Below are 115,343 nucleotides of genomic sequence, written 5' to 3'. Positions count from 1 at the left end.
AGTAACTAACCATATTAAAGGCGAATATTATTCGGTTCAAGATTATGGAAAAGAATACTCTTTTGTAAATTTTAACCCAGCAGCAAAGTTTAATAAATGGGCAGCTGTAGCAGTGTTAAAAAAACAAGAGGTTCCCAGCGGTATGCAAATGTTAGAGCTTAAAGGTGGTTTGTATGCTGTGTTTTTATACAAGGGTATGGCCAAAGATTTTTCTTCTGCATTTCAATATATATTTTCAGAATGGCTAGCTAAGTCAGATTATGACCTAGACCAAAGACCACATTTTGAGTTTTTAGACCACAGATATTTAGGAGCAGCAAATCCAGATTCTGTAGAGGAAGTTTGGATACCAATAAAAAGCAAAAAACATTAAATTTTTATCAGACTAAAGCCTTTTTTTTAAGGATTAGATAGTTATTTGTTACTAATGAGAAATCATTAAGTGATACAAATATTATATGCTATATTTGATGTTTTAAATTGATAATGAACTCTTAAAACACATAAAAATGAGAGCAAAAATAGTTGCAGGTAACTGGAAAATGAATAAAACCTTAACAGAAACAAATGCTTTATTAGCAGAGCTAGCTGGTAAATTACCAGATACAGAAGCAGAAGTTATGGTAGCACCAACCTATGTAAATTTAGCAGCGGCTGTACAAGATGTAAAATCATCTACAATACAGGTAATTGCACAAAATATGCACTTTGCAGAAAACGGAGCTTACACTGGTGAAATTTCTGCAGATATGTTGTTAGATATTGGTATAAATACAGCAATTATTGGTCACTCTGAGCGTAGAGCTTATTTTGGAGAAACTGATGAAATTTTAGCTAAAAAAGTAATTACTGCTTTAGAAAAAAATATACGTGTTGTTTTTTGTTTTGGTGAAGAATTAGAAGATCGTAAATCTGATAATCATTTTAACGTTGTTGCATCTCAATTAAAAAATGCACTTTTTAATTTAAAGCCAGAAGCTTGGTCTAACATTGTTTTGGCATATGAACCAGTATGGGCAATTGGTACAGGTGAAACTGCATCTCCAGAACAAGCGCAAGAAATGCACGCTTTTATTAGAAAAACAATAGCAAATGAGTATACTACAGAAATTGCAGAAGCTGTTTCTATTTTATACGGTGGTAGTGTAAAACCTGCAAATGCTAAAGAAATTTTTTCTAAGACAGATGTAGATGGTGGCTTAATTGGTGGAGCAGCACTAAAAGCAGACGATTTTATTGCTATTATAGACGCAATATAAAGTACCTTTGCACTTTTAAAAAAAGTTACTAATACGTACATAATGGCAGATTTAGTCTATATAGAATACAATTTTAATGTTACACCATTGCAACCAGCATCAGACATATTAATTGCGCAATTGGGCGAAGTTGGTTTTGATAGTTTTGTAGAAAATGAAGAAGGAGTACAAGCATATATTTTAAAGGATCTTTGGACAGAAGAGAATGTAAAAAATGTGCAAATATTATCTAATGAGAATTTTGATATTAGCTTTAACTTTAAAGAAATAGAACAACAGAACTGGAATGCAGAGTGGGAAAAAAACTTTGAGAAAATTGTAGTTGATGACGTTTGTACTGTGCGTGCACCTTTTCATGAAAAGCCAAATACCAAGTTTGATATTGTTATAGAACCAAAAATGAGTTTTGGTACTGGACATCATGAAACTACACATATGATGTTACAGCATATTTTAGAACATGATTTTACAGGAAAATCTGTTTTAGATATGGGTAGCGGAACAGGTGTTTTGGCAATTTTAGCAGCAATGAAAAATGCAGGTTCTATAGATGCAATAGATATAGATAATTGGTGTTACTTAAATGCTTTAGAGAATAAAGAACGTAACAATTGTAGCCAAATAAATGTTTTTGAGGGAGATGTTAGCTTGCTTAAAGATCAGAAGTACAATATTATTATAGCTAATATTAATAGAAATATTTTATTAGCAGATATACCAGAGTATGCAAAGTGTTTAACTAAAGACGGTATTTTATTTTTAAGCGGATTTTACAAAGAAGATATCCCGGTAATTACAGAAAAATGTAATGAAGTAGGTTTAAAGTTTGAAAAAAATCTTGAAAAAAATAATTGGGTTGCCGTAAAATATGTATTTTAGTTAGTATAAATGTTAGAAGATTATGAGTAATCAGGAAAAATATTTAGAAGAACTTTTAGTTGAAGAAGAGGTAGCAAACAATAATGAAATAGTGTTGTTTAATGATGATGTAAATACTTTTGATCATGTTATAGACACACTGGTAGATGCTTGCGACCATACACCAATACAAGCAGAACAATGCGCTTTTTTGGTGCATTACAAAGGTAAGTGTACCGTTAAAACCGGTTCATATAAAGATTTAGAACCAAGATGTAGCAAACTATTGCAAGCAGGTTTAAGTGCAGAAATAGTTTAGTTTACAAGAATTTCATCAACAAAAACCCAGCTTTTGCCTCCAGGATTTGGATGCCAAGCTGGGTTTTTTGTTATATTGACCACTTCAACTTTTACGTATTTAGCCACTGTTTTATCAAAAGTTATATCGTAAAAAGAAATGGCATCATCTACATATTTTTGGGGAACAGGTAATTTTATTGTTTTTATAAGTGTATAATCTTTGTTATTAGTACTTGTCCATACCTTGTAACCAATAGGGTTAAATATCCAACTAGTAGGTTTAGTTAAAGAACCAACAGAAACTGTACTTATCTCTTTAGGTTCATTAAAGGCAATAGTAGCATTTAAGTTTTCTCCTTGGTATGCTAACCACAAACCGTCTTGGAAATTTATAGAGCCTCTTTTTAAGTCTTTTAAAGAGTTCGCACCATCACCTTTATAATTTTCATGTGGTTTTTTATCTAACCAAATAGAATCTAATTTTAAACCACTTTTTTTAATATTGGCTGTTACCACGTTGCTTTGTTTCCAGTCATCTTTGTGTGCATAAAACTTTATGGTTTTGGAGTCTGTAAGTTTAATAGGAGCAGTATACTTAGTAGATGTTGTGTCTGGCTCAGTACCGTCTAAAGTGTAAAATATGTTTGCAGTTTTAAAAACGTGTGTAAGCTCTATATCAATTTCAGTATTAAAAAAATCTGTGGCATTTACAATAAACGGATTGTTTAGTTCGGCATCATTAAAAATTGTATCAGATAAATGCTTTGTAACAAGCTGTGGTTTGTCTTTTTGTAAATTAGCTAGCTCACTGTTTTGTATTTTAGTTTGGTATAAGTATACTTTTTGTAATTTATCTAATTTTTTTAAATGCTTAAAAATATCACTAGTAACGGCTGTACCATATAAATTTAAGGACTCTAATAACTCTAGCTTTTCAATCTCCTCTAAAGCTTTAGATGTTATTTTAGTTTTCTGTAGCTGTAATTTTATAATATTTTTAAAGTTGGGCAATAGCATTGCCATATCATCATTAAAATCTGTAAAACCTAAATTAAGTTCTACAATATTATCTGCATAATCTTCTAGTTTTTTAATGTCTTTACTGGTAATACCTTTTCTGTTAGCAAGGGTTACAAGTAACAAAGGACTTTTTTCTGCTAGCGGAATAATGCTAAATCCGTTTGCATTCATTTTAGCTATCCACTCTAAGGGAGCAGGTTCTAAACTTGCTGTAAGTATACCAATAGATGTAGTGTCTTTTTCTAAATTTTTTAAAATAGCTTTAGTTTGTGCACTGGTGTTAGTTTCATTTACAGTACAATCAAAACAATTATTGTTCTTCATCCACCATTCTAACAAATTAACTTCTTCAGTTGTAAGCTGTACTTTTCCTTTAGGAGGCATATGCAATTTGTCTTCTACTGGCATATGTATTCTTCCTAATAGTGAGGCTTGTTCTCCGTTTATAGAATCTAAAACACTGCCATTTTCACCACCAGCTAATATAAAGGCTTTACTAGTAAGTATAAGTTCTCCTTTTGCTTTGTTTGCATTGTGACAGCTAACGCATTTGGTATCTAAAATAGGTTGTACAACATCTTTGTATACTTTAGCTTTATTAATATCTGTAATAGCTACTTCTTTGGTAGAGTTATCTTGAAAAAGAAAATCATCTCCGTGAGTCATATTTCCTCCTAAATGACCTGTAATACCAAGTAATGCAAGTGTAATTATAAATAATGGAAAGAAAATTTTTGAGCTCCATTTCTGATTTAAAGAGCGTAAAATAAATAACAACACACTGCATACTGTAAGTGCAACAGCCATCCATTTATGTCTAGATAGTGCTTGCTCATCATAGCCACCATTGTCACCTAAAAGCCATCCTGTACCTAAAGAAAATAAAGCAGTAATAGCAGCTAAACCTAATGCCAGTTTAGCAATGTCTGTTTCTTTAGATTTTTTAATTTTTAAGTAAATTTCTAATATAAAAGCAAAACTTAGTATGCCTATTGGAAGGTGAACAAATAAAGGGTGTAAATTTCCTATATGTATGTATAGTGTGTGTATCTGCATTATTCTACTATAATTTCGTCAATAAAAAACCAAGGGGTACTATTGGCACCAGAATGCCAATTTGGTATGCCATTTAAGCTTTTAACTACAATGGTAAACTCATTGTAAGTTTTAGGAGTAATGGGCACTTCTGTAAAGTTTACGTTTGCACCACTTAAGCTTTGTTTGCTAGCTTTTTTATTTACTAGCTCTCCTATAACTTTATTGTTGTTTTTAATACTAATTTGCTCTGGAGCAAAAATCCAGTCTCCTTGTGCAGTTAATGTGTGTAATGTTATTTTAGAGAGTAATAAAGGTTTGTCTAAAACTACATTAATGCTAATTTCTTTTGTATTAAAACCTAACCAAGCATTGTTTTTTTTAAATTGAGGGTAACCACTTTTTAAATCTGTAAGACTAGCAGCACCATTGGCAGAATAAGTGCCACTAGGCTCAGGAAAAATACGTATTAATGCATTTGATATGTTATGTTTTATTTTTTTTACCTGAAGCTTAACAGTTTCACTCTCTTTATAATCTGTATGAAAAGCTTTAACAGCCAATGTAGATGATTTTTCTATTTTTAAAGGAGAATCTAATGTTTTAGAGTCGTGAGTAATGCTACTATTACCAACTGAATATTTTAATGTGGTATTTGCTAAAGTACTAGAGAAGTTAATAGTAGCATTGTTTTTAAAAAATATAGAATCTACGGTAAAGTTTGGAGGAACTAGCTGTATTTCTTTTGTTTGGGCATAATTTTGTTTCTTGTTCTTAGTACAAGAAAATCCAACTATAAAAATTAATATGTATATTATTTTTTTCATAGAAATTAATTAGACTCTGGTTAATTTTATTGGGTATGTTTTACCAGAGTTCCATTGTGCAACATACAGGTTGTCATCATCATCTATGCAAACATCATGTGGGTTTTTAAATATTTTTAGTGCTTGTTGCATTGGCTGCAAAGCATCATCATTATTATACTTTGGTTCAGTTCCACCAGGAGCAGAAACTAATTTGTTTTCACTATTTAAGATTGATACAAAACCTGTATCCATAGCACCATCTCCAGACCAAATAGTAGCTGTGTAAATATTATTTTTATGTATTACAGGTCTGCACACAAAAACACCAGGTAAGTGTATTGTATTTATATAATCGCCCTGCATACTAAAACGTTTAAACTTATTTTCCATACGGTCAGTAATTAGTAATGTAGGAGCAGCATTGTTACGTGTATCTATTGTAATACCGTGTGCATTACCAAATAAATGATCTTCTTTTCCTTTACCTCCAAAAATGTGTAATAACTCACCTTTTTCATTATAATGTAAAATATGTTGTGCTCCGTAGCCATCTGTAATATAAACATCGCCATTAGCAGCAATAGCAGTTTCTGTAGGAATGTATTCTGTTATATTTTTATAACTACCAGAGCCTTTAGGAAATTTAAAAATTTGAACAACTTTACCGTCAATAGTTGTTTTTATTACTTCATGGCGGTTATTATCTGCTATGTACAAAAAGTCTTCTCCGTTTTCTACATTTAATGTTAGTCCGTGTGCGCCAGGAAACTCGGTGCCCCAAACTTCAATTAAATTTCCAGATTTATCATAAACTATTACATTGTTTTTGGTATGGTCTGTAAGTAAAATTATCCTCCCTTTAGAATCTTGCACCATTTCATGGCAGTTTTCTACAGGGTAGTAATTAGAGTTTAGAGCACCCCAATTTAAGTCTATCTTATATTTAAAATCACCATGACCAATTATGGCATCTTTATAGGGTTGCATAGCATATAAGGCAGGTGTACTTAAAAAAAGCCCTGCACTAGCTAAGCTAGAGTTTTGTATAAAAGTTCGTCGGTTCATAAGTTGGTTAAAGTAGTTGGTTGGTATTATGGTTTAAGACAAAATATCTTTAATAACGTGGCCCTCTACATCTGTTAATCTAAATCTACGACCTTGATATTTATAGGTTAATTTTTTATGATCTATACCTAGTAAGTGCATCATTGTAGCCTGAAAATCGTGAACATGCACAGGGTTTTTAACAATGTTATATCCAAAATCATCTGTTTCACCGTAACTAATACCTGGTTTAATACCGCCACCGGCCATCCACATTGTAAAACTTCTTGGGTGGTGATCTCTTCCGTAATTATCTGCTGTTAATATTCCTTGTGAGTAGTTGGTTCTTCCAAACTCACCTCCCCAAACAATAAGTGTATCTTCTAATAAACCACGCTGTTTTAAATCTGCTACAAGGGCAGCAGATGCTTGGTCTACATCTTTGGCTTGCTTTTCTATAGCACCGGGTAAATTATCATGTTGGTCCCAACCCATATGGTACAACTGTATAAAACGCACATCTTTTTCGGCTAGTTTTCTTGCTAGCAAACAGTTTGCAGCATAAGTGCCAGGTATTTTTGCATCTGAGCCATACATTTTATAAATATAATCTGGCTCATCATCAATATTCATAACATCTGGTACAGAGGTCTGCATTCTGTATGCCATTTCATATTGTGAAATTCTACTTTGTATTTCAGGATCTCCAAACTCCTCATAATGCTTGTCGTTTAAGGCAGCTAACTTATCTAAAATAGCACGTTTGGTGTCTTTAGTAGTTCCTTTAGGGTCATTTAAATACAATACAGGATCTTTGGCAGCCCTAAATTGTACTCCTTGGTGTAAGGAATGTAAAAATCCGTTACCCCATAATCTGGTATATAAAGGCTGACCTTGAGGCCTTCCACTACCTCTAGATAATAATACGGTAAAAGCAGGTAGGTTGTCATTTTCACTACCAATACCATAACTTAACCAAGAACCAATACTAGGTCTACCTGGTTGTTGTGATCCTGTTTGAAAAAACGTAACTGCTGGATCATGATTAATTGCTTCAGTATGCATAGATTTTATAAAACATAAATCATCTACCATTTTAGCAGTGTAGGGTAATAAGTCACTAATCCAAGTTCCGTTTTTACCATACTGTTTAAAATCAAATTGTGAGCCAACTAGCGGAAACTTGTCTTGCCCAGATGTCATACCAGTTAAACGTTGCCCGTTTCTAATAGATTCTGGTAAATCTTCACCTCTGCGTACATTTAAAAGTGGTTTATAATCAAACAACTCTAATTGAGACGGACCACCACTTTGAAACAAATAAATAACTCTTTTTATTTTTGCAGGATGATGCAAACTGTTTAAAGCGCCTTTAGACCCGCTTATTGTATTTGCAGGTGTTAGTATGCCAGCTTCACTTTTATTAAAAAAGCTACAACCCATTAATGATGCTAAAGCGGTACCACCAACTCCTAAAGCTGCTTTGCCTAAAAAGTTTCTACGGTTTAAGATTAAAGACCTTTCTTCTAGTATTTTTTTCTCGCTCATAACTATCCTTTGGTTATAGTTTCATCTAAATTTAAAATGGTATGCGCTGTTAAAGACAAAGCAGCTAAATTATCTACAGCAATAGAAGCATCAACTTTATAAGAGCCAATGGCTAAATATTCGTCTGTATTAATTTCGTTACTTTTTACTCTGTTTAACATATCATTATAGTGGTTGGTAAGTTCTGTAACCTCTGTTTCATCTGGTAGTCTAGATGTAGAAGATTGAAAAATGTATGAAATTTGTTTTTCTATACTTGTCTCTTTTTTAATTGCATTAGAAGCTAATACACGTGCAGCCTCTATTAGTTGCGGGTCATTTAATAAAACCAATGCTTGTAATGGTGTGTTGGTTTCTTGTCTTTTTACAGAACATAAATCTCTAGAAGCAGCATCAAAAGTTATCATACTTGGTGGAGGTACGGTACGTTTCCAAAATGTATACAAACTTTTACGGTACAAATCTTTTCCTTCGCTTAAAACGTAAGAAGATGTACTACCGCCACCACCTCCTGTAGTTTCTTCCCAAATTCCTTCTGGCTGGTATGGTTTTACACTTGGTCCACCAACTTCTTTATTTAATAGTCCGCTTACAAAAAGGGCTTGGTCTCTTATCATTTCTGCAGACAAACGTATTCTTGGTCCGCGTGCTAACCATTTGTTTTCTGGGTCTTTTTCTAAAGCTTCTTTACTAATAACTGTTTTTTGCTGATAAGTTTTTGACATAGCCATTAGCTTTAGCATTTTTTTGGTATCCCAATCACTGTCTCTAAATTGTAATGCCAAATAGTCTAGCAATTCTGGATGTGTAGGTAATGCTCCTTGGTTGCCAAAATCATAAGAACTAGCTACAATACCGGTACCAAACATACGTTGCCAAAAACGGTTAACAGCAACTCTGGCAGTTAAAGGATTGTCTTTATGAAACAACCATTTTGCCAGTCCAAGTCTGTTTTTTTCAAATTCTTCTGGGTAAGCTAAAATAGTTTTTGGAGTATCTGGATATACTTTTTCTCCGTGCTGATCATATAATCCTCTGTTAAGAATATATGCTTGTCTAGGAGTTTTCATCTCTTGCATAACCATTACAGGAACTTCTTTTATGTCTGATTTTTGTAATTGTACAAAATCTAAAACTTCATTTTTTTCTTTCTCTGTAATTGTAATGTATGGTTTAGGAATTACGCCAGAACCGCCGTTTACTAATCCGTCTTCATCTATATTATTAAAAAAGCTAAAGAATGAGAAGTGTGCTTTTTGACTAATAGGATCATATTTATGGTCATGACAACGCGCACACTCTAATGTTAATCCTAAAAAAGCAGTACCAAAAGTAGTAATACGGTCTTCTACGTATTCTACTCTGTATTCTTCTGGTATTACTCCGCCTTCATAAGTAATTTTATGGTTACGGTTAAAACCTGTTGCTAAAACTTGTTCTAGAGATGCATCCGGTATTAAATCTCCTGCTAATTGGTCTGTAACAAATTTATTGTAAGGTATATTTTTGTTAAAAGCGTTAATAACCCAATCTCTCCAAGGCCACATAATACGTTCAAAATCATCTTGGTAACCGTGTGTGTCTGCATAACGGGCAATATCCATCCATTCTGCAGCCATATTTTCTGCATAGTCTTGTGATTCTAAAAGTTTATCTACTACTTTTTCATATGCATTAGCAGAAGAATCTTGTAAAAAATTGTTTATGTCTTTTGTAGATGGTGGCAAGCCAGTTAAATCAAAATAAACTCTACGTAATAATTTTTCTTTTGGAGCCTGCTCAGAAGGTTGTAAGTTGTTTTCTTCTAATTTTTGATAAATAAAGTTATCTATTTCGTTATTTCCCCAAGTATCTTTAGTTTTAGGTACATTTTGATTTTCTGGAGGTGTAAAAGCCCAATGGTCTTTATATTCTGCACCTTGCTCTACCCATTTTTTTAATATTTCTTTTTCGTACTCGGTAAGTATTAGGTTAGACTCTGGAGGCGGCATTATACTCCCCGGATCTTTGGAGTAAATACGGTCTAGCATTCCGCTTTTTTCTGTGTCTCCTGGCACAATAGCATAATGGTCTAAGTTTTCTCCTAAAGCTTTATAAGCCTCCTCTGGTGTAACCATAGAAAAATTACCTTCAACAGCATTTTTATCTGGTCCGTGGCAAATAAAACACCTATCAGATATAATAGGTTTTACGTGAAATGTAAAGTCTATTTTATCAGGAATTGCTGCTGTACCATTTTCTGCTATGGCAACCTCAGAATATTTGTTTTCTGTTTTGCAACTAGTAGCACCAATAGTAATAAATACAGCAAAAGCTATTTTTGCTACATTATTTTTTTGATATAGAAACCAATTAGATAATATCATAATTTTTAAGAATCAGCTAGTTTATTGTTCTTAAATATTGTTATTCTTTAAATTGTTAGCAATAAAAATCGACCAGTAACTTGTAACAATAGCTTAATAAATACAAAATGAAAACCTAACAGCTTTTTCTTAAAAATTGAAATTTATGCGCGTCCCAAAAGTGTTTCTTTTACGTCATTAATATAACTACGCCCAATTGTGTACCGTATACCACCAATTTCTAAACTATTACCTTCTATGGTATCTACTTTAGAGATAGATATGGTATAAGACCTGTGTATTCTTATAAATTTATCACTAGGTAATTCATCTGTAAAACTACTTAAAGTTCTGTGTATAATGTACTTATCTGATTTTGTTTTTATGCGGATATAGTCCTTTAAACTTTCAATTACCATAATGTCATCTAACACTATTTTTTGCAACTTCTTTTTATCTATCTTAATAAAAATACTAGCGTTATCTGTAGAAGTATTGGTAGTTATGGCTTTTGTAGTACTGCCTTGTTTTAATTTTATAATGCGCTGTACTGCTTGTAAAAACCTAGGAAACGGTATTGGTTTAACTAAATAATCTATAGCTTGTAGTTCATAACTAGTAAGTGCGTACTCTTCATGTGCAGTTGTCATAACTACCATTGGCATAGATTGTAAGCTTTTAAGAAAATCTAAGCCATCTAATATTGGCATATTAATATCTAAAAAAATGATATCAATTTCGTTGTTTTGAACAAAAGTAGTTGCTGTAACAGCATTAGAGAATGTTTCTAGTAACTCTAATTCCTGTATTTGTGAAACATAATTTTTTAAAACATTTATAGCCAACGGTTCATCATCTACAATTATGGTTCTTAATTTAATCATACTTTAAGTTTTAGAATTACATTAAACATGTTGTCTTTTTCAAAAATAGATAGGTGATAATCTTCTTTTTTATACCCTAGCTCTAAGCGTTTTTTTAAATTGCTTAGTCCAATACCACCACTTCTAATGGGTATTAAGCTATCTGCGCTTTGTACGGGTATGGTGTTAGATACTTTAAAATGAAGCAAATCTTCACTAACCTTTACATCTATATCTATTATCATATCTCCTATGTTTTTACTAGCTCCGTGTTTAAAACAATTTTCTATTACCGGAATTAACAACATAGGTGAAATACGTTTACCTTCTAAATCGCCAGAAATACTAATGTTTATATTTAAAGACTCATCAAAACGTAAACGTTCTAGGTCTAAATAGTTTTGTATACAGTCTAGCTCGCTCTTTAAATCTTGTTTATTTTTTTTGGTAGCATATAGCAAGTATCGCATTAATTCAGATAATTTTAATATAACTTCTGGAGCTTTATCAGACTTTTCTAGAGTTAAAGAGTAAACATTATTAAGCGTGTTAAAAAAGAAATGCGGAGAAACCTGTGAGCGTAAAAAACGTAATTCTGTGCTTAGCTGTCTCTTTTCTAACTCATGCAGTTTGCTGTGTTCTTTTAGCCAATCTATTGTGAGTTTTATGGCTGCAACAAAAGAGGAAACGTATAGTTCGCCAACCATCATTGTAGTGGCATAATTAAGTGTTAATCCTTTTAGTTCTTCAGGTCCCTCTGGCCATACATTTGGACCAATAAAATAATAGGTTAAAGAGTACTTAACCAATAACATAATAAATAATGTGGCAATAACAGAAAAAGTGTAACTAATGTATTTTTTCTTAAAAACAAACTTAGGCATTAAGTAGTACACGTTAAAGTATGCAATTGCCATATGTATAGGAAAACCTATAAGATTCATACGCAAAGAGAGCATAAAATCTTGGTGAATGTTGCTATACCTTAAGCTGTTAAAAATAAAATATATAACCCAAAAAATTATATGGTGTTTGTAATTTATTTCAAAGCTTTTAGAAGAATTCTTGTTTAAAAAAGAATCTACATCTGTGTTTATATTCATTAGTTTGGTTTCGGTTTGTTTTTGTCTGCACTATTTTATCGTTTAGCATTTGGCTATCGTTATTGGTCTAAAATTATTTCCATTACAAATAAAAAAAGGAATATTTATAAAGTGTTGCTATGTAGCTTAAAAACTAGATATAGCGTTTTGCTAAACACGCAGAATTGAACGTCTGAAAAGTATAAAAAATAATTTAATTAGCAACTAAATTATATTAATGTTAAAAAAAAGTTACTAATAATAAAGAATATGGATATTGAACCTTCTATAAAAATGAAAAGAATAATTGCTGCTTTTCTTTTTTTAATTTACCTAGGTTGTGCTTCACTAATAGCTCAAAATAAACCTAAAAAATATATAGCAAACAAGGCAGTAGATAGTTTAATAATAGATGGCGTAGCTAATGAAAAGTCTTGGGAAACTGCTAAATGGACAAAAGAGTTTATAGATATTGAAGGCGATAAAAAAGCGACTTATAAAACTAGGGTAAAAATGCTTTGGGATGATACTTATTTGTATTTCTTTGCCTTGCTAGAGGAGCCTCATATATGGGGAGATATTACAAAAAGAGATGCTGTAATTTTTTATAACAACGATTTTGAAATTTTTATAGATCCGCCTGGTACTACTCATAATTATATGGAGCTAGAGATAAATGCACTAAATACTGTATGGGATTTGTTGTTAACAAAAACATATAGTCAAGGTGGTGCAGCCATTAATAATTGGGATATAAACGGGTTAAAAACTGCTGTGCATATTAACGGAACTTTAAACAACGCTAGTGATACAGATAAAAGTTGGTCTACAGAAATTGCTATTCCTTGGAAATCACTTTTTGAACCTTCTAAAATAGTAGAAATACCAGTAAATGATTTTTGGCGTATAAATTTTTCTAGGGTACAATGGCAACATACTTTAATAGACGGTAAATATGTTAAAAAGAAAGATGCTAACGGCAAAGATTTACCAGAGTATAATTGGGTTTGGTCTCCACAAGGTGTAATTAATATGCATAAACCTAATACATGGGGTTATGTTTATTTTTCTGATAAAACTGAAGAAAATATAGATTGGAACATTCCAAAAGATGAACAGATAAAATGGTATTTGTATAAAGTATTTTTAAATTATGTAGAAAATAATGATGAAAAAGAGATACAATCTAAATCTATATTAGGAGCTTTAGTGAGTCCACAATTAGAGAAGCATAAAACCGGATTTAACATCTGGGTAAAAAGTCCGTTTACAAACAAAATATTAGTAATTAAAGAAGATGGTAAATTTAGTAGTAATGAAGCAGAATAAGGTATTTTTAAGGGTAATGAGTTTTTTATTGTTGGGCTTTGTCTTATTTTCTTGTGAGAATAAAAAACAAGACAAAAATGTAGTAGAAAAGGAAGATGCTGTAACAAATAGTTTTACATTTTGGACTTGGACATCTGCTAGTAATGAAAAAGAGGATACTGCTTACCAAGAAGAATTTGCTAAATATAGCGCAAACGGAATTACAGATGTGCTAATTAATACAGGTACAGATCCAGAGTTGCTAAAAAGAATAGTTCCTTTTGCAAAAAAGGAAGGGTTAAATGTACACGCTTGGATGTTTACTGTAAACAGGCCTGGAGATGCTATTGCAGAACAGCACCCAGAGTGGTACGCGGTTAGTAGAGATGGTAAGTCTTGTTTTGATGAGCCACCATATGTAGGGTATTACAAATGGCTATGCCCAACAAGAAAAGAGTCTAAGGCTCATATATTAAGTTTAGTAGAAGGTTTGGCAAAGGTTGAAGATGTAGCAAGTGTACATTTAGATTATATTCGTTACTCAGATATTTTTTTACCAATTGGTTTACTACCAAAATACAATTTAAAACAAGAGGTAGAGCTACCTGAGTTTGATTTTTGTTACTGTGATGTGTGTATAGCAGAGTTTAAAAAGGAACACCATAAAAACCCTAAAGAGTCTAAAAACCCAGCTATAGATATGGAGTGGAAACAATTTAGGTTAAATAAAGTAAAAGCTATTGTAGATGAAGCTTATATCATTGCGCATAATAACAATAAAATATTAACCGCAGCAGTATTTCCTTACCCAGAAATGGCAGATCATATGGTGCGCCAACGCTGGGACAAATGGAATGTAGATAAAGTACTGCCAATGATTTATCATAACTTTTATAATGAAGAAATAGACTGGATTGGGTTTGCAACCGGACAAGGTGTAAAAGACCTTAAAAATTCTAATACAGAACTGCATACTGGTATTTATGTACCAAATATGTCTGTTTCAGATTTAGAAAAAGCAATTCTATTAGCAAAAGATAATGGAGCAAAAGGAGTCTCTATTTTTGATGGTAATGCACTTACAGATGAGCAATATGCGGTAATAAAAAAACTTAGTAAGAAATTTAATTAAACGTATTTCATTTTGAAAAAACTTAACTGCCACATAACCATTTTTCTTTTGTTACTAACGTTTAGTTGTACAACTAAAAAAGAAAAAAACTTTACAGAAGAAGAAATTAATATTATTCCTAAGCCTGTATTTACAGAGTTATACAAAGGTAGTTTTAGTTTTAATGCAAACACAAAATTGGTTGCAAGCACAAAAAATGAACAAAAATTATTAACTTCTTTTTCTCAGAAGTTTAAACAGGTCTCTGGTGTAAAATTAGATGTAGTAGATAATGCACCTTCTACTAATTTTTTACAGTTTAAAACAATAGATTCTTTACCTAATGAAGGTTATAATTTATCAATAAATTCTAATCATATAACAGTATCTGCAAAAACGTATTCTGGTTTTGTATATGGATTAGAAACTATAAAGCAGTTGCTTCCTGTAAGTATAGAAAGTACAACGTTTGTGCAAAAAGAGTGGATAGTTCCAGTAATAGAAATTAAAGATACTCCTCGTTTTAAATGGCGAGGACTAATGTTAGATGTGTCTAGACATTTTTTTGAGGTAGATTATATTAAAAAAACGTTAGACCGTATGGCAATGCTAAAAATGAATACTTTTCATTGGCATTTAGTAGATGATCAAGGATGGCGAATAGAAATTAAAAAATATCCAAAACTAACGTCTGTTGGTGGTTATAGAGTAGACCAAGAAGATAAAGGTTGGAACGCTAGACCAAATGCACCTTTAGGAACAAAAGCTACTTATGGCGGTTTTTATACACAAGAGCAAATAAAAGAAGTAGTAGCCTATGCAAAAGAAAGAGGTATAACTGTAGTGCCAGAAATAGAGATGCCAGCACACGTTAGTAGTGCAATAGCTGCGTATCCAGAGTTTTCTTGCTTAGGTGAGCAAATTATGGTTCCGTCTGGTGGAGTATGGCCAATTACAGATATTTACTGTGCAGGTAAGGAAGAAACATTTACTTTTTTACAAGATGTATTAACAGAGGTTATGGAGTTGTTTCCGTCTAAATATATACACATTGGCGGAGATGAAGCTACAAAAACCAATTGGAAAACTTGTATACATTGCACCACTAGATTACAAACAGAAGGCTTAGTAAATGTAGACCAATTGCAGAGCTATTTTATTAAAAGAATAGAACGTTTTATAAGTTCTAAAAATAGAGTTTTAATTGGTTGGGATGAAATTTTAGAGGGCGGTTTGGCTCCAGGAGCAACCGTTATGAGTTGGCGTGGTGTAAAAGGTGGCCTAGAGGCATCTGCAGAGGGACATAATGTTGTTATGACACCTGGTACACATTGTTATTTTGATCATTACCAAGGAAATCAAGATCAAGAACCTTTAGCATTTGGTGGTTATACTCCGCTTAGTAAAGTGTATGAGTTTAACCCAGTGGTAGATAAAATGACTCCAGAGCAGGAAAAACACGTGTTAGGCGGACAAGCAAATTTGTGGGCAGAGCACATACCAACAGAGCAACAGTCTGAGTATATGATTTTTCCTAGGCTTGCAGCTATGTCTGAGGCTCTTTGGACACCAATAGAAAATAAAAATTGGAATAACTTTTCAGGTAGGGTAAAAGAGCTGTTTAAGCGTTACGATGTTATGGGTGTTAACTATGCTAAAAGTGCTTATCAGATAACTACAGATGCTAAAGTTGACATAGAAAAAGGCGAATTATCTATCTTATTAAAAAATGAATTTCCAGATGCAGATATTAGATACTCTATAGATGGTTCTTTGCTTTCACAGTCGTCTTTACAATATCAAAAACCAATTCAACTAAATAAAACTGCTACGTTAAAGGCTGCAATGTTTAAAAATGGTAAGCAATTAGGACAAACCTTAACTAAAGAGTTTAATTACCATAATGCGGTTGGTAAATACATAGTTTATAACACTAAGTATCATAAAAATTACCAAGGAGAACAACAGCTTGGTTTGGTAAATGTATTAAGAGGATCTAAAAATTTTCACGACGGACAGTGGCAAGGTTGGTTGGGTGATAATATGGATGTGGTAATAGATTTTGATGAAGAAACAGAGTTCTCTGCAGTTACGGTTGGTACGCTAGAAAATCAAAGTTCAGGAATTTATTTTCCCGTAAAAATAGAAGTCTTTACATCAGAACACAGAAAAAAGTTTACCAAAGTTGCAGAGGTTACTAGAGTATTTAAAGTAAGTAATGCGTCAGAATTAAAAGATTTTAAAATCAATTTTAAACCAACTAAAGCTAGGTACATAAAGGTGGTAGCAACTAATTTAAAAAGTCCGACTAATGGTGGTGGTGCTTGGTTGTTTGTAGATGAAATTATAGTAGAATAGAATTATGAGTATAAAATTTAAAATTTTAAGTGTTGTTTTAATTGTAGCAAACTTTGCTTTTGGTCAGCAACCTGTAGACTATGTAAACCCGTTTATAGGAACCTCTAATTTTGGAGCAACAAACCCAGGTGCAATCGCGCCAAGAGGTATGGCTAGTGTATCTCCTTTTAACGTAGCAGTACAAAAAGATGCTGGTTGGTTATCCAACCCATATGTTAAACAATACAATTTTTTAACAGGATTTACACACGTAAACTTAAGCGGAGTTGGTTGTCCAGATTTGGGAGTTATTTTAACTATGCCAACTACAGGAGACTTAAAAACAAACCATATGCAATACGGAACCAATTACACAGATGAGGTTTCTAAAGCAGGCTATTACTCAGTTAACTTATCTAAATACAATATAAAAACAGAACTTACTGCAACAACAAGAGTAGGAGTGTCTAGGTATACATTTCCAGCAGGAAAATCTAACATACTTTTAAATTTAGGACTTGGCTTAACTAATGAGCAAGGCGCAATGGTAAAAGTGGTATCTAATACGGAAATTGAAGGAATGCGCACAGTTGGTTCTTTCTGTTATAATAGTCCAGAACAGGCTTACCCAGTATATTTTGTTGCTAAATTTTCTAGTCCAGCAGATGAGTTTGGAGCTTGGAAAAAACCACATAAATACAATGGGGTAGAAGCACAATGGATGGGCTACAATGGTAAAACTAGACTAATGAAAGGGTTTACAAGAGAAGTTGTAGGTGATAGTATTGGTGCTTATATGCGTTACAATTTTAAAAAGAAAACTACTGTTGAGGTTAAAATTGGTGTGTCTTACGTAAGTATAGATAATGCTAGGGAAAATTTGGAAAAGGAAACAGCTAATAAAAATTTTGATGATGTTTATGCTACTACAAAAGCTGCTTGGAACAAGACTTTGTCTACTGTAGAGGTAGAAGGTGGTTCTACAAATGACAAAACAATATTTTATACAGCATTGTACCACACACAAATACACCCAAATACGTTAAATGATTTTAATGGCGATTATCCTGAGATTGCAACTGGTAAAGTAGGAAACACTAAAGGTACTAGATACACCGTTTTTTCGCTTTGGGATACGTACAGAAACTACCACCCATTAATGAGTACCTTGTACCCAGCACAACAATCTGATATGGTAAATAGTATGTTGTCTATGTACAAAGAAAATGGTTGGCTGCCTAAATGGGAGTTAAACTCTACTGAAACTTTTACAATGGTTGGTGACCCAGCACCAGTAGTTATAGCAGATACATATTTACGTGGTATTACAGATTTTAATGTTGATTTAGCTTACTCAGCAATGTTAAAAGGAGCAACCAAGCTTGTAAATAATCCGTTAAGACCAGGAAATAAAGAGTATTGGGAGAATGGATATTTGAGTGTAGGCGGTAGTGCAGAGGGGCCTGTTTCTACTACAGAAGAATATAATATTGCAGATTTTGCTATTTCTCAGCTAGCAAAAGAGTTGGGTAAAAAGGCAGACTATAAAAAGTTTTATAATCAATCTTTATCTTATAAAAAATTATTTGATAGTAAGTTAAAACTACTAAGACCTAAAAATAGTGATGGTAGCTGGTACACACCTTTTGATCCTTACAAAGGGGCAAATTTTGAAAAAAATGTGGGTTATATAGAGGGCAATGCGTGGCAGTACGCTTTTATGGTACCACACGATATTAAAGGTTTAATGAAGCTAATGGGAGGAAAAAAACAATTTGTTTCTCACCTAGATTATATTTTTGATAATAATCAGTTTGATATGGCTAATGAGCCAGATATTGCTTATCCTTTTTTATATAACTACAGTAAAGGAGATGAGTGGAAAACTCAAAAAAGAGTACAGGCGTTAATAAAAACATATTTTACAAATACGCCTGCAGGTTTGCCAGGTAATGATGATACAGGTACAATGTCTGCGTGGTTAGTATATGCAATGATGGGAATTTATCCTGTTAGTCCGGCTTCACCTGTGTATACGCTTTCTACACCAAGATTTACTTCTATGACTATTCATTTAGATACAACTTATTATAAAAAAGAAAAGTTAATTATTAAGCGAACAGGAAATGTTAATGGAAAAATTAAATCTATTCATTTAAATAATAAAGAACTTAAAGGGTATTTTGTTTCTCATAAAGACTTGTTAAATGGCTCTGTTTTAGAAATAGGGTTGGAGTAAAATTTTAATTTAACAAGTTTTCTCTGTTGTAAGTCTCTTATTACCTTGACTTTGTAGGTTTTTGCATCTGCAATTCTAAAATGTGTATTTGTTTGTGTATTAATTACGGAATTGATAATAAAGTATTCAAATTTTTAACACCTCTGTATATTGTCGCTTAGCTTTTCCACAAAGTTGTTAGTCGAATTAATTTCTGCATTTAACATTAATAGGTAAAATTTAGAGGTAAATTAACTAATAACTAACTTAACAATTAAAACTCATTTAAGTATGCAAAAACAAACACATTACTTATTGTTGTTTGTGCTATTTCTCCTTACTAGTGGTATGGTAGCGCAAAACAAAACTGTGACTGGTACGGTTACAGATGAAGCAGGAGTACCTTTACTAGGAGTTAATGTTTTAGAAAAAGGAACATCTAATGGTACATCTACAGATTTTGATGGCAAATACACAATAACTGTAGCAGGTGACTCTTCAATACTAGAGTTTACCTCTATAGGTTATACGGCCAAAAGTGCTACAGTAGCAGGGCAAACCACACTTAATGTTTCTATGGTTGAAGATGCAGAGCAGTTAGGCGAAGTAGTTGTGACAGCTTTAGGTATTAAAAAAGAAGCAAAAGCATTAGGATATTCTTTAACAGAAGTTGGAGGAGATGAGCTATCTAATGTAAAGCAAGTTAGTGCAATTAACTCTTTACAAGGTAAGGTTGCAGGTGTAAATATTACACAAAACTCAACTGGTGCCGCTGGTTCTAGTAGGGTTATTATTCGTGGTAACAGTACATTAACAGGTAACAACCAACCTTTGTATGTTGTAGATGGTATTCCTATTGGTAATGAAAATAGTGGATCAGCTGGCACTTATGGTGGTAGTGATGGAGGTGATGGTATCTCTAGTATAAATCCAGATGATATTGCATCTGTAAGTGTATTAAAAGGTGGTGCAGCTGCAGCTCTTTATGGTTCTAGAGCAGGTAATGGTGTCATAATTATTACTACTAAAAATGGTTCTCAGAAAAAAGGATTAGGAGTAGAAATAAGTAGTTCTGTTACTTTTGATGAGGTAGATACTTCATTAACAGATTTTCAAACTTCATATGGACAAGGTACTAGAGGTAGAGTACCTGCTAACCAGTCTGAAGCTTTTGATTTAGGATTGTCTTCTTGGGGTCCAAAACTAGATGGTTCTAGCGTTGTACAATGGGATGGAGAAGAAAGACCATACTCTTATGTTGGTGACAACAGAGATCATTTTTACAGAACAGGTACTACATTTATAAACACAATAGCTATTACTAGTGGCTCTGAAAAAATGAGTTATAGACTTTCTGTATCAGATTTAGATAATCAAGATATTGTGCCTAATTCTGGTATAAATAGAAAATCATTTTCTTTAAATACAAGTGCTGTTTTAGCAGACAAGTTAACAAGTCAGGTTAATGTAAAGTATATTGTAGAAAATGTAAATAACAGACCAAGATTGTCTGATGCACCAGGAAATGCAAATTATACGGTTGCATTATTGTCTCCAAACGTAGATGTACGTGATATGAATCCGGGTGCAAATCCAGACGGATCTGAAAGAGGGTATTCTGCAAACATTTACTCGCAAAACCCTTATTATTCTGCATATAACTTTAGTAATCAAGATTTAAAAAACAGAATTATAGCTTCTACATCTTTACGTTATGATATTTTAGATTGGTTATACGCTTCTACCCGTGTTGGTGTAGATCATTACACAAGAAAATCTACATCTATAGAGCCTTGGGGAACAGCATATAAACTTTTAGGAGGTATGAACGAGACTGAAGGTAGATATACACAAATAGATGCTGATGTAATGTTGGGTATAGACAAAAATATTACAGAAAAATTTGCTATTGATGGTTTGGTAGGTGCAAATACAAACCACGTTAAAACTGAAACTTTAATTTTAGGAGGAGATAATTTTGTTGTTCCAGGTTTTGAAGATATATCTAACCTTAGAGATCAAAGTAGAAGTAGAGAATTTCAAGAAAGAAAAATTTCTGGTATTTATGGTTCTCTTGGTTTTTCTTATGATAAGTGGGCTTACTTAACTTTTACAGGAAGAAACGATTGGTTTTCTACATTATCTTACCCAGGTAAAACTACACCAAACAACGAGTTTTACTTTTCAGTAAATACAAGTGTTATTTTATCAGATGTATTAGAGCTACCTAGCTTTATAGACTTCTTAAAAATTAGAGGTGGTTATTCTGGTGTAGCTGGTGGTGGAGATTTAGCATACCAATTAGCGCCAACATACCAAATTTTTGGACAAGGACACCAAGGGCAAACTTTAGGTAGAATTAATGGTAGTTCTGTTCCAAATCCAAATTTAGTTCCTTGGGAAAAAGATGAAACAGAAATAGGTTTAGACCTTAGACTTTTTGGAAACAGATTATCTTTTGATGTTGCTTACTATCAAAATGAAACAACTAAAGATATTGTAAACATTTCAACATCTGTATTCTCTGGTTATGATAGCGCAACTGCTAACATTGGTAAGTTAGAAAATAAAGGTATAGAGTTTTTAATATCTGGTACACCAATACAAACTGAAAATTTTAGATGGAACACAAGCTTTAATGGATCTTACAATAAAAGTGAAGTTACTGCTACTAATGATGAGGGTACACCTATTAGTTTAGATGAGCCAAGAACACAAAACGCAAGAATTACACACGTTGTAGGTGAGCCTTATGGTTCTATAGTAGGTGTATCTTATAATAGAGATGATGCAGGTAACATTATATACGATATAAACTCTGAAGGTGTGCCAATTGCACAAGAAGGAGAGCGTAAAATACTAGGAGAAGGTGTGCCACCATTAACTTTAGGTTGGAGTAATACCTTTAGATATAAAGATTTTAGTATGGGCTTTTTAATAGATGGTAAATTTGGCGGACAATTATTGTCTGGTACCAATGCTTTAGGTTATAGTACAGGTTTACACAAAGAAACTTTAAAAGGAAGAGAAAACGGATTAGTAGTTTCTGGTATAGACGGAGATACAGGACAACCATTTACAACTACTGTTGCACCAGAAGATTTACAAACATACTATGGAAGAGTTAGTCGTATTGCAGAGGAATTTGTAGAGGATTCTGACTATATAAAGTTTAGAGAGTTTAGTTTAGGATATTCATTACCAGAAAAAATGCTAGAAAAAACATTTATAAGTAGTGTAAATGTATCATTAATAGCAAGAAACTTATTCTACATTTCAAGAAGCATAGATAATGTAGATCCAGAAAGTACATACAACTCAGGTAACTCACAAGGTTTAGAATATTTTGGTGTGCCATCAACTAGAAACTATGGTTTTAGTCTAAATGTAAAATTTTAAGAACATGAGAAAAATATTATTTATATTATCATTTGTACTAGTTCTTGGAGCCTGTGATAAAGGTTTTGAAGAGCTAAACGTTAACCCAACAGCACCAAATCAGGTGCCAGCTACCACTAAACTTAGTGCAGCTCAATTATATACTTCTGGTGAGCGTTATGAGAACTGGAGAGCAAATTTAATTTACTCGTCTACAATGATGCAACATTTGTCTACAACAGCAGGCTATTGGTCTGGAGATAAATACACTTGGAACAAAGGCTATGCATCTTCTATGATAGATCGTATTTACGGTAATGCTATAAAAACCGTAGAGGATATGCTTGTTCAATTAGACCAAGAAGAACAGCCAGAAGAAATGAAAGCTATTACTAGAATAATGAGAGTTTTTATTTACCACAGATTAACAGATTTGTATGGTGATGTTCCTTATTCTGAAGCTGGTAAAGCGGTATTAACAGGAAACTTAACTCCAAAATATGACAAACAGAGTGATATTTATGCAGATATGCTTAAAGAGTTAGAGGAGTCTGTAGCAGCATTAGGTACTGGTGTTTCTGGTTTTGGAGATGCAGATTTAATGTTTCAAGGAGATCAATCTCAATGGAAAAAATTTGGAAATTCAATGATGCTTAGGTTAGGTCTACGCTTAATAAAAGTAGATCCTGCTGCGGCAGAAGCTTGGGCAACTAAAGCTATAGCTGGTGGCGTAATGGAATCTAATGATGATATTGCATACATACAGCATACAGCTGGACCTGAGGGAATAAATAAAAACGGTAATGGAGAGGTTTTTACTGCAGATGCCAACCCTAGAATGAGCAAAACGTTTATAGACTTTTTACAAGGAGACCCTAGACTGCCAATTTTAGCAGCTCGTAGAAGTGATGGTAGTACAGATGTTGCAGATTTAAAAGGTTTACCAAACGGTTTAGATAGTCAATTATTAGAAGAGTCTACAGGAGAAAAAGATACAGATTTATATGCAGAACCTAACAGAAGTATTATTACTGGTGAAGGTGCGCCAATGTTTTTTCAGACTTATGCAGAAGTAGAATTTATGCTTGCAGAAGCAGCAGAGCGTTGGGGCTTAGCTGGTGGTGATGCAGCTATGCATTATAACAATGGAGTAAGAGCAGCAATGAAAATGTTAGCTATTTACGGAGATGCAGCTGTAATTGATGACTCTGCTATAGATGCTTATTTAGTAGCTAACCCTTTTGATGCAGCAAATGCATTAGAGCAAATTAATACACAGTATTGGGCAGCTACTTTTTTAAATGAGTACGAGGCTTTTGCTAATTGGAGAAGAACAGGTTTTCCTAATTTAACACCTACAAATTATCCAGGCAATGAGACTGGTGGTACTATACCAAGAAGATTAACGTACGCTACTAGCGAACAAAGTAATAACCCAGATAACTATGCTGCGGCAATTGCATCTCAAGGTCCAGATGTACTTACCACAAGAGTATGGTGGGATAAATAGTTTTTTAGTGTAATTATTTAGTTTTTTAAAAGAGGAGGAAAAAAGTATTCCTTCTCTTTTTTTTATTACACTAGTTTCTGTAATAATCTTATATTTAAAAAAGCATTCTTAAAATAGAACTCAAACCCAAAAAATGAAATTAACTAAAATACTTTTTCCCCTTATTGCAATTATTACTACTGCTGTAGTAGCACAATCTACTACGGCAGTTTCTTATGTAGATTATGTAAACCCATTGGTGGGGTCAGACTCAGAGTTTGCATTATCTAACGGTAATACCTACCCAGCAATTGCTACGCCTTGGGGTATGAACTTTTGGACTCCACAAACAGGAAAAATGGGAGACGGCTGGGGATATACCTACGATGCCCTTAAACTTAGAGGTTTTAAACAAACACATCAGCCAAGTCCGTGGATTAATGATTATGCTGCATTTTCATTATTTCCAGAAACAGGAAAATTAAAAATTAATGAAGATGATAGAGCTTCTTGGTATTCACACAAATCAGAAATTAGCAAACCACATTACTACAGTGCTTACTTGGCAGATTATGATGTAACTACAGAAATTACACCAACAGAAAGAGGAGCGCAGTTTAGATTTACATTTCCAGAATCTAAAAAATCTCATATTCTTGTAGATGGTTTTTTTAAAGGTTCTATGGTAAAAATAATACCAGAAGAACGTAAAATTATTGGCTATTGCAGAAATAATAGCGGTGGTGTACCAGACAATTTTCACAATTACTTTGTATTAGTTTTTGATAAAGATTTTGATGAGGTTTTAACTTGGAAAAAAGAAAAAGAAGGTAAAGAACAAACATCTTTTAATAAAGAAGCAGAAGGTTACCACGTTGGTGCTGCAATTAGTTTTTCAACTAAAGATGGAGAGCAAGTTACTGCAAAAGTGGCATCGTCTTTTATAAGTTTAGAACAAGCAGAAATCAACTTAAAAAGAGAAATAGGAGAAGACACTTTTAGTCAGACTAAAGAAAAAGCTGCAAATGCATGGAATAAAGAATTAGGCCGTATGGAAGTAGATGGTGGTACTGTAGAACAATACAGAACATTTTATACTGCTTTGTACAGAGTACTATTATTTCCTAGAAAGTTTTATGAGTTAAACGCTGCAGATGAAATAATGCATTACAGTCCTTACAATGGCAAAGTATTACCAGGTTATATGTTTACAGATAATGGCTTTTGGGATACATTTAGAGCTGTTTTTCCATTCTTTACTATAATGTATCCAGATTACTTAAGTAACGTAATGCAAGGCCTTGTAAATACATATAATGAAAGTGGTTGGTTGCCAGAGTGGGCAAGTCCAGGGCATAGAGATTGCATGATAGGGTCTAACTCTGCCATAAACATTACAGATGCATATTTAAGAGGTATTAGAGGTTTTGATATTGAAACCTTATATGAGGCTGTTGTTAAAAACTCAACAAGTAAAGGACCAGTTAATTCTGTTGGTCGTTTTGGAGCTGAATTTTATAATGATTTAGGATATGTTCCTTATGATGTTGGAGTTAATGAAAATGCTGCGCGTACATTAGAGTATGCATATGCAGATTGGAGTATTGCAGAATTAGGTGAAGCTTTAGGAAAACCTAAAAAAGAGGTGAAGTTATTTAGAGAACGATCTCTAAATTATAAGAATGTCTTTGATCCTAAAATAGGTTTTATGCGAGGTAAAAATAAAGATGGTTCTTGGGCAACTACGTATACGCCAGATAAATGGGGAGATGCTTTTACAGAAGGTGCTGCTTGGCACTGGACGTGGTGTGTTTTTCATGATCCGTTAGGTTTAGCAGAAGACTTTGGAGGTGTAGCTAAAATGAGGTCTAGATTAGACGATGTTTTTACTGCAGCACCTACTTTTAACGACTCTTATTACGGACAACAAATACATGAAATTACAGAAATGTTAGTTGCAGATATGGGGCAATATGCACACGGAAACCAACCCATACAACACGCTATTTATTTATATAATTGGTTAGACCAACCTTGGAAAACACAAATGCATGTGCGTAATGTAATGGATAAGCTTTATTCTTCTGCACCAGATGGTTTGTGTGGTGATGAGGATAATGGGCAAACATCTGCTTGGTACGTGTTTTCTGCTGCAGGTTTTTATCCTGTAACTCCAGGAACAGGAGAATATGCTTTGGGCAGTCCGTTGTTTAAAAGTGTAAAAATGCATTTAAGAAATGGAAACACTTTTACAGTTAATGCTCCAAACAATAGTAAAGAAAATATTTATATTGATGAGGTACAGAAAAACGGAAATAGTTATAAGAAAAACTACATTACGTTTGATGATATTATGAGTGGTTCAACTTATAATTTTGGTATGAAAAATACACCTAACAAGAATAGAGGAATGGATAAAAATGCTAAACCATACTCAATGTCCATAACAAAAAAATAATTTTAAAAATTAAGAACTGGGTTGTGCTTTACTTAAGGCATAACCCAAGTTCCTAAATGTGCTTTGCTGTTTAGTGTGTATCCTAATTTATAAGCATTAGCATCTGTTATTTCTATAATTTTACCAGGTGCGGGTATAATGTTATTTTGTAAAAGCAGTATGTTGTAAATTGCTACATCTTTAGCAGAAATAGCTTTTCCGTTTTTTATAATTGTTGTGCCATTAATTTCTAAAAGCAACTTTTCTTTTAATGAGGATATATATCCTTTTTCTTTTAACTTTTTTAGAAAATTAGTCAGTTTTGCATTGTCATTTAATATAACAATGTTTTGACCAGTTTTGTAAAATGAGAATGTATTTTCTGAGCTAATATTGTATTTTTTTAAAATACTCTTGTACTGGTTAATTTGTGTGTTGGTAAGTTTTGTTCCGTTAATGTAAACGCCTGTTTGGTCTGCGTTGCAAGCAATATCATTTTTAGACTGTATTATTTTATCTCTTAAAAGAGCGGTAATAAGTTCTGTTTGTGCATTTGGCCAAGTGTAGTTATTAGCATTTTGTATACTATTACTTAAAATAGTTTTACTGCTACCTAAAAGCATTTTTAAAGGAGCACTAATTGCTCCTTTATGACTAGCTTTTGTACTAATATCTGCGGCTTTTTCTGCTAGCCGTTTTGCTTCTTCGGCAATATGTATAGCATCATCCTTGTAGCTTTGTAGGTTAGCCTGTTCTAAACGTTCTGCTTCTCTTTGTATTCTTGCAGCTTCACGTTTCATTCTTTCTGCATCTCTAAGTAGCCTATCTGCTTCGCGCTGTAATTCTTCTGCTTCACGTTTTGTTTCATCATTACCAGATATGACTGTTTTTAATGTTTTTCCTAAGGCTTCAAACTTTGTAATAAGCGCATCAGAAGCTACATTTTTATCTAAAAACATTACTAGTTTTTTAGAATTTAGATTTACATTGTAAACTTCATTCTCATCAGCATTAGAAATCCAAGAATAAGAATTGCCAGATTTAGTCATTTTTTTAGATTCTAATTCATTTTTTAATACAGATAGTAATTCTGAGTATCTTTTTTGAGGGAATTTTGCTTTAAACTTATAACTATCATTTGTATTGCTAATAGCTATAGAAATACTACCACTACTATTATTGCTGCTAGACCTAGAATAAGACATAGAACTAGAAGAGGATGAATGTGTTGTTGGTGGTTTTGGAGGGGTTGGTATTGTTTGTGCCAGTACTGTGTTTCCTAGCAAAAATAGAATAATGTGTACGGTTAATATTGCTTTTGTTTTCATAGATTTTGTTTTTGATTTCTGCTTTAAACAGAAGTTTTTGTTGTTACATTTTACTCCTTAATTTTAAAGGTTAAGCCAACACCACGCGCGCTTTCTATAGATATGTTGTTGTCTTCTTTAAAATATTTACGGAGCCTACTAATAAAAACATCCATACTACGACCAGAGAAAAAATCGTCTGTGCCCCAAACAGCAGTAAGCAGATGATCTCTTTTTACCATTTGGTTTTTATTCTCAAAAAAATAAGCTATTAACTGAGCTTCTTTTTCTGTTAGTCGTTGTATTTTGTTATTAAAAAGTAATTGGTAATTAACAGGGTTAAAAACATAGGCGCCTATGTTGTAACTACTGTTGTTTTTTGATTGATGAATGATTTTTTGTGTTCTTTTTAATATATTTTTTAATCGTAATACTAAAATATCTGCTTCAAAAGGTTTTACTATATAATCATCTGCTCCAAGTTTTAAACCTTTTATTTTATCTTCTTTCATTTTTTTTGCAGTTAAAAAAACAAAAGGGGTTTCTGGGCTATTGTTTATTATTTTTTCTGCTAGAGTAAAGCCATCCATTTTTGGCATCATCACATCAAAAACGCAAATACTAAAAGGAGTGTTGTTGTTAGCTTCTAACATAAAAATATCTAAAGCTTCTTTTCCATCTTTTGCCCAGGTAACTGCAAAATTGTGAATTTCTAAGTATTGTTTTAAAATACTTCCAAAATCAAAATCGTCCTCGGCTAATAAAACAGTGGTTTTTTGCATTAGTTTATTGGTGTTTTAATAGTAAACGTTGTTCCTTTATGTAATTGGCTATGTAAAGCAATAGAACCATTATGTGCTTTTATAATTTGGTTAGTATAATACAAGCCTAAACCTAAACCTTTTACGTTGTGTAAATTGCCCTCTGTAACTCTGTAAAATTTATCAAAAATTAGGGGTAGGTTTTTTTCTGGTATGCCAATACCATTATCAGTTATGTTAATACAATATTCTCCGTTTATATGCTTTGTTTCTATGGTGATTTTTATAGATGCTGAACCATATTTTACTGCATTTTCTAATATGTTTAGTAATGCTGTGGTAAAATGAAATTTATCAATACGCAATAAAACCTCTGCGCTACAAACTTTGTTTACAATAGTAACGTCTTGTTGTTGTACAGATAATTTAAAATCATCAATTAAGTTTTTAAAATACTCATTATCAATAACCTGCTCTTTGTTTAGTATAATTTCTCTAGAGCTAAGGCTGTTAGTCATTACTTGATCTATTAGCTTTTGCAAACGTTCATTTTGTCTGTCTACAATATTTAATGTACTGTTAAATATAGCTTCGTTATTCTTAATTTCCGCTTTTTTTAAACTTTTAGATGCTATACTTAAAGTAGCTAAAGGTGTTTTTAACTCATGCGTAATATTATTTATAAAATCGGTTTTAATAGCTGTTATTTTTTTCTGTGTTATTAAGTTTTTTATGGCGTAGTATAAAAGCCCAATAACAATTAAAAATATTAGTACAGAGGCAAAAAATAAAAAGGCCATTCTTTTATATACAATACTTTTCCAGTCTTTAATAACTATTTTATTTTCTGTTTTTACTTCTAAATCAAAGGTGTTTATTTTTATTTCATCTTTAATTTTTTCAACAAATTCTTGCTCAGAAAACCACTTAGCGTTGTTAATGGTTTTTGCGTTTTTATCTTCAAAATCTTCGCCAAATAATCTTAATTCTTTTTTGCCAGCAGAAAATATGGTGTCATTTTTAACTTTATCTAAAAGAACAACGCTAGTTAAATTCATTTTAAAATCTACATCATACCCTAAATTTACTTTTTTAAGTTCTGCTTTAAATATTTTTTTAAACTCGGTATTTAGGCTATCACTTTTTTCTTTAGACCTACTAACAATTTGGTGTTTAGATAAACGATTGTTTTTATAATCTGCTATGTAATTTTTTAAATTATCTCCCCATATATTGTACAATGAATCTAGTTTAGTATTGTCATCTATTACAGAGATAACATCTGTAGTTTCATTAATAAAAGCTTTCTTTTTTAGTTGGTAAGTATTGTTTATTAAGTACGCCTGTATAGACGATAACGCTATTAAAACTAGTATAGCGGTACTTATTAATATGGTTGTTTTGTTTTTCATTGGTTATTTTCTGCTAGTCAAAAATACCAATAAACCTACATTATGTACCGTAAACAGAAGTTGTTAACCCTTCGTTAACGTTAATATTCGCCCTGTTTATAGCATTTAAAGGTCTTTTGCTCTTTTGTTAATAGAACAATTTTTTTAGTTGCCTTGCCATTAACTGCCCTTTAACCTTGGCTTAACCAATAGTATGGTATAACAATCTCACATTTGTGTTGTCAATTAAAAAACAACCAATTATGAAAATTAGTAAAAAAACCAATATCTGTAGGTTGGTAGTCTTGTGTGTATTTGGGTTTGTACTACATAACGTAACAGCTCAAAAAAGTATAAAAATACATAAAGCAACAGAAATTATTAAGATAGATGGAGAAGCTACAGAAGCAATATGGCAGCAACATTTAGTGGCAGGTAATTTTATACAAACCTTGCCAGAGGCCGGAAAATCATCTAAACAAAAAACAGATATAGCTATTTTATTTGATGATAGTTACTTGTATGTTTTAGGTGTTTTATATGTTGATGATAAAAATGAAATTAGCAGCCAATTAACGGCCAGGGATGATGTGGGTAATGCAGATGTTTTTGGCATACAAATAGATCCTTTTGGAGAGGCTAGAGAAGGTTACGATTTTTCTGTTACAGCTGCAGGTGTACAGTCCGACCAAAAAATAACACCAACCGATACTTACGCAAATTACAATGTTGTTTGGCAGAGTAAAGTAAAATTGTATGCTACTAAATGGATTGTAGAAATGAAAATACCATTTAATAGTATACGTTTTCCTAAAGAGGATTTAAGCAATTTTAAGATCAATTTTCAACGTATAACAAATGCTTTAAATGAAGATGCCTATTGGAACCCAATACGGTTAGATGTAGACGGATATTTAAATCAGCTAGGAAAATTAAATGGATTAAACAGTATAGCGCCACCGCTTAATTTGTCTTTTAATCCGTTTGTATCTGTAGTAACAGAAAAGAGTCCTACTGGCACTAAAAATACAACTTTTAATGGTGGTTTAGATGTAAAGTATGTGCACAAAAATGCATATACATTAGATGTTTCTCTTATTCCAGATTTTAGTCAGGCACCATCAGACGATCAAATTTTTAATCTATCTCCTTTTGAAGTAAAGTTTAATGAAAATAGACAGTTTTTTGTAGAAGGCACAGAGATTTTTGACAAAGGAGGCTATTTGTATACACGTAGAATAGGAGGTGAGCCAATATCTAAAAATAACATTAATTTATTTGAAGATGAAGATGTTGTAGAAAACCCAGTTACATCTAACATTATTAACTTAATTAAATTTACTGGCAAATCTAAAAACGGATTGTCTATTGGTGTGTTAAACGGAATTACAGCAAAAAGTGTAGCTCACATAAAAAACACAACAACTAATAATTTTAGAAAATTTAAAACTAATCCACTAAGCAATTACAATGCAATTGTTTTAGATAAAGCATTAAAAAATAACTCATCAGTAACCTTTATAAATAACTCTGTATTACGCAGTGGCGCTGTTTATGATGCTAATTTAACAGCATTATTGTATAGGTATTACAATAAAAATAGAACGTACTCTATGTACTTTAAAAAGGCACTTTCGCAAAAATATTTTTCTGATAAAAAAGATGAATTTGGACACGAGTATTATGGTTATGCAGGCAAAGTAAGTGGCAAATGGCGAGGTGGAGCATCTATTAAATTACTAGATGATAAATTTAACTCTAATGACTTTGGCTATTTGTCTAGAAACAATGAGCTGCGCTTTAGAGGAGATTTAAGTTATACCAATAATAAGCCTAAAAAAATATTCTCTAGATATCAAGTTTTTTTAGATCACCAGCAGAGGTACTATTACAGTTTAATGAAGCAAGAACAAACGTATTATAAGTTGGGAACCTATGGTGTCTTAAAAAAAAACAACCATACATTTTTTACAGAGTTTAGATACATAGAAGAAAGTAAAAATTTTTTTGAGGCACGTACAAAAGACAAACACTTTAATATACCAGCACAAGCAGAAACATTTTTAGAATACCAAACAAATGATAACAAAGCAGTTTCTATAGCCGGTTATATGGTTTTAGTAAAATATTTTAATTCTGATATTTATAATAGAGAGTTTATAGCAGGTTATGGACTTAACGCAAGAGTTGGTCAGCATTTTTCATTATACTTTAGTCAAGATTTAGAAAATAAACCACAGGGCGTAGGCTTTTTAACAAAGCAAAATAATAGTATAATTTTTGGTAGTAGAAAAGTAAACCAACTTAGTAATGCCTTTACTTTAAATTATGCTGTAAACTCTAAATTAAATTTAAATATGCGTCTGCGTCATTATTGGATTACTGTAGATTATAACAATCAATTTTCATTAAAAGAAAATGGAGATTTTGCTACAAATAGTTTTAACATAAACCCAAATGATTATGATGATAATTTTAACCAGTTTAATATAGATTTTATATCTAAATGGCAGTTTGCACCAGCCAGTGAAATTAGTTTAGTTTGTAAACTAGGTTCTAATTATTACAATACAGAAGTAAACTCTAATTATGGCACAAATTTAAAAGGTGTTTTAGAAGAAAAAAATAGCACTACAGTATCTTTAAAAATGACATACTTTTTAGATGCAAATATTTTAAAGAAGAGAAAAGGCTAAAAATAAGAATTACTATAACTGTCTACTGTAATTGCTTTTAAATTATGAACAATTAGATGGTCTAAAATTGTTTTAGAATCATAAGTTGTAAAAAGATTATTTGATGAAAACGCAATAGATTCTACTCTTAAAAAATATAATTCTGTTATAAGTTTAACGTTTACACTAGGTAAAATTAGTCCTTTTTCTTTGGCACTATTTAAAAGATTTAAAATGGTAGAATAAGAAAGTTCTTTTCTAAAATTATCAAAAGTAGTATAGGCGTGTGGGTAATATTTTTTTAAACCAAAAATAAACGAGGGTTTAAAGTATCTAAGATACTCAAACCCTCGTTTGTATATTAATATAATAGTAAGTATATCGTCATTAGTATTGTTTTTAACAATCTCATTAATATCCAATTTATAATCGTTTATTAAAGACGCAACACTTTTGTTCACTAAAGTTTCTTTGTTTTTAAAATGTACATAAATCGTTTTTTTAGATATCCCTAGTGTTTTTGCTAATTCATCTAAAGTAATACGTTTGCTGCCAAATTTTGTAAAACTGGCTTTAGCACATTCTAAAAGCTCTTTTTTAGTGATCATTACTACTTATCTTATTTCCAACCACCACCAAGAGCTTCATATAAATTTACAATACTTGTTAGTTGTTGTAATTTGCTATCAATAATATTAAGCTCTGCATTTAAAGCACTTTCTCTGGCAGTTAATAAATCTAGGTAGTTTGCGTACCCGTTTTTAAGTAATTCTTCTGAGTTTTGTTCTGCTCTGCGTAAAGCTTCAACTTCTTTTTGTCTATACTCATATTTTTCAGTTTCTGCATTGTAAGTATACAAGGCATTAGAAACCTCAGAGCCAGCTGTTAAAAGTGTCTTTTTAAACTGTAATAAAGATTGCTCTTGTTGTGCCAATGCAACTTCTTTTTGTGTTTTTAGCTTACGCTGATTAAAAATAGGCTGCGTTAAACCACCAACAATATTTGCAAAAAGTGAGTTAGCATCCAACAACTTATCTAACTCTAAACTTTGGTAACCTCCAGAAGCTGTTAATGTTAAAGATGGATAAAAACTGCTACGAGCTACATTTGTAAGCTCAAAAGAATTTATTAAACCATATTCAGCAGCCATAACATCTGGTCTGTTGCTAAGTAGGGTAGAGGGTACACCAAGAGCCAAATCTGTCTCTATTTTTTGTATGTCTAAACTACTTCTTTTAAAGTTTTGGGGAGCCTTACCTAATAATATACTTAATGTATTTTCTGTTCTAAATATTGCAGCTTCAATATCTACCTTTAAAGCTTTTGCACTATTGTATTGTGCTATGTTTTGGTCTACTGCAACTTGCGTTACATTACCAGCATCTTTTAAGGCTTTAATTGTTTCTACACTACTTTCTCTAGTTTTAATTGTTTCTTTAGTAATAGCTAATTGAGCATCTAAAGCCAATAAATTATAGTACGTATTTGCTATACTAGAAATAAGTTGCGTTTTTACAGCTTGGTGACCTGCAACACTTTGCATATAAGCAGCCTGTGTAGCTCTTTTGTTACTTCTAATTTTTCCCCAGATATCTGCTTCCCATGATAGGTTAGCAGTAATATCATACTGGTCTGTAGATGTGTTACTTAAAAAAGAACCAAACTGACTGTTTTTAGATAATTCTTGGTGTGTGTAATTAGGGCCAACACTTAATGTTGGAAAATATCCTGCTTTACCCTGCTTAGCATAAGCTTCTGCAGCAGCCAATTGTTGAATAGCAATTCTAATATCTAAATTGTTTTGCAAGCCTTCTGCAATGTACTGCTCTAAATAATTATCAGTAAATAAATTTTTCCAAGACACATTTGCCATAGATATACTATCTGTAGGCAAATTGTCTGTTCTGTATAAGGCCTCGGTTTCTGGTAACTCTGGCCTGTTGTAATCCTTAGCAACAAAACAACTTTGTAGTGTAAAAGCAACAACTACTATTAGTGCTGTTTTGCTAATAAATTTATATTTTATTGTAGATCTCATAGTTCTTATTCTTCTGTAGTTTGAATTGCTGGTTTACCAGAAACTTTTTCTTGTAACCATTGAAATAAAATAAACAGTATTGGAATAACAAATACACCTAATATTGTACCTATTAACATACCACCCGCTGCACCAGTACCAATAGAATTGTTACCTTCTGCACCAACACCTTTTGCTAACGCTAATGGCATTAAACCTAAAATAAAAGCAAAAGAGGTCATTAAAATTGGTCTTAAACGAGACTTAGCACCGTCTATAGCAGCATCTACAATAGATTCGCCTGCTTTTCTGCGTTGCAGAGCAAACTCCACAATTAATATGGCATTTTTAGCAAGTAGACCAATAAGCATTATTAGTGCAATTTGAAAGTATATGTTATTTTCTAATCCTAAGAACTTAGTACTAATATAAGCTCCAAATACACCAAATGGTAGAGATAACACTACTGCAAATGGCAGCAAGTAGCTCTCGTACTGGGCACTTAATAAAAAGTAAACAAATAAGATACTTAGTATAAAAATAAATGTAGTTTGGTTACCAGCACTTACTTCTTCTCTTGTTAAACCAGAATATGCAACGGTGTAATTACTAGGTAATTTGGCTGCTTCTTCTTCAATAATTCTAATAGCATCACCCGTACTAAACCCATCATTAGTTGCTCCTGTTATTTTTGTAGAATTAAATAAGTTAAAACGAGTTACAGATTGTGGGCCATATACACGCTCTAAGTTTACAAATTGTGTAATAGGCGTCATTTCACCAGCATCTGTTCTAACATACATACTGTTTAGGTTTTCAATACTAGCTCTATCCTCAGGTAATGCCTGTATGTATACTCTAAATTGTTTTCCAAATCTAGAAAAATCTGATGCGTATACACCACCAATATACCCTTGTAAAGTAGAGAAGATACTGCTAACAGACACTCCTTTTTCTTTAGCTAGTGGTACATTAATATCCATCTCATACTGTGGGTAACTCGTATTAAACGAAGATTGTGCATACTTAATTTCTGGATGAGACATTAAAGCCATTGCAAACTCTTTGTTTGTTTTGTCTAAGTCTGTAAATTCACCTCCAAATTTATCTAGCAAGTTAACCTCAAAACCAGCAGAGTTACCAAAACCACGTATACTTGGTGGAGAAAAGAAAATAATATTGGCTTCTGGCATTGTAGATACTACACCAAATAACTTACCTGTAATTGCTTGTACAGATGTAGAAGGATCTTCACGCTCTGTCCAATCTTTTAATTTAATAATACCAAAACCGTAGTTGGTACCAGCACCACTAATTAAACTTCTACCTTTAATAAAGTTAACAGCGGCAATACCTTCTATACCGTTTATTTTAGAATATAAATTACGAGCAACAGCATCAGTTCTATCTAAAGAAGAACCCGCAGGTAATTCTATGTTAGCAAAAATAATACCTCTATCTTCATCTGGTACAAAACCTGTTGGTGTTGTTTGTGAAGCCCAGTAGATACCTACACCTGCAATTATTAATAATAATACAGATACAAATTTTCTCTTGTATAAAAATTGAAGCGATTTACCATACCTGTTTATAGTAGCATTAAAACCACGGTTAAACAAAGTGTAAAAACGTTGTAAAGGACTTTTGCCTTTTAACTCTTCATCATGTTTATGTTCTTTTAATAATAAAGCACATAAAGCCGGACTTAATGTTAATGCGTTTACTGCAGAAATTAATATGGCAATAATTAAAGTAACTCCAAATTGCTCATAAAACACACCAGTAGGACCAGTAATAAATGTTACCGGAATAAATACGGCCGCCATTACTAATGTAATAGATATAATGGCTCCAGAAATCTCGTTCATTGCTATAAGTGTAGCCTTTTTAGGGTTTTTAACCCCTTCATCCATTTTTGCATGGACGGCCTCTACCACAACAATAGCATCATCTACCACAATACCAATAGCCAGCACTAAAGCAAATAATGTTAAAAGGTTAATTGAGTACCCAAAAACATTAAGGAAAAAGAATGTACCAATAATAGATACAGGAACTGCAATTGCAGGAATTAAAGTAGATCTAAAATCTTGCAAAAAGATAAATACAACTAAGAAAACCAATAAAAAGGCTTCAACAAGTGTACTAATTACTTTTTCTATAGATGCGTTTAAGAATAAACTTGTGTCATAAGGAACAAATATATTTAAACCCTCTGGTAGGTCTTTTTCTACAGAGGTTAAAGTAGTTTTAATATTCTCTATAATCTCCTGAGCATTAGAACCTTTTGTTTGAAAAATACCCATAAATACAGCAGGGTTTCCTAAACTCATTGCGTTAGAAGAGTAAGATTGTGCATCTAATTCTATTGTTGCAACATCATTTAAACGTAAAAATTCTCCGTTACCTAATGCTTTAATTATAATATCTCCATATTGTTTTTGCTCTTTAAAACGTCCACTATATGTTAATGTGTATGTAAAAGCTTCACCATTATTTTCTCCTAAAGAACCAGCAGCAGCCTCTAAATTTTGTTCTGCTAAAGCAGCAGAAATATCTGATGGTATTAGATTATAAGCAGCTAGCTTTTCTGGTTTTAACCAAATACGCATAGCATAGTCTTGCTGAGAAAATACAGATACATCACCAACACCACTAATACGTTGCATTGCTGGTATAACGTTTATTTTTAGGTAATTCTGAATAAATGTAGCATCATAATCTTCATTCTCAGAATACATAGATATAAACATTAAAGCACTAGTTTCTTGCTTTTGTGTAGTTACACCTGTTTGTATTACTTCTTGCGGTAATAGCGGATTTGCTCTTGCAACACGGTTTTGTACGTTTACAGCAGCAATATCTGCATCTATTTCCTGATCAAAATAAACTGTAATTTCTGCAGTACCATTGTTTGATGCTGTAGAGGTAATATAACTCATACCTTCTACACCGTTAATTTGCTCCTCTATAGGAATAATTACACTCTCTAATACAGTTTCTGCATTGGCTCCTGTATATGATGCCGACACCTTAATTGTTGGTGGCGCAATATCTGGGTATTCTTCTATTGGTAAACTTGTTATACTTATAACACCAAGTACAACAATTATAATAGATATTACTGTTGAAAGAACGGGCCTTTCAATAAATGTTTTTAACATAACTAAATAAATTTAGAGTTTTTAGTTTTTAAATAATGTAGCTATAGGTTTTATGGCATCATCAAAAGAAGTTTCTTGAGGAGCTATTACCACACCATTTTTTAATTTGCCTACACCAGTTGTAACAATTTTGTCTTTAAGATCTAAACCAGATTCTACAACATATAAATTATCTACAGTAGACTTTATTTTAATGATAGATGTAGTTACCTTATTATTTTCTCCTACTTTAAATATCATTACATTACCTTGCTGTTCGTAAGTTGCTTGTTGTGGTACAACAATTGCATTTTTAAACGTATTTGGTATTTGTATTTTACCACTGTTACCATTTGTTATTAAACGGTTAGGGTTGTTAAATATGGCTCTTAAACTTACGGTACCAGTGTTAGGGTTTATTTGTCCTGTACTAGTTTGTATTTTACCTTTTTCAGAATACGTACTGCCATTTGCTAAAATTAAGCTTACCTCTGGGTAATTTGCTAATTTTTCATTTAAGGTTTTACCTTCTGCTTTTTCTAAAAAGTCTAAATATTGTGTTTCGTTTAAGCTGAAAAATGCATAAACTTTACTAATATCACTAACTGTAGTAAGTGGAGTAGGGTCACTTGGACTAATTAACGCTCCTTCTCTAAAATTAATAGCACCAACATAACCATCTACAGGACTTTTAATTGTAGCATAGCCAATATTTGCACTTACACTACTGTAATTAGCTTTTGCTTGTGCTAAATTAGCTTTTGCTGTTTCTAGTTGTACTGCACTAATAATATTTTTTTCTACTAGTGGTATTAATTTGTTAACCTCTACTTGGGCAACGTTAATACGTGCTTTTGCAGCACCAGCATCTTGACTTAAAGACTGTGTTTCTAATCTAAATAAAACCTGACCTTTACGTACTTTTTGCCCTTCGTCTACTAATACTTTTTGTATGTAACCAGATGTTTTTGCCCTAACATCACTATTTATAATACCTTCTATTGTAGTAGGGTACTCTTTGTAACTTGTTACTGTTTTAGTTTGTAATTGTGCAACCGGAAACGGTGCTGGTGGTGCCTGTGGTGCTTGCTGTTCTTGCTTGCTTCCACAGCTAACAATGACTAGGAATGCTGCCATTGGAATTATAATTCTACTAATAGTTCTCTTTTTCATCTTAATTCTGTCTTTATAGGTTAATGTTGTCCACGTTTAGTTTTGAAATGGACGTAATTGCTTGGTTTAAAAATTGTATGTAATTGTTATGAAATGTTAAATCAAATTTTTCATCTTCTGCAGTGGTTTCTAAATCATTAATTTCATTTTTATAATCTCTAACTTCTTGGTGTAGCTCTTTTTCTACTTCCCATTTCTGAATCATATTAGAAATGTGACTTTTAATTTTATTGGAAGTAATAACATAGTATTTTTTACGATCACCAGTTTTAGTAAAATATTCTATCTCTTTTATATCTGTTAAATAATTTAGCTGAGTTGATATGGTACTTTTACTAGCGCATAATAATGATACTAAATCTTCAAAAGTTGTCCCTGTTTTTCCTGTTAGGATAATATAAGCAAGCACCCTAGAAGCTATAGGAGAATATCCATTGTTAGATTCTATATGCACTCCTAGCTTTTCTACTAGTGTACCTTTTTTGCTGCACATATTCTTCTTCATTTGCAATACCCTTTTTTTTATTAGTATTTATTTTAATTTCTCTTTTTAGATTTAAAAAGAAGTGCAAAGATATAATTGGTTCGGTAAGTTCCGAACTAAACGAAGTTAATTAAATGTTAAAGGAAGTTATTTGTTTATATTGTTAATTGTCAGTATGTTAAATTGTGTTATTGCTAAGTTTTAACTACTTTTTTTGTTTATTTTATGAAGATAAAACGCTTGTTTTTTTACATGTTAACCTTTGTATATGTAAAAAATCGCATAAAGAGTAACGTGCTCTATATGCGATTTAAAACTAGATAAAAAAATACGGCGATATAAGAAAACTTATACCGCCGTATTAAATGAACTAAAAATCTAACTACTAATATCCTGGATTCTGATCAGCTTGTGTCAATTCAGAATTCTTTTCTATTTCTGTTTCTGGAATAGGGAATAAATCATTTTTAGACGAATATCCTGTTCCTGCTAATTCTGTTGCAGCTTTACCCCAACGAACTAAATCCCAAAAACGTTGTCCTTCATGAGCTAACTCTAAGAACTTTTCATTTACAATAGCCTCAAATAAATCATCACCAGCTAAAGATGCATCTACATCTGCTAAACCAGCTCTGTTTCTAACTTTATTTAACTCGGCTCTTGCCAAACCATCTTTGTTGTCTTTATTATAAGCTTCGGCAGCTAATAACAATAGTTCTGCGTAACGGAATAATTTATAGTTTGTACCATAGTTTAATTCTTTTACGCCATCTGCACTAGTATCTTCTTCTTTAGTAGCATACTTAATTCTAATACCACCTTCATAATCCCAAATAGAACCTCCAGTTGCTGCAGACTCATCTACGCTACCACCAGCAGCAATTAACTCTTCTTCTGTCATTACAGTAGCTAATTTACGGTCTGTATCACCAGCTGCATCAAAAGCATCCATAAGTTTAGCTGTTGGTAGGTTAAAGCCCCAACCATTAATTAAACCTACTGTAGATACATCAAAAATACCATCACCTCTAGGTCCCATTAACTGTATATGTATGTTGTTTTCGTTTCTTCCGCCCCAAGCAAAGTTACCCCAGTCTCTTCCGGTAGTAGAAATAAAACCAATTTCAAATAAAGATTCCTTTCCAAACTCATAATCTATAGCCCACGCATCTGCAGCAGTTGCTTCTAAGTCGTGCGCTGGATTAGAAATTACAGCTTCAAAAAACGGAATAGCTTCTCCGTATAAGCCTTCAAAAACTAATACTTTACCCATTAAAGCTTGTGCAGCACCTTTAGATACTCTAAAGTCTTCTGCTAAAGCTGTTTTATCTGGTAGACCAGCAATTGCATCTGTTAAATCTGCTTTTACTTGTGTGTAAATATCAGCTCTAGGAGACTTAGCAATTCCAAATTCATCTGCTGTAGATGGTATTGTTAATCTTAAAGGGATATCACCAAACATTGTAGTAAGCTCAAAATAAGACCAAGCTCTTAAAAATTTAGCTTCAGCTAATGCTAATTCTTTGTTACTTAAATCACTGTCTTTAATGTTTTCTATAACTAAGTTTGATAATGAAATTGTTCTGTAAAACAAGTTCCATACACTTTCTATAGATTGGTTAGATGTAGATACGTTTGCATAATCATCTATATCTTGTAATTGTGGTTGATCACCACTATTACCTCCAGCAGCATTCATATCATCACCAGGTAATTGTTTTACTAAAAATGCACTATGCCAATCTACAGAGTAGGTGTGTTGCATTAAGTCATAAATACCAATTATGGCAGCGTCTACGTTTTCTTCTTCAAGAAAAAACGTTTCCAAATCTTCTCCGTCTTCTCGCGGATTTGTTGTAAAATCCTCACTACATGCAGTAACTCCTCCAATAAAAAGGATAGTTACCATTGCGATTATAATTTTTTTCATAATAATATATCTATTTATTAAAAGTCTAATGATAAGCCAAATACTGTTTTAGCAGCAGTTGGATAAAAACCTCTATCTACACCAATAGAATTATAGCTAAAGTTACCAATTTCTGGGTCTAAGCCTTTATAGTCTGTAAACGTAAAGTAATCATCTAAAGATACATAGATTCTTAAATTGTTTATTTTTAGTCTTTCTGCAATCTTCTTAGGTAGTGTGTAACCAACTTGTATTTGCTTAATTCTCATATAAGAACCATCTTCTACCATTAAATCTGTATCATAAGAATCTATTACATTGGCAGCACCAGGAAAAGTAGCTACATCACCAGGTTGTGTCCATCTTTCGTTATAAAAATGTACTGGCTTGTTAGTAATAGGTCTAGATGGTTGGTGGTAGGTAGCAAAAATATCGTTACCAATTGTACCTTGAAATTGTAAGTTAAAATCAAACGCCTTGTAACCTAAAGCAATGTTACCACCAAATAAAACATCTGGGTGAGGAGAACCTACCTTTACTTTATCTGCGTTATTTACAATATTATCTCCGTTAGTATCTACTTTTATAACTTCTCCGGTAGCAGTATCTATACCATCTGTTTTATAACCGTAGAAATACCAAGATGGTTGCCCTTCTGTAAAACGAGTAACACCATCAGGATTTTGTTGTGCACCAGCACCAATAATAGAAGCTCCTTCTGGAACAAATAATATCTCTGTTACTTCATTTTTTAAAGTTGATAGGTTAGCGTTAAAATCATATCTAAAACCACCACTTGTTGTGTCTCCATAACCAAGTTCAAATTCCCATCCTTTATTTTCTATAGTACCAGCGTTAAATTCGTTAGATTGAAAACCTGCAGAACCAGGAGTAATTAAACCACCATTGTTAACAATAGCATCTTTTGTAGTTTTTTTGTAGTAATCTACAGAGAAATTTAATCTGTTTTCAAAAGCTCTAAAGTCTGCACCAAAATCTAACTGCTCAGATGTTTCCCAAACTAAGTTAGGGTTAGAGTATCCAGAAATTTGAGCACCTGTTGCACCTTCATAATTAATACCTACACCATTAATAGCTCTAATAACATACGTTTTATCTGCATTACCTATTAAGTTACTTCTACTACCATTTTGTCCCCAACTGGCTCTTAATTTAGCGTAGTTTAATTTAGAATCTTCTTTCCAAAAATCTTCTTTAGATAATACCCAACCAGCAGAAAAAGCAGGGAATGTACCAGCTCTATTAGCTTCTGGGAATTTATCAGACTTATCTCTTCTTATAGATGTTTCAAATAAATATTTACCAGCAAAATCATAAGATAATCTACCGTACATAGAAACCATATTATCTGGAGCAGGTAAAATATCTTTAACCTCTACAGTGTAACCAGGCAAGTCTAAATCAAAACCAGTAAATTGGTCTATATCTACAGAACCGTTTCTAGACAAAACAGTTTCAAACCTTGTTTCCTCTGCAGAGTAACCAGCTAATAATGTAAAGTTATGATCGTTAATTGCTTTAGTGTATGTAGCAAAGTTTTCCCATAACCACTTTTTAGTTTCATACTTAGTTTGTGATGTAGTATACTTTGTATTTGCAGCTTCAGAAGATACGTAGTAAGGAATTACGTTGTTTCTAACTTCTGTTTTTCCGTTTTCATAACCAAATCTAGATGTAAAGTTAAAACCTTCAAATAAATTAAACTTTAAGTAAGCAGATCCTAAAAACTGATCTGTGTCTGTTATAGTTTTATTAATATCATTAGCAAAAGCAACAGGATTAATTACCTCACCAGTAGAATAGCTTGGGTAACCGTAAACACTACCATTGTTTGCTGTTAATACAGGAACACCATTATCTGTAGCTCTGTCATACACAGACTGTGGTACTTGACCATTTGAATAAGTTACAGGAGTTAACGGATCTATAATTAGCATATTTTGAATAACACCTCTGGTATCACTATTTTCTTGAATACCGTTTTTGTCTGTAATAGAGTAAGTTGCATTTACACCAGCCTCTAACCAGTCTGTAATATCTGCTTTAATGTTTGCTCTAAAAGTAGAACGCTCAAAAGAAGAATTGCCTTTACCAACTATACCGTCTTGGTTTAAGTTAGATGCAGACATATAGTATGATAATTTTTCTGTAGCACCAGAAAGGTTAACATCATTTCTAAACATTAATGCATTATTAAATGTTTCGTCTATCCAATCTGTATCATAACCATTTAAAGCAACATTAGCTTGTCCGGCTTCATTCATATACTGTACAAATTGTTCAGCATTCATTAATTCCATATTGGTTTTAACGGTTTGTATAGCTAGTTGTGAGTTAAAACCAACTTTTAAACCACCTTGCTTACCTCTTTTAGTAGTTATAATTACAACACCGTTTGCACCTTCTGTACCATAAATTGCAGCAGAAGCAGCATCTTTTAAAATTTCTAGGTTAGCAATATCACCAGGAGCAATATCTACAATTGAAGAAGTTTTCATACCATCTACAATGTATAAAGGATCTGAGTTACCACTTGATCCAGCACCTCTAATTCTAATTTTAGCTCCAGAACCTGGCGCACCAGAAGAAGAAGAAACAGTAACACCAGAAGTTCTACCTTGTAAAACTTGTTCTACCCTTTGTCCTGATGTGCTTTTAATATCTTTACTGTCTATACTAGAAATTGCACCTGTTACCAAGCTCTTTTTCTTAGACCCATAACCTACAATTACAACCTCGTCTAAGGCTTGTGCATCTTCTTGTAGAGTAACATTAATTGTTGTTTTAGCTCCTACAGTTATGGTTTGTGCAACCATACCTATATATGTAAAGTCTAATTTGTCTGTAGCTTTTACATTATCTATAGTGTAGTTACCATCAAAATCTGTACTGGTACCATTTGTGGTTCCAGATACAATAACGGTTACACCACCAAGTGGTATACCGGCTTGGTCTGTAACAAGACCACTAATAGTCTTTGTCTGCGCAAATGCTGTTTGTGTAATAATAATTACAAGTGTAGCAATCACGTGTTTTAACCTTATTATCATATTAAAAAGTTTAAGTTAGTAAAATAGTTTTTTTGTTAGTTTTAATGTTTATTTTTTTTTGATTTTGTCTTAGTTCTTCATACGTTTTTTTTCTTTTATGTGTTGTTAGTAATTATTGTGTTTGGTTTTAATTGTTGTGGTTTATGCTTGGTATTATACGATGTACATTATTATAAATATGAGGAGGGCAATAATTGCAATAATTAAGCCTATTTCTACAAGGCGCCTCCATTTAGTGTAGTTAACTTTCATACTTTCAAATATACCTACAGATGTAAATTAGTTGTTAAAACATTTAAAGCGTTCACTACAAAATATGTAGCAAACACTAGTAAATGCGCTTATTTGCAACATTTGTAGCATTGTATGCAACATACGTTTTATTAAATAGGTGTATGTTGTAGCATTGTAGTACTTTAAAATGTTAAAGTTGTAGCTGTGTAGTATGTTTAATTACCAATTTGTGCTTTATATGTTATAGTAAACAAGTAAAAAGCAGCTAATTTTAACATATTTCTGCGTGTTTTTTTAACAGGTACTTATACCTATTTTATAAAAACATTAAGATATAAAAGGGTAGTAATAGAATAATTATGCCACTTTAAAATGCATAATTATTGTTTTTAAAATGATACTATACTCGTTTGTAATAAGACTGCAATTAAGCTATTTAGGATTGGTTGGTTTAATATCTGTAGGTAATAAATCAAAGTAGTTTTTAAAGCATTTAGTAAAGTAAGATGGTGATGAAAAACCAACTTTGTATGATACCTCACTAATGTTAGAGTTGCCCATTTCTATTATTTGTCTTGCTTTTTGTAAACGTATGTTACGTAAAAATTCGCTAGCGGTTTGGTTTGTGAGTGCCTTTATTTTGCGGTAAAACTGACTTCTACTTAAATTTAACTCAGATGCTAAAGACTCTACATTTAATTCGGGATCGTCTATATTATCATTTATATATACCAATACTTTTTGAATAAACTCTTTGTCTAAAGATGTAGTGTTTATATTCTTAGGTACATCATTTATCAAACTAAAATATTTATTAAAAATAAGTTGCCTGCTTGTAATTAACTGTGATACTCTTAGTTTTAAAAGTCTCATATCAAAAGGCTTTACCATATAAGCATCTGCTCCGGTCTCTATACCTTCTATACGGTCGTCAATTCTTGCTTTTGCGGTAAGCATTAATAAAGGAATATGACTTGTTCTAAGATCGTTTTTTATGCTTTTACAAAACTTATAACCATTCATTTCTGGCATAATAACATCTGTAATAATAACGTCTGGTAAAGATTCTTTTGCAATTTTTAATCCTTCGGCGCCATTAACAGCAGTAAGTACTTTGTATAAGTGTTTAAATTCATTTTTAATGTAATTTCTTAACTCTGTGTTGTCTTCTACAATTAATAGTGTGTGTAAATTAGGAGCACTATCTAATTCATTTTCAGTATCATTTGTGGTACTTTCTTTTTTTATTTGGTCATTTTTGTTAATAGTTGTGTTTGCAATATCTGGTACAATTTCTTCAGTACTAAAGTGCGACTTACCTGCTGGTAGTATAATTTTAAACTTGGTGCCTTTACCAACAGTACTATTAACTTCTACTTTTCCTTTGTGTAACTGCACAAAACTTTTCACTACTTCTAAACCAATACCTGTACCGTCATAATAGGTCTTGTTTAAATTATCTACCTGATAAAAGCGCTCAAAAATACGTTTTACTTGTTCTTTTTTAAGTCCAGGCCCAGTATCTGATACTGTAATTTTTATTGCTTTAACCGGAGTTATAGGGTTAACTAAAGGCAGTATTGCTAGTTTGTTTTTAGGTTCTAACTTAATTTTTATTGCGCCTCCGTTTGGTGTAACTTTCATTGCGTTAGACAAAATATTGAAAATTATTTTTTCAAGTTTGTTTTCATCTGCCCAAATAGGAATGTCATCTAAGACAGAACTTACCCATAAGTTTATATTTTTAGAGTTGGCTTCCTCTGTAAAATGACTAGCTATTTCTTTTGTAAAAGCAACTAAATTAAGTTCTCTAACCTTTATGTTTACTTTGTTTAATTCTAATTTTCTAAAATCTAAAAGTTCGTTTATTAAACGGTAAAGTCTGTCTGTGTTTTTATGTATTATATTTAGTTTTTCCTTAGTTCTTGTTGGTAAATTAAGACTAGTATCACTTAAAATATCTTTTAAAGGATTTAAAATAAGTGTTAGCGGAGTTCTAAATTCATGCGATATATTGGTAAAGAATTGAAATTTTTTCTCGTCTAAATCTTTTTCTTGTAAACGCTTATCTCTTTCGTTATTAATTATTTGCTTTTCTTTAATTCTGCTTTGTGTCATTTTATTAAGCATATAAATGCCCAATAAAAACAGTAGGATATAAGCTATTACTGCCCAGACACTTTTCCACCAAGGTGGTAAAATAGTAATTTTTAACTCTAAATGATCTTCGTTCCAAACACCATCATTGTTAGATGCTTTTAGTTTAAATATATAATTACCTGGATCTAAATTTGTGTAAGTTGCGCTCCTAACTGCACCTACATAGTTCCAGTTTTTTTCATATCCTTCTAAGTAATATGCATATTCATTTTTTTCTGGTCTTGTGTAGTTTATACCAGAATACTCTATAGTAAATACAGCCTGTTTACTGGTAAGACTAATACTATCTGTTTCTGAAATTACTTTTTTTAATGGTGACTTGTGTTGTGTAGGAGTTACTTTTTTATTAAATAACTTAAAGTCTGTTAAGTATATAGAGGTTAAGTTTTTATTCGTCTGTATTTTTTTAGGGTCAAAGTAATCTACTCCTTTGTAATTGCCAAAATACAGTTGCCCTTTACTGTCTTTAAAGGTTGCATTAATATTAAAATCGTTAGACAATAAACCGTCATTGCTGGTGTAATTGGTAATGTTATTGTCTGTTACGTTTATTTTAGAAATTCCTGAGTTTCCTGTAACCCATATATTACCTTCTTTACATTCTATAATACCACATACATTTTCTTCGGTTAGCCCGTTAAATTTATTAAACCATTTAAAGGTGTCTAATTTTGGATTGTATTTACTTAAACCAGCTCCTTTGGTTCCTATCCAAATATTACCAAGAGTATCTTCATGTAATGTTAAAATATGATTAGCGCTAGCTTGGTTTTTATATTCTTTAGACATACGTGAAGACATAGGCGTAACTATAAAATTACCGTTGGTCATTTTTTTAACACGAAATAAACCAACTGTTGTTCCTAGCCAAATGTTATCTTCCTTGTCTACTAACACTTTCCAGACATCACTAACGGTAATATCATTTTTAACAAAAATCTCTGTGTTGTGATGGGTTATTTTCTCTGTTTTAGGGTTGTAAGAGTGTAGACCTTTGTAAAAAGATCCAATCCAAATGGTTCCTTCAGAATCTTCATCTATACTTAAAATAGTATTAGAGCTTAATTTACCAGCTGTATTTTCTATATTAAAATTAATGAATTTGTTAGAGCCCTTTTTTAGCATATAAATACCATTGTCCCAACTGGTGGCCCAAATATTTTCTTTACTATCTATAAAAATAGCTTCAATATAATCGCTAGTTAGTCCGCTATATGTACTTTTATCCTTAATGTTAATGTGGGTAAACTTGTTTGTTTTTGGATTTAAAACGTCTATGCCGCCACCATCCATACTAATCCAAAGTTTACCATTTTTATCTTGTGCAATACCAGTAACAGAACCAATTTGTAGTGAATTGGGAGTGTTGTTAAGGCTTTCTATATTATTAAATTTGTCATATAATTTATCATAAACAGCAACGCCAGAGTTGTAGTAGCCCATCCAAATACGCTCATTTTTATCTAAAAATAAAGACCAAATAGAATTGTACAGAATACTTTTTTCATCTGTTTTACTAGATAAGTAGTTTTTTATAATGTTACCATTTGTGTTTATATGAAAAAGGCCATTGTTTTCAGAACCTAACATAATTGTATTGTCTGGTAACTGAATAATAGAGAAAATCTTAGTATCTGCAATTGGGTAGTTACGCGTGTTTAGTAAATCATCAATTTTGTACAAACCATTATTAATAGTACCAACCCAAATATTGTTCTTTTTATCAACCAATAATGACTGTATGCCTTCTTTTATTGCAGAAGAGTTGTCATCTGTATTTAATAAGGACTGTTTTAGTTTGTTGGTATTTGTATCATACTCTTGCAAACCTACATTTGTGCCAGCGTAAATTTTATTGTTATGGTCTAGTTTTAAAGCATAAATACTTATAGGTAAATATTTGTATTGATTTTCAATTTTCTCAGCTTTTAAGGTTTTTAGATTTAGTTTAAACAATCCTAAATCATAAGTACCTATAAATAAATTTCCATTACTATCACCTTCTAAACTACGTATAGATATGTTTATCTTATTTTCTTTTTCGTCGGTAGTTAAATGTACTTTTTTAAACTGATCTTTATCTCTGTCATATACATTTAATCCTTCTTCTGTTCCAAACCAAAGTCGGTTTGTTTTATCTAGGTAAGAGCAATAAACTAAACTACTACTTATAGAGGTTGTGTCGTTTAAAATATGTTTGTAGTAAGTGTAATCTATACCATCATAACGGTAAAGCCCAACACCGTTAGTGCCCATCCAAACATAACCATTATGATCTTGTATTATAGTAGATACACCAACTTTAGATATGCCTTCTTTAATACTTACAAAGTTATATTCCTTGGTAATATCTTGTGAATATGTGGTAGTACAGTAAATTAATAAAAAGACAATAAGTAGTAATTTCTTCATATGGGGCTGAACAATTTTTTACAAGTACAATTTATAAATTAAAATTTAGTTACTAAAGAATTTAAACTAATAGCTTAAATTAATGTTAAAAGGTTATATTTTTCCTATTCATATTTGCTTTAATCTATAATTAGAAATTGATTATTAAGAATATATTTATATTTGAATTTTACAATTAATTAAGAATGAAGGCTACTACTATTAAAGATTTTTACAGAGAGATAAATGCCGAGCTTCCTGAAGCAATAGGTAAGTATATTGGACACTTTAATATTTTTAATATAGCAGATATGTTAGCTAATTTAAAGACAGATAATGTAATGCCCTACAATAGGCGAATGTATTATAAAATTAGCCTTATCAATGGAAGAAATAGAGCTGAATACGCAGATAAGGTTGTAAATATAGATAAGTATGCATTGTTGTTTGGGTCTCCTAAAGTACCTTATAAGTACGAGCCATTAGATGATAAACAAAAAGGAAAGTTTTGTGTTTTTACAGATGAATTTTTAATAAAATCTAAAAGCGGAGTGGTGTTAGATGACCTACCTATTTTTAATTCTAATGGTTATCCAGTATTTCAATTAAGCAAAAAAGAGTATAAAGAATTGGCTCTGTTATTTAAAAGAATGCAAACAGAAATAGATTCGTCTTACGCTTATAAATATGACTTAATTAGGAACTATATTTTAGAAATTATTCATTTTGGACAAAAGTTGCAGCCTAACACTGCTCTGTATTCTGCGCAAACAGCATCAAAAAGAATAACATCCTTGTTTTTAGAATTGTTAGAAAGGCAATTTCCTATAGAGAGTACACAGCAACAATTAAAGCTTAAATCTGCTAAAGATTTTGCAAATAGATTAGCGATACACGTAAACCACTTAAACACAACTTTAAAAGAGAGTACAGGTAATACTACAACTTATTTTATATCTAAAAGAATAACACAAGAAGCAAAATTTTTATTAAAACAAACAAATTGGACTGTATCAGAAATTGCATACTCCTTAGGTTTTGATGAAGTAGCTCATTTTTCAAACTTTTTTAAAAAGCAAACCTCTTTTTCTCCTAATAAATTTAGAAATTAAACTAATTATTTGAAATTTACAACTATCTCTTTGTTTTTTGTAAGTTAACGCTTTTACTGTTTTAAGACCTTTGTATTTTAATAAAAATAGAATATTATGATGCAAAATAAAATAGTTTTGGTAACAGGTGGTAGCCGTGGTTTGGGTAAAAATATGGCTATAAGTTTAGCTAAAAAGGGATTAGATATTATTTTAACTTATAATAGTAGTAAAGACGGTGCCTTAGCTGTTGTTAAAGAAATAGAAACATTAGGGAGTAAAGCCGCTGCTTTACGCTTAAATGTTGATGATACTAAAAATTTTGATTCGTTTTTTTTAGACTTAAAAACTGCATTAAGAGAGGTTTTTAATGTAGATAAATTAGACTTTTTAGTTAATAATGCCGGTATTGGTATTAATGAGTCTATTAAAGCAACTACTGAAGATCAGTTTGATAAAATGGTAAACATCCATTTTAAAGCACCATTTTTTCTTGCACAAAAAGTATTGCCATATTTAAATAATGAAGGCGGAATAGTAAATATATCTACAGGTTTAACTAGGTTTACTTTGCCTGGTTATGCAGCGTATGCAGCATCAAAAGGAGCCGTAGAAGTATTGTCATTATATTTAGCAAAGGAATTAGGAAAAAGTAAAATAAGAGTAAATACAGTTGCTCCAGGTGCTATTGAAACCGACTTTGGTGGCGGAGCTGTTAGAGATAATAAGGATTTAAACGATTTTATAGGTTCGCAAACAGCATTAGGTAGAGTAGGAGTTGCTAGTGATATAGGTAGTGTTGTTGCTTTTTTATGCACAGATGATGCTAAATGGATTAATGCCCAACGTATAGAGGTGTCTGGAGGTCAAATGATATAAGCTGTTTTTAAATATATGTAACAAGAGTGTTTAGGAAATACACTCTTGTTACAATAGCTTAATTAATTAAATTTTATACAAATTCTGTTGTAATTGTACGTGTATGATACTCTTTAATATTGTTGTTTTTTATACGCTGCAGTACTAATTTAGCAGCTTCCTCACCCATTTTTTTTGCATTCTGATCTATAATTCTAAGACCAGGGTTCCATGCTATTTTAGAGTTATTACAAAAACCTGTGTAGGCAATATCTTCTATATTTAAGCTACGGTTAATGTTCATAGCTTGCACCAAGGCAATATCATTAGCACCGTAAACTCCATCTACATTTTTAAGTTCTAATATAGCTTTAAGTTTGGTATTTAACTCATCAGTATTGGTGGCGTCTACAATGCAATTGTCTGTAGAAAAGTTATGTTTTTTTAGTGCATCTATAAAACCTTTGGCTCTTAATTTACCGTGTTGTAATTGGTGAATTAAAGTAACCATTATAGGATTTTTACAGTTCTCATTAATTATTAAATGTTCAGTAGCATTAAATGAGGCTTTGTAGTCGTCTATAATAACGCTATCACATCGTTTTAAATCGCTTATTCTGTCAAACAAAACAAGTGGCGTGCCTTCTCCTATAAGTGTATCTATTTGTTTGTACTTGTTACTTATAGCTGTTTCTTTAGAGACGCAAATAATTACACCATCTACATATCCGCCACCTAAAATACTTAAGTATTTAGATTCTTTTTCGGCAGACTCATTGCTTATACTGGTTATTAATTTATAACCATTTTCATCTAAATGTTTTTCTATACCAACCAATACTTTTGCGTAAAACGGATTTAGTACACTAGGTATAATTAAACCTATATTGTTGGTGTATCCTTTTCTTAAACTAGCAGCAAAACTATTAGGTCTGTAGTTGCATTTACGTGCAAAAGCCTGTACTTTTTCTTTTGTGCTAATACTAATTTCAGGACTGTCAGACAGTGACTTAGATATGGTAGAAATAGATAAATCTAAGGCTTTAGAAATTTGTGATAATGTGGGTCTTGCTTGTATCATTACTCTTTTTCTTTTCTTACGTTTTGTTCCCATTTCCATGAAGAGCTAATCATCTCGTTAAGCTCTCTTGTTGGTGTCCATCCTAATTTTTTGGTTGCTAATTTGGTAGCGGCATACAATCTAGGTACATCACCTTCTCTTCTGCTTGTAATTTCATAATTAAGTTTAGAGTTGGTTACGGTTTCAAAAGTTTTTATAATATCTAGTACAGAGTATCCAATACCTGTACCTAAATTAAAATACTCAAAAGATTTTTCTTGCTCCTTATTAACAAGTCTTTTTACGGCTAATACGTGTGCTTTTGCAAGGTCTACAACGTGTATGTAATCTCTAATAGGTGTGCCATCTTTAGTTGGGTAATCATTACCATAAACCATTAGTTTTTCTCTAATTCCTGCTGCTGTTTGCGTAACATAAGGCATTAGGTTATTTGGTATACCTGTTGGTAATTCTCCTATTAAGCCAGACTCGTGTGCACCTATAGGGTTAAAGTAGCGTAGAGATATTGCAGTAAAATTAGGGTCAGAATTTGTTAAATCTTCTAGTATTTCTTCAGCTACTTTTTTAGTATTGCCATAAGGGGAAAAAGGACGCTTAGTTTTGTTTTTTTCTGTAATAGGTAATGTCTTTGGTAAGCCATATACTGTTGCCGAAGAGGAAAATATAAAATTATTAATATTGTTTTTAGTTTGTGAACTAAGTGAATTTATTAACGAGTAAAAATTATTCTGATAATATTTTAAAGGCTCCTTTACAGATTCTCCTACTGCTTTGTGTGCTGCAAAATGTATAACTGCTAATGCATCTTTTTGAGCTTTAAAAACTTTATTTGTTTCTGCTTCATCTTTTAAATCTACTTTTACAAAAATTGGTGTTTTGCCTGTAATTTGTGAAATTCTGTCAATTGTTTTCTCTGTAGAATTAGATAAATCATCAAAAATTACAACTTCAAAATTACTTTCTAGTAGCTCAATAACTGTGTGAGATCCTATATAACCACAGCCTCCAGTTACTATTATTTTGTTTTTCATCTTTTTTTGAATTTAGTTGTATTTAGTTTGAAGTAGCTATATTAAGAATTTTTTTTCAATTAACCATACTAGTACCTACTAGTTTGTTTTTTTGAGTTTTTATTTTATATTTGCCTTATGGGTATAGTTTCTATAAAAGGTAATTCTGGAATACCAAAGTACAAGCAAATTATAGTTTCTATAGAAGAAGCAATACGTGGCGGTGTGCTAAAAAAAGGAGGTAAATTACCGTCTATAAATAGTATAAGAGATAAACATAAACTGTCTAGAGATACTGTTTTAATGGCTTTTAATGAGTTAAAAACTCGTGGTATAGTACAGTCTGTTGCAGGTAAAGGGTATTACTTAATTAGTGAAGATGTTACTGTATCTCAAAAGGTTTTTTTATTATTTGATGAGCTAAACTCTTTTAAAGAAGATTTATATAATTCTTTTTTAGAAACCCTAGGAGATAATGTGCAAGTAGATATCTTTTTTCATCACTTTAATCCAGATATTTTTAGCAAATTAATTTATGACAACATAGGAGCGTATTCTTATTATGTTCTTATGCCTGCTAACCTTAAAAATATAGGTCATATTGTAGAAAAGTTGCCAAAGGATAAGGTGTATATTTTAGACCAAACTAATAAAGAGTTAGCTTCATACCCATCTATTTATCAAAATTTTAAAAAGAATGTATTTAGTGGGTTGCAAGAAAGTGCTTCGTTAATTTCTAAATATCAGAAAATGATATTGTTGTTTTCTGAAGACAAGCAACCACAAGGAATATTAGAAGGTTTTAATGCATTTTGTGATACAAAAACAATAGCACAAGAACAACTTAGTAGTTTGCAAAACAGAACGCCAACCAAAGGAGAATTGTATTTTATTTTAGATGATAGAAGCCTAATTTTTTTACTAAAAAAGATACAGCAGCAACAGCTTGTTTTAGGTATGGATATAGGTATTATTTGTTATAACGACAGCCTTTTAAAGGAGGTTGTAGAAGGTGGTATTACTACAATATCTACCAATTTTAATACAATGGGAGCACGCTTGGCACAAATGATTTTATCTAATGAAAATATACAAATAGAGAACCCAAATAGTTTAATAGTCAGAAACTCATTATAAGATGAATAAGAAGTTAATAAAAGAGGTTAAAAATAGTTTTAAACAGACATTTAAAACTAAACCACTTATGGTTTTTTCTCCAGGTAGAATTAATTTAATTGGTGAACATACAGATTATAATGATGGTTTTGTTTTTCCTGCAGCTATAAATAAGGGTATTGCTTTAGCCATACAAAAAAGTAAAAATAAAGTATCTACCGTTTATGCTTTAAATAAAGAAGAGACATATCAATTTAGTTTAGATACTGTTTCTCCGTTAGAGAACGGTGGATGGCGTAACTATATTTTGGGTGTTGTTGCAGAAATAAAAAAGCGAGGCATAGAACTAGGTAATTTTAATATTGTTTTTGCAGGCAATATTCCTGGTGGTGCAGGTATGTCTTCTTCCGCAGCATTAGAAAACAGTGTTGTTTACGGACTTAATAAACTGTTTAAGTTAGGTATTTCTAAAAAGGAGATGATTCTAATTTCACAACAGGCAGAGCACAATTACGCTGGTGTTAAATGCGGAATAATGGACCAATACGCTAGTATGTTTGGGGTTAAAAAAAGTGCATTATTGTTAGACTGTAGAACTATAAAATCTAAATTATATAAAATTAATTTTGGAGATTATAAGCTGCTTTTAATTAATACAAATGTAAAGCATGACCTATCTGAAAGTGCTTACAATGACAGGAGAGAGGTTTGTGAAAAAGTATCTACTAAGCTTAATATAAAAGCTTTGAGAGATGCTACAATATCAGATTTAGATACAATTAAGTCAGATATTACAGATGAAGATTACCAAAAGGCATTGTATATAATTGAAGAAAATTTACGTGTTAAAGAGTTTTCTAAAGCTATAAAGGCAGATGATATAAAGCAACTAGGAGAATTGTTGTACAAGTCTCATAATGGGTTAAGCACACAATTTAAAGTAAGTTGTAAAGAACTAGATTTTTTAGTTGACCACACAAAAAATAACCCAAATATTTTAGGAGCTAGGATGATGGGTGGCGGCTTTGGTGGCTGTACAATTAATTTAATTTTAAAGTCTGAAGTTAAATCGTTTAAAAAAGAAATCTCAAGTCTTTTTAAAAGAGAGTTTGGTAAAGATTGCTCTATTTACAACGTAAAATTATCAGACGGAACACAAAAAATAAAATAACACAATCACAATTCTATTATATAATGAATACAGATTTACAAGATTTTTCACATAAACGTTTTAATATATTAACTGGTGAGTGGGTTTTAGTTTCTCCGCACAGGGCAAAAAGACCTTGGCAAGGACAAAACGAAGCTGTTTCTAATGAAGTTAGGCCAGCGCACGATCCTAATTGTTATTTATGTGCAGGAAACACTAGAATTAACGGCGAAATAAATCCAGATTATAAAGACGTTTTTGTTTTTACAAACGATTTTGCTGCTTTACAAACAGACTCAAAAACATTCTCTGTTAATGATGGTTTGTTTAAGGCAGAGAGTGAGCAAGGTATTTGTAAAGTAATTTGTTTTAGTCCAGACCACTCTAAAAGTTTGGCAGATATGGCTGTAGAAGACATTAATAAAGTTGTTACAACTTGGCAAAAAGAATATGTAGAGTTGGGTAGTAATGACACCATTAATTATGTTCAAATTTTTGAAAACAAAGGAGCTGTTATGGGGTGTAGTAATCCGCATCCGCACGGACAAATTTGGTCACAATCTACTTTACCTAACGAAATTATAAAAAAAGAGAAGGGACAAAAAGAGTACTACGCTAAAAATAAAAGAAGCCTTTTAGGAGATTATTTAAAGCAAGAAATAGAAGCAAACGAGCGTATTATTTATAGTAATGATGACTTTGTAGTGCTTACTCCTTTTTGGGCAGTTTGGCCTTTTGAAGCTATGATTGTACCTAAAAAACAAACTCAGGATATTAGTAAATTATCAGATAAAGAGGCTACAGCGTTTGCAGATGCAATTTCTGCAATTACTAAGGCGTATGATAAGTTGTTTAATACTTCTTTTCCTTATTCTAGTGGTATACACCAAGCACCAACAAATGGTAAAGATAATAGTCATTGGCATTGGCATATGAGTTTTTACCCACCATTGTTGCGTAGTGCAACAGTTAAAAAGTTTATGGTTGGTTATGAGATGTTTGGTTCTCCGCAAAGAGACATAACAGCAGAACAAGCAGCAACAAGATTAAGAGATTTAATTTAAAATAATATAAAACCTGTTTAGCAAGTAAACTATAGTGCCATGAGAAATAATATAAACCACAGTGTTTGTCAATGGTGTTTTAACGACACTCCTTTAGAAGATTTTTTAATTATAATTAAAGATCTAGGAGTTACTGCTATAGATTTAATAGGACCCAAAGATTGGCCTTTACTTGCTAAGCACGGTGTACATTGTGCTATGTGTAATGGTGCAGAAATTAGTTTGGAGCAAGGTTGGAATAATCTAAAGTATCACCATCAACTTATAAAAAACTATACAGAATTAATACCGCAGGTAGCAGCGGCAGGTTACACAAATTTAATTTGTTTTAGTGGTAATAATGATGGTTTAGATAAGGAAACCGGTTTGCAAAATTGTGTAGATGGCTTGTCTAAAATACTGCCTTTAGCAGAAAAGTATAATGTGGTTTTGCAAATGGAATTGTTTAACCAAATAGATCATCCAGATTATATGTGCGACTCGTCTGAATGGGGAGTGAATTTGTGCAAAAAGTTAGATTCTACTAGTTTTAAACTTCTTTTTGATATTTACCATATGCAAATACAAGAAGGGGATATTATAAGAACAATTAAAGAAAATCATAAGTATTTTGGTCATTACCATACCGCAGGTGTTCCAGGTCGTAATGAAATAGACCATACCCAAGAGATAAATTATTCTGCAGTTATGAAAACCATTGTAGACACTGGTTTTAAAGGGTATGTAGCACAAGAGTTTATGCCTTTATCAAAAAATAAAATACAATCCTTAAGAGAATCTTTCTTAATATGTGATGTATAATTTTTATCTTGTGGGCTGCCGTATTTTCAACAAAGAAAAGACGTTCTAAATTTTATATGGGTAAAAAAGTAAACATATTAATAGCATTATTTTTGTGTGTTTTTTGCGTTTCTAATGCGCAAGAAAAAACACTTAATTATTCTCAAAAATTAACAATTTCAGAAGGCTTAGCTCATAATGGAGTAACTTCTGTTTTAGAGGATTCTAGAGGTTTTTTATGGCTTGGTACTTATGAGGGGTTAAATAAATACAATGGGTACGAGTTTAAGGTCTATAAAAATACGCTAGATCAAAATATATTAACTAGCAACCGTGTACGTACTATTAACGAGGATTTAAAGGGGAATATTTGGATTGGTACAGACCAAGGTGTTTCTATTTACAATTATGATAAAGAAGCTTTTAATAAATTATACTCCAATAAAGAATTAGGCAAAGGTAACAACGGGCCAGTAGTTCGTAAAATTCTAATAAACAAAAAGCATAAGTTAGTCTTTTGTGCCACAGAGGGCAACGGAATTTTAATTTTTAAGGATGATTACACTTTTTTAAATCAGTTTTTTTTACCAGGAAGCTCAGACAATAAAGAAATTACTTTTTTTGATGCGGTAGCTCTAGATGAGGATAACTACCTTTTTGCTACCTCTGGCGGTTTAGTGCTTTATAATATAGAAAAAGCAAAGTTTAAAAAGGTTTTAAGTAAACATATTAATTCTAGTCCAGCTATATTAAAGCTGAATAAAAAGACAATAATTGCAGCGTGTTCTAACGGAGTCTCTATTGTTGAATTTCAAAAAGAAAATAACACGATCTCTTTAAAATTTGTAGAGAAAAAGTTAAGCGAAAATCAGTTTAACAGTATTTCTGAAGATGAGCTTGGTAATTTATGGTTGGGTACATTTACAAACGGTATAATTCGTATAGATAATACCTTAGACTTTATAAAAAAGAAAGAAGCTAAGACATCATCATTTTATTTTGAAAAAGGTTTAATGCGTGTTAGTGCTATTGCAGCAGCAACTAGTACAGGTTGTTGGGTGGCTACTTTTAATGAAGGTATTTATAAGTTTGATGTTGATGAAAATCCTTTTAAAAATTACAATACAGACTTAAATTATAAATACGGCTTATTTTCTAATAATATTTCTTCTATTTCTCCTTTAGATGAAGACAGGGTTTATGTTACAGCTAGTAGAGGAGGTGTGGGCTTGTTTAACACAAAAACTAATAGGTTTGAGCCTTTACCCTTTAATTTACCTAAAGAGTATGAGCGTAAAGTGGCCGGTTTTTTTGTAGACTCCAGAAAAAATTTATGGATACAAATTACTAATAGAGGTCTTTTTAGAATAAAAAAAGGAGAAACAAAACTATCTAAAATTTTAATTAATAGTGATTTAGATAATGATTTTATTAGACCCAGAAGAATAGCAGAAGATAAGGATGGCAACATTTGGATGGCTTTTGTAGATGAAGTTTTTAAAATAAAAACAAATCAAGATGGTGATATTTTAAAGGTAGAGTATCTTTTTAATAATCCGTTCTTTAAAAAAAATAAACCAACATTGTCAAGGGTAGTATATGTAGATCCGTTATATAACTATGTTTGGTTGGGTACAGATTTAGATGGCTTGTACAGGATAAATAACTCTGGAAAAAACTTAAATGAGGCAGAAGTAAAACACTTTTCAAACAATAAAAACGATAGCCTATCTCTTCCTAACAATTTTGTTACATCTTTAATTAGATTGCCAAATGATGAGCTTTGGTTGGGTACAGAAGGTGGTGGTATTAGTCACGTTTTAGAAAGTAGTACTTTGCAACCTAAGTTTATACCTTACACAGAAAAACAAGGCTTGTCTAATAACGTAGTTAAAGGTCTTCAGGCAGATGAAGATAATAACCTGTGGATTTCTACAAACATAGGATTAAGTAAGTTTAATGTAAAAGATAAGAGCTTTAGAAACTTTAATAAGTCTGATGGATTGCCTTTTGAAGATTTTTGGTATGCTAGTGCAAAATTAAACAATGGTAAATTTTTATTTTCTGGCTTAGATGGTTTTTGTTTTTTTGATCCTAGTAAAATATCAAGCAAAGAAAACTTACCTAAATTACAGTTTGATGATTTTAAAATATTTAATAAAAACATTTTTCCGGGTGATACAGTAAATAATAGGGTATTGTTAGATAAGCGTATTGGAGATATTAATACACTAAAATTAAAACACAATGAAAATGTTTTTTCTTTAGAGGCAGCCAGTTTACATTTTTCTAACACTCAAAATCATAGTATAAAATACAGGTTGTTACCTATAAATAAACAATGGATAGAAGTACCGTCTAACCAAAAAACAATTTACTATAATGGTTTGCAACCAGGGGAATATGAGTTAAGCGTAATGGCGTCTAACTCTTTAAATGAATGGACAGCTCCTAAAAAACTAAAAATAGAGATTTTACCTCCTTTTTGGAAAACAACTTGGGCTTACCTATTATATGTAATACTTGCCGTATGTTTTATTTATGTTGTGGTACGTATTATTTTAAAAATACAGTCTTTAAACCACAAGGTAGAAATAGAAAAAATAGAAAAGAGAAATGTTAACGAGGTTAATGAGGCTAAACTTCGGTTTTTTGCAAATATATCTCATGAAATAAAAACACCACTTACACTTATTTCTAGACCATTAGATATATTATCAGAGCGTTTTAAAAATAATGAAGATGCTAGTGAAAAACTGAATCTTGTTATGAGGCAGTCTAAAAAAATACAGCAATTAATAGAGCAGGTATTAGATTTTAGAAGAGCAGATGCCAACCTCTTAAAAATGAATTACTCTAGATTTAGTTTTGATGGTTTTGTAAAAGACCTAATTATAGATTTTAATTTTTTAGCAGAAAACGATTCTAAAAAGCTTGTTGTAGAAAAAGAAGACTGCAGAATAACAGTAGCTGCAGATAAAGATAAACTAGAAAAAGTATTTAATAATTTATTAAATAATGCTTTTAAATATACAAGCTCTGATGATGTTATAACAATATCATACAAAAGTGTAGATAAAGATTTAATTGTTACTGTAAAGGATACTGGTAGAGGTATAGATAGTGTAGATCTTGAACATATTTTTGAGCGTTTTTATCAATCTCAAAAAGAAGACAATGCTCATATTAGCGGGTCTGGTATAGGTTTGGCTTTTTCTAAGCGTTTGGTAGAAATGCACTATGGCTTTATAAAGGCAGATAGTGAAGTTGGTAAAGGAACAGAGATTACGGTAAGACTACCAATTGTAAAAAATAATTTACCAACAGATAAAGAGGTTCCAGATGATTTAGACCTTCCTAAGGAAAAAGAAGTAACTGTAAATAATAAGTTAATACAAGAAAACTCGCCAGCAAAAATTATTGCTACAGGAGATTTTTCTGATTCTTTAATTTTTTACGCAGAAGATAATTTAGAAATGAGAAATTTTGTATCTAAATTATTGTCTAAGTTTTTTAAAGTAAAAACCTTTAGAAACGGAAAAGAGTGTTTAGAGGCAATGGAAGATGAGTGGCCAGACATTGTAATTAGTGATGTGCAAATGCCAGAAATGAATGGTTTGGATCTGTGTTTACGTATAAAATCAGATTTAAAAACAAGTCATATTCCTGTAATTTTACTAACTGCTTTAAGTAATATAGAAGATCATTTACAAGGTATTAGAGATGGTGCAGATGCCTACATTAAAAAACCATTTAATGTACAGCGTTTAATTACAAATACAGAGGCTTTGCTATCTACACGTAAACAGCTTAGAGAGCGTTACCAAATTGGTATACCTTTAACTAAAGAGAACAATAAAAATAATAGAAACGATAATGCTTTTTTAGAAAAACTCTATAGTTTAATTGAAGAAAACTTAGACAATCAAGAGTTTGATTTAAATAGCCTTGCTAAAGAGCTGTATTTAAACAGAACGCATTTTTATCAAAAAGTAAAAGTACTTACCAACCAAACACCGTTTGAGCTTTTAAAAATATATCGTCTAAAAAAAGCAGCAGAACTACTTAGTCAAAAAGGATTAGCTGTAAACGAGGTGTATATTATGACAGGGTTTAAAAGTAGAACGCATTTTGCTAAAATCTTTAAAGAGAGGTATAATATTTCTCCTGGGAAGTATGCAGCAGAAATTAATAAGAAATATTCATCTGAATAAAAAAAAAGGTTTTTAAGGGTTTTTTACTGAAAACTACATCATATGTATGTGTAAGTACATTAAAAAGTAAAAACTGAGCTTTATTTACAGTGTAAGTCATATGTTAGGAGACTTATAAATTAGTTTTTATTTTGAGTTAATATTAAAAATGAAAAGGTGTTTTGCACCTTTTTGTTTTTTTAGAGGAAACTGTTATTAACTCAATTTTGTAAATAACCACTTTAGACCAATTAAAATGAAAAAAGTAAAGCTGTTTTTAATATATGTATTGTTTGCAGGTATTTTTATGATGCAGGCTCAATTAGAAAAAACAAATTTTAAAAATAAAGGTATTGTTAGTTTAGAAACCGGATATACTATTACTAAGGTACGTACTGCTATAAATAAAAATAAAAGCTATGTAGTAGCTACTACTTTTGAAGGTGCTGTTTTAGGTGTTTCTTATGATGGTAAAGTGCTTTGGGAAAATAAATTATCTGGTTTTATGAACCATGATATATGGAGTAAAGATATAAATGGTGATGGCGTAGATGAAATAGTAACAGCTAATGCAGATGGCACTATTTATTGTTTAAATAGCAAAGGTAAATTACTTTGGAAGTTTAAAAAGAATTCTGCTCCAATGTATGCTGTATGTGTTATTAAAAAAGAGGGTAAAGCATATGTTGTTGCTGGTGGTTTTGATAAAAGTATTTATTACATATCATCAACCGGAGAAATGGTTAAAGAGATAAAATCATCAACCTATTCTATAGAAAAGCCTTGGGCAAAGTTCAAAAAAGACTTGCCGGAAAGTAATGTGTCTACAGCTAATTTTTTAAGGCCAATACCTCAAAAAAATGGTGATGATGTTTTAGCTGTTTTAGGTACTAATAATCATATGAATGTACCAGGAACAATGTATTTATTTAATGCGTTGGAAAACCTGCCTTTTAGAAAAGACAAAATAGCCATAAAAGGTAAAAGAGTACGTGTTATAGGTTCTTTTACAGTAGAAGATTACGCTACTAAAGGAGAGCAAATGGTTATATTAGGTACCTCTGCACATTCTAATGATAGTGCTATTTTATTATACAATCCGCAAACGGGTAAAGTAACATATCATAAAAATACTAAAATACCTTTTGGGTATGATGTTACACATACTGTAACTATTAAAGAAAACAATAAGACGCTCTTTTTAACACGTGTTAGAAATCAAATTAGGTTGTTAGACCTTAATTTAAATGAAAAAAAGGTAGAGCGTATTATAGGTAAATATGCGTATAACGACCTGTGGAAAGATCCCAAAACAGGCTATATTATTTTAGCTAGTGCCCAGAGTGGAGGTAGTAGTATTCATATTATAAATACAAAAAGTAAGTCTTGGAAAAAAGACTTTGAAAAGTTAACACCTCCAGGAAAAATAGAATCGATAATAGCAAATACAAAGGCAACAAGAGCAGATTTACAAAAATACACGCCAGTAAAAACAAAAAGAAAACAATTACCAGTGTATTTAATGACAGAGAAGGTGCCTTCTACATTGGAGTCTCTTAAAACTGAAATAGAGAAAAAATACCCAAGCCCTGTGTTTTTAAATTCTAAACATTTACCAGAGGTAGAAAATTGGGATAGATCTAGTTTAACAAATGAAAAATTTAGAAAAAAACGAGATCGTAGAAAAAAATATGTTTTAAGTCAACAACAAGCAGTAGACTTAATTGCCAAAGAGTATAACAATGCTCCGGGTTTGGCATATTGGGCTGGTCATGGCAACGATCCGTATATGTTTAGTTTAGCTACCACTAAAAAAGTTTTAGATGCTGCTAATGGTAAAAAAACGGTTCTTATTTACCCAGAGATGGAAGACCACTCTGAGGATCTTAATTTTATGGTTAATAATTTATTGTATCCGCTGGCAACCTACGCTAAAGATAAAAATGCTAATATATTTTTACGTTCTAAAAACGTATTTTGGTTGGGGTCTAATTACTTAGATGCTTGGTCTGGCTTAATGTCTGGTACTTATGCAGATGTTTTTGTACCTGCTATGGAAGAAACTACAGATAAAACTATGGAACTTAGTTTAGTTGGTAGAACTGGTATGTGGGCAAGTGGTGCTGTAAACTCTTGGGGTACACGTGCTGTACCAGACAATACTGCTTTTGATAGATCTAGGCAGTATGGTTCTCAGCAATTACCAAATCATTTTTTAAGAATGCTAATTTTTCATACAGCAAACGGTGCGCAATACATAAATAACTTTGCAGTAGACCAAGAGTATGTAAGTGTGTACTGGGAGTTAATAGCTAAAGGGGTTTTATTTGTTCCTAAAAGAGAAGAAATAGTAAGTTTTTCTCCTGTGCATTTAAGTATGAAATCTCCTGACGAGCATTTTTTAGATGATGGTTCTAATGTAAAATGGACTATAAAATACAATGAAGAATTTGAAAAAAACAACCCTTTTGTTTTTAGTAGAATGAATGGTTCTTGGCCTGGTGCTCCCGTAACAGAATGGGATTTTTCTAACTATGCAGCAGGTGTAAATGAGCGTAGGTTAAACTTTTTAGCGCCTTATAATAATGGTCTAGTTTTAATTACACCACCACAACAAGGTGTTTTTGCTGCTAAAAATGTAGCTAGAGGTTCATTAGAATCTTATTTACACCCTTTGTATAAAAATATAACTAAAGAGTATATAACAGATGGTAAGTCTTACTTTTCTAAAGATGGTAAGCAAACATACTCAGCAGATACATACTATAAAACAGTAGAAAAATCTATAAAAGAAAGCGCTAAGCTTTTACCTATTACTGTAACAGGAGATGTTGCATGGGTAGTTGCACAAATTGCACCAAAAACACTTAGGATAACACTTATAGATAGTGGGTATTTAAACCCAAGTAATAAGCAAGCTACAGTAAAATTTAATACAGTTACACCAGTAAAAATAACAGACGTTTTAAACAAAGAAACTTTTCAGGTTAAAGCTGAAAATGCCTCAACAACAATTAATATTCCTTTAGGTTTATTTCGTTTTATAGATGTAGAGCTCACCAAAGAGTTAAAATAAGATTTGCTTAAGATAATATTGTGTTTATTATTTAGAGCTACATTTTATTTATTTACAAGTACAACAAAAGTTAGTCTCATAATTAAGTTTACATTAAGCTAAACCTTAAAAAATTTAATTATGAGAATTGTAAAATTCACGTTACTACTATGTGCTTTGTGTTTTATAACTACAGCAGTTGCGCAGGATAAAGAAGCTAAAACTAAAAAGAAATTTGGTTGGATAGATACCAATAAGGATAATGCAATAGATTTAGCAGAAATGATTGCATTTTACAAAGACAAGACAAATAAAAAAGGGAATAAAATTGATGCCGAATTACTGTTTCTGGGCTTAGACGCAGACGCAAATAATAGCATTACCCTAAAAGAGCTTGGTCAAAAAGTAAATTGGAAAGCAGCAAAAGAAAAAAGAAAAAAGAAAAGCTAATAATAAGTAGTCGTAATATCTTCAGTAAAAAATAGTAATGTCAATTTATATCCTTATCAAATGAAGCGTGTATTAAAAAGGGTGACTTTTATAGCTTTTAGTGTTTTACTATTTGTTAGTTGCAACTCAAAAAAGAACAATAAAATAACAGATAATAAAGTAGCAAATGTAGTTGCTAACCCAGCATCACCAAATATAATTTTGTTTGTAGCAGATGATCATGGTATAGATGCTTTGGGTGCTTACGGTAATACTGTTATAAAAACGCCAAATTTAGATAAACTAGCTACAGAAGGTACAAAGTACACAAATGCATATTGCACAAGTGCTAGTTGTGCAGCAAGTAGATCTGTGATATTAACAGGTAAGTTTGGGCACGCAACAGGCTCTTATGGGCACGTACATGATTACCATCATTTTAGTACGTATGATTCTATTACATCGTTACCTGTTTTGTTAAATAAAGCAGGCTACACAACAGCTCGTATTGGCAAGTACCACGTTGCACCAGAAAAAGTATATCATTTTAATACGGTTTTAGAGGCTAACCCAAGAAATACTGTAGAAATGGCAGATAAATGTGCAAGCGTGTTAAAATCGGATAAACCATTTTTTCTGTATTTCTGTACAGATGATCCACACCGTGGACAACCTTTTACTCCAGAAGAATGGGATGTTCCTAACAGTTTTGGAAACAAAAAAGAAGGGTATAAAGATGTAGAAACTGTAACCTATAATCCAAATGATGTTTTGGTGCCATCTTTTTTGCCAGATACAAAACAGACAAGAGAAGAAATTGCGCAATACTACCAAAGTATTTCTAGAATAGATCAGGGTTTTGGTAAGCTTATGGCTATGTTAAAAGCAGAAGGTAAAGAAAAAAATACAATTGTTATTTATATTTCAGATAACGGTATGGCGTTTCCAGGAGCAAAAACATCAGTACATGAACCAGGAATTAAATTGCCTTGTATTATAAAAGACCCAACTGTTAAAAAAACAAATGTTACAAGTAGTGCAATGGTTTCATGGGTAGACTTAACGCCAACTATTTTAGATATGGCTAAGGTAAACTACAATAAAAACAAGTTTCACGGTTCTTCTTTTAAATCTACAATTGGTAAAAAGGAAGCAAAAGATTTTAATGAGATTTATGCTTCTCATACATTTCATGAAATTACAATGTACTACCCAATGCGTGTGGTTAGGAGTAACAATTACAAACTTATTTGGAACATAGCTTACCGTTTAGAGTATCCTTTTGCATCAGATCTTTGGGCATCTTCTACGTGGCAAAGTGTGTACAGAACTCACCAAGAGTACTTTGGACCTAAAAAAGTACAAGACTTTTTGTTTAGACCAGAGTTTGAGCTTTATGATTTAGATAAAGACCCTAATGAGTTAAACAATTTAGCAGGTAAAGAAGCTTATAAAAACACATTAGAAAACTTAAAAAGTAAGCTTAAAAGTTTTCAAACAAAAACATCAGATCCTTGGAAAATTATGTGGAACCATGATGCATCCTTACAAGGAACTGGTGTAAACTTATAATTAAATTGTAGATGAATAAAATATCAAAATTACTACTTGTATTTCTTTTAGCTTTTAGCAACATTTATGCTGTAGAGACTATACATATTAAGTACTCTAACCAAGATATGACTTACACTGTAAGGCAGGCTATAGAGAATGCAAAAGAAAAAGACATTGAGTTGATTTTTGAAAAAGGGGATTATACTTTTTTAACAGATTATGCCGTAGGTAAATACCTTTATGTAACCAATCACGGAAACGGATTTAAAAAAATAATTTTCAATTTTGAAGGCTTTAATTCTGTTGTTATAAACGGCAACAATTCTAAATTTGTATTTCGTGGTCAAACAGCTCCTTTTGTTTTTGAAGGATGCAAAAAAATAGAAGTTAAAAATGTAAAATTAGATTGGGACATTCCTTTTAGTTTTCAGGGTGATGTTGTTGCCGTTAATAAAGAGGAACATTGGTACGAGCTTAAGCCATATACTAAAGGTTTTTCTTGGAAATTGGTTAAAGGAAGAATTGAGTTTCCTGGTATTAATAATTTTAATTTCTCATCATTAGGAAGTTCTTTGCCTCACAATAAAAAAACAAAAGCTGTAGCTTACGGAGCCTGGGATTCATCATTAAAATCTAATTTTGTTGAAGAGAAAGCAGACGGAGTGCTTCGTTTTTATCAATATAATTTAAAGAAATTTCCAAGAGTAGGTAGTGTTCTTCAATCTAAAGGGGATAAAAAAAACAACCGTTATGCACCTGCATTTTTAGCTCGTAATTCTAAAGATATTATTTTTAATAATGTTGTAATTCATCACGCTTTAGGAATGGGTTTTTTGTTTGAGAGATCAGAAAATATCAAAATAATAAACAGTGGTATTTATATAGAAGAAGACTCTGACCGTGTTATGTCTATTGTTGCAGATGCTACTCATTTTGCAAATTGTAAAGGAGATATACTTATTGAAAATTGCCGTTTTGAAGGTATGTATGATGATGGTACAAATGTACACGGAACGTATGTAGAGGTAAATAAAATATTAGATACAAAAACAGTACGTGTAGCATTAAAACACAACCAGCAATACGGATTTAAATTTGCAGGAGTAGGAGATGAGGTTTGGTTTATAAAAGCACCAAGTCCTGCTAGAAAAGAAATAAATACAGTTACTGCAGTTAAGGTAATTAACGACCATTACACAGACCTTACTTTTAAAAATGATATAGCTACAGATCTTAAAATTGGCGATATTTTAGAAAACAAGACCTGGAATCCTAGTTTTACAATGCGTGGTAATACTATACAAGACCATAGAGCAAGAAATATAATTATTAAAACTCCTAAGAAAATAGTAATAGAAAATAACAATTTATCATCTATGATGTCTTCTATTATGCTACGTGGAGAAACTTTTTATTGGTTTGAGTCTGGTAATGTAGAGGACGTAATTATTAGAAATAATTACTTTGTAGACTGTGCTTATGCAGGATCTGAACACGCAATTTTAAAAGTCTCACCAAGATTAGGAAAAACATTTAGTGCCACTAATTTATATGATAGAAACATTGTTTTTGAAAACAATACTATAGAGACGTTTGGTAATCGTATTATTTGGGCAGACCGTGTAGATGGTTTAAAAATATCTAAAAATACCATAAAGCAAACAACTACTTTTAAACCACAATTTCCTAATGCTTATTTGTTTGATCTGATAAACTGTAACAATGTAGAAATTGATAATAATACATACAATGGTACTGTAACTAATGGGATACAGGCAGATAAAACATCACAAAAAACATTAAAAGTAAAGAAAAATAAAGGCTTTAAATATGAAAAATAGAAATAGCATATTAATAGTGTTTTTTTGCTTGTTTTCTTTTTTACTACAAGCGCAAAGCTTAGAAGAGGTTGCAAAAACTAAAATAGCAACCCTTAAAAAGTTGCGTAATAAAGCAAAAAAGAAAGGTATAGATGTTTTAAAAGAAGATGCTACCATAAGAACAGCAGAAATATTTTTAAAATATGCCAATTGGGATGAGCAACATATAAAGGCAAATGAAAAAGCATTTTCACTAGTTAAAATTTACGCAGACAAAGCCGAAGAAATGGCAGAAGATTTACCAAACTTTGAGCGTAATGATGTTATTAAAATGCTAGACGAATCTATAAGTTATATAAAGTTACTTTTAGATAAAAAAGTGTTTAGGACTGCTAGTCCAAAAGTAGATTGGTCTAATGTAAAAGTGAGTAAAGATGAATTGCTTTTTAATAATAAACCTGTTTTTTTAGCGGACTATACTTGGAAACCAAATACAGCAGAACTAAATGAATACCATGGAAACCAAGACGGTTTTTTTATAACTCCGTCTTATGTAACTAAAGAAGATGGCACAATAAGCTTACCAAAAATGAAAGAGTTGGTTGCTAAACCAACTGGTAGTTTAGGCTTTATATTTTTAAATCATAAAACCACACCTAATTGGGCTAAAACAAAATACGGAGAAGATTTTGTAATGCGTACCAATACATATACGGCATATGATATAGATAACCCAGGGGCTAAAGAAATACAGCAAAAATTATTAAGTGGTATTGTCCCAATTACAGCTGGTAAAAACTACTCTGGTTTAGGGTATATGCTGTGTAATGAACCTCATTTTTTTACCCAAAAAACAGGAGATAAACTAGCTTGGGCTTCGGGACCAGTTTCTTCTTATACAATAGATAAGTTTAGAGTATGGTTGCAAAAAAAGCATATTTCTATTGATAAATTAAACAACTTATGGCAAACTAATTTTAAAGATTTTAATGCTGTAACCATACAAATACCAATAGATACTAGTTTACGTGGTACACCTATGTGGTATGATTGGTCTTTGTTTAATATGCATAGGGTTACAGAATGGTATACTTTTTTAAAGGAAGAAATTTTAAAGTATGATGCAGCAGCAAAAGTCCATTTAAAAATTATGCCCAATTTATGGACAGATAATAAAAGAGTTCATGGTATAGATTTAGAAGCGTTAACAGATTTAAGCGGAATTATTGGTAACGATTCTGGAGCGGAAAATAATCATATGTGGGGGCCAAAAGAAGAATGGGAAGACCATTATGCGCTTAACTGGAGAGAGCTTTGTATGGGGTTTGATTTTATGAAATCTGTGAGTCCGTCTAAACTAAATTTTAATTCAGAATTACATTATTTGTCTACTACAAAGTCAAGAAACTTATACCAGGACCCTAAATATGCTAGAGCTACTTTTTGGTTAGCGCATACCTATGGGATGACGGCTAGTCAAATATGGTATTGGCCTAGAGAAGCAAATGGTGCCATATCAAAAAAAGCAACAAATGACAAAGGCTACGCGGGTAGCAATAATCAACAACCAAGAATAACAAATGAGGTTGCAACTACATTAATAGATTTAAATGCACACTCAGATTATATTATGGGGATGCAACGCCAAAGAAAGCCGTTGCGTATTTTTTATTCTAAATCTTCAGCAATAAATAAAGAGCATCACATGGATGATGTTTTTGAGCTTTACGAGTCGCTTCATTTTAACGGTACGCCACTTGGCTTTGCAACAAAAGACATTCTTAAAAAACAAAATGCAGCTAACTGGGATGCAATTTTGGTAAGTAAAACACAATTTATCACTCTAGAAGAACAAAAAGCATTACAAAACTATTTAGATAATGGTGGTGTTATAATTACAGATAAAGTTAGTTTAAACAAAGATGAGTATGGTAACGCTATTCCTAAATTAAAAAAGAGCAACGGTACTCTAATACTTTGCAATTCTTTAAATGATATTAACTCCTCTGCAATGAATTTTTTAAACAATAAAGATTTGTTGCCAAAAGTATTGGTAACAGAAACTAATAAATTGGGAGCTAAAGGTTGTGTTTGGAAAGTGATAAAGAACAAAGAAGGAGCATATATCCTATCTGTGGTAAACCTTGGTAAAACAGACGCAACTTTAAAAATTGATTTTAAGGGTGCTAAAAAAGGCGTTGTTTGCAAAGATTTGTTAAAGGGAATACCAGTTAGTTCTGCTCCTGTTTTAAAGCCTTACGAAGTTTTTTATGTTCAAGTCTCAGAAGTAAAATAAATTATATGTTTAGAGTGAGAAATAATTTTAAGTTGCTGGTAATGTGTATTTTATGCATTAGTGCCGTATCTGCCCAAAATAAAGTAAATATTGTTTTATTAGCAGGACAATCTAATATGGCAGGTGCTGGTAATTATGATGAATTAAGTCCTAAAATTAAAAAACAAATAGAAGTTGCATCTAATACGGTACGCTTAAGTTTTAATGGTGAGGAGGCAAAACCACTATCTTATTACAATAATACACCTAGTGAAAAATATAATTTTAAAAACCGATTTGGACCAGAGTTATTGCTAGGAGTAACTTTAGCAGAAAAGTATCCAGACCAAGAATTTTTATTAGTAAAAAGGTCTATGGGCGGCACTGCACTGTATGGTGCTTGGAGTCCTAACTGGACCCTGCAAAAATCTGAAGCTGTAGAAAAAGGAGAAAAGAAGCATCATCTAAAATTATACAGTGCCCATATACAAGATATTAAAGAAAACATTAGTCTACTTAAAAATGAAGGTAAAGCATACAAGATCCTAGGTTTGTGTTGGATGCAAGGTGAGAATGATGCTGCTAAAGAGGTTGCTGCAAGGAGTTATAAAGCAAACTTAAAAAAGTTACACAATGCTTATAAAAGAGATTTACACTTAGAAAAATTGCCATTTGTTATAGGACAAATTAACTCTACCTATGGCAGATTTAAAGAAGGTCCAGAAATGGTTAGACAAGCAATGATAGATTTTTGTAAAGAAAACAATAATGCTGTTCTTTTAAAAACAACCACAAACAGAAAATGGAAAGACTACCCTAAACACGCAGATAATGTACATTATAACACAGAAGGGCAAAAACGTTTAGGTATTGCTTTTGGTAGAAAAATTATAAAATTAAATAAATAAGAAAATAGAAAAAATGAAAAAAATAATTTTATCACTTTATTTATTAGGGTTTATATGCTTATTTGGATGTAAATCTAAAGAGCAGATTGCTGTAAAAAAACCAAATATACTTTGGATAGTTGCAGAAGACTTGTCTCCATTTATGGGGTGTTATGGCGATTCTATTAATATTGGACATACACCTGTAATAGATAAATTTGCAAAAGACGGAGTATTATTTACTCGTGCATATGCCACAGCTCCAGTATGTTCTGCAAGTAGATCTGCCTTAATTACTGGTGTTATGCAAACAACTACAGGAACACATAACCATAGATCTAGCAGAACTACCGATGGAGAAGTTGTACCAGAAGAACTTAGAATTAATTTACCAGAAGGAATGAAGACTATTCCGGAGTTAATGAAAGATGCTGGATATTTTGTTTTTAATTCTGGTAAAGACGATTATAATTTTCATTACAATCGTAAAGCCTTGTATGCAGTAGGTAATGAAAAGGATTATAAACCAGGAATGAACGGCTGGCAAGGAAACAAAGCAGTTAATTACATGTCTGTTACCGATGGAGTTTGGAGTGCAAGAAAAGATAAAAACCAACCATGGTTTGGACAGGTACAAATAATGGGAGGAAAAAAAGATGCTAAATATGTGCGCGATGGTGAAAAGCTGGCAGATAATGATGTGCCTCTACCGCCTTATTTTCCAGATATTCCATCGCAGAGAAAAGCTTGGACAGAACATTATAATGCCAATAGGGGATCTGATGTTACTGTAGAAAAGATTTTAAAACAGTTGGAAAAAGATGGAGAATTAGAGAATACAATTATATTTTTCTTTTCCGATCATGGAAGTAATTCTTCTTTACGTCATAAACAATTTTGTTACGAAGGCGGAATGCTAGTACCATTAATGATTAAAGGTAACCATCCTGCAATACATGCTGGTACAGTTAGTAATGACTTAGTTTCACTTTTAGATGTATCTGCAACTACCCTTGCCATGGGAGGAGTTTCTTTGCCAAAATATTTAGATGGGCAAGATTTATTAGCAAAAGATTACAATGCCCCAGAATATGTTATTGGAGCAAGAGATAGATGTGATTATACTATAGATAGGATAAGAACCGTAGTATCTAAAGACTTTAGATATATTCGTAATTATTTCCCAGAAAGACCAATGTTACAAGCGGGTTATAGAGATAATAAACCAATAGTAAAAGATTTTAAAAAATTACATAAAGAAGGTAAATTAACCCCATATCAAGAAGAACATTGGTTTGGTATACGCCCAAAGGAAGAGTTGTATAATTTAAAACAGGATCCGCACCAGATGAATAATTTAGCTGAAAAATTAGAATACGCAGCTGTTCTTGCAGAACACAGAACTGAATTAGAAAATTGGATACAAAATACAGACGATAAGGGGCAATACCCAGAAGATGTTAAACAGTTAAAAGCAACCTATGATTTATGGAAGGATAGACCAAGGTTTAAAGATGCTAAAGTAAATCCTGAATATGATCAATTTAAATTAAAATAATATATGATAGAGATACATTTAAAAAAAAATGTTTTTAGGCATCCCATTGTAGCCTGCTTTTTTATTGCTTTTTTAGCTTTTTCTTGTAAAGAAAGACCAGAAACTAAAGGCAAAGAGGTAGCACAACAAACAGAAAGTAAAAAACCAAATATTGTTTTTATTTTGGTTGATGATCTAGGGTATGCAGATGTTGGTTTTAACGGATCTAACTATTATGAAACTCCAAATTTAGATGCCTTGGCAAAAGAAAGTTTGGTGTTAGATAATGCCTATATGTACCCAACGTGCTCACCATCTAGAACTGCAATTTTTACAGGTAAACAGTCTTTTAGAACTGGTGTTTACACTGTGCCAGTTTTAGAAAAAGGTACTGCAGAAGAAAATATTTTTTCTAGGTGGACAGTTGGTAAGGAGCATACCATTTTTGCAGAACCATTAGCAGATGCTGGCTACAAGGCAATACACATTGGTAAATGGCATATTGTAGGTCCTTATCCAGAAAAGGAAAGAGCAATGACGTTTCCTATACAACAGAAACTTACTCAACCAGATCCGGGAGATTATAGTTGGGTGGCAAAACATAAAACACCAGAAATACAGCAGTACTACCCAGAAGGTCGTGGTTTTATAAAAAATGTAGCGGGTACTTACCGTGGAGATCCTGCTTTGGAACCTGGCGGATATAAAAGCGTAGGTGGTGGTTATATAGCACCATTTAGCAATCCGTTTATAGAACAAAAGCCAACAGATGAATGGCTTACAGACAGGTTAACAGATGAAGCTATTGAGTTTATTGGAGATCATAAAAATGAACCTTTCTTTATAAATTTAGATTATTATGCAGTGCACGCACCTGTTAGAAAACGTAATGAAGAGTTGTATCAAAAATACTTAAATAAAGAGGTAGATTCTGTTACAGGGCAAGGTATTGCTGCTAAAATAAAAAGAAAAGAACATTATGCTGGTTATGCATCTATGGTAGAATCTGTAGACGATAACGTTGCCAGAATTGTAAAATACTTGGATGATAATGGCCTTAGAGAAAATACAATGATAATTTTAACATCAGATAACGGGTATAATGGCGGACAAAGTAAAAATGATTTACTACGTGGTGCTAAAGGTTATATTTATGAAGGCGGAATAAAAGTACCTGCTTTGGTAAACTGGCCAGGTAAAGTAGAGGCAAGAAGAAGTAAAGAAGCCATAACTGCGTTAGATTTTTTCCCTACGTTTTTAGACGTCGCTGGTATAAAAAATTATAGCGGTGAGTTAGATGGTAATTCTATTACTCCAATTTTTACTAAAGATGATGAGCAATTTACAAATCGTCCTTTATTTTGGCATTTGGCTAGCCAATGGAAACACGGTACTTGTTCTGTAATCAGAAAAAACAACTACAAGTTAATTCAGTTTTTAGCAGATGGTAAGTTAGAGTTGTACAACTTAAATGATGACCCGTCTGAGTCTACTAACTTAGTAGATTCTAATAAAGATATTGCCAATACAATGTTAGCAGAATTGGTACAATGGCGTAAACAAAATAAGGTGCCATTACCTCCAAATTCGGTTTTAGAGTTTTAAAATATTTTACATACAAATAAGAAATACATCCTTGTTAGCGCAGTAAAATGTGATAACAAGGATTTTATTTGTTTAATAAAGCCTGAAACTTATCTACAAAAAGACCAACGTGGTAGCCATCTACTAGGCCATGATGCGCGTGTATAGAGACAGACATTGTTTTTGTATTGTCTGTAGTTATTATTTTTCCAAAAGATATTTTAGGGCAACTGTCTGGATATTTGTAGTTTCTTGCATGAGACATACTACTAAAGTTTAACCACGGTAAAGCAGAAAAATGTATTACGTTAATTTTGTCATCTTCACCAGGAAATAAGCTTGTAGATTCTTGTACCTTCTTTATCACTTTTAAAGCGTTATTTCTAAAAGTAATTTCATCTTCATTATAATTTACAAAAGAAAAACCAAAAGTATTGTCTGGTCTACTTATGGTTGGTGATGCGTTTATAGTATCAAATAAATACACCTTATCATCTATAATTCTATATTTAAAATTTTCAATTTGGTTTGCAGCTTCTAATGCACGGTATAAATAATAAAGAAAAAAAGACGTGTTTTGTTCTTTTGCTTTTTTGTATGCTACAGTACAATCTATGGTAACAGTAATACCAAAAAATGGCTCATCAAACTTAGAAAAAAAATTATAATGATCTTTTCTATTCCACTCATTAATGGCAATCAAAGTCTTTGTCATACTAAAAAATTTAGGTAAAAATAATAAAGATAAATGGTAATTAGCGCTTGTAAATAAACAAATGGTACGCATAACTACATTATAATTACGCACCAAAACATTTCTTTTTATAAGAACTAGTAATTTGTTCCTGTAAATAATACAGACCAACATTTTAGCATTATATAATGGAAAGAAGAAAGTTTTTTAAAACAAGTACAAAAGGAGTATTAGCAGCTAGTATGTTACCAATAGTAGGAGAACTAACAGCACAAACATCAAACACAGAAGATGTAGCTGCTCCTAATTGGAATACAGATGCAAACGGACAACAATTTCATTTAAATAGAAAAAAAACAATTACAGCAGATGTGGTTGTAGTAGGTGCAGGTATGGCAGGTATTTGTGCAGCAGTATCTTCTGCTAGAATGGGTAATAAAACAGTTTTAATACAAGACAGGCCAGTACTTGGTGGTAATGCTTCTAGTGAAATTAGAGTAACCGTGAACGGTGTACAGAGCTTAAAAAATAAACATATTGTAGAAAGAGAAACAGGTGTTTTAGAAGAAATGCTTATTGAAAACTGGTACTTTAATGAACAAGAATCTTACCCTGTTTGGGATCATGTACTTTATGACTTTGTTAAAAGAGAAAAGAATTTAGAGTTGTTTTTAAATACACAAGCTTATGATGTCGTTAAAGATGGCGATAAAATAAAATCTGTTTTTGCTAGACAAACCACAACAGAAATGGCATATACATTTAATGCAGATGTATTTATAGATTCTTCTGGTGATGGTTTAATGGCTGCTATGGCAGGTGCAGAGTACAGAATTGGTAGAGAAGGCAAAGAGGAATTTGGAGAATCTTTTGCCCCAGATGTGCCAGATAATTGGGTAATGGGAGATTGTATTATGATGGTGACTAAGGATATGGGTAGACCTATAAAATTTAATCCGCCAGCATATGCAATTCCTTTTGATGCCGAGACTGCTTTTAAAGACAAGCACCGTAAAATTAAACAAGTTAAAGAAGGCTTTTGGTGGGTAGAAATTGGTAGCAATAATGATATTATTGGAGAAAGAGAAGAAATAAAACACAAACTGCTAGCGCGTTTTTATGGTGTTTGGGATCATATAAAAAATTCGGGTAATTTTCCTGAAGCAGAAAATATAGCTTTAGATTGGATAGGTTCTGTGCCAGGGCGTAGAGAATCTCGCAGGTTTATGGGAGATTATATTTTAACGCAACCAGATATGGAAGAATACCGCCACTTTAATGATACTGTTGCCTATGGTGGCTGGTCTTTAGATGAGCATTGCCCTGGAGGAATAGAGAATTTAACCGAGCCAGCTAGTTATTTTCATTCTAGGTTTAAGCAAGTTTATGAGATTCCTTTTCGTTGTTTATACTCTAAAAATGTAAGTAATTTAATGATGGCTGGTCGTAATGTTAGTGTATCACATATGGCGTTATCATCATCACGTATTATTGCTACTTGTGCATTAATGGGGCAAGCAGTAGGTACGGCCTCTGCATTGTGTGTACAACATAAAGTTACACCTAGAGAAATAGGTAAAAAGTACATAAACGACTTGCAAGAACAGTTGTTAAGAGACGACTCTTACCTGCCAAACAGACCAGCAAATGATAAAAACGATAAGGCTAAACTGGCAAGTGCAATTTTTGGTTCTTCTACAATTTCTGGTGATGTAAAAAACTTAGTAGATGGTGTTGGTAGAGATGAGGTAGAAAAAATACACCATTGGCAAGCAGACGGTTTACAAGCAGAATTGCAGTTAGAGTGGAAAAAGAATATAGAATTATCTAGCGTAGAGTTTAAGTTTGATACCAATTTGCAACGTAAAATGATGATGCACAAAAATCCGGCAAAGAATAAAGGTCAGGTTATTGGTGTACCACCAGAATTGGTGAAATCTTTTAAAATTGAAGCAAGAGAAAAAGGGAGTTGGAAAACCATAGCAGAAGTTAAAGACAACAGAACACGTTTGGTGAAAGTTAATTTTAGTACATTAAAAACCAATGCAATACGTGTTACTTTTAATGATACGTATGGTGATCCTAATATCAAACTTTTTGAAGTTCGTTGTTATTAATGTTTATAAGATATACCTACATAATTACAGTTGTTTTTTTAGCACTTTTATTTACTGATAAAAGTGCTAAAAGGCACTTAGTACAGTCTAAAAACGAAATAAAGCACCATATAAAAGTTCACCACCCTGGTAAAGGACAAAATAATATTGAAGATGCAGTACTTGTAGAAGTAAAAGGCAAAAATAACTTAGCAGTATCTTATTATATGGATGTAGAATCTGTAATTTGTTATGAGAATCTGTGTAAAATTGTTCCTGTGCGTATTATTTGGAACACCATTGGAGAGTATCAAGAATATGAATTAGCAAAAGGTGTAGCCTTAGAAAAGTATGAAGGAGAACCATACACAGAAGAGGATTATATTAAAACGCAAAAAATACTTTTAGATATTGACTCTCCTTTTAAGAGTATTAGAATTGATGAAATTTTAACCACTGTAAAATCTCACGATATTGTAGATGCTGTTGCTGGTGAAACTTTGTTAGAGCTAAATAAAGAAGACACGGTAGATGGTGCTTCTTTAACTTGTTATACACTTTGGCATTGGGCACATGGTGCAGTAGTAGAAAAAATAAAAGAGGTAACAGCTTCTAATTTTTCAAGCAAGGAATATGTTGCTTATTTAAATAGTGGTAATCTTCAAAAACAATTGTTTGCTATAACTCAGCTAGAGAATCAGAAAATCTATACTAAAAGCATAGTAGAAGCTGTAAAAAAACAAACATTAGTTAATGATCAGTTAATTCGTTCTTCTGTTCAATATCTAGAAAAAAACAATTCTTCAGTATACTTATCTACTTTAAAAACATTTATAACAAAAGGCAACTCTAAGCTTAAAATTGCAGTGCTAAACTCTTTATTGCATTCTAATTTAGAGTTAAGTAGCACATATTTAGCAGATGTAAGCTTAATTTTATCATCAAAGGTAACGTACCAAGAAATGTCTTTATTTTTACGTTTATTGCAAAAAAACAATGCTGCTGTAAGTAAACAAGTCTTAAACAAATTAATGCCATTATTGCAAAAAGATATTCTAATATCTAGAAACGTTTATTGGTTTTTACAAGATAAGAACTTAACTGCATCACAAAAAAATATACTTGCCAGCTTTGCCAAAAAACATAAAAATCAACTTTAAAAAACCAGTATGATCTCTTTTGTAATTTGTGTAGTAATTTTAGTACTTGGTTATTTTATATATGGTAGCTATGTAGAAAAACAATTTGGCATAGATGTAAACCGTAAAACGCCAGCAATAACAAAGGAAGATGGTGTAGATTTTGTACCGCTAAAGCTAGGTAAAATATTTTTAATTCAGTTTTTAAATATAGCAGGTTTAGGACCTATTTTTGGTGCTATATCTGGTGCGCTTTGGGGACCAGTAGCTTTTTTGTGGATTACCTTTGGGTGTATTTTTGGAGGCGTAGTACATGATTACTTTTCCGGAATGTTGTCTATACGTCATGGCGGACAAAGTATACCAGAAATAGTAGGCAAGTATTTGGGCAATGGCGTTAAACATTTTATGAGAATTTTTGCCGTGGTACTACTAGTTTTAGTAGGTGTTGTTTTTGTAAAAGGACCAGCAAGTATATTGCAAGAGCTTACAGGTATTAGCGCATCTACAATGGTTATAATTATATTTTTATACTACATTTTAGCAACTATGATACCTATAGACAAGCTTATTGGTAAAGTATACCCATTGTTTGGATTATCTTTATTACTTATGGCTTTTGGCTTATTTGGAGCATTAATTTTTCAAGATTTTACTATTCCAGAAATTAGTTTTGCTACTTTACAAAATATGCACTCAGATCCAGATATATTTCCTGTATTTCCGTTAGTGTTTGTTACTATTGCGTGCGGAGCAATATCTGGTTTTCATGCAACACAATCGCCTTTAATGGCACGTTGTATTTCTAATGAAGCAGATGGGAAAAAGGTATTTGCTGGTGCAATGGTTACAGAGGGTATTATAGCCTTAATTTGGGCAGCAGTGGCAATGTCGTTTTTTGGTGGTGTTAGTCAGTTGGGAGAGACAATGGCACAAGATGGCCATAATGCAGCTTGGGTGGTAAATATAATATGCAATACTATGCTAGGTAAAGTAGGTGGTATTTTAGCTGTATTTGGAGTAGTAGCAGCACCAATAACATCTGGTGATACAGCCTTTAGAAGTGCACGCTTAACAATTGCAGATTCATTTAAAATAAATCAAACTAAACTGTCTAAAAGATTGTTAGTTACCATTCCGCTTTTTGTTATTGCTGTGGTACTTACTAAGGTAGATTTTGCTATTATTTGGCGTTATTTTGGTTGGTCTAATCAGGTAATGGCAACTATAGTTTTATGGGCAGCAGCAGTATATATGAAAAATAAGGGTAAAAAAACGTGGTTTATAATTTTACCTGCCGCATTTATGTCTGCCGTAGTAACTACATACATATTGGTAGCACCAGAAGGTTTTATGTTAAACTACACCTTGTCATATAGTATAGGTATACTGGTATCTATAGGGGTAACCGTTTTATTTTATGCCAAAAAAACAATAATACGCAGTACATAGTACTATTTTTATACTCACTTTCTTATAGCTAATAATACTGTATTTATAATTAGATTTTTGTTTTAATTATCTAGCAAACAGTCTTTTGTACTAATATGCACATATTATTTACCATTGAATACAAAAAAAAATAGAAAGTCAATACCTTCGATATTAGAAATAACATCAAATTAACAATACGTGTTAATAGATGTTTAATTTTTAAAACAACTAAAACTTAAAAATGAAAAAAAACAAACTCAAAAACGCTACAAAGTGGAAGCTGCCACTTTATGTGTTGCTGTTGTTGGTTGGTATTAGTGCTTATGGGCAAAAAACAACCATAACAGGTGTTATTAGTTCTACAGATGATGGTATGCCATTGTTAGGGGCTAATGTGTTAGTAAAGGGTACAACTATAGGTGTTGTATCAGATTTTGACGGTAACTATAGTATTAGCGCGCCTAGTGACGCTACTACTTTAGTATTCTCTTATATTGGTTTTAAAACTAAGGAGGTTGCAATTAACGGGCAAACAGCTATAAATGTGTCATTAGAATTAGATGCTGCTCAGTTAGATGAGGTTGTAATTATTGGTTACGGTACATCTACCAAAAGAAAAATGGTAGGCGCTGTATCTACCTTAGATACAGAAAAGTTAGAGCAAACTCCGTATATGAATGTTGGTGAGGCATTGCAAGGTCAAGTTGCAGGTCTTATTGTACAAAACAATGGAGGTGGCCCAGGAGCTTCACCGTCTGTATCTATTCGTGGTGGTGGCAGTCCACTATACGTAATAGATGGTGTTATTTTAGGAGAACAAGATTTTAACGCCATTAACTCAAACGATATAGAATCTATTAGTTTCTTAAAAGATGCTTCTGCAACTGCCGTTTACGGTTCTAGAGCAGGTAATGGTATTGTGCTGGTTACAACAAAAAGAGGTAAGGATGGTAAAATGAATATCAACTACTCTTACAACTACCAAATTAGTGAACCTACAATTTTACCAGAGCAAATGAACTCTTACCAGTACGCACAAGTACAAAATAGAGCAAGTGCTTATGAAGGTTTACCGGTACCATATTCTGATGCACAATTAGAAACAATACGTACGCATGCAGATTTAGATACTTACCCAGATAATAATTGGTTAGACTTAACATTAAAGAATTTTGCACCAGAGCAACGCCATAATTTATCTTTAAATGGAGGTAATGAAAAGGCAAACTATTTTGTTTCTTTAGGATATGTAGACCAAGGAGGAATTTTAAAAGAAGATGTTGTAAACTACGAGCGTTTTAATATTAGAAGTAACCTAACCTCTAATTTTGAAAAGCTAGGTTTAGAAGTAGGCTTAAATGTAAATGCAAGTTTAGAAAAATACCAAGAGCCTTACCCAGGAATGTTTAGTATTTGGCGCGCTGTAAACCAAAATACAAGTGCATTGTACAGAGGTTATAATTTAGACGGTACACTTGCAGGTGGTGGTAACGGAGACAATCCATTAGCATTAATAGATCCGGATGCAGGTTATAATAGAACAAGAGATAAATTTATAAACACACAGTTAAGTCTTAAGTGGCAAGTACCTGGTGTAGAAGGTTTAAAACTTGGAGCAATGGCCAACTACAGAGATGGTGATGGTTGGGGCAAATTATGGGAGTACAATGTACCACTTTATATGCAAGACGGTTCTATAGCACCACAAAAAGCACCAGCATTAAGTCAATCTTCATATTACAACACCAGTACTTATTTAGAAACAAGCATATCTTACGGTCGTACTTTTGGCGTACACGGTATAGATGCAACTTTTGTATACAACAGAGCTAGTAATTTTGCAGCAAACCTAGCAGCATCTCGTAGAGATTATATTTCTGGAGCAGTAGACCAATTATTTGCAGGGCCAGCAATTGGTAAAGATAATGATGGTAGTGAAAGAGAAGGTGCCAATGCAGGTTATGTATTTAGATTAAAGTACGATTATGATTATAAGTACATTTTAGAATTAAGTGGTCGTTATGATGGTAACGATAATTTTTCAGAAAAGAAACGTTGGGGATTTTTTCCGGCATTTTCATTTGCGTGGAATGTTACAGAGGAAGATTTTATGCAATCACTTAAAGAAAAAAACATAATAAATTCTTTAAAACTAAGATCATCTTACGGTAAAACAGGGGTAACACAAGGTGTAAATAGGTTTGGTTATATTCCTGTTTATAATTTAGAAGCTAGTGCTTATACTATTGGTGATGCTCTAGTAAATGGTTATTCTGAAGGTAACTTGGTAAAACCAGACGAGCTTACTTGGTATACAAGAGAATCTTTTAACTATGGTTTAGATTTTTCATCAATGGGTGATAAGTTAAGCGGTACTATAGAATATTTTAATTACAAAACTACTGGCTTTTTAGTAAGTCCAAAAAATGTGTATTCTCAGCCATTAGGTAAAGATTTACCACAGGTAAGGTCTAACTCTGCACAGCGTAGAGCAGGTTTTGAGCTTGGTTTAAGGTACAAAGGTGGTAAAGGAACAGATTTTCAGTATGAGGTTGGTGCCAATTACTCGTATTTTGATCAGTTATGGGAACAGTTAGATACAGAAGACCAGGCTACTTTATACAACCCTTACACAAGACAAACACACCGTACAGATTACTGGCAAGGTGGTGCAGTTTACCAAACAGATGGTTTATACCAAGGTGGTCAAGACCTTATAAATAATCCTAGGTTATTGGGTTCTACACAAACACAAGGCGGAGATATACGTTATGTAGACTCTAACGGAGATGGTAAAGTAGATGAGCAAGATAAAAGGTTGCTAGGAAAATCTTCTATACCACACGGAACTTACGGTATAGATTTTAAACTTAAATACAAAGGTTGGTCTATGTCTGGTTTGTTCCAAGGAACAGGAGATAGGTACATTGGTTTTGATCGTTTTATAGCAGCAGAGGCCAAAAGGTTAACGTATGTGTACCAGTTAGATTATTGGACGCCAGATAACCCAAATGCATTGTATCCTAGACCAACAACTAGTGTTGGTGTTAATGGTGGTAATAATGATATTATTAGTAACCCATCAGACTATTTCTTAAAAAATGCAAAATACTTTAGACTTAAAAACCTTCAGCTTGGGTACGATTTTAAAAAGACATTGTTAGCAGATGCAAAAGGCTTATCAACATTTAGAATGTTTATTAACGGAACCAATTTGTTTACTGTATCTCCAGTAAAAGATTTTTTTGATCCAGAACAAGTACAAGGCAATGCAGGTATTGTAGGTTACGGTTACCCAGTACAACGTACATACTCATTGGGTTTAACTGTTGGATTTTAATAACGTAAAAAAGTAAGCAATGAAGAAAATATCAACATATATAATAATAGCTATACTAGGTTTTACTAATTTTTCATGTGATGATGATCTTTTAGAAACTAAACCGCTAGATAAGTATACAGAACTAGATGTTTGGAGCGATTATAACTTAGCGCAAGGCTTTGTTTATAATACCTACGCATCTGTAATACCAGAACTAATGGTAAATCCATTAGATCCAGACCCAAAAGGTGGAGGCGCTGGTGTAGACGATTTTACAGACAATATGGTTTTAGTTAAAAACAACAAAATAGCATTAGATCTTATAGATCAGTTTTATGATGCTGGTTGGGCAAAAAATAACTCGTATTACTTTTATGGTAATGCACCACTGGGTAAAAAAGCACCTATAAAACAAAATTCTTTTGAGGTTATTAGAGACTGTAATTTAATTATAGAAAAAGTAGCAGCATCAGAAGGAATACAAGAATCTGCTAAACCAGGTTTAATTGCACAAGGTAAAATGCTACGTGCTTTAATGTACTTTTCTAAAGCAAGGTTATTTGGTAAGTATGTTATTGTAGATAAGGTGTTAACAGAAGAAGACAATTTAAAGTTACCACGTTCTAAAACCATTAAAGAAACGTATGATTTTATTATAAAAGATTTGCAAGAGGCAGCGGAAGATTTGCCATTGGCTAATAATGCAGAACCAGGTAGCTTAACTAAAGGTGCTGCATATGCATATTTAGCAGAAGTAGCTTTGCACGGTGCAGCGTATGTAGAAACTGGTAAAGACGATTATTACAAAATAGCTAAAAAAGCTAGTGAAGATTTACTTGGTTTAGGCTATGCTTTAGATGATGATTATGGGGCTATTTTTAATAGTTATGATACTGGCTTAAATTCATCTGGTATTATTTTAGGACTGTATTCTAATATAGATGCTACTTTGTGTGTATTAACACCTATGCAACGTACAATGCCTAATATGGAGGTTGCAAAAACAACAGGCACACCACAGTTAAAAGAATCGTTTTTAGGGTGGACAACCTGTATGCCTTCTGCAGATTTAGTAGATGATTATTTGGTTGCAGATACAGATGGTGTTGCCAAAAAGTGGGACCAAACTAGTTACTATCAAGACTATTTAAATACTGGCGGTTTTTTGTCAGAAGCTATTTATAATGAACACAGAGATGCACGTTTTTATGCATCAATAGTGCAAGATTCTTCTAAATTCTTTTCTAACACAGTAACTACTAGAGTAGGTGGTAATATGCATTACGCTCAAAGTACAAAAGGTACAGAGGCATCTACAATTTCTGGTTATTTTTTACGCAAAGGTATTTATGAAGATATTGAAGGGTATAAAGCCGTTGTTTTTACAAATCACCACCAAGTAGCAATGCGTTTGGGTAGAGCTTATTTAAACTATGCTGAGGTTTTATTACGCTTAAATGATGTATCTACTGCGGTAGAGTATATAAACAAAACAAGAACTGTACACGGTAAATTACCTGCACTATCTACTGGTATTACAAGCACGCAAGCTTGGGATATGTATAAGATAGAACGTAGAGTAGAATTGTTTTTTGAAAATGATAGATATTGGTCTCTTTTACGTTGGGGTAAAGAAGATGGTGGTGGTGTAATATCAGAATTAAATGATAAGCAATACACTTATTTTGAAATTTCTGAAGACGGAAAATCTTTTGAGAGAAAACCAGTAATACTAAAAGTAGGAAACCAAAAGAAAAGATTTAGTCCTAAGCGTTACTTGTTTCCAGTACCGCAAAACGAAAGAATTTTAAACGATTTACTAGACCAGAATCCGGGTTGGTAATCTACTAACATATTAAAGTATATTTCTTATGAAAAAAATTATAACACATATATTGGTACTGTTACTTTGTATACTAAGTACTTCTTGTTTAAAATCTGGTTTAGATGATTTGCCTGCCTTTAGTGATGCAGAAATTACAAGTTTTAAGTTTGAGTATAGGTGGATTGATGACACTACAGACAATAACAAACTACAGGTAATACAACTACCTACAGAAACAATGATTAATACAGAAGACGCTATAATTAACTGTATTATAACTGTGCCAGCTGCCAATGCAGATTTTTCTGCGGCAGTTAGGGATAATGTTACATTAAGCACAATTGTAGGGTATACAGATATTTCTACGGCGGCTACCATAGCACCGGTAGGTAGTGCACCAACACTTGGTAAGGTGGCAGACTTTAGTGCAGATACAATGCAGTATAAAGTTACAGCCGCAGATGACTCTAGTAAAGTTTGGACCTTAGTAATTTCTGAATTTATAAAGTAAAAATTAGAATGTATTATGTTTAGAAATAGGAGCTAAACGTATGTTTGTTATCTTGTATTAAGAGTAATGATGTTCTTAAATAGTACTACTTTTTAAGAAAAAATCATTGCTCTTTTTTTTAACCAAAACTATTAAAAATGAAAAACCAACTTATATATATACTAGCATTTATGTTAATGCTAGGTAGTGTTTACGCACAAAACTTTATAACAGAAGGCAACGGCATACGTAACGCTATTGTAGCTAACGTAAATAAAGACCAAATTTTATATGTGTCAGAGTTAGATGGTGCCGTAGCTGCATACACACTCTCTGGAAAAAAATTATGGAGTCAACCAACTAAAAACCCTGCTGTGTTATTTAAAATAGTAGCTGCAGATATTACAAATAATGGTAAAGATGAGCTTATAGCGGCAAGTGCAAACGGCTCTATTTACTGCTACAACAGTACAGGAAAAGTTCTTTGGACGTTTACTCCAAAGGATAAAGTTAGGTTTAGTGAGGTTGCTGTTGTAAACAACGGAAAACCACAAATATTTGCAGGTGGTAATAACTATAAATTGTATGAGCTAAATGCTAAAGGCAGTTTAGTTTCTACCACAAAAATAGATGGCGTAGTACGTAAACTAATGTCTGGTAATTTTATAGAAAAAGACAAGCAGAGTCTTTTTGTAATGACCTATGTGCACGATAAATTTAGATGGGACTTTTTTGGTTTTTTAAATCCAGATACTAAAGAGGTTGTTAGGCGCTTAGACTATAAAAACAAAAAGCATAAACTATTAAGTAAATCTATGCTTACAGATTTTGTTGTAGCAGATATTAATAATGATGCTTTAGACGATCTTTTAATTTTTGGAGATACTTCTTTTAAACCATTCTTTACTGCATTAGACGCTAACTTTAATCAGTTAATAGAATATAGTAGTGGTGGTAAAAAAGGAACACAGAGGTATGCACACAGCAAAGGAGCATATTTGACAAAAAACAAACAAATAATGTTTCAGCATGGGAGCATAATTTATGTGTTAGATACCAAAGGTAAGGTGGTTGCTACAGCAGGCGAAAAATACAAAGGCAAAGTGTATAGTGATATTACGTACATACCAAGTAAAAACAATTTATTTGCGGCAGGTGAGGTAGATGGCGGTAATGCAGTATATACTTTTAATGTTGCTAAAAATAACTGGTGGAACACAACCCAAAAAAAACAAGGTAGAATGTTGGAGGTTGAAGAAAATTTAGCCAAACTATACCAACAAACATTAAATTTTAAGCTACCAGCATACCAACAAAAATCTGATAAAGATTGGGTAATGATTACCTCTAAAAAAATAGATGATGAGGTTGCAAACTTAAACGGAAACAACGTAACGTTTGTAATACAAAGATCACCAAAAGAAAGCACAGAGCGTTCTGGTATGGTTAAAATTATAGGCAAAGAAGCACTTAAAAAAGACAAGCGTGGTAAATACCAAGACTCTAGAGAAGACATTGTACAAATGGCAAGAGATTTTGAGGCTAAAGGACAACCATTTACTTTTTGGGCAGGCCACGGTAACGATCCTTTTTACATACAAATAGAAACCTTAGAGAAAATATTAGAAGTAGCACCAACCACCTGTTATGGCTTTGTGTACGCAGAAATGGCTAATGTAGAAGACCCAAGAGTACAGTATTTTGTAAGAGAGTATATGCCTAGATTGGCAAAAGCAATCAGAAAAAATAATAGAGCCAAATTGTATTTTAGGTACAAAAATATGTTTTGGGCAGCAACGTCTCACTTACCTTTATGGAAAGAGATGTTCTTTTCTAAAAAGTATAACGATATTTTAGTACCAGCCTCCGAGGATACAAGCAACAGAACTCAAGACCTTAATTTAGCAGGCCGTGTAGGTATGCAGTCTAGCGGTTATGTAAACGATTTTGCAATGCGTTTAATAGACGACAACCCAACAAGTTGGCGACCACTTTCTCCAGGTGGGCAGCGCTCTATATCTCCTTATTTAAGACAAGGTACTTTAATGGCAGCCTATGGCGCAAGGTATGGTGTAGTGGCAAACAACCCATTTACAGAAGAACCAGGCTTAAATATTTTATTTGCGTTAATGAAATCTGGCGTGTTGCCTGTAGTAGCACCAAAAGACATGCAGTCTATTAGTGCATGGCATTTAATACAAAACGTAGATGAAAAACTAATACACACCGTAGATACACACCATGATTTAAAACAATACAGCACAACAGATGATGCTGCCGTATTTTCTTATGCACAAATGCATTGGGCAGGCGTAAACATACCAGAGCACGATTTTTCTAACGCTGCATTGGGTGTAAAATATAGGTGGTTAAACTATATGCCAGTACTACCAAACGGTATGGTACCTGTGGCACCTTTAGAGGCAAAAACACTAATTGAAAAACAAGGAAAACCTTATTTTGTATCTACAGCCAAAGTAGGTATTAAAAACGGAGCCAAAGTACCCGCAAAAGAGTTTGGTGCAGTTATAAAAGCAAAAGTAGCAGAAGGAGCAAAGCAGTTGCCAATTGTAGTCTCTGGAGCATCATGGAGCGCTATACAATTAGATGAAAACCACACACGCTTAATTTTAATAGACCCAAACTATATAAACCCACAAAACACAAAAGTTACCGTAACCTTTACTCACAAAACACCCAAACAAATAGTAGATATTTTATCTAAAGAAGAGTTAACAGCAACCAACAATAAAATAGAAATAACAGTACCAGCAGGAGCTATGCGTTTTATAGACGTAGCGTATTAAGTACTTAACAATTATTTATTTTCTCCTTTTATACTAGCGTCTACAAACTAGTGTAAAAGGAGAATTTTTTTTGATACTAAATAGTAAACAAACACCCAATTACTACCATTTATAAATTATTTTTATACAATTACACATATCCGTAATTGTACCACAAAAAATGTTTTTATATTGTAAGAAAATTAAGCGCGTTAAATTTGTAGTTGCGTTTACTAACTAGTTGTAAAACATTTGATGAAAAACTTTTACTTAATAACAATTTTAGTTTTAGCAATTCTATCCTGTAATAGAGGCAATGAAAACGTTGGGACAATAATTAATGGAAAAATTTATTCAACTGACTCTGGAATGGTTTACCTTAATGAAATTAATCATTTTGACAATTTGAACGAGAATTATACAATTGATTCAACATCTATTTCAAAAAATGGAGAGTTCAAATTCAAAAAACATAACCTAAATTCAAAATTAGTTTCAATTGCAACTAAAAAGTTTAAACCATTTACATACCAAATATATAGTTCGGCACCACAAACATACTTTTTCGGGAATTGCGAAAAATTTTTCACCTCAATACCTACTTTCTATATTACAAATGAGAAGTCGATTAATATAAATTGGATTGAAACACAAAGTATAGATTCTATAAACAGTCCAAACAATACTGGTATTCAACAAATAAAACTGCGAGAATTTTATTTAAATTCAAATAAGATTGACAAGAGCAAGTTAGATTATGACCAAAAATCAGATTACAAAACCAATTGGGAACAAATGCTAATAGAGAAAGAATTTGATTTAAAAGTAATTGACTTGAACAACATTAAAATTGAAAACAGCTTCGATAACTTTTTATACTCTGAAATTTACCTCGGGCATTTAAACAAATATTTAAACTGGTTTGAGAAGTACTACCCTGAAAAAGTGGAAAGTTCAATTAAAAATCCTGAATCTGACAACTTTTATTCAGATGTTTTCAAAGAGTATAATAAACATAAATGGAATTCTAAAAGTCTTGAATATTACAAGTTTACAGAACGTTATGTTAATTACAATATGAATATTCAGTCTAAAACTTTCGAGAATTATTATAAAACTACACAAGACAAAAGAAAAATGGCTGAAAAGGTTCTGAGTAAAAAAAATAGAGAAAGATATTTAAAACTAATAGACGAAAGAACAAAAAACGTTTTGTAACAATGGCTAAAATTAATATAGGTTTTGGTGCTTAAAATTAAGTTTAGTACTTTTTAACCAAGTCCGCCAAACCTTTTTAATTTGGCTTTTAAAAAGTGAAAAATTAAAAACAAAATATAAAAATTCGGCTCTGTGTTAATCCGAAAAGTTAGTGTCTTTTTGTACGCTACGTTTCATACACAAGTCCGTTAGACACAAGCAAAAAAATCAGTGAAACAAATTCTTTATATATTTCTAATACTTCCACTTTTTTCTTTTGGTCAAGAGATAAGCATACTTGTTTTGGATTTTGAGACAAATGAACCATTGCCTTTCGCTAATATCTATTTCAAGATATCTGGAATAGGAGCCTCAACAAATATGGAAGGATTAGCTTCATTCGAGCAATCTGACTTAAAAGATAAAGATTCAGTTGTTGTGTCTTATATTGGATATGACAAGCAAACACAGCTTTACTCAAAAAATAATCCCAAAACAACGTTTCAAATAAAACTTAAAAGTTCCCTTCAAGTTCTTTCTGAAGTTGTTGTGACATATGCAAAGCCTCCAAAGCCAGAAAAAATAATAAAGACTGCAATAAAAAATACCTCTAAAAACTATAGTAATAAACCTATAATTTACCAGTCACTATATCGAGAAACGATTGAGGAAAATGACACTTTTATTCAGTTAAATGAGGCTATTGTCAATACACATTATACCGCATATCCACAGAAAAAACTAGATCGGAAAATTTGGGAAGATTGGTTTTATGATGAATCATATGCTTCTGAATTAGAAGGCAATCGATTTTTTCATCCTTTGCTCAAAGATTTCAACACCAAAGAAGATAAACAAGTTATCCTTGCTTCCAGGCATTCCGACAATTTGAGCAATTATGGAATAGAAACAACACTTATAGGAGGTCCATTGCTTTTATTTGCGTTTGATAAAATCAAATATCAATATGACTTTTTTAATCCTGCTATACTGAATAAATATCATTTTCAACATCAACCAACTGAAACCATAAATGGTGAGGCTTGTTATGTTATTTCATTTTATCCAAAAACAACCAACCGAAATTTCAGTATTGATCAATCAAGAAAGAATAAATCACCAATTTACATTGGCAGAATTTACATTTCAAAAGATTCCTATGCACTATTAAGGTTTCAATATAAACTTGCTATAGACAGGGACTTTGGGTTCTTTGCGAAACGTATGCCTCTTGACTATCAAGTAGAAATGAACTACAAAAAACAAGGTGGTTTATATCATATCCAAAACATCAAATTTTCCGAAACTAAAAAAGTCGGTGTTGAAGAAAATGGAGAATCAATTTTGCATAAAGCAAATAAGGAGATTTATGTTGTTGATATACAAACTGAAAATGTTAAACCATTTACCGACTCTTCCTTGTTTAAATCAACTCGCTTTTCTTCTATCAAACATTACAAGAACAATTATAATCCTGGTTATTGGATGGAAATTGAATTAGCAGATTCTCTACAACTTAGTCCGAAAATAATTTCAGACTTAGAAAAAAATCAACCGTTGCTCAAACAATTTGAAAGTCATAAACAAGAACAAAAATTAGATTTACCAATTCCTGTCGCCTCTAGAAAGCATTTTTCCTTTAATTACCACAACACTTCTTTAATTGATAGTTTACACTGGATGGCACTTCCTGCCTATGAAAGTAAACTTAAAGCGTACTTGACAGATGAAAACAAGTATGCTAAAAACGAATTAATTGAGGATAAGAAATATCAGAAAAAACTGTTTGAACAGTTAAACACTTTCTATGAAAAAACATCAGACTCCGAAAGAGAGATTAAACCCAACAGCTACTTCTTTGAAGAAGATAGTTTGAACAATGATATTTTGTACTATCAAAACGACTCTATCAACAGAGTTGAAGTATTAAATCTATCGTTATTCGAAACCAAACATAATGATGTTTTTATAAAGCGGTTTATTCCTAATAAATCGAAATCTATGATTTTGGTTCTTTATTAAAAAACAGGTGTAATTGGCGATTTTGCTACTATATTACCTTTTGGAGAGGATATTGAGATTGATTCGATTTCCAATGTTTATACTGTTCAATGGCATTCAGATTCAACTATTCTCTACACAAAGACAAGTGACATTGGTAGTGCTAGAGAACTTTGTTTTTATGACATACGAAACAGGATGAACTCAACAATTTACACTGAGTATAATCCTGAATTTGATGTAGAAATAACAAAAATAGACGAACTTCTTTTTTGTACAATCCAGTCCAAAACAGAAAATGAAGTCTATCTAATAAAACCCAATTTACCTTTTCCAGAAATGGAACTCATAAAAAAACGAGAGAAAGGAGTTATTGCAAAAGTTAAAATAAAAAATGGAATTTATTTACTTGTGAATGATGAGAAAGTTGGAAGTTCAATAGAGTTTCATACATTCTCTGACCCTGGCAACCAATCACTATTCACCAGCTCTTATAAAGACGATTACATTGTTGACATTCTTACAATGAAGGACAAAACAATTGCTTTGGTTTACGATAAATCTATGCCCAAATTAAAATTCATAGGGCATAATGATGATAAATGGCAAGAACTAGAACTTAAATTAGGAATAGGTGATTACCATCTTATTTCAACAGATGATACAACAAATAGCTTTTTGTTTTCATTTAGCTCGCCATCACAACCTTATTCTAAATACAAGTACAACTTTAACACATCCAAGTTGAATGTTGTTTCAAAAACCGAATCAGTAAACCCGATTTACTATAAGTACATTTCTACTAAACGTATTTGGGCTAAAAGTCATGACGGTGTTAAAATTCCAATAACAATTGTAAAAAACAGGGCTGCAACCAAAAGTAATAGCGGATTAATTTTAAAAGTTTATGGTGCTTATGGTGCTATTACTACTCCTTCTTTTGATGCTCAAGATGCCATATTGTTAGAACAAGGTTATACAATAGCATATGCCCATGTTAGAGGTGAGTCAATATTAGGTCAATCATGGTATAAATCAGGTAGGGAATTACAGAAAGAAAAGTCAATTTTAGACTATGTCGCATGCGCAGAGTATCTCATTAAAAAAGAGTATACCACTTCAGAACTGCTCATTGGGTATGGAAATAGTGCAGGTGGATTAATTGTTGCGCAGGCTACAAATCTAAAACCAGAGTTGTTCAATACCATTATCTTAGATCACCCTTATTTAGATGTCATAAATACAATGATGAATGATACTCTTCCTCTTACAATAGACGAATACAAAGAATGGGGGAATCCAAAAAACAAAGAAGTTTACGATTACATTCTAAAATATTCCTCTTATCAAAACATTATACCGCAACAATATCCAAATGTGTTATTGATTACTAGTTATCAGGATTATCAAACTCCTATTTGGCAAGTAGCAAAATATACGGCTAGGTTAAGAGAAAATAATTTATCTGATTCAGAAATAATAATGTTGACAGATATGAATAGTGGACACATTGGAAATACAACAGGTAAGGAATGGATAAAACTGTTCGCTGAAACATATTCATTCGCTAAAGAAAAAAATAAAAACCCAGTGCCTAACAAAACCTATAAGTAATAGCACCCTGCGGGACGCTACTACTCATAGCCAAAACGTTAAGCAATATTAAAAACCAACAATGAGAAAAACATTTACTTACTTAGCTTTAGTAATTCTGTTTATTTTATCAGGGCTTTTACTTCACAAGTCTTTCTTCGAACTTTCAATAGCTCTGTCGACCGAGTATAATATAAAAATGATAACGACGAAGATGAATTCCCAATTTATTTCGCAGATTTTCTTTGCGGTGGTTATTGGAATTTTACCGCTTTTATATTTATGCGTTGCAAGGCTGACCAAAATAAAATTCTTAAATCAAGGTTTAATAACTTGTGGAATAATATTACTAAGCGGAATATTATTTTGGCAACTCAGAATTTATTTAGTTAATGCTGAATTGGAGAAAATGGCCAATTACAATTTGGGGAATGAAATAGACATATCCTATAATATTAAAAATGCGAAATACAACTTGTTTTTACTTTTGGGTTTTGTTGCAGGATCTGCTCTAAGTATATTCATATACAGAAGTCGGAATTAAACGCAGAACCAATAAAAACGCGTGGCAATAAAGTATGTCAGAAAAACCGAAAATCAGAGTAACATTTTGCCCTGCTACGACACATATATTAACCGTTACCACACATTAAAAAAAACTGAATGAGAGGAGATATACAATCGGAATTAAGAGAACATTTAGACAATAAAGAAACTTTGCTTTGGACAGCTCAACCAAAAAAAGGTATTGTATTTAGAACAGCAGATATTTTCCTAATACCTTTCAGTCTATTATGGTGCGGATTGGCAATATTCTGGATGTTTATGGCTTCGCAAGGTGGCGGAATATTTGCTTTAATCGGAATTCCTTTTGTATTAATAGGGTTGATATTTGTGTTCGGGAGATTTATAATTGACGCAAAACAAAGAGAAAATACTTATTACGGATTGACAGAAGACAGGATAATTATAAAAAGTGGAGTATTTTCTAAAAGTGTAAAGTCATTAAACATTAGAACTCTATCTGATATTGAGTACAACGAAAAAAATGACGGAAGTGGAACTATTTCTATCGGACCAAAAAATCCAATGATGATTTGGGGGAATGGAATGAATTGGTGGCCTGGAATGAAAGCGAATCCACAACTTGATTTGATACAAAATGTTAGAAAAGTATATAATCAAGTGATTGAAATACAGAAAGAAAAATAACGTGTGGTAACAATGTATATAAAAAATAGCGCAAGTAATTGCTAACACAAAGGTTTGGGCATTTTTTGAAAGTCGCCAAATCTTTTTGATTTGGCTTTGAAATGATAAAATTAAAACAAAATATAAAAGATTCGGCTCGCGTTTAATCGGAAATTAATCGCTTATTTTTAGCGCTACTTTTCATATACGGAGCCGTTGGCATTAATATATACCTACCATCAAACTAATGGAAAACGAATTTGCGAAAGTAATGTCCGAAAGGACGGATGAAGAATTAATAAAAATTATAACAGTAGAAAGAGGAAGCTATAATCCGACTGCAATCGAAGCAGCGGATGCAGAAGTTGAAAAGCGGAATATCGACACATCTGAATTCGAAAAAATCCGAGAAAAAACAACAGCGGAAAAAGAACAAAAAGAAAAAGTGGACTCGAATGTTGTTGGTTCGGGAATACGCTTTGTGAATTTCCTAATCGACTTTATAGTTTGGTTGATTTTAGCATTTATCATTAGTTTTATAATCGGACTTTTTGTACAACCGACTGACCAAGGAATGATTTCTCTAATTGGTTATATTTTAATTTTTGGAACTTTTATAGCTTACTATGCGATAATGGAAATTAAATTTAAAAAAACAATCGGAAAGTTTGTAACCAAAACAAAAGTTGTGAAAATGAACGGAGAAAAACCGACTGATGGAGATATAATAACTCGTACTTTTTGTCGACTAATTCCATTTGACCGACTTTCGTTTCTATTTGTTAAAAACGGAATTCACGACTTTTTATCGAAAACCAAAGTTGTAAAAGACAATGTGGAATAAAATACTAATGTCAACAATGTATAACCGCAATTACGGCGGATTCGACTACGTTCGAATCCACTCCCAATTGCTAATAGCTGTGATAAGTCGAAAAATAGTAACTTTAATCCCGTAACTTCGGTTGTACCTACCATTGGCAGTAATTAGAGCTAATTTTAAACTATGATAGTAATTAACGTTAAATACGTATTTTTAATACTACTTTTTTCAAACACCTTTTTGTTTGGGCAAAAAAGGTGGGCTCTGGAAAAAGACATCGACTTTGATGGTATTCTTGATACAGTATATGTTGATAAAGGAAACAAAAAAATAATATGTCTTTTATCAAGTAAAAAGTATGTTAAATTAGAAAGTAAAAAAATAGGTTTAAACACTATGTCTGGCACAAGTGATGACGGAAAACAAGGATTTGTTTTTGAAAATCATTATATGAGAGCAGGTTACTCAAACAAATTCAGATATGATAAAAAAGCGAAAAAAATCAGATTAATTGGAATAGAATTCTATGAATTTTGTAGTACAAATTCTAATGACGCTTGCGGTAAATCAAGTTTAAATATTTTAACGGGAGACTTTATTGGGAATTGGAGTTATTATGAAAAAGATCAAGATAAATTCATTAAAATTCCTGTTGTAAAAACTAAAATGTGGTTTAAAAAAGAATATTTAGAAAATTTTAATGAAGATGTTTATTTTAATTTTTGTGACAAAATATATGAATTGTCTTGTAAATCCAGAGATGAAATGTTAGAGAAAAGAAAGTAACTACTGCTAACAATGTATATAAAGCATAGCTAATAAGTACTTTACCAAAGGTTTGTGCGTATTTGAAAAGACCTCCAAATTTTTAAATTTGGCTTTTAAAAGAAATGATTAAAACAAAATAAAAAGTTTTGGCTAAGTGCTTAATCGGAAATTAATCGCTTTTAATTCCCTTACTAACCATAGCTGAAACGTTATAACCAATTTCTAAAATGAAAAGAATCACATTAATTATAATTTTACTTTCCATTTCAACTTATGGCCAACAAAATCAGTGTCTCTGTTCTAATGGGACAGAATTGGAATTGAAAGGTGTTAAACCTGCAATGACTTTTGAACTTGCTAATGGAGAGACTTATAATATTTGCGGTTTTGTAAATTCAAAAATATCAGATAATCAACTTTTGATTTCTGATTTTGATATTTTCAATTGTAAAACTGACGAATTATTACTTGAATCTCTTTCTCAAAATTGTTTTGTAAATTTTAAAGACGGAGTTTTAGAAATTACAGAGATGGGGCTTTTAAGATTCGGAAATAATTGGGAGTATGAAACAGTTCCTTTGGGACATAGAAAAATCTATTTTGATGAAGATACTATTCAGAACATAATTAAACGACCTGATTTTAAAAATCATAAAATTGATCAAAACCAAATTGACGAATTTATGTTAGAATTGGAGAATGTAGCTAAAACATATAAAGATGAGGAGTTACTAACAAAAATTGAAAAACTTGAGGTGTTAGCTCTAATCGATAATGAAAAAGCTTGGGAAATATTATTGGAGTTTAGATCATACTTCAAAATTGAATCTAATGAATTAATAGAAGACACTCTTTTTGAATCAATTGAGAGAATTAAAAAACAAAAGAAATAAAACGGGCAATAGCATTTTACAACAATACATAGCCGATTTTTAGGTAAACAACGTTTGTTATATTTAACGTGAGGATTAAGCAAGAAAATTGAAACAAATTTGGCGATGAATATATTGAACTTAAATTGTTAATAAGCTATATGCAAAGTTGTTACTACTAATAAAAAACAAAATGAATTCAATTCTAAAATATATACTGCTTTCTTTTACAGTTCTAATTTTTGGTTTCTCAAATGAGTTTGTTAATTCAAAAACAGAACTTAAGTGTAATTTATTAGAAGCTTATGCAAAAACACATAAAGAGTTAGAATTTGTAAAATGTGAAGAAGTAAAAAACAGTCAAATAATTTATAGAGCTACTTACAGAGTACGTGGAAATAAATCTAAAATAGTAGAAGATTTCCTTAAAGAAAATTATGGAATGGGAAATTTAAAATGGGCTTGTTGTGGATGGGACAATGCTGGTGTATACGGACAATTTGAACACCCAGAATTTGAGAAAATTGATTCTTATTGTTCTGCCGTTATTAGTATGTTTGCCTCTGGAGAAAAAATAGATAAATCAAAAAATACTATTAATTTAGAACACGACAGAGATAAAATTGAATATTTTACTGTAACAGTAGAATTAATTATAACGTAAAATATCTACGAGTAATAGTATGCAAAAGTGTTTATTTTAGCACAGTGCTATAATAACACTTAAGCTTTTTCTTTAGGGTTGTACATTACTATTATTTGTATGATGATAGCCAAAAGAACCAGAAAATAAATTTCAATTTGTGTAAACAACTCTACAGTATCTACAGCACGTTTACTAATTAACATTTGCCTACTTCCTTCATTTAACTGAATTTTTGATAAATCGCTAAGATTTGTCTTTATTTTTTTGAGTTGAGCAACAACTTTAGACTTGTTATTATGGCTTGTACTTAAAAATTGACTTTCAGATTTTATTAACGTCTTAAGGTTATTTTTAAAACTATCAAACACCTTTGTTTCTTGCGTTGTAAGCTTTGTTTGCTCAAACCTAGAAACCAAAGACTGCAGATTAGTGTTAACTTTTAAATTTTTATCTTTAAAAAAAGTAGAATCAGATACTGCTACTGCAATTTCTTTCTCCTGAACTAATTGGAGCATTTCAAAAATGAGATCATTTGCAATTAACCTGTCTTCATAAATTGTTACAACAGAATCACGAACACGCACAAAATTATTTTTGTCTATTAAATTTGTTGCAATTATTAAGACAAAAATCATTAAGATTCCTAGTATCCATTTTAACTTGTTGTAAAACGTCATATATGGCAATTTTTAGCGTGTAAAATCTATTGTAAATATACAAAAACCACTATAAATTACCAGCGGTAAGTTATTACTAATTATGGGTTGCTTGTAAAGCTTAGCGTGTCTGTATTTACTACTTTTTTAATCGGCTTTTTATTACTAATTTAGATGTTTAAATGCGTAAGGTTATATAAACAAAACCATTAAAAATAATTAAACTAACCTAAGAGTAATTAGATGTAAATGCCTTAGCTACAATTTAAGAAATGAAAAAATACATTATAATTTTACTTTTAATTGTAACTTCTTGTAAAGGCGAGTCTAAAAAAGATAATAAGACTAAAGAAGTAAAAAGCGAGGTTATAAAAACTTCTTATTTTGAGCTTGTTAAGGCCAAAAAGCAAAATGGCTTATTAATTTTATTTCCCTGCTTTCCTTGTAATGCAGAAAACACATTGTCTGAATTTAAAATTGCCGAACTAAGTGTAAAAAATAACTATTCGGTTTTAGCAATGAATTTAAATCAACGTTTGTATTTAAACAAAAAAGAAAAACAAGAACTAGCAGACCAATTAGCAAGAATAATAAAGGAACATGGATTATCAAAAAAAAACATTTTCATAGGAGGGTTTTCAAGCGGAGGAAATGTAAGTCTGCTAATTAGCAATTACCTTGTGATTCATAAAAGTCAAATTAAACCCAAAGGTGTTTTTATTGTAGATTCACCAATAGACCTTCTTGGTCTTTATACAACTGCAGAAAAGAATTTAAAGCTTAATTTTTCTGTGTCATCTGTTCAAGAATCTACTTGGATTAAGAATATGTTTGATGAAGAATTTGGAAATCCATCTACAGACCAGATAACTAAGTATGAGCAATATTCTCCCTATACATTTAAAACCGAAAATATTAATAATTTAAAAGGATTAAAAAATTTAAAAGTTAGGTTATATACAGAACCTGACGTAGAGTGGTGGAAAGAATATGCAAAAAATGAATATGAAGATTTAAATGCCTTTTACATTCAAAAATTATCAGAAAAGTTAATGATAGAATTTGGAGAAGATACTATTGAATTGATAAAAACAAAAAACCGAGGGTATAGAGCAAATGGAGAAAGGCATCCGCATTCCTGGGCAATAGTCAATAAAAAAGATTTAATTAATTGGATGCTAGAATAAAAAAATACCAGTAAAGTATAGCACTAAACGTCCAACAACAAACAAGCAAACTCTTGTAACTCATTAAAAAAAGAAGAATGTCTATAACAACAGAATCAGAATTACTAGGAATGATAAAAGTTAGTGAAGTTGTAGGAACTACACTAAAATTAATGAAAGAGTATGCTAAAGTTGGTATGTCTACTAAAGAATTGGATGCTTATGGCGGAGAAATATTAAAGCGCTATGGAGCTAAATCTGCTCCTTATGAGACTTATGGCTTTCCTGGTTACGCTTGTATAAGTGTAAATAAAGAAGCTGCTCACGGTATTCCGTCTAAAGGTAAAATACTAAAAGAAGGTGATTTAATAAATATTGATGTTTCTGCGGAGTTAAACGGATTTTGGTCAGACAATGGTGGTTCTTTTGTTATTGGTGAGGATATTCATAATCACCAACCACTTGTAGATGCTTCTAAAAATATATTACACAAAGCAATTACAAATATTAAAGGAGGAGTAAAAATAGCAGACATTGGACACTTAATAGAGTCCGAGGCTAAGAAATCTGGTTTTAAAGTAATTAAAAATTTAGCAGGCCACGGAGTAGGTAGAAGCTTGCATGAAGAACCTGAAAATATTTTGAATTACAGAGTTAGAACTAATCGTGAGAGATTTAAAAAAAATACTACAGTTGCAATAGAGACTTTTATCTCTACAAAATCTACCGTTGCTGTAGAGTTAAAAGATGGTTGGACTTTGGTTGGTAATAAAGGAGGATACGTAACACAGCACGAGCAAACAATACTAGTTACAGATAACGCACCAATAATATTAACAGAATCTAATGGTATGTGGAACTAGGTTTTGCGTAGTTCTTTTATAAGTGTAACCTAGTGTTTAGCTATTATAATTTTATTCAGTATTAATTTGTAAAATAGAAGTTATTGCCTAATGAAGAACAAATTAAAAGAACACATAGTGAAATTAATTCCTCTTTCTGATAACGAGTTTAGTTTTGTGTTGTCTCATTTTAATATTGAAAAATATAAAAAGAATGAGTTTCTTATTCAAGAAGGTGATGATGTAAACTATTGTTATTTTGTTATTTCGGGACTCTTAAAACTAGTATTTAACGATACAAATGGTAAGCAACATATAGTGTCTTTTGCAATGGAAGATTGGTGGGAAAGCGATTTTTTGGCTTATTTTAAGCAAACCAAAGCAAAAATGTCATTGCAATGTGTAGAAGACACAGAGGTATATTCAATTAGCCTTAAAAATTATTACCAACTATCTTCTAAAATGCCTAAGATGGAGCGTTTTTTTCTTAAAAAATCTCACTCAGGACACATAGCCTCACAAAACAGGATTTTATCTTTTTTAACTTCAAACGCAAAGGAGCGTTACTTACAGTTGTTAAAGCAACAACCAATATTGTTTCAGCGAGTACCTAAAACTCTTTTAGCTTCTTATTTAGGTGTGTCACGAGAAACACTTAGTAGGTTATCATCTTAAAAATTTCTTCTTTTTTATAATTGTGATGTTTATCACGCACCAACAATAGTATTATTTAAAATATTTGTGGTGTAATCACAAAACATAAAAACAGATGAAAAAACAAGTAATTAACCCTTGGCAATGGCAAAATGATAGAGGTTATGTACAAGCAGTTGAAGTAGCTAGGGCAGAAGGAACTTTATACATAGCAGGGCAAACAGCAATAGATTCTAATGGGAAATCTAGTGCTGAAGATATGAAAAGTCAAGTAAGTGCATCTATTAAAAATTTAGAACAGGTAATTAAAGATGCTGGTTATGAGTGTAAAAATATTGTTAGGTTAAATATATACACTACGTCTACAGAAGAATTTTTTTCTTGTTTTGATATTTTTCAAAATTGGATAACAAAACACAATATAAAACAAGCAAGTACTTTATTAGAAGTACAAAGTCTTTTTGAAACATTAAAGGTAGAATTAGAGGCTACCGTAGTAAGGTAATGTTTTTATAAATTAAACATTAAGTTGAGTAAAAACAAGTTGAAGTAAATACAATACAGCTAGAAAAATCAGACAAAATTTTGTTTAATGACTTATGAATAGCAAAGACGATTGCTAAGTATTTTTGTACATCTTAAATGGTACAATTTATATAAAGTGTGCCTGTAAGTAAATTACAGTCGCACTTTTTTATGCTGTATACCTTAAAAAATGCACGTTAGGATACAAAAGTTTGACTAAGAGAAACATTTACGCCTGCTCTTATTTGTTACTTAGCAACACCAATTTTAAACAAACCACCAATGATAAATACGTCATACACTAATATTCTTTGTTTATTAGTATGCTTTACTCTAATTGTTTCTTGTAATACTAAAGAAGAACAAAAAGTGTATCAACCTAAAAACCCAAAAGGTAAATACATTTTAACTCCCAAGGCAAGTACTAGTCCTAATATAAACGGACCAACAGTGTTTGGCGTACGCCCAGGATCTCAGTTTTTATATAGCATACCTGTAACAGGAAAAAGACCAATGGAGTTTGCCGTAAAAGGATTGCCTGCAGGTTTAAAATTAAATACAGAAACAGGTGTAATAAGTGGTGTTATTAAAAATCTGCAAAAAAGAGATTATGCGCTAACATTTGTTGCTAAAAATAAAAAAGGAGAACAAAAAAAGAACTTTACAATTGTAGTGGGTGAAACCATTTGTTTAACTCCGCCTATGGGCTGGAATAGTTGGAACTGTTGGGGACCAGATGTTACACAAAAAAATGTAATTGCATCTGCACAAGCAATGGTTAACAAAGGCCTAGCAAATTATGGGTGGAGCTATATAAATGTAGACGATGGTTGGCAATCTCACAGAGGTGGTAAACATCATGGTATTTTAGCAGATTCTGTTAAGTTTCCAAATATGCAGGCAATGGCAACCAAAATTCATAAAATGGGATTAAAAGTTGGTATTTATTCATCTCCGTGGGTAACTACATATGCAGGCTATATTGGTGGTTCTAGTGATACTAAAGACGGATATTGGGACCAAACAATGAACGATAAAAAACTAAAAAAGAAACGAACATTTACCAGAGTAGCTACATATACTTTTGATGAAAATGATGTGGCACAATGGACAGATTGGGGTATAGATTATTTAAAGTATGATTGGAACCCTAATGAACCAGAGAGTACCATACGTATGGCTAATGCATTAAAAAAGAGTAATAGAGACATTGTATATTCATTAAGTAACACGGCTCCTATAGAAAATGCAGCACTATTTGGCGAAATTGTAAATTGTTTTAGAACAGATGGAGATTTAAAAGATAGATGGGGCGGAAAAGGAAGTCATAAAAGTATAAGAGATGAGTGGGTAGCACACAGAAACTGGTTAGAAAAAGGTTTTGCTGGCGCTCCAGGTCATTTTCCAGACCCAGATATGTTAGTTATTGGTGAGGTAAACACTAGAAGTAAAAATCCGCAACCGTCTCGCCTAACTGCAGATGAGCAATACTCTCACGTATCACTTTGGTCTTTATGGGCAGCACCATTATTAATTGGTTGTCCTATAGAAACTATGGATAAGTTTACGGTTAATTTAGTAACCAATTCTGAGGTATTAGCAATTCATCAAGATGAAGTAGCAATACCCGGAAAAACTGTTTTTTATGATGATACTATGGAGATTGTAGTTAAAGAATTATCAGACGGTAGCAAAGCAATTGGCCTTTTTAATCTAAAAAATAAAGAACAAATTATTACTGTAAATTGGGAGTTGTTAGGTATTTCTGGGCCTCAGAATTTTAGAGATGTTTGGAGACAAAAAGATATTGGAGAGTTTGCCAATCAGTTTTCTGCTAGTGTACCTAGGCACGGAGTAATTTTTGTAAAAGTTACAACTGATAAATAATCACAATTTCTATGAAAATTATAACATCTATACTTTGCTTTTTACCCTTTCTTTTATTTTCTCAATCTAATAAACCTAATATTGTTTTTTTGCTGGTAGATGATGTTGGTTGGGGAGATTTTGGCTGTTATGGTGCTACGTTTAATGAAACACCAAATATTGATAAACTAAGTAAAGACGGAATGTTGTTTGTAAACGGCTATGCAGCTAGTACGGTATGTTCTCCTAGTAGGGCAGCAATTTTGGCAGGTAAATACCCTGCAAAATTGAAACTAACAGACTGGATTGGTGGTCATAATTATGCATATGCTAAGCTAGCAGTGCCAAACTGGAATAAGCAATTAGAACATAAAGAAAAATTACTGCCAGAGGTATTAAAAGAACAAGGCTACTCAACTGCTTTTTTTGGTAAATGGCATTTAATGCCTACAGATAAGCAAAATTTTAATGAGCATTACCCAACAAATCACGGTTTTGATATAAACGTTGGTGGTAGAGAATGGGGGCAACCTAAAGGTAGAGGTAAATATTTTTCTCCTTTTGATATGCCTAATTTAGATAATGGTGAAAAAAACGATTTTTTGACTGACAAGTTAACCAACGCAGCAATAACGTATTTAGATACGGTATCTAAAAAAGATCCCTTTTTACTATATTTTTCATATTACACAATACACGGTCCGGTTATGGCACCTAAGGCTACGATAAAAAAATACAAGAAAAAATCTAGCACTTTTGTAAATACTAAAAACGAATATGTTAGTGCAACTAGGGCTGCAATGGTAGAAAGGTTAGATGTTAGTGTTGGTAAAATACTAGACAAGTTAAATGTGCTTGGTATTGCAAATAATACCATTGTTATTTTAACAGGAGATAATGGCGGTAATTATGACCAAACCACAAACGGGTTAAGAGGGTACAAGGGCTACGGGTATGAAGGCGGAGTAAGAGAACCTTTATTAGTAAAATGGGCCAATAATATAGCACCTGGCACTACATCTGCTGTACCGGTTATGGGAATAGATTTTTACCCTACAATCTTAGACATGGTTGGTGTAACAAATTACAATGCTAAAGAAATAGATGGCGAGTCTTTTTTACCAATACTTACTGGTGCAAAAAGTAAATTAAAACGAAAAAGTTTGTTTTGGCATTACCCACACTATCACAGAACAAAACCTTACGGATCTATTTTAGATAACAATTGGAAATTGCTAGAGTTTTTTGAAGACGGAAAATTAGAGTTGTACAACTTAACTACAGATCCTAACGAAACAACAAACCTTGCAAGTACTAATGTAGTCAAGGTACGTAAAATGAAAAAGAAGTTAGAGAAATGGAGAGCATCAGTAGGAGCACAAATGATGAAGCAAAACCCCAATTACAACCCGGAAAAAGAAGCTATAAGAGTTAAATAATATAAGTTTTTAAAATGAGAAAAAAAATTAATAGTATCCTAGTCTGTTTACTACTTATTTGTGGTATGGCAACAGCCCAAAATAATAAAAAACAACCCAACGTTTTGTTTATAATGGTAGATGATTTAAACGATTGGGTAGGAGCCTTTGGCGGCAATCAACAAGCCATTACACCAAATATAGATGCGTTAGCGGCAAAGGGTATGGTTTTTAAAAATGCTTATTGTTCTGCACCATTGTGTAACCCTTCTAGAACCAGTATTTTAACCGGATACCAGCCTAGTACTACTGGTGTCTATGGTAATAATGAAGTTTTTAGAGAAATGGAAGGCTTTGAAAGCACAGTAACATTACCACAATATTTTGAAGAAAACGGGTATGAAACTGCTGCGGCAGGTAAAATTTTTCATAATGCAAGAGGTGGTGGCAAAGAACCAAAAGAGGGTAGTGATCCAGGATCTTTTCAGCAAGAAAAAATAGGCAACGCGGGTACTGTATATCCGTCAGAAGAAAATAGACATACTCATAATTTAAATTTAAAAGAAAACGGAGTTAAAGGTTCTTTTTTAAGGTCTTTTGACTGGTACGCAACAGATGTAAAAGATGAGGATAATAACGACTTTAAGTCGGCAGAGTATTGTGCAAATTTTATAAGTAAAGAACATACAAAACCATTTTTTGTTGCTTGTGGTATTTTTAAACCACACTTGCCTTGGTACGCGCCTAAAAAGTATTTTGATTTGTACAATTTAGATGATATTAAATTGCCAACTGTTTTAGAAAACGATTTAAATGATGTTGGTAGAATGGGGTACAATATGGCAAAAAAAGGAGTGCATAAATCCGTGTTAGAATCTAATAACTGGAAACAAGCAGTTAGAGCCTATTTGGCAAATATTTCTTTTGCAGATGCTTGTGTAGGTCATGTACTAAATGCATTGCAAAAAAGTAAATATGCAGATAATACTATTATTGTTTTAATGGGAGACCACGGATGGCACTTAGGCGAAAAAGAACACTGGTCTAAAAATGTATTGTGGGAGCGTGCTGCAAAAACACCATTGCTAGTGGTAGACCCTAGATCTAAAAATGTAGGTGTTAGTACAAAAATTGTATCTCTGTTAGATGTTTATCCAACTTTAGTAGACATTTGTAATCTTCCAGAGAAAAAAGATTTAGAAGGAGTAAGTATAGCAAAATTATTGCAAAACCCTAATGCAAAATGGAGTAAAACAGCTTTAACATCTAAGGCCAAAGGCATACACTCTTTGCGTAATAATAACTACAGATATACAGTATATTCAGATGGTTTTGAAGAATTATATAACCATAAAAAAGATCCTAACGAATGGACAAACATTGCTAAAGACAAAGCAAGTAAGTCTATATTAATTCAATTTAGAAAACAATTACAGCAAAAGCTAAAATAATGCTTTTAAACGCATACCTACAATTGTTAAACTAAAGCAGACACAATTCTCTTTTTTTATGTATTATTTAGGGGTGTTAAATAACACCTATAAAATGAAAAATAGAATTACAGTTTTACTTTTACTTTTTTGTATTTATACTAAAGCACAAGATAAAAAGGAGCAACCTAATATATTATTTATAGCAATAGATGATATTAATGATTGGGTTTCTCCTTTAAAAGGGAATAAGCAAGCCATAACACCAAGTATGGATAAATTTACCAAACAAGGTGCAATGGTGTTTAAAAATGCTGTTTGTGCTGCTCCTATATGCGGACCGTCTAGATCCTCGTTATTATCTGGTTTTTTACCAAGTACATCTGGTGTGTATGGTAATGCACATAATATGTTGTATTCAGATATTGTAAAACAAAATGCAACCTTACCAGAGTACTTTTCTAAAAACGGATACCACACATTAGCAAACGGTAAAATATTTCACAAACACGGTACTACAAACGGAACAGATTTTGGTCATTGGGCGTTTAATGAGTTTGCACGTGCTCGTAGGTATAATAACGACCCTGTAGATAAAAGCAAGTATACTTCTTCAAAGGCAGGTATTATAAATGGTGTAAAAGATGAAAATTTTAAAAACAAGAATGCAAAACTAAGTTGGGGACCAACCACAGATACTTTTAAAGAAACCGTAGATTATAAAGTGGCAGATTGGGCAAAGTCGCAATTACAAAGAGATTTTGATAAGCCTTTTTTTATGGGAGTAGGTTTTATTAAACCTCACTTACCTTGGATAGTGCCACAAGAGTTTTTTAATTTATATAAGCTTGATGATATAGTACCACCTGTTGTAAACGAAAACGACTTAGATGATATTTTAACACCGGAAGGTAAACAAGCGTATGAGCCTACAAAAGAATATAAATGGGTTAAAAAGCATAATTTAGAAAAAGATGCTACAAGAGCATACTTAGCAAGTATTTCTTATGTAGATGCTTGTTTAGGAATTGTAATAGACGCTTTAGAACAAAGTAAATATGCAAATAATACTATTGTTGTAGTCTGGGGAGATCACGGTTGGCATTTGGGAGAAAAACAACGTTACCTTAAAAATACTACTTGGTTAGAGGCCGTAAAAACACCATTATTTGTGCGTGTACCTGGTATGAAAAAGGCAATTGTTGTAGATAAAAACGTAAGCTTAATAGATTTGTACCCTACGTTAATAGAATTAAGTGGTTTGCCAAAAAAGCAAAATTTGGACGGCCATAGTTTTGCTAGCTTAATTGATAATCCCAAAGCAAAATGGGACTACCCAGGAATAACTATTACTCAAGATGGTACATCTGTATTACTAGGCAAATGGCATTATATGACAACTGTTAAAGGAACAGAACAGTTGTATAATATAGATGAAGATCCGTTAGAATGGAAAAACTTAATTACTAACAAAAAGTACAACCATATAGTAACCGATTTAAAAAAATGGGTTCCTGTAAAAAGAAAAAAGTCTAGTAAACTTCGATTTAAAAAAATGAAGAATTACGTAGATGCACCAGCAGATCCTACAATTAAACCAACCAGAAACTTAGATCAACTAAACTAATATTTAAGAAAATGGCTAACAGAAGAAATTTTATTAAAAAAGCAGGCTTAGGTGTTGCTGGGGCAAGTATATTAAGTTGCTCTTCTACAACTAAAGTTGCTGTAGAAAAATCTGAAGACGATTACTTATCCGCTAGCACAGTAAAGGGATCTAGTGCAATAGAAAAAGTTACTTTAAAAGTTAAAGCACCTTTGTTTTGTCCGTACCATAGTATATCTACTCCAGAGGAAAAAGGTGGCGGAGCTCATTATTATAAAAGTAGTGCATTTACACACAATCCGTTTACCATTGCAGCTTCAGGGATGTCTGGCTCTCCCATTATTGTAGATGCTAATGGTGCATTTGTGGGCTTTATGACCACTTTTGGTTATGAAAATAGTACGTTTAGTTTTGATGGTGTAGAAAAGCTAACCATTAGCGTACCAGAAGGACAGGAGTTATTTATAAAAGAATCTGGTGATGGTGATGCAGCTTGGAAAGCGTATAACAGAGAAATGATGAAACGTCTTAATTTTAAGCCGTTGACTACAAACTACCCTAGTTTTTGGAGTGATGTTGAATACTGTACTTGGGTAGAACAAAAATATGTGTCAAAAGAAAGGCACGGACACTTTAATTTACTAACGCACAACTTTGTTAAGGACTATTTAGATAAAATAGTGGAGTATGGGTATCCAAAAGGTAAAATGACCTTAGATCACGGTTGGGGCCAGTTCCCTGATGGCACTATAAATTCTGGTTTTGGTACTTGGCATCCAGACCCAAAAAAGTTTCCAGACTTTGAAAAAACAATGGGAATGATTAATGAAAAAGGATTTACACCCGGACTTTGGATTGCGTTTCCTAAAATTCATCACGCTAGTAGTATTGCAAAAAAATACCCAGATATGCTAGGTAGTTGGTCATCTAGTGGAAAAGTAAATAAAACCACTGCAGAACGTTGGTTAAACCCTAAAGCAGATATTTTTGAATATGCATCAGAAGTTATATATAGGTTTTATAAAATAGGGGTAAAAAAGTTTAAGATAGATATGTCTTACAACACAAAATCAGATATGTTGCATATACATAAAGAGTTGTATCGCGCAGCAAAAGCAATAGACCCAACTATAGAAATGGAATTTCATGTGCCAGATATATTTTTTACAAAATTTACAGACGTAACTAGAACTAATGATGTTTGGTTAAATGATAAATACAACTGGCCTGCACGTGTAAAAACACATTATGAGGTTACTTATAAATCTTCACCAGGACGCGGAATAAATATAGACCATATTGGCGGTAATGATACGGGAGCTATAACAGAAGTCAAGTTTTTACAGCATTTAGAAATGTATAAAGGTAAAACGGGGTATCCTTTAGTTTCTGTTTTGCCTCATCATTATGGTAAAAAATGTGTGGCTGCTACAGGAGATTATTTATGGGATTACCATAAGGGAGAACGCAAGTTTATTTCAGATTTCTATTAAAAAAATATAACTATGGCTTTATTAAAAAACTTTTTGTTTTTTCTGTTTTATACGTTATGTGTTATTAAAATGCAAGGGCAGGACACAGGTAGAAGTATTTTGGATATAAATGATAATTGGAGCTTTGTAAAGTCGCCAAAAGGTACATTAAAAGTTAAAGGTGGTTGGGAAACAGTTGCTATACCGCACTCATTTAACCGTTCTGATATGCACGAAGGCGAAGGGTTTTACGAAGGTGTTGGCTTGTATAAAAAAATAATAAAAGCTCCTTTAAATTGGAAAAGTAAACGTGTATTTATAAGATTTTCTGGTGTTGGTCATGTAACGGATATATATGTAAATGATGTGCATGTTGGGCAACACAAAGGATCTTTCAGTGCTTTTGTTTTTGATATTTCTCCATTTTTAAAATTTGGAGAAGCTAATACTCTAATGGTAAAAGCAGATAATACAGCAAGAGAAGATGTTATTCCTGTAAATCATAATTTATTTGGAATTTATGGAGGAATATATCGTCCGGTTAAATTAATTATTACCAAAAAAATAAATATAACAACTACAGATTACGCCTCAGCAGGAGTTTATATAAAACAAAAAAATGTTAGCAAATTAAAAGCAGATCTACAGGTAGAAACTAAGCTAGAGAATACGTTTAGAAATAAACAAAATGTAACGTTAAAAACTACTGTGTACAATGCACTTGAAGAAGTAGTTACCCAAGATTTAAAACAAATACTTGTTTATCCGCAAGGCAGGCAATCATTTCATCAAAACCTAACAATAAAAAATCCTCATTTATGGCAAGGCATTTTAGATCCTTATTTGTATAAGGTTAAGGTTACTGTTTTAAATAATAAGGAAGAGGTTTTAGATGAAATTATACAGAAAATAGGCTTTAGAACTATTGAAATTATTGCAGATAAAGGATTGTTTTTAAACGGAAAAAAATATCCAATGTATGGTGTTAATAGGCATCAAGATTTATTTAAACAAGGTAATGCACTAACTAAAGAGCAAGAAAATAGAGATATAAAATTAATAAAAGAAGTTGGTGCAACTACTGTACGGTTAGCTCATTATCAGCAGTCAGAACATTTTTACTCTAAATGTGACAGTATAGGTTTTTTAGTTTGGGCAGAAATTCCGTTTGTGAACAAAACACGTAAAAAAGAGTACGATAATGCCAAGATGCAAATAACAGAATTAGTTAAACAAAACTTTAACCACTCTAGTATTTATACTTGGGGTACTCATAATGAGGTTTGGGCAAAAACTACATCAGACTATGCGCCAGTTTTAATTAGAGATTTAAATGATATAGCTAAAACTTTAGATCCAGACCGCTATACTGTTGGAGTTTCTGGAAAGCCAGATATTGAGGATCCTGTGAATTTAAATACAGATATTCACGGCAATAATAGATATTTTGGTTGGTACCAAGGAAAAAGTGCGGCAGATTTAGAGCCTTGGTTGGCCAACTTAAAGCTTAACTATCCAGATTTAAAAGTTATTTTATCTGAGTATGGTGCAGGTTCTAATATTTATCAGCAAACAGATATATTACCAAAAAAAATAGATCCTAAAGGTCAGTTTTTTCCAGAATCTTACGCAAATAGACTACATGAAACTCAGTGGGGAATTATAAAAAATGACAATTACTTAATAGGAAGTTATGTATGGAATATGTTCGATTTTGGCTTGCCATTATGGTCCAGAGGAGGTATTACAAAACGCAACCATAAAGGATTAGTCACTTTTGATAGAAAAACTAAAAAGGATGTATTTTATTGGTATAAAGCTAATTGGAACCCAGAGCCAATGATTTATATATCAGACAGGCGTTTAGTTAATAGAACTAAGCCAGAGACAGACATACACGTGTATTCTAATCTGGAACATATAGAGTTATATGTAAACGGAAAAAAAGTAACTACAGAGCAACAAGGTAAAACCAGTGTTCATTATATATTTAGTAGAGTACAACTTAAAAAAGGTAAAAATAGAATTGTAGCAAAAGTAAAAAATAACAATCAAGTGCTTAAAGATGAAGTGCTATGGAATCTAAAAAATAAATAAAAATACCTAAAATGAATATAAAACAGATATTATTTAGTGCAGCAACATTGGTTTTTGTTGCAAACAGTATGGCACAGAAAAAGCCTAATTTAATTATTATACACACAGATGAGCATAATTTTAGAACCCTAAGTTGCTATCAAAAACTATTGCCAAAAGAGCAAGCATTTATTTGGGGTAAAGGCAATAACTCTGTTACTCCAAATATTGATAAAATTGCAGATGAAGGTGCCATTTGTACAAGTTACTATGCTTCTTCTCCTGTATGCACACCATCTAGAGCATCGTTAGTAAGTGGTTTATATCCACAGGCAACAGGTGCACCTAAAAATGGGTTACATATTAGTGAAGATATACCAACATTTGCCACAATTTTAAAAGATAAAGGCTATGCAACTTCTTATGTAGGTAAATGGCATTTGGCAGGTCATGACAAGTATACTTTTGGAATAAAATACAAAGCTGGTTTTGATGATAATAGATATATGATGCGTGGTGGCCATGCTCCGTATTTTAAAATAACGCCAAACGGATTAAAAGGAATTAATGAAAAAGCAGCGGCTAAATTACCAGAAGATGAAGTTGTACACTTAACAGATTATTTTACAGACAAAACATTAGAGATTTTAGAGAGAGATAAAAACAAGCCTTTTGCATTAATGCTTTCTATACCAGATCCTCATACCCCAGATTATGCCAAACCACCATACAATACAATGTATAAAGATTTAACAATACAAGCACCAAGAACAATGGCAGCAGAGTACACAGCAATAAAACCATCTTGGGCAATTGGTAGCGAAGATACTAATGAAGCAACGGGTAAAGCCTCGTTTAAAAAACAAAAAGAGGCCTTAAAACAATACTTTGGTATGGTGAGTCATATAGATGATAGTGTGGGGCGTATTTTAAAGTTTTTAAAGGATAACAATTTAGAAGAGAATACAATAATTGTATTTACATCGGACCACGGAGATATGTTTTTTGAGCACAACCGTAGAAATAAAGGAGTGCCTTATGAGGCTTCTGCAAGAATCCCTTTTGTAATTAGATATCCAGAAAAAATTAAAGCAGGTAAGGTAATTAATACCGCATATACTAATGTAGATTTTACACCTACTATTTTAAGTTTAATGAATGTAAGTACAGATGCATCTTTTCATGGTAAAGACACATCAAAAGATTTTTTAAGTAGAAAAAAAGAAATTACAGATGCAGACAGGTTAACCTATTACGCAAAAAGCGGTGGCTGGTGGGTTACTGGTGTTACAGATAGGTACAAACTAGTGTTAGATAAAAAAGAAAAACCATATTTATACGATCTAGAAAAAGATCCAGACGAACTAATAAATTTTTATAATGATGCTGCTTATAAAAGTATAAAAGATAAAATGCAGAAAGAATTACTGGCGCAATTAATACAATATAAAGAGCCAGGGTTAAATGGTACAAGCGGAAGCGCTTACAGACTTAAATAAGTTAGTTTTTTATTTTCTGTTGGGCATCAAAAAAGGAGTTTTCTTTTTTTGATGCTTTTTTGTCTTTAGTAGTAATTATACGTAGAACTACAAACTATTTATTAAGGAGCACACACTTTTTACTGTTTTTAGTGAATTTTAGTTTATTAAAATTAATTAAGATTATGCTTCAGCTTACAACCAACTTTAAATTTTTACTACTCCCTATTATTAGTGTTTTTATCTTTTTTAGTACAGAAGGATTTAGTCAGTCTAAAAAAAACAAAAAGAAGCCTAATATCATTTACATAATGGCAGATGATTTGGGTTACGGTGATTTAAGTAGCTATGGACAACAAAAATTTAACACACCCAATATAGATGCGCTTGCTGCAAACGGAATAAAATTTACACAGCATTATAGTGGTTCTGCTGTGTGTGCACCATCTAGATCCTCACTAATGACGGGCCAGCATACTGGACACACATTTGTACGTGGTAACAAAGAAGCTGGTAATGATAAAAAAGGACAAATTCCGTTGCCAGACAATGCTTTAACTATTGCAGAAATGCTACAACAGGCAGGTTATAAAACAGGTATGTTTGGCAAATGGGGCTTAGGTTTTGGTACAGGAGATCCAAATAATCAGGGTTTTGATGAGTTTTATGGTTACAATGATCAAAAACTAGCACACCGTTATTACCCTCCATATTTAAATCATAATCAAGAAATAGATTTTTTAGTAGGTAATAACTGGATTAATACACAAACCTATGCACAAGATAAAATACAAGATGCAACACTTAACTTTATTGAAGAAAATAAGGATAAGCCTTTTTTTGCATATGTCCCTTTTGTATTACCACACGCAGAGCTAATATCACCTAAAGACTCTATACTAGCTAAATATACTGGAAAGTTTAAAGAGGTTCCTTTTACGGCAGAAGACAAGTACTCATCAGACTATGGTCCTGATATTGTAAAATATAAGTATTGTACACAAGACACACCGTATGCTGTTTTTGCATCTATGGTAGATAGGATGGATGTTTACGTTGGCCAAATTGTAGCCAAGGTAAAGGAGTTAGGGTTAGAAGAAGATACTATTATTATGTTTACAAGTGATAATGGTCCGCATGATGCTGGTGGAGCAAATCCAGAATTTTTTAATAGCGCAGCTGGTTTTAGAGGAATAAAAAGAGATTTGTATGAAGGTGGTATAAGAGCTCCATTTATAGTCTCTTGGCCAAATAAAATAAAAAAAGGAACAGTAACCAATCACATTTCTGCTTTTTGGGACGTAATGCCAACCTTGGCAGAAGTTGCAGCAGTTCCAAAACCAAATACAACAGACGGAATATCATTTTTGCCAACCCTGTTAGCTAAAAAGAAACAAAAACAACACCCTTATTTGTATTGGGAGTTTAATATTAAAAACGGACGTAAAGCTGTTAGAAAAGGAGATTGGAAAGCAGTTGTTTACAATGTAAATAAAAACGGAGAAACAGAGCTTTATAATTTAGCATCAGATCCATCAGAAAGTAAAAATGTTGCTAGTAAGTACCCAAAAATTGTAGCAGAAATGCAACAAATAATGAAAGTTGCACATACAAATTCTAGTGTTTTTCCTATCAACCAAAACAGATTATAAATACATCAAACTATACCAAAAAAAACCAATGAGTAATGAGTAAATTTTATTTTAACGAAGAACAAGATTTTTATGATGCTATTGTTGTAGGCACAGGAATTAGTGGCGGATGGGCAGCAAAAGAGCTTTGTGAAAATGGCCTTAAAACTTTAGTGCTAGAGCGTGGTAAAATGGTAGAACATATTAAAGATTATACCACAGCACATTTAGATAGTTGGGATTTTCCTAACGGAGGAAAATTAACTAGAGAACAAAAAGCACAGCAATTAAAGCAAACTAGAACAGGGCGTGTTAATAACGCAGATGTAAATAATTGGTTTGTAAATGATATAAAGCACCCGTATACAGAGACAAAACCTTTTGACTGGGTACGTGGTTACCACGTTGGCGGTAGATCTATAATGTGGGGTAGGCATAGTTACAGGTGGAGTGAGATTGATTTTGAAGCAAATGCTAAAGATGGTCACGGTGTAGATTGGCCTGTACGTTATAAAGATATTGCTCCTTGGTATGATAAAGTAGAAACGTACATTGGTGTATCTGGAGAAAATTTAGGTTTAGAACAATTGCCAGACGGACAGTTTTTACCTATGATGGAACACAACTGTGTAGAACAACATTTTAGAGATGGTGTTGGTAAAAATATGGATGGTAGAGTGGTAACTGCCGGCAGAATAGCGCACATTACTGGAGATAAAAAATTTGAAGGTCGTACCAAGTGTCAGTTTAGAAATCGTTGTACACGTGGTTGCCCGTTTGGAGGATATTTTAGTAGTAACTCATCTACTTTACCAGCAGCAGAACGTACTGGTAATATGACTTTAAGACCAGATTCTATTGTGTCTGAGGTAGTTTATGACCCAAATACAAAAAAGGCGAGTGGTGTAAAAGTGATAGACAGACTTACCAAAGAGGAATATGTTTTTAAGGCAAAAGTAATTTTCTTATGCGCATCCTCTATGGCATCGGCATCAATATTATTAC

77 protein-coding genes (2 of these 77 cut by a window edge) are annotated in these 115,343 nt (G+C 32.2%); 55 read left to right on the top strand and 22 right to left on the bottom strand.

Annotated features, from left to right (window positions below; genetic code table 11):
- The 4 genes from Q4487_RS15280 to Q4487_RS15265 form a co-directional block, all read left to right on the top strand.
- A protein-coding gene (locus Q4487_RS15280; protein ID WP_303544003.1) for a GyrI-like domain-containing protein crosses the window boundary here: on the top strand, nt 1–373 show its 3' portion. It extends 137 nt beyond the left edge of the window; only the last 373 of its 510 coding nucleotides appear in the window; the start codon falls outside the window, past its left edge; its stop codon occupies nt 371–373.
- A gap of 136 nt (nt 374–509) precedes the next feature.
- A complete protein-coding gene (gene tpiA, locus Q4487_RS15275) occupies nt 510–1,259 on the top strand; it encodes a triose-phosphate isomerase (RefSeq protein WP_100896562.1) in 750 nt (249 codons plus the stop codon).
- A 42-nt stretch (nt 1,260–1,301) separates the two neighbouring features.
- Complete coding sequence (gene prmA, locus Q4487_RS15270) at nt 1,302–2,138, top strand: 50S ribosomal protein L11 methyltransferase (RefSeq protein WP_303544005.1); 837 nt, start codon at nt 1,302–1,304, stop codon at nt 2,136–2,138.
- 22 nt (nt 2,139–2,160) lie between these two features.
- On the top strand, nt 2,161–2,436 hold the full coding sequence (locus Q4487_RS15265) for an ATP-dependent Clp protease adaptor ClpS (RefSeq protein WP_013621890.1): 276 nt from the start codon (nt 2,161–2,163) through the stop codon (nt 2,434–2,436).
- On the opposite strand, the gene Q4487_RS15260 is transcribed toward Q4487_RS15265, so the two are convergent.
- The 7 genes from Q4487_RS15260 to Q4487_RS15230 all read right to left on the bottom strand — a co-directional run bounded on the left by Q4487_RS15260 (nt 2,433) and on the right by Q4487_RS15230 (nt 12,184).
- Nucleotides 2,433–4,493, bottom strand: coding sequence for a chitobiase/beta-hexosaminidase C-terminal domain-containing protein (locus Q4487_RS15260; RefSeq protein ID WP_303544007.1), 2,061 nt, complete (start codon nt 4,491–4,493; stop codon nt 2,433–2,435). The genes Q4487_RS15265 and Q4487_RS15260 overlap by 4 nt on opposite strands.
- The gene (locus Q4487_RS15255; protein WP_303544008.1) at nt 4,493–5,299 is read right to left on the bottom strand and encodes a hypothetical protein; all 807 of its coding nucleotides are present in this window, start codon (nt 5,297–5,299) and stop codon (nt 4,493–4,495) included. Before Q4487_RS15255 ends, Q4487_RS15260 begins: the two co-directional genes overlap by 1 nt.
- 9 nt (nt 5,300–5,308) lie before the next feature.
- On the bottom strand, nt 5,309–6,346 hold the full coding sequence (locus Q4487_RS15250) for a 6-bladed beta-propeller (RefSeq protein ID WP_303544010.1): 1,038 nt from the start codon (nt 6,344–6,346) through the stop codon (nt 5,309–5,311).
- A gap of 33 nt (nt 6,347–6,379) precedes the next feature.
- Nucleotides 6,380–7,873: a DUF1501 domain-containing protein gene (locus Q4487_RS15245; RefSeq protein WP_303544012.1), complete on the bottom strand. Its 1,494-nt coding sequence runs from the start codon at nt 7,871–7,873 to the stop codon at nt 6,380–6,382.
- A gap of 2 nt (nt 7,874–7,875) precedes the next feature.
- Nucleotides 7,876–10,239 carry a PSD1 and planctomycete cytochrome C domain-containing protein gene (locus Q4487_RS15240; RefSeq protein ID WP_303544014.1) on the bottom strand — a complete coding sequence of 788 codons (2,364 nt, stop codon included), beginning with the start codon at nt 10,237–10,239 and terminating at the stop codon, nt 7,876–7,878.
- 143 nt (nt 10,240–10,382) lie between these two features.
- Nucleotides 10,383–11,099, bottom strand: a complete 717-nt coding sequence (locus tag Q4487_RS15235; RefSeq protein ID WP_198519473.1) for a LytTR family DNA-binding domain-containing protein — start codon at nt 11,097–11,099, stop codon at nt 10,383–10,385.
- Nucleotides 11,099–12,184 carry a sensor histidine kinase gene (locus Q4487_RS15230; RefSeq protein ID WP_100896554.1) on the bottom strand — a complete coding sequence of 362 codons (1,086 nt, stop codon included), beginning with the start codon at nt 12,182–12,184 and terminating at the stop codon, nt 11,099–11,101. Before Q4487_RS15230 ends, Q4487_RS15235 begins: the two co-directional genes overlap by 1 nt.
- 273 nt (nt 12,185–12,457) lie before the next feature.
- Between Q4487_RS15230 and Q4487_RS15225 the strand changes: the two genes are divergently transcribed.
- From Q4487_RS15225 to Q4487_RS15195, 7 genes are all read left to right on the top strand, one after another.
- Nucleotides 12,458–13,492 carry a carbohydrate-binding family 9-like protein gene (locus tag Q4487_RS15225; RefSeq protein ID WP_303544018.1) on the top strand — a complete coding sequence of 345 codons (1,035 nt, stop codon included), beginning with the start codon at nt 12,458–12,460 and terminating at the stop codon, nt 13,490–13,492.
- Nucleotides 13,479–14,603 carry a family 10 glycosylhydrolase gene (locus tag Q4487_RS15220; protein ID WP_303544020.1) on the top strand — a complete coding sequence of 375 codons (1,125 nt, stop codon included), beginning with the start codon at nt 13,479–13,481 and terminating at the stop codon, nt 14,601–14,603. Before Q4487_RS15225 ends, Q4487_RS15220 begins: the two co-directional genes overlap by 14 nt.
- Nucleotides 14,604–14,615: 12 nt before the next feature.
- Nucleotides 14,616–16,940 (top strand): family 20 glycosylhydrolase, encoded by a 2,325-nt coding sequence (locus tag Q4487_RS15215; protein WP_303544023.1) that lies wholly within the window; start codon nt 14,616–14,618, stop codon nt 16,938–16,940.
- A 4-nt stretch (nt 16,941–16,944) separates the two neighbouring features.
- The gene (locus Q4487_RS15210; protein ID WP_303544026.1) at nt 16,945–19,158 is read left to right on the top strand and encodes a GH92 family glycosyl hydrolase; all 2,214 of its coding nucleotides are present in this window, start codon (nt 16,945–16,947) and stop codon (nt 19,156–19,158) included.
- A gap of 270 nt (nt 19,159–19,428) precedes the next feature.
- Nucleotides 19,429–22,536, top strand: coding sequence for a SusC/RagA family TonB-linked outer membrane protein (locus Q4487_RS15205; protein ID WP_303544029.1), 3,108 nt, complete (start codon nt 19,429–19,431; stop codon nt 22,534–22,536).
- Nucleotides 22,537–22,540: 4 nt separating this feature from the next.
- On the top strand, nt 22,541–24,025 hold the full coding sequence (locus Q4487_RS15200) for a SusD/RagB family nutrient-binding outer membrane lipoprotein (protein ID WP_100896548.1): 1,485 nt from the start codon (nt 22,541–22,543) through the stop codon (nt 24,023–24,025).
- Between the two features lie 133 nt (nt 24,026–24,158).
- Nucleotides 24,159–26,462 carry a GH92 family glycosyl hydrolase gene (locus Q4487_RS15195; protein ID WP_303544036.1) on the top strand — a complete coding sequence of 768 codons (2,304 nt, stop codon included), beginning with the start codon at nt 24,159–24,161 and terminating at the stop codon, nt 26,460–26,462.
- A 32-nt stretch (nt 26,463–26,494) separates the two neighbouring features.
- Here Q4487_RS15195 and Q4487_RS15190 read toward each other — a convergent pair whose 3' ends face one another.
- Genes Q4487_RS15190 through Q4487_RS15180 form a run of 3 tightly spaced genes read right to left on the bottom strand, consistent with a single transcriptional unit; the run spans nt 26,495 to nt 29,921 of the window.
- Complete coding sequence (locus Q4487_RS15190; protein WP_303544039.1) at nt 26,495–27,769, bottom strand: hypothetical protein; 1,275 nt, start codon at nt 27,767–27,769, stop codon at nt 26,495–26,497.
- Nucleotides 27,770–27,819: 50 nt separating this feature from the next.
- On the bottom strand, nt 27,820–28,530 hold the full coding sequence (locus tag Q4487_RS15185) for a response regulator transcription factor (protein WP_303544042.1): 711 nt from the start codon (nt 28,528–28,530) through the stop codon (nt 27,820–27,822).
- Entirely contained in the window at nt 28,530–29,921 is a 1,392-nt protein-coding gene (locus Q4487_RS15180) for a sensor histidine kinase KdpD (protein ID WP_303544045.1), read from the bottom strand. The genes Q4487_RS15185 and Q4487_RS15180 overlap by 1 nt, the downstream gene beginning before the upstream one ends.
- A gap of 242 nt (nt 29,922–30,163) precedes the next feature.
- Here Q4487_RS15180 and Q4487_RS15175 point away from each other — a divergent pair, with 242 nt between their 5' ends.
- The gene (locus Q4487_RS15175; protein WP_303544047.1) at nt 30,164–32,596 is read left to right on the top strand and encodes a DUF5916 domain-containing protein; all 2,433 of its coding nucleotides are present in this window, start codon (nt 30,164–30,166) and stop codon (nt 32,594–32,596) included.
- Here the strand turns inward: Q4487_RS15175 and Q4487_RS15170 are convergent.
- The 8 genes from Q4487_RS15170 to Q4487_RS15135 form a co-directional block, all read right to left on the bottom strand.
- Nucleotides 32,593–33,183 carry a TetR/AcrR family transcriptional regulator gene (locus Q4487_RS15170; RefSeq protein ID WP_100896542.1) on the bottom strand — a complete coding sequence of 197 codons (591 nt, stop codon included), beginning with the start codon at nt 33,181–33,183 and terminating at the stop codon, nt 32,593–32,595. The two genes, Q4487_RS15175 and Q4487_RS15170, sit on opposite strands and share 4 nt — an antisense overlap.
- Before the next feature lie 11 nt (nt 33,184–33,194).
- A complete protein-coding gene (locus Q4487_RS15165; RefSeq protein ID WP_100896541.1) occupies nt 33,195–34,613 on the bottom strand; it encodes an efflux transporter outer membrane subunit in 1,419 nt (472 codons plus the stop codon).
- A gap of 5 nt (nt 34,614–34,618) precedes the next feature.
- The gene (locus tag Q4487_RS15160) at nt 34,619–37,756 is read right to left on the bottom strand and encodes an efflux RND transporter permease subunit (RefSeq protein ID WP_100896540.1); all 3,138 of its coding nucleotides are present in this window, start codon (nt 37,754–37,756) and stop codon (nt 34,619–34,621) included.
- Nucleotides 37,757–37,777: 21 nt separating this feature from the next.
- Nucleotides 37,778–38,908 carry an efflux RND transporter periplasmic adaptor subunit gene (locus Q4487_RS15155; protein WP_303544053.1) on the bottom strand — a complete coding sequence of 377 codons (1,131 nt, stop codon included), beginning with the start codon at nt 38,906–38,908 and terminating at the stop codon, nt 37,778–37,780.
- Nucleotides 38,909–38,921: 13 nt separating this feature from the next.
- Nucleotides 38,922–39,413, bottom strand: coding sequence for a GbsR/MarR family transcriptional regulator (locus Q4487_RS15150; RefSeq protein ID WP_100896538.1), 492 nt, complete (start codon nt 39,411–39,413; stop codon nt 38,922–38,924).
- A 364-nt stretch (nt 39,414–39,777) separates the two neighbouring features.
- Nucleotides 39,778–41,322 (bottom strand): RagB/SusD family nutrient uptake outer membrane protein, encoded by a 1,545-nt coding sequence (locus tag Q4487_RS15145; RefSeq protein ID WP_100896537.1) that lies wholly within the window; start codon nt 41,320–41,322, stop codon nt 39,778–39,780.
- A gap of 17 nt (nt 41,323–41,339) precedes the next feature.
- Nucleotides 41,340–44,372 (bottom strand): TonB-dependent receptor, encoded by a 3,033-nt coding sequence (locus Q4487_RS15140; RefSeq protein ID WP_303544060.1) that lies wholly within the window; start codon nt 44,370–44,372, stop codon nt 41,340–41,342.
- A gap of 666 nt (nt 44,373–45,038) precedes the next feature.
- Complete coding sequence (locus Q4487_RS15135) at nt 45,039–49,178, bottom strand: two-component regulator propeller domain-containing protein (protein ID WP_303544063.1); 4,140 nt, start codon at nt 49,176–49,178, stop codon at nt 45,039–45,041.
- Between the two features lie 185 nt (nt 49,179–49,363).
- Between Q4487_RS15135 and Q4487_RS15130 the strand changes: the two genes are divergently transcribed.
- A complete protein-coding gene (locus Q4487_RS15130) occupies nt 49,364–50,269 on the top strand; it encodes an AraC family transcriptional regulator (protein ID WP_303544067.1) in 906 nt (301 codons plus the stop codon).
- A gap of 96 nt (nt 50,270–50,365) precedes the next feature.
- Nucleotides 50,366–51,127 (top strand): SDR family NAD(P)-dependent oxidoreductase, encoded by a 762-nt coding sequence (locus tag Q4487_RS15125; RefSeq protein WP_303544070.1) that lies wholly within the window; start codon nt 50,366–50,368, stop codon nt 51,125–51,127.
- Between the two features lie 73 nt (nt 51,128–51,200).
- Here Q4487_RS15125 and Q4487_RS15120 read toward each other — a convergent pair whose 3' ends face one another.
- Both Q4487_RS15120 and galE read right to left on the bottom strand, forming a co-directional pair.
- On the bottom strand, nt 51,201–52,187 hold the full coding sequence (locus Q4487_RS15120) for a LacI family DNA-binding transcriptional regulator (RefSeq protein WP_303544073.1): 987 nt from the start codon (nt 52,185–52,187) through the stop codon (nt 51,201–51,203).
- On the bottom strand, nt 52,187–53,218 hold the full coding sequence (galE, locus tag Q4487_RS15115; RefSeq protein WP_303544076.1) for a UDP-glucose 4-epimerase GalE: 1,032 nt from the start codon (nt 53,216–53,218) through the stop codon (nt 52,187–52,189). Before galE ends, Q4487_RS15120 begins: the two co-directional genes overlap by 1 nt.
- Nucleotides 53,219–53,335: 117 nt before the next feature.
- On the opposite strand from galE, the gene Q4487_RS15110 reads away from it, so the two are divergent.
- The 13 genes from Q4487_RS15110 to Q4487_RS15050 all read left to right on the top strand — a co-directional run bounded on the left by Q4487_RS15110 (nt 53,336) and on the right by Q4487_RS15050 (nt 74,662).
- Entirely contained in the window at nt 53,336–54,334 is a 999-nt protein-coding gene (locus Q4487_RS15110; protein WP_303544079.1) for a GntR family transcriptional regulator, read from the top strand.
- Nucleotide 54,335: 1 nt separating this feature from the next.
- Nucleotides 54,336–55,484: a galactokinase gene (gene galK / locus Q4487_RS15105; RefSeq protein WP_303544083.1), complete on the top strand. Its 1,149-nt coding sequence runs from the start codon at nt 54,336–54,338 to the stop codon at nt 55,482–55,484.
- A gap of 23 nt (nt 55,485–55,507) precedes the next feature.
- A complete protein-coding gene (locus Q4487_RS15100) occupies nt 55,508–56,527 on the top strand; it encodes a UDP-glucose--hexose-1-phosphate uridylyltransferase (RefSeq protein WP_303544086.1) in 1,020 nt (339 codons plus the stop codon).
- Nucleotides 56,528–56,566: 39 nt separating this feature from the next.
- Nucleotides 56,567–57,328, top strand: coding sequence for a hydroxypyruvate isomerase family protein (locus Q4487_RS15095; protein ID WP_303544088.1), 762 nt, complete (start codon nt 56,567–56,569; stop codon nt 57,326–57,328).
- Nucleotides 57,329–57,384: 56 nt separating this feature from the next.
- A complete protein-coding gene (locus tag Q4487_RS15090; protein ID WP_303544091.1) occupies nt 57,385–61,521 on the top strand; it encodes a hybrid sensor histidine kinase/response regulator transcription factor in 4,137 nt (1,378 codons plus the stop codon).
- A gap of 235 nt (nt 61,522–61,756) precedes the next feature.
- Nucleotides 61,757–64,576: a PQQ-binding-like beta-propeller repeat protein gene (locus Q4487_RS15085; protein ID WP_303544094.1), complete on the top strand. Its 2,820-nt coding sequence runs from the start codon at nt 61,757–61,759 to the stop codon at nt 64,574–64,576.
- A gap of 120 nt (nt 64,577–64,696) precedes the next feature.
- Nucleotides 64,697–65,005 (top strand): hypothetical protein, encoded by a 309-nt coding sequence (locus tag Q4487_RS15080; RefSeq protein ID WP_303544097.1) that lies wholly within the window; start codon nt 64,697–64,699, stop codon nt 65,003–65,005.
- Between the two features lie 60 nt (nt 65,006–65,065).
- The gene (locus Q4487_RS15075; protein ID WP_303544099.1) at nt 65,066–66,556 is read left to right on the top strand and encodes a sulfatase; all 1,491 of its coding nucleotides are present in this window, start codon (nt 65,066–65,068) and stop codon (nt 66,554–66,556) included.
- An 11-nt stretch (nt 66,557–66,567) separates the two neighbouring features.
- Nucleotides 66,568–68,379 carry a right-handed parallel beta-helix repeat-containing protein gene (locus tag Q4487_RS15070; RefSeq protein WP_303544102.1) on the top strand — a complete coding sequence of 604 codons (1,812 nt, stop codon included), beginning with the start codon at nt 66,568–66,570 and terminating at the stop codon, nt 68,377–68,379.
- Nucleotides 68,369–70,654: a beta-galactosidase gene (locus Q4487_RS15065; RefSeq protein WP_303544105.1), complete on the top strand. Its 2,286-nt coding sequence runs from the start codon at nt 68,369–68,371 to the stop codon at nt 70,652–70,654. The genes Q4487_RS15070 and Q4487_RS15065 overlap by 11 nt, the downstream gene beginning before the upstream one ends.
- Nucleotides 70,655–70,659: 5 nt before the next feature.
- Nucleotides 70,660–71,541 (top strand): sialate O-acetylesterase, encoded by an 882-nt coding sequence (locus Q4487_RS15060; RefSeq protein ID WP_303544108.1) that lies wholly within the window; start codon nt 70,660–70,662, stop codon nt 71,539–71,541.
- A 13-nt stretch (nt 71,542–71,554) separates the two neighbouring features.
- Nucleotides 71,555–73,078: a sulfatase gene (locus Q4487_RS15055; protein WP_303544111.1), complete on the top strand. Its 1,524-nt coding sequence runs from the start codon at nt 71,555–71,557 to the stop codon at nt 73,076–73,078.
- A 3-nt stretch (nt 73,079–73,081) separates the two neighbouring features.
- Nucleotides 73,082–74,662: a sulfatase gene (locus tag Q4487_RS15050; RefSeq protein ID WP_303544114.1), complete on the top strand. Its 1,581-nt coding sequence runs from the start codon at nt 73,082–73,084 to the stop codon at nt 74,660–74,662.
- A 64-nt stretch (nt 74,663–74,726) separates the two neighbouring features.
- Here Q4487_RS15050 and Q4487_RS15045 read toward each other — a convergent pair whose 3' ends face one another.
- Nucleotides 74,727–75,356 carry a chloramphenicol acetyltransferase gene (locus Q4487_RS15045; protein ID WP_303544117.1) on the bottom strand — a complete coding sequence of 210 codons (630 nt, stop codon included), beginning with the start codon at nt 75,354–75,356 and terminating at the stop codon, nt 74,727–74,729.
- 167 nt (nt 75,357–75,523) lie between these two features.
- On the opposite strand from Q4487_RS15045, the gene Q4487_RS15040 reads away from it, so the two are divergent.
- The 15 genes from Q4487_RS15040 to Q4487_RS14970 all read left to right on the top strand — a co-directional run bounded on the left by Q4487_RS15040 (nt 75,524) and on the right by Q4487_RS14970 (nt 97,536).
- Nucleotides 75,524–77,452, top strand: a complete 1,929-nt coding sequence (locus Q4487_RS15040; RefSeq protein ID WP_303544120.1) for an FAD-dependent oxidoreductase — start codon at nt 75,524–75,526, stop codon at nt 77,450–77,452.
- Complete coding sequence (locus Q4487_RS15035; protein WP_303544122.1) at nt 77,452–78,591, top strand: hypothetical protein; 1,140 nt, start codon at nt 77,452–77,454, stop codon at nt 78,589–78,591. The genes Q4487_RS15040 and Q4487_RS15035 overlap by 1 nt, the downstream gene beginning before the upstream one ends.
- Before the next feature lie 9 nt (nt 78,592–78,600).
- Nucleotides 78,601–80,022, top strand: a complete 1,422-nt coding sequence (locus Q4487_RS15030) for a carbon starvation protein A (RefSeq protein WP_303544125.1) — start codon at nt 78,601–78,603, stop codon at nt 80,020–80,022.
- A gap of 223 nt (nt 80,023–80,245) precedes the next feature.
- Nucleotides 80,246–83,344 (top strand): TonB-dependent receptor, encoded by a 3,099-nt coding sequence (locus Q4487_RS15025; RefSeq protein WP_100896513.1) that lies wholly within the window; start codon nt 80,246–80,248, stop codon nt 83,342–83,344.
- Between the two features lie 19 nt (nt 83,345–83,363).
- Nucleotides 83,364–85,169: a RagB/SusD family nutrient uptake outer membrane protein gene (locus tag Q4487_RS15020; RefSeq protein ID WP_100896512.1), complete on the top strand. Its 1,806-nt coding sequence runs from the start codon at nt 83,364–83,366 to the stop codon at nt 85,167–85,169.
- 28 nt (nt 85,170–85,197) lie between these two features.
- Nucleotides 85,198–85,662, top strand: coding sequence for a hypothetical protein (locus tag Q4487_RS15015; protein ID WP_100896511.1), 465 nt, complete (start codon nt 85,198–85,200; stop codon nt 85,660–85,662).
- 137 nt (nt 85,663–85,799) lie between these two features.
- A complete protein-coding gene (locus Q4487_RS15010; RefSeq protein WP_100896510.1) occupies nt 85,800–88,448 on the top strand; it encodes a PQQ-binding-like beta-propeller repeat protein in 2,649 nt (882 codons plus the stop codon).
- Nucleotides 88,449–88,682: 234 nt separating this feature from the next.
- Nucleotides 88,683–89,645 carry a hypothetical protein gene (locus Q4487_RS15005; protein WP_100896509.1) on the top strand — a complete coding sequence of 321 codons (963 nt, stop codon included), beginning with the start codon at nt 88,683–88,685 and terminating at the stop codon, nt 89,643–89,645.
- 210 nt (nt 89,646–89,855) lie between these two features.
- A complete protein-coding gene (locus Q4487_RS15000; protein WP_303544132.1) occupies nt 89,856–91,646 on the top strand; it encodes a carboxypeptidase-like regulatory domain-containing protein in 1,791 nt (596 codons plus the stop codon).
- 12 nt (nt 91,647–91,658) lie between these two features.
- The gene (locus Q4487_RS14995) at nt 91,659–93,239 is read left to right on the top strand and encodes a prolyl oligopeptidase family serine peptidase (RefSeq protein ID WP_368411509.1); all 1,581 of its coding nucleotides are present in this window, start codon (nt 91,659–91,661) and stop codon (nt 93,237–93,239) included.
- A 642-nt stretch (nt 93,240–93,881) separates the two neighbouring features.
- Nucleotides 93,882–94,430: a PH domain-containing protein gene (locus Q4487_RS14990; protein WP_303544134.1), complete on the top strand. Its 549-nt coding sequence runs from the start codon at nt 93,882–93,884 to the stop codon at nt 94,428–94,430.
- A gap of 226 nt (nt 94,431–94,656) precedes the next feature.
- Nucleotides 94,657–95,253 (top strand): RDD family protein, encoded by a 597-nt coding sequence (locus tag Q4487_RS14985; protein WP_100894254.1) that lies wholly within the window; start codon nt 94,657–94,659, stop codon nt 95,251–95,253.
- 162 nt (nt 95,254–95,415) lie between these two features.
- Nucleotides 95,416–96,018: a hypothetical protein gene (locus Q4487_RS14980; RefSeq protein ID WP_303544137.1), complete on the top strand. Its 603-nt coding sequence runs from the start codon at nt 95,416–95,418 to the stop codon at nt 96,016–96,018.
- A gap of 209 nt (nt 96,019–96,227) precedes the next feature.
- A complete protein-coding gene (locus Q4487_RS14975; protein WP_303544140.1) occupies nt 96,228–96,893 on the top strand; it encodes a hypothetical protein in 666 nt (221 codons plus the stop codon).
- Nucleotides 96,894–97,065: 172 nt separating this feature from the next.
- Nucleotides 97,066–97,536, top strand: coding sequence for a DUF4952 domain-containing protein (locus tag Q4487_RS14970; protein WP_303544142.1), 471 nt, complete (start codon nt 97,066–97,068; stop codon nt 97,534–97,536).
- Between the two features lie 59 nt (nt 97,537–97,595).
- On the opposite strand, the gene Q4487_RS14965 is transcribed toward Q4487_RS14970, so the two are convergent.
- Nucleotides 97,596–98,195, bottom strand: coding sequence for an MCP four helix bundle domain-containing protein (locus Q4487_RS14965; protein ID WP_303544145.1), 600 nt, complete (start codon nt 98,193–98,195; stop codon nt 97,596–97,598).
- A gap of 251 nt (nt 98,196–98,446) precedes the next feature.
- Here Q4487_RS14965 and Q4487_RS14960 point away from each other — a divergent pair, with 251 nt between their 5' ends.
- From Q4487_RS14960 to Q4487_RS14900, 13 genes are all read left to right on the top strand, one after another.
- Nucleotides 98,447–99,361: a hypothetical protein gene (locus Q4487_RS14960; protein WP_303544148.1), complete on the top strand. Its 915-nt coding sequence runs from the start codon at nt 98,447–98,449 to the stop codon at nt 99,359–99,361.
- 77 nt (nt 99,362–99,438) lie between these two features.
- Nucleotides 99,439–100,203 (top strand): type I methionyl aminopeptidase, encoded by a 765-nt coding sequence (map, locus tag Q4487_RS14955; protein ID WP_303544151.1) that lies wholly within the window; start codon nt 99,439–99,441, stop codon nt 100,201–100,203.
- Nucleotides 100,204–100,293: 90 nt separating this feature from the next.
- Complete coding sequence (locus Q4487_RS14950; RefSeq protein WP_303544154.1) at nt 100,294–100,857, top strand: Crp/Fnr family transcriptional regulator; 564 nt, start codon at nt 100,294–100,296, stop codon at nt 100,855–100,857.
- A gap of 94 nt (nt 100,858–100,951) precedes the next feature.
- Entirely contained in the window at nt 100,952–101,341 is a 390-nt protein-coding gene (locus Q4487_RS14945) for a RidA family protein (RefSeq protein WP_100896499.1), read from the top strand.
- A 302-nt stretch (nt 101,342–101,643) separates the two neighbouring features.
- The gene (locus tag Q4487_RS14940; protein WP_303544159.1) at nt 101,644–103,248 is read left to right on the top strand and encodes a putative Ig domain-containing protein; all 1,605 of its coding nucleotides are present in this window, start codon (nt 101,644–101,646) and stop codon (nt 103,246–103,248) included.
- Between the two features lie 11 nt (nt 103,249–103,259).
- Entirely contained in the window at nt 103,260–104,666 is a 1,407-nt protein-coding gene (locus Q4487_RS14935) for a sulfatase (RefSeq protein WP_303544162.1), read from the top strand.
- 14 nt (nt 104,667–104,680) lie between these two features.
- The gene (locus tag Q4487_RS14930) at nt 104,681–106,096 is read left to right on the top strand and encodes a sulfatase (protein ID WP_100896496.1); all 1,416 of its coding nucleotides are present in this window, start codon (nt 104,681–104,683) and stop codon (nt 106,094–106,096) included.
- A gap of 94 nt (nt 106,097–106,190) precedes the next feature.
- On the top strand, nt 106,191–107,702 hold the full coding sequence (locus Q4487_RS14925; RefSeq protein WP_303544167.1) for a sulfatase: 1,512 nt from the start codon (nt 106,191–106,193) through the stop codon (nt 107,700–107,702).
- An 11-nt stretch (nt 107,703–107,713) separates the two neighbouring features.
- Nucleotides 107,714–109,174 (top strand): alpha-galactosidase, encoded by a 1,461-nt coding sequence (locus Q4487_RS14920; protein ID WP_303544170.1) that lies wholly within the window; start codon nt 107,714–107,716, stop codon nt 109,172–109,174.
- 12 nt (nt 109,175–109,186) lie between these two features.
- Nucleotides 109,187–111,250 (top strand): glycoside hydrolase family 2 protein, encoded by a 2,064-nt coding sequence (locus Q4487_RS14915; protein ID WP_303544173.1) that lies wholly within the window; start codon nt 109,187–109,189, stop codon nt 111,248–111,250.
- A gap of 11 nt (nt 111,251–111,261) precedes the next feature.
- Nucleotides 111,262–112,728: a sulfatase gene (locus Q4487_RS14910; RefSeq protein ID WP_303544176.1), complete on the top strand. Its 1,467-nt coding sequence runs from the start codon at nt 111,262–111,264 to the stop codon at nt 112,726–112,728.
- A 164-nt stretch (nt 112,729–112,892) separates the two neighbouring features.
- A complete protein-coding gene (locus tag Q4487_RS14905; protein ID WP_303544179.1) occupies nt 112,893–114,359 on the top strand; it encodes an arylsulfatase in 1,467 nt (488 codons plus the stop codon).
- 35 nt (nt 114,360–114,394) lie between these two features.
- A protein-coding gene (locus Q4487_RS14900; RefSeq protein WP_303544182.1) for a GMC oxidoreductase crosses the window boundary here: on the top strand, nt 114,395–115,343 show its 5' portion. Its footprint extends 764 nt past the window's final position; the window shows 949 of its 1,713 coding nt (coding positions 1–949); it begins with the start codon at nt 114,395–114,397; its stop codon lies beyond the right edge, outside the window.

The sequence above is a fragment of the Cellulophaga sp. 3_MG-2023 genome, from assembly GCF_030546975.1.
Lineage (GTDB): Bacteria > Bacteroidota > Bacteroidia > Flavobacteriales > Flavobacteriaceae > Cellulophaga.
This window is presented reverse-complemented; position numbering and strand designations above follow the sequence as displayed.

What these genes read in the sequence shown, in the direction of transcription:
- Q4487_RS15135 (WP_303544063.1), bottom strand. Translation starts at nt 49,178, where the DNA reads ATGAAGAAATTACTACTTATTGTCTTTTTATTAATTTACTGTACTACC.
- Q4487_RS15250 (WP_303544010.1), bottom strand. Translation starts at nt 6,346, where the DNA reads ATGAACCGACGAACTTTTATACAAAACTCTAGCTTAGCTAGTGCAGGG.
- Q4487_RS14985 (WP_100894254.1), top strand. Translation starts at nt 94,657, where the DNA reads ATGGAAAACGAATTTGCGAAAGTAATGTCCGAAAGGACGGATGAAGAA.
- Q4487_RS14915 (WP_303544173.1), top strand. Translation starts at nt 109,187, where the DNA reads ATGGCTTTATTAAAAAACTTTTTGTTTTTTCTGTTTTATACGTTATGT.
- Q4487_RS15140 (WP_303544060.1), bottom strand. Translation starts at nt 44,372, where the DNA reads ATGATAATAAGGTTAAAACACGTGATTGCTACACTTGTAATTATTATT.
- Q4487_RS15055 (WP_303544111.1), top strand. Translation starts at nt 71,555, where the DNA reads ATGAAAAAAATAATTTTATCACTTTATTTATTAGGGTTTATATGCTTA.
- Q4487_RS14970 (WP_303544142.1), top strand. Translation starts at nt 97,066, where the DNA reads ATGAATTCAATTCTAAAATATATACTGCTTTCTTTTACAGTTCTAATT.
- Q4487_RS15035 (WP_303544122.1), top strand. Translation starts at nt 77,452, where the DNA reads ATGTTTATAAGATATACCTACATAATTACAGTTGTTTTTTTAGCACTT.
- Q4487_RS15060 (WP_303544108.1), top strand. Translation starts at nt 70,660, where the DNA reads ATGTTTAGAGTGAGAAATAATTTTAAGTTGCTGGTAATGTGTATTTTA.
- Q4487_RS14990 (WP_303544134.1), top strand. Translation starts at nt 93,882, where the DNA reads ATGAGAGGAGATATACAATCGGAATTAAGAGAACATTTAGACAATAAA.
- Q4487_RS15085 (WP_303544094.1), top strand. Translation starts at nt 61,757, where the DNA reads ATGAAAAAAGTAAAGCTGTTTTTAATATATGTATTGTTTGCAGGTATT.
- prmA (WP_303544005.1), top strand. Translation starts at nt 1,302, where the DNA reads ATGGCAGATTTAGTCTATATAGAATACAATTTTAATGTTACACCATTG.
- Q4487_RS14975 (WP_303544140.1), top strand. Translation starts at nt 96,228, where the DNA reads ATGAAAAGAATCACATTAATTATAATTTTACTTTCCATTTCAACTTAT.
- Q4487_RS14960 (WP_303544148.1), top strand. Translation starts at nt 98,447, where the DNA reads ATGAAAAAATACATTATAATTTTACTTTTAATTGTAACTTCTTGTAAA.
- Q4487_RS15155 (WP_303544053.1), bottom strand. Translation starts at nt 38,908, where the DNA reads ATGAAAAAGAGAACTATTAGTAGAATTATAATTCCAATGGCAGCATTC.
- Q4487_RS15255 (WP_303544008.1), bottom strand. Translation starts at nt 5,299, where the DNA reads ATGAAAAAAATAATATACATATTAATTTTTATAGTTGGATTTTCTTGT.
- Q4487_RS14965 (WP_303544145.1), bottom strand. Translation starts at nt 98,195, where the DNA reads ATGACGTTTTACAACAAGTTAAAATGGATACTAGGAATCTTAATGATT.
- Q4487_RS15120 (WP_303544073.1), bottom strand. Translation starts at nt 52,187, where the DNA reads ATGATACAAGCAAGACCCACATTATCACAAATTTCTAAAGCCTTAGAT.
- Q4487_RS15045 (WP_303544117.1), bottom strand. Translation starts at nt 75,356, where the DNA reads ATGACAAAGACTTTGATTGCCATTAATGAGTGGAATAGAAAAGATCAT.
- Q4487_RS15220 (WP_303544020.1), top strand. Translation starts at nt 13,479, where the DNA reads ATGAAGCAGAATAAGGTATTTTTAAGGGTAATGAGTTTTTTATTGTTG.
- Q4487_RS15265 (WP_013621890.1), top strand. Translation starts at nt 2,161, where the DNA reads ATGAGTAATCAGGAAAAATATTTAGAAGAACTTTTAGTTGAAGAAGAG.
- Q4487_RS15200 (WP_100896548.1), top strand. Translation starts at nt 22,541, where the DNA reads ATGAGAAAAATATTATTTATATTATCATTTGTACTAGTTCTTGGAGCC.
- Q4487_RS15150 (WP_100896538.1), bottom strand. Translation starts at nt 39,413, where the DNA reads ATGAAGAAGAATATGTGCAGCAAAAAAGGTACACTAGTAGAAAAGCTA.
- Q4487_RS15195 (WP_303544036.1), top strand. Translation starts at nt 24,159, where the DNA reads ATGAAATTAACTAAAATACTTTTTCCCCTTATTGCAATTATTACTACT.
- Q4487_RS14980 (WP_303544137.1), top strand. Translation starts at nt 95,416, where the DNA reads ATGATAGTAATTAACGTTAAATACGTATTTTTAATACTACTTTTTTCA.
- Q4487_RS14935 (WP_303544162.1), top strand. Translation starts at nt 103,260, where the DNA reads ATGAAAATTATAACATCTATACTTTGCTTTTTACCCTTTCTTTTATTT.
- Q4487_RS15075 (WP_303544099.1), top strand. Translation starts at nt 65,066, where the DNA reads ATGAAGCGTGTATTAAAAAGGGTGACTTTTATAGCTTTTAGTGTTTTA.
- Q4487_RS15230 (WP_100896554.1), bottom strand. Translation starts at nt 12,184, where the DNA reads ATGAATATAAACACAGATGTAGATTCTTTTTTAAACAAGAATTCTTCT.
- Q4487_RS15010 (WP_100896510.1), top strand. Translation starts at nt 85,800, where the DNA reads ATGAAAAACCAACTTATATATATACTAGCATTTATGTTAATGCTAGGT.
- Q4487_RS15160 (WP_100896540.1), bottom strand. Translation starts at nt 37,756, where the DNA reads ATGTTAAAAACATTTATTGAAAGGCCCGTTCTTTCAACAGTAATATCT.
- galK (WP_303544083.1), top strand. Translation starts at nt 54,336, where the DNA reads ATGAATAAGAAGTTAATAAAAGAGGTTAAAAATAGTTTTAAACAGACA.
- Q4487_RS15185 (WP_303544042.1), bottom strand. Translation starts at nt 28,530, where the DNA reads ATGCAAAAAACCACTGTTTTATTAGCCGAGGACGATTTTGATTTTGGA.
- Q4487_RS15260 (WP_303544007.1), bottom strand. Translation starts at nt 4,493, where the DNA reads ATGCAGATACACACACTATACATACATATAGGAAATTTACACCCTTTA.
- Q4487_RS15190 (WP_303544039.1), bottom strand. Translation starts at nt 27,769, where the DNA reads ATGAAAACAAAAGCAATATTAACCGTACACATTATTCTATTTTTGCTA.
- Q4487_RS15090 (WP_303544091.1), top strand. Translation starts at nt 57,385, where the DNA reads ATGGGTAAAAAAGTAAACATATTAATAGCATTATTTTTGTGTGTTTTT.
- Q4487_RS14940 (WP_303544159.1), top strand. Translation starts at nt 101,644, where the DNA reads ATGATAAATACGTCATACACTAATATTCTTTGTTTATTAGTATGCTTT.
- Q4487_RS15050 (WP_303544114.1), top strand. Translation starts at nt 73,082, where the DNA reads ATGATAGAGATACATTTAAAAAAAAATGTTTTTAGGCATCCCATTGTA.
- Q4487_RS15175 (WP_303544047.1), top strand. Translation starts at nt 30,164, where the DNA reads ATGAAAATTAGTAAAAAAACCAATATCTGTAGGTTGGTAGTCTTGTGT.
- Q4487_RS15205 (WP_303544029.1), top strand. Translation starts at nt 19,429, where the DNA reads ATGCAAAAACAAACACATTACTTATTGTTGTTTGTGCTATTTCTCCTT.
- Q4487_RS15065 (WP_303544105.1), top strand. Translation starts at nt 68,369, where the DNA reads ATGAAAAATAGAAATAGCATATTAATAGTGTTTTTTTGCTTGTTTTCT.
- Q4487_RS15170 (WP_100896542.1), bottom strand. Translation starts at nt 33,183, where the DNA reads ATGATCACTAAAAAAGAGCTTTTAGAATGTGCTAAAGCCAGTTTTACA.
- Q4487_RS15180 (WP_303544045.1), bottom strand. Translation starts at nt 29,921, where the DNA reads ATGAAAAACAAAACAACCATATTAATAAGTACCGCTATACTAGTTTTA.
- Q4487_RS14925 (WP_303544167.1), top strand. Translation starts at nt 106,191, where the DNA reads ATGAAAAATAGAATTACAGTTTTACTTTTACTTTTTTGTATTTATACT.
- Q4487_RS14950 (WP_303544154.1), top strand. Translation starts at nt 100,294, where the DNA reads ATGAAGAACAAATTAAAAGAACACATAGTGAAATTAATTCCTCTTTCT.
- map (WP_303544151.1), top strand. Translation starts at nt 99,439, where the DNA reads ATGTCTATAACAACAGAATCAGAATTACTAGGAATGATAAAAGTTAGT.
- Q4487_RS15070 (WP_303544102.1), top strand. Translation starts at nt 66,568, where the DNA reads ATGAATAAAATATCAAAATTACTACTTGTATTTCTTTTAGCTTTTAGC.
- Q4487_RS15240 (WP_303544014.1), bottom strand. Translation starts at nt 10,239, where the DNA reads ATGATATTATCTAATTGGTTTCTATATCAAAAAAATAATGTAGCAAAA.
- Q4487_RS15025 (WP_100896513.1), top strand. Translation starts at nt 80,246, where the DNA reads ATGAAAAAAAACAAACTCAAAAACGCTACAAAGTGGAAGCTGCCACTT.
- Q4487_RS15020 (WP_100896512.1), top strand. Translation starts at nt 83,364, where the DNA reads ATGAAGAAAATATCAACATATATAATAATAGCTATACTAGGTTTTACT.
- Q4487_RS15110 (WP_303544079.1), top strand. Translation starts at nt 53,336, where the DNA reads ATGGGTATAGTTTCTATAAAAGGTAATTCTGGAATACCAAAGTACAAG.
- Q4487_RS15040 (WP_303544120.1), top strand. Translation starts at nt 75,524, where the DNA reads ATGGAAAGAAGAAAGTTTTTTAAAACAAGTACAAAAGGAGTATTAGCA.
- tpiA (WP_100896562.1), top strand. Translation starts at nt 510, where the DNA reads ATGAGAGCAAAAATAGTTGCAGGTAACTGGAAAATGAATAAAACCTTA.
- Q4487_RS15210 (WP_303544026.1), top strand. Translation starts at nt 16,945, where the DNA reads ATGAGTATAAAATTTAAAATTTTAAGTGTTGTTTTAATTGTAGCAAAC.
- Q4487_RS14910 (WP_303544176.1), top strand. Translation starts at nt 111,262, where the DNA reads ATGAATATAAAACAGATATTATTTAGTGCAGCAACATTGGTTTTTGTT.
- galE (WP_303544076.1), bottom strand. Translation starts at nt 53,218, where the DNA reads ATGAAAAACAAAATAATAGTAACTGGAGGCTGTGGTTATATAGGATCT.
- Q4487_RS14905 (WP_303544179.1), top strand. Translation starts at nt 112,893, where the DNA reads ATGCTTCAGCTTACAACCAACTTTAAATTTTTACTACTCCCTATTATT.
- Q4487_RS15225 (WP_303544018.1), top strand. Translation starts at nt 12,458, where the DNA reads ATGAAAAGAATAATTGCTGCTTTTCTTTTTTTAATTTACCTAGGTTGT.
- Q4487_RS15145 (WP_100896537.1), bottom strand. Translation starts at nt 41,322, where the DNA reads ATGAAAAAAATTATAATCGCAATGGTAACTATCCTTTTTATTGGAGGA.
- Q4487_RS15030 (WP_303544125.1), top strand. Translation starts at nt 78,601, where the DNA reads ATGATCTCTTTTGTAATTTGTGTAGTAATTTTAGTACTTGGTTATTTT.
- Q4487_RS14930 (WP_100896496.1), top strand. Translation starts at nt 104,681, where the DNA reads ATGAGAAAAAAAATTAATAGTATCCTAGTCTGTTTACTACTTATTTGT.
- Q4487_RS15100 (WP_303544086.1), top strand. Translation starts at nt 55,508, where the DNA reads ATGAATACAGATTTACAAGATTTTTCACATAAACGTTTTAATATATTA.
- Q4487_RS15005 (WP_100896509.1), top strand. Translation starts at nt 88,683, where the DNA reads ATGAAAAACTTTTACTTAATAACAATTTTAGTTTTAGCAATTCTATCC.
- Q4487_RS15080 (WP_303544097.1), top strand. Translation starts at nt 64,697, where the DNA reads ATGAGAATTGTAAAATTCACGTTACTACTATGTGCTTTGTGTTTTATA.
- Q4487_RS15130 (WP_303544067.1), top strand. Translation starts at nt 49,364, where the DNA reads ATGAAGGCTACTACTATTAAAGATTTTTACAGAGAGATAAATGCCGAG.
- Q4487_RS15165 (WP_100896541.1), bottom strand. Translation starts at nt 34,613, where the DNA reads ATGAGATCTACAATAAAATATAAATTTATTAGCAAAACAGCACTAATA.
- Q4487_RS15245 (WP_303544012.1), bottom strand. Translation starts at nt 7,873, where the DNA reads ATGAGCGAGAAAAAAATACTAGAAGAAAGGTCTTTAATCTTAAACCGT.
- Q4487_RS14945 (WP_100896499.1), top strand. Translation starts at nt 100,952, where the DNA reads ATGAAAAAACAAGTAATTAACCCTTGGCAATGGCAAAATGATAGAGGT.
- Q4487_RS15095 (WP_303544088.1), top strand. Translation starts at nt 56,567, where the DNA reads ATGAGAAATAATATAAACCACAGTGTTTGTCAATGGTGTTTTAACGAC.
- Q4487_RS15015 (WP_100896511.1), top strand. Translation starts at nt 85,198, where the DNA reads ATGAAAAAAATTATAACACATATATTGGTACTGTTACTTTGTATACTA.
- Q4487_RS14920 (WP_303544170.1), top strand. Translation starts at nt 107,714, where the DNA reads ATGGCTAACAGAAGAAATTTTATTAAAAAAGCAGGCTTAGGTGTTGCT.
- Q4487_RS15125 (WP_303544070.1), top strand. Translation starts at nt 50,366, where the DNA reads ATGATGCAAAATAAAATAGTTTTGGTAACAGGTGGTAGCCGTGGTTTG.